The sequence below is a fragment of the Micromonospora sp. NPDC051543 genome, from assembly GCF_044454415.1.
Classification (GTDB): Bacteria; Actinomycetota; Actinomycetes; order Mycobacteriales; family Micromonosporaceae; genus Micromonospora.
The window spans coordinates 55,388-143,950 of sequence record NZ_JBITDT010000016.1 but is presented as its reverse complement, the minus strand read 5'-3'; the positions used below and the strand labels follow the sequence as shown (position 1 = coordinate 143,950).

Genomic DNA, 88,563 nt, shown 5'->3' with positions numbered 1-88,563 from the left:
GAGCAGCAGGCCACCGACCTCGTCGCCCACAACTGGAACAGCTAAGAAACCACCGATGGCCGGCACCCGACAACGGGTGCCGGCCATCGCCGTACCTTCAGATTGCCAACGCGCGGCCGGCGCGTCCTCCAGTGCGGAGGGCGCGCCGGGGGTCAGACGCGGAAGCCGGCGGCGCGGGCCGCCTCGCGTTCCCGGCGGCGATCGGAGCGTCGACGCAGGAACCAGTAGACGAAGACGACAAGACCCACCAGGAAGGCGAGTACGAGCACCGGCAGGATGACCGCGACCAGGGACATGACCACGCTCGTCGCGTCCTCGGCGGTGCTGGCCACCGGGGCGCCGAACCCGGCGGTGGTCGCGTTGATCACCGGGCGTGCGGCGGACTTGAGCAGGTGTACACCGAAGGCGAGGAGTACGCCGGTGGCGACCGGCACCCACTGGTGGCTGGAGAAGAAGCTCCCCGGGTCGCTGACGGTCACGGTCTCCGACGACGAGCCGGCCCCGAAGGCGAGGCCACCGGCGGTGGGCCGGACGACGGTCTGCACCACGTCGTTGACGTGGTCGACGACCGGCACCTTGTCCGCCACCATCTCGACGGCGAGCAGGACGGCAAGGATGACGATGACCCAGCCGTTGCCGAGCCACGTCCAGCCGCTGGGCAGGTCGATCAGGTTGGTGTAGCGGCCGAGTAGGCCGAGGACGAGCAGGGGTATGTAGGCATTCAGACCCGCCGAGGCGGCGAGGCCGGTGCCGGTGAGGACTTCGAACACGATCTCAGCATCGCACCGACGCGCCAGTGCCGCTCGGTGGCGGCTGCGGGGTGCTCGGCTACCCTCGTCGGGTGCGGTTGGTCATTGCGAAGTGCTCGGTGGACTACGTCGGACGGCTCTCGGCTCACCTGCCGCTGGCGACCCGGCTGTTGATGGTGAAGGCGGACGGGTCGGTGTCGATTCACGCCGACGATCGTGCGTACAAGCCGCTGAACTGGATGAGCCCGCCGTGCCGGCTGGAGGAGGCCCCCGGCGTGTGGCGGGTGGTCAACAAGGCCGGCGAGGAGTTGCGGATCACCCTGGAGGAGGTCTTCCAGGACACCTCGTACGAGCTGGGTGTGGATCCCGGCCTGCGCAAGGACGGGGTGGAGGCGCACCTGCAGGAGCTGCTGGCGGCCAACCCGACCGTGCTGGGCGAGGGGTTCACGTTGGTGCGCCGCGAGTACATGACGGCGATCGGCCCGGTGGACCTGCTGTGCCGGGACGCCAACTCCGGGGCCGTGGCCGTCGAGATCAAGCGGCGTGGCGAGATCGACGGCGTGGAGCAGTTGACCCGCTATCTCGAACTCATGAACCGTGACCCGCTGCTCAGCCCGGTCACCGGCGTGTTCGCCGCGCAGGAGATCAAGCCGCAGGCCCGGGTGCTCGCCGCCGACCGGGGCATCCGGTGCGTCGTCGTCAACTACGACCGGCTGCGTGGCATCGAGAAGGACGAGCTGACCCTCTTCTGACCCGGCTCACGACCCGGTCCGTACGGCGATCAACGACTTCGGTAGGCCGAAGATTCGCTCGACGAGCATTGTCGAGTCGGGAAAATAGTGGCGCATCTGCGAACGGTCCAGCAGTTCGGTCCAGAGCACCTGGTGGATGGCGGCCTCGTGGCTGCGGGTCGGTTTGTGCCCGAGGGGCCAACGGCGAGCGAGCGCCGTGCGCATCCGGATCGGCAGGAACTGCATCCCGGGTGCGATCCAGTGCGGCTCGATGGGGAAGTAGCGGTAGGGCGTCTGCACCCAGTGCCGATCGGCCAGTGAACGGGTTGCGGCGGCGAACCGCAGCCGGCGCTCGTGCCCGCCGACGTGTTCCAGCACGGAGTTGGAGAAGACCAGGTCGTAGGCGCCCTTGGCGACACGGGGTGGCAGGTCGCAGGCGTCGGCCTGCTCGACGTGGGCCCACTCGGGTACGGCGGCGGGCGGCTGTTCCAGGTTGACCACGGTGACGCGGGCCGGCCGGACGGTGGCGCGGTGCCAGGTGCCGAGCCGGCCGCCGAGGTCGACGACGTGCATGTCACCGATGTCGGGGAAGGTGCGCGCCAGCCACTCCGAACGACGACGCCGCTGCCGAGCGCTCCACGACTGGTCACTGTCGACAAGGCTGTGTCGCAATCGATTGTGGCCCATTTAACGCAATGTACCGCCGTGCGTACGACGTATAAACATGTGGATACGCCGATCGCGGCGCAGATCGGCTATCCGACACTCACCTGCCGTACATCACCTTGATGGCTTTGACGAGGCGTGCCACGTCGGTCGGGGTGCGGTCGAACGTCATCGACGGCAGCAGTGAGCGCGCCCGACGCCGGGTGATGGCCTTGGCGCGGGCGAACTCGCGGAGGCCGTCCTCGCCGTGGATCCGCCCGAAGCCGGAGTCGCCGACGCCGCCGAACGGCAGCGTGGACATCCCGGCGAAGGTCAGGGCGGAGTTGACCGAGGTCATCCCCGAGCGCAGGCGCCGCGCGATGCTCACGGCACGCTGCCGGCCGAAGACCGAACCCCCGAGGCCGTACGACACGGCGTTGGCGCGGGCCACGGCCTCGTCGGCGTCGCGGACCCGGCTGATGGTGACCGTCGGGCCGAAGGTCTCCTCGCGGACGGCGGCGGACTCCTCCGGTACGTCCACCAGCACGGTCGGGTGCACGTACGGTGGCTGCACCGCGTCGGGGCCGCCGACCAGGGCGCGACCACCGGAGCTGACGGCCGCCTCGATGTGGCGGCGGATCACGTCGATCTGGCCCGGCATGGTGATCGGGCCGATGTCGGCGCCGTCGGGGCCGACGGTCAGCCGGCCGGCGCGGGCGACGACCTTGTCGACGAAGGCGTCGAAGACCGTGTCGACGGCGTAGACGCGCTCGATGCCGATGCAGGTCTGGCCGGCGTTGGTCATGGCGCCCCAGACGCACGCCTCGGCGGCGGCGTCCAGGTCGGCGTCGCTGTCGACGATCATGGCGTCCTTGCCGCCGCCCTCGATCAGCACCGGCGTCAGCGTCTCGGCGCAGGCGGCCATCACCTTGCGGGCGGTCGCGGTCGAGCCGGTGAAGGCCACCTTGTCGACCCCGGAACGGCACAGCGCCGCGCCGACGTCGCCGAGCCCGTGTACGGCGGTGAACACCGGCTGCTCGGGCACCACCTCCGCGAACGTGTCCACCAGCCACTGGCCGACGACGGGTGTGTACTCGCTGGGCTTGAGCACGACGGCGTTGCCGGCGGCCAGGGCGTACGCGGCGGAGCCGAGCGGGGTGAGGACCGGGTAGTTCCACGGCCCGATCACACCCACCACGCCGTGCGGCTGGTATTCCAGGTGCGCGGAGAACTCGGCGAGGACGAGCCGGGACCGTACCCGGCGTGGGCCGAGCACGCGGCCCGCGTTGCGGGCGGCCCAGTCGACGTGTTCGATCGCGCTGGCGATCTCGACGATGGCGTCGGCGGCCGGTTTGCCGCCCTCGACGTGCATCAACTCGGCGAGCTGCTCGACGCGCTTGGCGAGCAGCGCGCGCCAGCGCAGCATCCGCTGGCGGCGGCCGCTGAAGCCCAGACCGGCCCACCACTCGGCGGCGGAACGCGCGCGCTCGACGGCCTGCCGTACGTCCGCCTCGGTGGCGGCCGGCAGGCGGCCGGCCTCGACGCCGGTGGCCGGACTGGTGGAGACCAGCTCGTGCGCCTCGATCAGAGGGGTGCCGGGGACATGCACAGCCGTCATGGCGGAAGTCTAGACCCGAAGATTACTCATCGGTAGGCCGCGATTTCGGGTGCCGGGGTGGGAGTCGCGTCCACTCGTCCACTCGTTGATCAGTGCAGGTCAGGTGCGCAGTGCCGAGGGGTGGCCGTCCGAATCGTCGAACGGCGGGTGACCGGGAGGTGACGAGGAGCTGACCGGCCGGTCGGTATTGACGATTACCGTCTGATGGCAGGCTGACGCGCGGAGTAACGGTGTGGGGTGGAGGGCTGACTGTCCATGGAGGAACATCCGGAACTGATGCCGTTGTTGACGGTCGCCGGTGGGCCGATGCGCGGAGCGAGCTTCCGCCTGCGGGCCGAGCCGCAGGTGATCGGTCGCGCGCCGACCGGTCACGTGGTGATCAGCGACCCGCACCTGAGTCGCCGGCACGCCGAGGTGTGGCTGGCCCCGGAGGGCGCGTCGCTGCGTGACCTGGGCTCGACCAACGGCACCTGGCTCAACGACCGCCGGATCACCGAGGTGGAGCGCCTGAGCGACGGCGACGTGATCCGACTCGGCCGCACCGAGCTGCGCCTGTTCGATCCGGGGGTCGCCCACACGGATCCGGTCGGGCTCAGCTTCGGGGTGTCCCGACGCGACATCCGACCGACGCTGCCACTGCCGTTGGCTTCGCCACCCGGCGTCCGCCGCTGACCCGGCCGGGGCGACCACCGGCCCTCGGCAACACTCCGGCGGTGCCGCGCGGTGGCTGTCCGACACCTGGACCCACGTGGACCGACGTGGCAGCATGCCGCGGATGGAGACCGAGCAGCGGTTCGTGACGGCGAACGGTATACGCCAGGCGGTGCGGGTGGCCGGTCCGCCGGACGGAACTCCGGTGCTGCTGGTCCACGGCAACTGCTCCTCCTCGCTGTTCTGGGAGCCGTTGATCCGACGGTTGCCACCGACGCTGCGGGTCGTCGCTCCCGACCTGCGCGGGTTCGGCGACTCGGCGACCGCTGGAGTGGACGCCACCCGGGGCCTGCGGGACTTCGCCGACGACGTCGCCGCCCTGCTGGACGACCCGACGCTCTTCCCGGGCGTCGACGACAGTGGCGTTGACAGCAGCGGCGTCGACGGCAGTGGCGCTGACAGCAGCGGCGTTGACACCGGTGGTGGGGTCCGACCGGTCGTGGTCGGGCACTCCCTCGGTGGGGGAGTCGCCATGCGGCTGCTGGTCGACCATCCACACCGGGTGGGGGCGCTACTGCTGGCCGCGCCCGTGTCGCCGTACGGCTTCGGTGGCACCCGCGACCTGAGCGGCACGCCGACCACGCCCGACTTCGCCGGTACCGGTGCTGGCACCGCCAACCGGGACTTCGTGGCCCGGCTCGCCGCGGGCGACCGGAGCATCGAGGGACCGGCCAGCCCGCGTCAGGTGCTGCGGGCGACCTACGTGGCCGATTCGGCCTCGCTCGGCGTCGACGAGGAGCTGCTGCTCGACAGTGTGCTGTCCACCGCGATCGGCGAGGACAACTACCCCGGCACGTCGGCGGAGTCGGAGAACTGGCCCGGCACCGTGCCCGGGAAGCGGGGCGTGCTGAACGCGCTCGCGCCGACCTGGTTCCGGCTCGCCGGCGAGCTGGTGGCCGTCGCCGAGAAGCCTCCGGTCACCTGGGTACGCGGCGACGCCGACGTGATCGTCTCGGACACGTCGCTGCTGGACCTGGCGTACCTCGGTTCGCTGGGTGTCGTACCCGGATGGCCGGGGGCGGAGGCCTGCCCGCCGCAACCGATGGTCGGCCAGACCCGGGCGGTGCTGGATCGGTACGCGGCGGCCGGCGGCGCGTACCGCGAGGTGGTGTTGCCCGGCTGCGGGCACAGCCCGCACCTGGAGCGCCCGGGGGAGTTCGTGGCGGAGCTGCTGGCGCTGACCGACGCGCGGGCCGGGTAGGGCCGCGTCGTGGGTGAAATATCCCACGGCGTCTCGACAAGCCTGCGGCACGTGGCAGACTCGCGCGCATACCTTAGCGGCCGTTCAGTGGCCGTGCGGAGTGTCTGGGGAGGCCGGTCGTGGCGCGCGAGTTCAGCACCGTCGGTGTCGTGGGGCTGGGCACCATGGGTGCCGGCATCGTCGAGGTCTTCGCCCGCAACGGCATCGACGTCGTCGCGGTCGAGATCACCGAGCCGGCGCTGGAGCGCGGTCGGGCCACCCTGAAGGGCTCCACCGACCGGGCGGTCGCCAAGGGCAAGCTCGCCGAGGCGGACCGCGACGCCCTGCACGAGCGGGTGCGCTTCGCGGTCGGGCTGGACGCGCTGCACTCGGTGGACCTGGTCATCGAGGCGGTGCCCGAGCACCTGGACCTCAAGCAGCGGATCTTCGCCGAGTTGGACCGGGTCTGCAAGCCGGAGGCCATCCTCGCCACCAACACCTCGTCGCTGAGCGTCACCGAGATCTCGGTGGCCACCAGCCGGCCCAACCAGGTGATCGGCATCCACTTCTTCAACCCGGCCCCGGTGATGAAGCTGGTCGAGGTGGTCCGCACGGTCGTCACCGCGCCCGAGGTCGTGGCCGACGTCGAGGCGCTGTGCGCCCGGCTCGGCAAGGTCGACGTCACCATCAACGACCGGGCCGGCTTCATCGCCAACGCGCTGCTCTTCGGCTACCTCAACCACGCGGTCGCGATGTTCGAGTCGCACTACGCGACCCGGGAGGACATCGACGCCGCGATGAAGCTCGGCTGCGGCCTACCGATGGGCCCACTGGCGCTGATGGACCTCATCGGCCTGGACACCGCGTACGAGATCCTGGACACCATGTACCGGCGGGGCGGCCGGGACCGCCGACACGCCCCGGTGCCGCTGCTCAAGCAGATGGTCACGGCGGGGCTGCTGGGCCGCAAGTCCGGTCGGGGTTTCTACACCTACGAGCGGCCCGGTTCGCCGAAGGTCGTACCCGATGGAACGACGCCGCCGGCGGCGGACGCCGCGCTCGCCGACGGCGCGCGCGCCATCTACGCCGAGGTCGGCATCGGGAGCGCGAGGAGTGAGCTTGCGAGCCCCGCAGTCGTGACCAAGGTCGGCATCGGGAGCGCGAGGAGTGAGCTTGCGAGCCCCGCAGTCGTGACCAAGGTCGGCATTGTCGGCTCGGGAACGATGGCCACCGGGATCGTCGAGGTGTTCGCCAGGGCCGGGTACGAGGTCGTCTCGGTGACCCGGGGCGCGGAGAAGTCCGCGTCGGTCTGCGAGGCGGTGAAGACGTCGCTGAACAAGGGCGTCGTCCGGGGCAAGCTCGCCGAGGCCGACCGGGACGCCGCGCTCGGTCGGATCACCTGGACGGCCACCCTCGACCACCTCGCCGACGTCGACCTGGTCGTCGAGGCGGTCGTCGAGGAGTTGAGCGTCAAGAAGGCGCTCTTCGCCAGCCTCGACGAGATCTGCAAGCCGGGCGTGGTGCTGGCCACCACCACCTCGTCCCTGCCGGTGATCGACGTGGCGATGGCCACCCAGCGGCCGGCCGACGTGGTGGGCCTGCACTTCTTCAACCCGGCGCCGGTCATGCCGCTGGTCGAGGTGGTCCGGACCATCCGCACCTCACCGGAGACCACCGCGACCGCGCGGGCCGTCTGCGCGGCGCTCGGCAAGACCGGCGTGGTCTGCGGGGACCGGTCCGGGTTCATCGTCAACGCGCTGCTCTTCCCGTACCTGAACGACGCGGTCAAGATGCTGGAGGCCAGCTACTCCACGGCCGACGACATCGACCACGCCATGAAGCTGGGCTGCGGCTACCCGATGGGCCCGTTCGAGCTGCTCGACGTGGTCGGGCTGGACGTCTCGCTGGCGATCCAGCGGGAGCTGTACCTGGAGCTGCGCGAGCCGGGCTTCGCGCCCGCGCCGCTGCTGGAGCACCTGGTCACCGCCGGCTACCTGGGTCGCAAGACCCGTCGCGGCTTCCGCGACCACTCGCACCGCTGACCGCGTCAACGCCGGGCCGTTCCGGCCAACGACCTGGTGACCACCCGGATCGTCCCGCCCGGGGCGACCGTACGCTTGGTGACTGTGAGCCCCCGTCGCAACCGCCCCCGCCGGGACGAGAACGCCAACCTGGACGCCGACCGGGCCCGCCAGGGTGTCGCCTCGGTGCAGCAGTGGACCGACGGCGCCTGGCAGGTACGCGGGATCGGGGCGGGCGCGTCGGTCAAGACGTACCGCTGTCCGGGGTGTGACCAGGAGATCCGGCCCGGGGTGGCGCACCTGGTGGCCTGGCCGGCCGACGGGCTGGGTGACCTGACCGACCGCCGCCACTGGCACAGCGGCTGCTGGCGCGCCCGGGAGCGGCGTGGCCCGTCGGTGCAGCGCGGCCGGGGAGCGCCGCGCTACTGAGCGACCGGGCCGGGGCGCCTCGCGCCACGGCTCAGCGACCCGGCCGGGGCGCCTCGCGTCACGGCTCAGCGATCTGGATCACGCTGTTCGTGCCTGGGCGGGCGGCGACGCCGACTTCGCGACAGACTGGGGCGGTGAGCACAGCGATCCGCGCGTCGTCGATCCTGCCCGGCCGGCGGGAGGACATCGAGCTGCACACCGCCGACGGGCTGCGGCTGGTCGGCGAGCTGGCCCTGCCGGCCGATCGGCCCCCGGTGGCCACCCTGGTCTGCCTGCACCCGCTGCCCACGCACGGCGGGATGATGGACAGCCACGTGTTCCGCAAGGCGGCCTGGCGGCTGCCGGCGCTGGCCGACCTGGCCGTGCTGCGGTTCAACACCCGGGGCACCAGCAGCGTGCGCGGCACCAGCGAGGGCGCGTTCGACGGCGCGGTGGGCGAGCGGTACGACGTGGCCGCCGCCATCGAGTACGCGGAGTTCGCCGAACTGCCCAACATCTGGCTGGTCGGGTGGTCGTTCGGCACCGACCTGGCCCTCAAGTACGGCTGCGACCCGGCCGTGGCGGGAGCGATCCTGCTCTCCCCGCCGCTGCGCTTCTCGACGCCGGACGACCTGGCGACCTGGACCACGTCCGGTCGGCCGCTGGTGGCGCTGGTGCCCGAGTTCGACGACTACCTGCGTCCGGCCGAGGCGCGGGAGCGGTTCGCGGCGGTGCCGCAGGCCGAGGTGGTCGGGGTGCCCGGCGCGAAGCACCTCTGGGTGGGCGACGCGGAGACGGTGCTCGACGAGATCGTCAAGCGGGTCAACCCCGGGGTCGACGTGCCCCTGCCGACGACCTGGGACGGGCCGATGGAGACCGGCGACGTCAGCGCGTACGCCGACCGGACGGTGGCCGCCTTCGCCGACACGCCCGTACCCCGCCCGGCCGACTGACCCCGCGCAGTTCCGCTCACGGCGGCGTCACGTTCCGCTCCTGGCGGCGTCCGTTTCGCTCACGGCGGCGTCAGTTGCGCTCCTGGCGGGGGAGCACCACCTCACGCAGGATCAGTTGCAGCGCGGCCACCGTGGGGATGGCGATCAGCGCGCCCACCACGCCCAGCAGCGCCACGCCGAGCAGCGCCGCCAGCAGGGCGGCGACCTCGTTGACCTCGACCGAGCGCCGCATCACCTTCGGGTAGATCAGGTAGTTCTCGACCTGCTGGTAGATGAGGAAGAACACCGCGCAGGCGATGCCGGTGGGCAGGTCGGCGGCGAAGCCGACCAGGCTCACGATGACCGCGCCCAGGGTCGCGCCGATCTGCGGGATCAGATCGGTGACGGCGACGACCACGGCCAGCGCGAACGGGTACGGCAGGCCGACGATCAGCGCGAAGACGAACGTGGTCGCACCGGCCAGGACCGCGATGCTCAACGCGCCGACCATGTACGCGCCCACCTTGGTGAGGATCGCATCGCCGATCAACGCCGCTCGCTCACGACGCGACCGGGGAACCAACGCGTAGCCCAGGGAACGCAGCTTGTCGAAGTAGGCCAGGAAGTAGATGGTCAGCACGAGCACGGTCAGTGTCCGGAACACCGTGCCGAAGATCAGTTGAGCGCCACCGAGGACCCCGCCGAGGGCCCGGCCGATGGTGTCGGCGTTGGCCGCGCCCTGCACCCGCTCGACCACGTCGTACCGCTCCACCAGGTCGTTGACCGTGGGATTGCGACGCAACTCGTCGAGCAGGCTCGGAATCTGGTCGATGAACTGCCCGGACTGCGTCACGATCGGCGGAACCAGCGCCACGATGCCGCCGCAGAGCAGCAGCACCACGGTCAGCGCCACCACCGCCACGGCCAGGCCGTGGGGCACACCCCAGGTGCGCAGGCGCACCACCGCCGGGTTGAGGCCCACCGCCAGGAAGAGCGCGATCACCACCAGCACCAGAATGCCGCCGGCATTCCGGATCCCCAGATAGAGGGTGTACGCCAGCAGCACGCCCAGCGCGCCGGTGAAGCCGACCAGGAAACTGCTGCGCCGCAGCGGACGCCCCGGCGTGCCGAACTTCCCCGACGGGACCGCCGGAGGCTCGTCCGGGTCGAATCCCGGAGCCGGCACCGGGACCGGCGGAGGCGTCCCAGGCTCCGCCGGAGGCTGGGCTGAAGAGGACTCGGGGGTCACGTCCGGGTCGTCGCCGGACGGGTCACGCTGCGGCACCAGGGACCTCCGGCTCAGGCGGTGGGACGACGGGTCGCCGCCACGAACGCCCGCCACGCGGCCGCCGCGAAGACCAGCACCGTGCCGGACGGGTCCTTGCTGTCCCGCACCCCCACCACCCCGGGCAGGTTGTCCGCCACCTCGACACACTCGCCGTTGCCGCTACGGCTGGACGTGCGCCAGAGCGCGCCGATCAGGTCCATGAGGTCACAACTTCCTTCATCAGTTCGATCGACTGGCGGCGGGACAACGCACTGTTTCTGATCATCTCCCAACGCGCCAGCAGCGTAGCCACCTCATGTTCGCCATCGACCACGAGACCGTCAATCTGGTGCTCCATGTGCCCCACCCAACCACCATCGGCACCGCGAGCCAGGTTGAACGGTCCGGAGAGGCCGACGTGCAGTCCGGCGTCGGCCGGAATGACGTGCAGGCTGACGTGTGGTCGCTCCGGGCTGGCGACGAGGTGAGTGAGCTGCTCGACCATCAAACCGCGGATCTCCTCCCCGGCACGCCGCAGCACCAACTCGTCCACCACCGCCACGAACTGCGGCGGATCGGGTTGCATCAGCAGCGACTGGCGGTCCAGGCGGGCGTGGACTCGGCGTTCCACCTCGTCGTCGCTGAGCAGGTCGTCGCAACGGATCACGGCGCGGGCGTAGTTCTCGGTCTGCAGCAGCCCCGGGATCAGCGTGGGTTGGAAGCACCGCAGCTGGCGAGCGCTTCGCTCGGCATCCAGCCACGGACGGAACCAGCTCGGCTGACCGTCCCGCTCGGCGAGCTTGAGCAGATGGACGAGGAGGCCGTCGGTGGTCAGCACCTCGTCGGCGCGGGCCAGGAACAGCCGGTCCAGGGGTCGTTGGCCCAGCTCCAGCGCCGACACCATGGAGCCGGAATAGTGGACCAGCCGGCCGAAATCCTCCTGGCTCAGCCCGGCGGCGGTCCGCAGCCGGCGCAACTGCGCGCGGATCATGTCGGCTGTCGGCGCGGTGTCGCCTTCCACAGTGCCTCCGCAGGTCGAGGGTCAATTCCACCGACCGTCCCGGCACGCCACACCGTCGACACAGTGCCGCCGCCGAACACGGTGATGCCTTCCGAACGTAGTGGTCTGATCAGCAGACTGTCACGTACCGGATCGCGCGGCTGTCGTCGTCCTGGGCCCTGTCGCCGGCGGCGCAACCGCTTCCAGTCGAGGAGGTACCCATGCCCGGTTCTCGCTGTGCCGGTGGCGCGCTGCCCGTAACCGCAGCGTCCCGGTCGAGATGCACGCCGTCGGGCTCTGGATCGGGTGACCGGGGCCGTACACCGGTATCGGGACTGCCTCAGCCGCGACTTGGGCCGTACCCCGCGTTTCCCAGACCCTGCGGTGCGCGGACGCCGCACACTCCGCTGCGACCCATGTGGTGCTGCCGGGCCGACGGTCGACCGTGGCCCTGTGCGGACGCCCGGCTGCTGCTCAAGGCGGAGTTCGACGGAGACCCTGCCGCGCTGACCATCTACCTGGCCGGGCTCTACCACGAGGCAGCGCACGACCTCTACCAGCTCAATCCCTACGACGGGCCGACGCCCAGAGAGTTGTTCGAACGTTTCGTGGCATGGGTACCGTTCCGCCGTCCGATCATCGATCTACCCCCGGACGTCAGCTAGGCCCTGCCGTACCCGTGCAGATCTCGGACAATTTCCGTCCCGAGCCAACGGAAATTGTCCAAGATCTCGATGCTCGGTGCGGGCGTGCCGTCAGTCCTTCTCCAGGGTGACCTTGCTGGGCTTGGCGCTGCGCTCGTCGGTGGTCGGCTTGGTGGGCCGCTTGCCGTTCTCACCCGTACTGGTGATCTTGGTCGGCTTGGCGCCCCGGCCACCCTCGCCCGGAACAGCGGCCACCGTCGGCTCGCCGTCCACCCCGGCGCTGGCCGTGCCGCCGTCGACAGTCGTCACCGGCTCGGCCACCGGTCGAGTGCCGGCCTCGTCGGCGCTGGCGTTCGCCGGCTGCCGGACGTCGGCGGGCGCGGCCTTGAGGCCACCCGCCGAATCGCCACCGCCAGCACCGTCACCCGCCGCTCCGCTACCGGTCGTACCGTCACCGGCGGTGGCGTCGTCACTGTCGCCCGGCTCGCTGCCCCCGATGGCCGTCACGGTCGCGGCCCCGGCCGGCACGGCGGAGCCGTCGCCGTCGCCCGGACCGGTCCCGCTGCCCGCCGTCACGGTCGCGGCACTGCCGTTGGCCGTCACGGTCGCGGCACTGCCGTTGGCCGCCACGGTCGCGGCACTGGCCGGCGCGTCGGGGCGGTCGCCGGTCGCCGGCGCCGTCGGACCGTCGACCGGGCCGGTGATGGTACGCAGCCGCAGCTCGGCCATCTGGCGCTCGATCTCGTCGGACTCCTGCCGGGCCTTCCAGGTCTCCTGCCGCAGGTCGGCGAGCTGCTGCTGGGCCTGCGCGATCTCCAACATCACCTGAGCGAGCTGCTGCCGACCCGCCGCCGCCTCCTGCTGCGTCGCCGCCAGGTGCTGCTGCGTGGTCGCGAGATGTTGCTGGGTGGTGGCCGCGTACTCCTCGAACTGGCGGCGCGAGGCCGCGACGTGCTCGTCGGCCTTGCGTCGCTTGTCGCCCGCCTCGGTCTCGGCGCGGCTCAGCATCTCGGCGGCCTCGGTCTCGGCGCGCTGGCGCAGGGTCGCGGCGTCCGCCTCGGCCGCCTGGCGGATGGCGTCCGCGCCCTGCTCGATCTCGTTCTTACGGGTGGTGTACTCGGTCTCCAGCTCGTCGCGGCGCCCGGTGTAGGAGGTCTCCAGCTCGTCGCGGCGTGCGGTCCAGCCCGACTCCAGCTCCTGCTGGCGGGACTCGTGCTGCTTGTCCAGCTCGTCGCGGCGCTTGGCGAACTCCTGCTCGGCGGTGGACCGGCGCTGGGCCAGCTCCCGATCGGCCGCCTCGCGCCGGGAGTTGACCTCCTGCTCCACGCCTGCCCGCCAGGCGCCGAGCTCCTGCTGCGTCTGCGCCCGGGACTGCTGCACGTACGCCTCGGTCTCGCCGCGCATGCGCTGCACGTACGCCTCGGTCTCCGCCCGGCTGCGCTTGGACGCCTCGGACGCCTGCGTGGTGAGCCGCTCCGCCTCCTGCTGGGCCTTGGCCCGGGTGGCCCGGCCGGCCATCGACGCGTCGTCGATGATCTGCTTGGCCTCCTGCTGGGCCTTGGCGTGGGTCGCCCGGCCCGCCTCGGTGGCGGTGTCGGTGAGCCGCTTGGCCTCCTGCTGGGCCTTGACGTGCACTTCCTTGGCCGCCTCGCGCAGCTCCGCCGCCTCCTGGCGGGCGGTGGCCAGCGCCTCGCGGGCCTCCTCGCGCAGCTTGGTGGCCTCCTGCTGGGCCCGGGTGTGGATCTCCTTGGCGGCGTCCCGCAGCTGGGTGGCCTCCTGCTGGGCCTTGGCCAGCTCGTCCTGCGCCGCCTTGCGCAGCTTTGCCGACTCGTCCTTGGCCGAGCGCAGGGTCGCGTCCGCCTCGGCGCGGCGGGAGGCGCTGTGTCGCTCCTCCTCCTGGCGCCGGGCGGCGAGAGCGATCTCGAAGTCCTTCAATGCCCGGGCGGCCTGCTCGCGGGCTTCCTCGATGATGTGCTCGGCGGCGGCCCGGCGGGCGTCGATCTCCTCGTTGGCAGCGGACAGGATCTGCTCGGCCTGCTCCTCGGCGAGGGTGAGGATCGACTCGACCCGGGGACCCAGATGCCGGAAGGAAGCCCGGTCGACCACGTTCATCTGCTTGCGGACCTGGGTCAGATCCCGCTGCAGCACCTCGACCTGGCCGGCGAGCTTGTGGATCTGTGTATAGGCCTGTTCCCGTTCGGCGGCGAGAGTCGCGATCTCGTGCTCGGCACGTGCGACGTACCGGTCAACCTGCTTCTTCTCGTACCCCCGCAGAGCGGACTCGAAGCTGGGCTCCGTGGTCACGTCCCCGCCGAGGGCGAACAGTTCCTCGCCGTGCGACATGCCCCCATCCTCACACGCATCGCCCGCGGCTGGGGCGATACGGACGCCGCTTGTGGGACCTACTTCACTCCGTGGCGAGGGCACCACACCAAGGGTTGGGAAACGCACACGGCGCGAGGTCACACCGGTTACCCGGTGTCACCTCGCGCCGTCGATGCCCCAACCTGACGCCTCGCGTCAGCCGGCGGTCTCCGCGGTGACCCGCTCCTGAGCGCCGTCGGTCTTCTTCGTCTCGGACTTCGCCGCCGCGGCGGGCGGCGACGAGGGAACGCCGGGCACGATGCCGGCGAGCCCGGAGAGCATCTGCCCGAGCTGCGAGGTGACCGCGTCCTTCTGCCGGGTGAGGTCGTCGACCTCGCGGCGGGCGGCCTGCGTGGTCAGCTCGGCCTCGGTGCGGGCCTCGCTGAGCAGGCGCTGCGACTCGGCCTTGGCCTCGTTGAGCGTCTTGTCGGAGAGCGCCTTGGCCTTGTCGATCGTCTCGTTGGCGTGGCGCTCGGACTCGACCCGGCGGGCCTCGGCGCGCTGCTCGATCTCCTTGGCGCGCTCCTGGGCGCCGCGGGCGCGCTGCTCGGCCTCGCTGACCATCTTCTGGGTCTGCGCCACCTGGGCGGCGTGCCGCTCGGACTCCTCGCGCTCGGCCTTCTCGCGCCGCTCGGCGAGTTGCAGCTCCAGAGCCTGGAGGTCCTTGTCGCGCTTGTCGCGCGCGTCGGTCAGCAGCTTGGTGGCCTCGGCGCGCTTCTCCTCGGCCTCGCGGGCGGCCTTCGAGCGGTGCTGGGTGATCTCGCGCTCGGCGGTGGCACGCAGGGTGGCCACCTCCCGCTCCACGGTCGACTTCAGCTCGGCCACCTCGTGTGCCGTGACCGTCCGCAGCTGCTTGGTCTCGCGGTCCGCGTCGGCGCGCAGCGTGTCGGCCTCGCGGCGGGCCTGCACCCGGACCTCGGCGGCCTCGCGCTCGGCGGCGGTACGCAGGTTGCCCGCCTCGCGTTCCGCGGTGGCCTTCATCGCGGCGGCCTCGGCGCGGGCCTTGTCCGTGATCTCCCGCGCCTCGAGGCGGGCGGCGGAGAGGATGCCCTCCGACTCGCGCTTGGCCTCGTTGCGGTGGTCGTTGGCCTGCTCCTCGGCGAGCCGGAGGATCTGCTCGACACGGGTGCCGAGCCCGGAGAGGGTGGGCCGGCTGTTCTCTTCGAGCTGCTTGTTGGTGTCGGTGAGCTTCTGCTCCAGCGCACTCATGCGCTGCTCGGCCTGGCGGAGGCGACGCTGGGCGTCGTTCATCCGCTGCTCGGCCTCGGCACGGGCCTGCTCGGACTGGGTCAGCGCGGCGGTCATCCGGCCGATGAAGTCATCGACCTGGTGAGTGTTGTATCCGCGCAGGCCAACGGTGAAATCTGGCTGCGAGTTCGCGTTATCGAAGAACGCGAGAGGGGAGGACTGCTGCTGGGGCATTGGGACATACTGGCAGACGCCCCAGGGTGCTTCGCAAGAGCGGTGCGAAGCTTTCGTCTCCTCTTTACATGGTCAACTGCCCTGGCCTCCGAGGTCGGACCAATCGGCGATCTTGGCAGGTCCCGGGCCGGACGGACGCCACGCAGCGTGACGCGAAAAAGGGCCACGGGGTGTCTCCCGTGGCCCTTTGTTCGACCCGGATGGGTTCGGGCTAATGGGGTTGGAAGAACAATGGCCGATCACCGCATTGGCCATCGGGTGCTCATCCGTCCGGCCGGTGTCCCGCTCAGTGCCCCCGGAACCGGTTGATCGCCGCTTCGTGCCGGGCCCGCAGCTCCCCGTCCCGGACACCCAGCCCGTCCGACGGCGCGAGGCAGCGCACGCCGACCTTGCCCTGGTGCGCGTTGCGGTGCACCTCGTACGCGGCCTGACCGGTCTGCTCAAGGGAGTAGGTGCGGGACACCGTCGGGTGCACCTTGCCGAGCGCGACCAGCCGGTTGGCCTGCCACGCCTCGCGGTAGTTGGCGAAGTGGCTGCCCACGATCCGCTTGAGATGCATCCAGAGGTAGCGGTTGTCGTACTGGTGCTGGAAGCCGCTCGTGGACGCGCAGGTGACGATGGTGCCTCCGCGCCGGGCCACGTAGACGCTCGCGCCGAACGTCTCCCGACCGGGGTGCTCGAAGACGATGTCCGGGTCCTCTCCGCCGGTGAGTTCGCGGATCCGCTCGCCGAACCGCCGCCACTCGTCCGGGTCCTGGGTCTGGTCGTCCTTCCAGAACCGGAAGCCCTCGGCGGCCCGGTCGATGACCAGCTCCGCGCCCATGCTGCGGCACAGCTCGGCCTTCTCGGGCGAGGAGACGACGCAGACCGGGATCGCGCCGCCGTTGAGGGCCATCTGGGTGGCGTACCCGCCGAGGCCACCGGACGCGCCCCAGATCAGCACGACGTCGCCCTGCTTCATGTTGGCGCCGTGGTGGGAGACCAACTGCCGGTACGCGGTCGAGTTGACCAGCCCCGGGCTGGCGGCCTCCTCCCAGGTGAGGTGGCGCGGCTTGGGCATGAGCTGGTTGGCCTTGACCACGGCGAGCTCGGCCAGCCCGCCGAAGTTGGTCTCGAATCCCCAGATCCGCTGCTGCGGGTCGAGCATCGTGTCGTCGTGCCCGGCGGCGTCCTCCAGCTCGACCGAGAGGCAGTGCGCGACGACCTCGTCACCGGCCACCCACCGGGTGACCCCGGGACCGGTACGCAGCACCACGCCGGCCGCGTCCGAACCGACCACGTGGTACGGCAGGTCGTGCCGGCGGGTCAGCTCGGAGACCCGGCCGTAGCGCTCGAGGAACCGGAACGTGGACACGGGTTCGAAGATGCTGGTCCACACCGTGTTGTAGTTGATCGCGCTGGCCATCACGGCGATCAGCGCCTCGCCCGGTCCGAGTTCCGGCGTCGGCACCTCCTGCACGTGCAGCGCCTTGCGGGGGTCCTTGTCCCGGGTGGACATGCCGTCGAACATCCGGGACTCCTCGGCGCGGACGACCACGCCCCGGTAACTCTCCGGGACGGGAAGTCCGGCGACGCCGGCCAGTTCCCGGTCCGGGTCGTTCGATTCCTCCGCCGCCATGATCGCTTCGAGGATGTTCTGCACGGTGACCTCCGGTTCGTCCCACACCCGCGCGGGGCCCGGGTGCTGCCATCGTCGGCGCCGGTGGGACGCGACCGCCATGTCGGCATTCGACACATCCGGCACCGGCCGCGCTCCTGTGGGCCGGGACGTTACTGAACGGTAGCTAAAGCCGGAAGTCCTCTGTGAAAAACTGCATCCGCCGATGCGTGAAGGTGCCCGACCAGCGCGGAAACCGCGCACAAACCCTCGCAGCGCCCCCGGTGATCAAGAGGTTGGCGTCATCTTGGGGCCCGGAGATGACGCCAACCTCTTGATCAACAGGAGTGGGCGACGGGGGCCGCCGTCAGTGCGTCGCGGCGGGTTGGACCAGTTCGACCAGGACGCCGCCCGCGTCCTTCGGGTGGACGAAGTTGATCCGGCTGTCCGCGGTGCCGCGCCGCGGCTCGTCGTAGAGCAGCCGCATCCCCCGCTCGCGCAGCGCCGCGCAGGCCACGTCGATGTTCGCCACGGTGTACGCGACCTGCTGCACGCCCGGCCCGTTGCGATCCAGGAACTTCGCGATCGTCGACTCCGGGCTGAGCGGGGCGAGCAACTGCACGCAGCCGCCCTCGACGGTCGGCCCGACGGCCAGCATCGCTTCCCGTACGCCCTGTTCGGCGTTGGTCTCGACGTGTACGCAGCGCATCCCGAAGGTCCGCTGGTAGAAGTCGATCGCGGCGTCCAGGTCGGCGACGGCGATGCCGACGTGGTCGATCTTGCGAAGTCCGATGTCTGTGACGTAGTCCGCACCGGGCTCGACGGGGGAGTTCTCTGTCATGGCGCTAGTCTGGCCGAACCATCGTTCAGGCGTACAGCTCGGCACCCCCCTCGGAGGCAGGCATGGCTTCGGTGATCGTCAGCGGCGCGCGGACCCCCATGGGCCGGCTGCTGGGCAACCTCAAGGATCTCCCGGCCACCAAGCTCGGCGGGATCGCCATCAAGGCCGCCCTGGAGCGGGCGGGGGTCAGCCCCGACCAGGTCCAGTACGTGATCATGGGCCAGGTGCTCCAGGCCGGCGCCGGTCAGATCCCGGCCCGGCAGGCGGCGGTCGAGGCCGGCGTACCGATGTCCGTGCCGGCGTTGACCATCAACAAGGTCTGCCTGTCCGGCCTGGACGCGATCGCCCTCGCCGACCAGCTCATCCGGGCCGGCGAGTTCGACATCGTGGTGGCCGGCGGGATGGAGTCGATGACCAACGCCCCGCACCTGCTGATGGGTCAGCGCACCGGCTACAAGTACGGCGACGTGGTGGTCAAGGACCACATGGCGCACGACGGGCTCAGCGACGCCTGGGACTGCTGTTCCATGGGCGAGTCGACCGAGCGGCTCGGCACGCGGCACGGCATCACGCGCGAGGAGCAGGACGCGTTCGCCGCGACCAGCCACCAGCGGGCCGCCGCCGCGCAGAAGAACGGCCACTTCGCCGAGGAGATCACCCCGGTGCTGATCCCGCAGCGCAAGGGTGACCCGTTGGTGATCAGCGACGACGAGGGCATCCGGCCGGACACCACCGCGGAGTCGCTGGCCAAGCTGCGGCCCGCCTTCACCAAGGACGGCACCATCACCGCCGGCAGTTCCTCGCCGATCTCCGACGGCGCCGCCGCGGTGGTCGTGATGAGCAAGGCCAAGGCCATCGAGCTGGGCCTGACCTGGCTGGCGGAGGTCGGCGCGCACGGCAACGTGGCCGGCCCGGACAACTCCCTGCACTCGCAGCCGTCGAACGCGATCAACCACGCCCTCAAGAAGGGCGGCCTGAGCATCGAGGACCTGGACCTCATCGAGATCAACGAGGCCTTCGCGCAGGTCGGCATCCAGTCCACGCGTGACCTCGGCATCAGCCCGGACAAGGTCAACGTCAACGGCGGCGCGATCGCCCTGGGGCACCCGATCGGCATGTCCGGCGCGCGTCTCGTACTCACTCTCGCCCTGGAGCTGAAGCGGCGCGGCGGTGGCACCGGCGCGGCGGCGCTGTGTGGCGGCGGTGGCCAGGGTGACGCCCTGATCATCCACGTTCCGGCACAGTGAGCGAGGCGACCGGGCAGGCTCCGGCGGCGGGCGCCACGTCGGTGCGCCGCAGCCGGGACGTGCCGCTGCTGGTCGAGCGGGCCCGCACCGGTGACCCCCGGGCGGTGGCCCGCCTGATCACCCTCGTGGAGAACGGCGACGCGCTGTTGCCGGCGATCGCCGCCGCGCTGGCGCCGTACGCCGGGCAGGCCCAGGTGGTCGGGCTGACCGGCTCGCCCGGGGTGGGCAAGTCGACCACCACCAACGAGCTGGTCCGCGCGCTGCGGGCGCGGGGCCATCGGGTGGGCGTGTTGGCGGTCGACCCGTCCAGCCCGTTCACCGGCGGGGCGATCCTCGGCGACCGGGTGCGGATGCAGGACCACGCCACCGACCCGGGTGTCTACATCCGGTCGATGTCCAGCCGGGGCCATCTCGGCGGGCTGGCGGCGGCGACGCCGCAGGCGGTCCGGGTGCTGGAGGGCGCGGGCTGCGACGTGGTGCTGGTGGAGACCGTCGGCGTCGGGCAGGCCGAGGTGGAGGTGGCCTCGCTGGCCGACACCACGCTGGTGCTGCTCGCCCCGGGTATGGGCGACGCGATCCAGGCCGTCAAGGCCGGCATTCTGGAGATCGCCGACGTGTTCGTGGTCAACAAGGCCGACCGGGACGGCGTCGACGCCACGGTCCGCGACATCCAGGGCATGATCGCGCTCGGCGAGCGCGGGCCGGGGCAGTGGCGGCCGCAGGTGGTCCGCTCGGTCGCGGCCCGGGGCGAGGGCATCGACGACATCGCCGCCGCCATCGACAAGCACCGCGGTTGGCTGGTAGAGCACGGCGAGCTGCGTCGCCGGCAGGAGGCGCGGGCCGCCGCCGAGATCGAGGCCATCGCGCTCGGCGCCCTCCGCGCCAGGATCGGCTCACTGCGCGACGGTACGGAGTTGAGCACGCTCGCCGCCAAGGTCGCCGAGGGCGCGATCGACCCGTACGCGGCGGCGGACGAGTTGCTCGCCCAACTGGCGAACTGACCCGGCGCCACGGCCGCGCGATGCGCGCGCCTGGACGCGAAGCGCCCTCCGGTTTTAGTAGGCTCGCGGCCGGCAGCGAGCTGCCACGCGGCGGACCGCCGATCAGGTCGGTCCAGAGTGCACCGGGACCAGGGGAGACGTGAGCATGACGGACGCGGTGGAGAACGCCGGCACGACGCAGCCGACGACGGGCGTGGCCCGGGGTGTGACGTCGGTGTCCGACGAGGTGGTGGAGAAGATCGCCGGTGCGGCCGCTCGCGCGGTTCCCGGTGTCGCCGACCTCGGCGGTGACGTGGCCCGGTTCTTCAACAGCGTGCTCGACAAGGTCGGCCTGGACGAGGTGGGCGACGCCCGCCGGGGCGTCTCGGCCGACGTGAAGGGCACCTCGGCCGTCGTCAACGTGGTCCTGGTGATCGACGCCGGTTCCGTCGTGGCCGACGTGACCGAGGCGGTGCGGGCCGCGGTCATCGAGGCGGTGGAGAAGTACGGCCTGTCGGTCACGCAGGTCAACGTCACGGTGGACGACATCGAGATGAACCAGCCGGGCGCCGCCGTCTGACCGTGGACTGCCTGGTTACCCGCCGGTACGACGTGACTTAGCGATCGTTCAGGCAAGGGCTCTACACTCGGTGTGCTGGTCGAGGAATCGAGGAGGAGCCCCGCGCATGGACGCCGACGAGATCGCCGCCGGACGGGCACGCTGGCAGGCCCGGTACGACTCCGCGCGCAAGCGGGACGCCGACTTCACCACGCTCTCCGGGATGACGGTCGATCCGGTCTACGGGCCGCCCGAGGGGACCTCCTACCCGGGCTTCGAGCGCATCGGCTGGCCGGGCGAGTACCCGTACACCCGGGGTCTGTATCCCACCGGCTACCGCGGTCGGACCTGGACGATCCGGCAGTTCGCCGGCTTCGGCAACGCCCAGCAGACCAACGAGCGCTACAAGATGATCCTCGGCGCCGGCGGGGGCGGCCTCTCGGTCGCGTTCGACATGCCGACGCTGATGGGCCGCGACTCGGACGACCCGCAGTCGCTCGGCGAGGTCGGGCACTGCGGCGTCGCCATCGACACCGCCACCGACATGGAGGCGCTCTTCGACGGCATCGACCTGGCCGGCGTCACCACCTCGATGACGATCTCCGGCCCGGCCGTGCCGGTGTTCTGCATGTACCTGGTCGCCGCCGAGCGGCAGGGCGCCGACCTGTCCACGCTGGACGGCACGTTGCAGACCGACATCTTCAAGGAGTACATCGCGCAGAAGGAGTGGCTGTTCGACCCCGAGCCGCACCTGCGCCTGATCGGCGACCTGATGGAGTACTGCGCGGCCGAGATCCCGCGCTACAAGCCGCTGTCGGTCTCCGGCTACCACATCCGCGAGGCCGGCTCGACCGCCGCGCAGGAGCTGGCGTACACCCTCGCCGACGGCTTCGGCTACGTCGAGCTGGGTCTCTCGCGCGGGCTCGACGTGAACGTGTTCGCCCCCGGGCTGAGCTTCTTCTTCGACTCGCACCTCGACTTCTTCGAGGAGATCGCCAAGTTCCGCGCCGCCCGCCGGATCTGGGCCCGCTGGCTGCGCGAGGTCTACGGCGCGACCAGCGAGAAGGCGCTGTGGCTGCGCTTTCACACGCAGACCGCCGGAGTGTCGCTGACCGCGCAGCAACCGGTCAACAACGTCGTGCGTACGGCCGTCGAGGCGCTCGCCGCGGTGCTCGGCGGCACCAACTCGCTGCACACCAACGCCCTGGACGAGACCCTCGCGCTGCCCACCGACGAGTCCGCCGAGATCGCCCTGCGGACGCAGCAGGTGCTGATGGAGGAGACCGGCGTGGTCAACGTGGCCGACCCGCTCGGCGGCTCCTGGTACGTCGAGGCGCTGACCGACAAGATCGAGGCTGAGGCGGAGGAGATCTTCGCCCGCATCCGCCAGCTCGGCGGGGAGGGTCCGCACCAGATCGGTCCGATGACCTCGGGCATCCTGCGCGGCATCGAGGACGGCTGGTTCACCGGACACATCGCCGAGTCGGCGTTCGTCTACCAGCAGGCCCTGGAGAAGGGCGACAAGAAGATCGTCGGCGTCAACCGCCACACCGGCACGGTCGCCAAGGAACTGGAGATCCTGCGCATCTCGCACGAGGTGGAGCTGGAGCAGCGCCGGGTGCTCGCCGAGCGCAAGAGCGCGCGGGACGAGGCCGCGGTGCGCGCGGCGGTGACCCGGATGGTCGAGGTCAGCCGCACCGACGGCAACATGATCCCCGCCATGCTCGACGCCGTCCGCGCCGAGGCCACGCTGGGCGAGATCTGTGACGCCCTGAGAGCCGAGTGGGGCACCTACCGCGAACCCGCCCGCTTCTGACCCCCCGGCCCCTCACCCCGTCGATCTTGCGGTTTCTGTCGCGGCATAAGCCGCAAAAGTGACATAGCGGCAACCGAAAGTGCAAGATCGGCGAGGCGGGGAACGGGGGGCCGTTTCGCGTTGTCCGATAGGCGTGAGAGTTGCGACGTTGGAGTTGTGGGTGAGCCGGGAATGCGGGCCCACGTGCGAGACTAGGTAACCATGAGCGACCCACGGATCACCTCGTCGATCTTCACCCGCGGCGCGGTCGACCTCAGCACGCTGCGTGGCCCCGCACCAGCCGGTACCCGCCCCGGCGCACCCCCGCAGGGCGGCCCGTCCGCCGGCACACCGGGTGCACCGACCGCCGACAACGCCTCCATCGTCGACGTCACCGAAGCGACCATCCAGTCCGCGGTGCTCGAGCAGTCGATGGCCATGCCCGTCATCGTCTTCTTCGGCGCGGCCGGCTTCCCCGAGAGCGACGAGTTCGCCCCGGTGCTCGAGCGGCTGGCAGCGGAGGGCGGCGGCACCTGGTTGCTGGCCCGGGTCGACGTGCAGGAAAACCCGCGGATCGCCCAGATGTTCCGGGTCCAGGGCGTCCCGACGGTCTACGCGGTCGTCGGCGGCCAGCCGATCGACGCCTTCTCCGGTGTGGTGCCCGAGGCCCAGCTCCGCCAGTGGATCCAGGCCGTTCTCAAGGCCGGCGGCGTGACCGTCGCCGAGCCGGAGGACCCGCGCCTCGACGAGGCGGACGACGCGCTCATGAGCGGCGACCTGGACGCCGCCGAGCAGGCGTACCGCAAGATCCTCGCCGACGCCCCCGCGGACGCCGCGGCCACGGCGGGCCTCGCCCAGGTCGGCGTGGCACGCCGGGTGGCGGGCGCCGACCCGGCCGCCGCGCTGGCCGCCGCCGAGACCGCCCCCGACGACGTCGCGGCCCAACTGCTGGCCGCCGACATCGAGGTGCTCAGCGGGCTGGCCGAGCAGGCGTACGCCCGCCTCGTCGGCCTGGTCCGGCGCACCGCCGGCGAGGACCGCGAGACGGTCCGCCAGCACCTCGTGTCGCTCTTCTCCATCGCCGGCCCGGACGATCCGGCGGTCGCCTCGGCCCGTAGGGCACTGGCCAGCGCCCTGTTCTGAGTCCGCAGCACGACTGTGAGTGCGTAGTACGCCAGCGCGGGCCGGCGTTCGCCGGCCCGCCCGACCACCGGGGACGGGAGCTCATGATGCGCCGGATCGCCGTCCTCGACGCGCCGACAAACCTCGGCCTGCGACCGCCGACGTCCACCTCCGTGCCGGGCTGCGCCAAGGCGCCCGGCGCGCTGCGCGACCACGACCTGCTGGCCCGGCTGCGGGCCCGCGACGCCGGGTGCCTCACCGCACCCCGGTACGACCCCGGTGACTGGCGACCCGGGGACGGTGTGTGCCACGCCCGGGAGATCGCCGACTACTCGCTCGCGCTCGCCGAGCGGATCGGCTCGATCATCGACCGGGGCGAGTTCCCGGTGGTGCTGGGCGGCGACTGTTCCGTGCTGCTCGGTTCCGCGCTCGCCATGCACCGCCTCGGTGAGGCGGTCGGCGGGCGGATCGGACTGGTCTTCGTCGACGGGCACTCCGACTTCCGGCACCCCGGCAACGCCTCCTACGTCGGCGCGGCCGCCGGGGAGGACCTGGCCCTGGTCACCGGGCGCGGGCAGGCCGACCTGGCCGCGTTGGAGGGTCGCCGGCCGTACTTCCGCGACATCGACGTGGTGGTGCTCGGCATCCGTGCGCAGGACGAGTACCGCCTCGACCTCCAGGCCGCCGGCATCACCACCCGCCCCGTCCCCGCGCTGCGCGCCGAGGGCGCCGCCCGGACGGCCCAGTGGGCACACGAGCAGCTCGCCGACTGTGCGGGCTACTGGGTGCACATCGACGTCGACGTTCTCGACCCAGCGGTGATGCCGGCCGTCGACGCCCCCGACCCGGGCGGCATCGCCTTCGCCGAACTGGAGATCCTGCTCGCCGGCCTGGTCGACACACCACACTGCCTCGGCGTCGAACTGACCGTCTTCGACCCCGACTACGACCCGGACGGCTCGTACGCCGCCGAGATCGTCAACACCGTGGTCGCCGGTCTGGCACCCGTCAGCGCCCCGGAGGCGATGCCGCCGCGGCTGCTCTCGCCCCGGCCCACGCCCGCCGCGCGACGTGCCACCGAGCGGACGACCGCCGCCGGACGGTTCGACCGTGCCGAGCGCCACGGCGGGCCCGCCGGGTTTGATCGTGCCGCGGGGGTGCCGGGGTCTGCCGGCCCTGATCGCGGTGCGGGCACCGTGGCGGACACCGCCCGGTTCGATGAGTTCGACGGCGAGGGCCTCGACGAGGATGACACCTCGGGCGCGGCCTCTCCCGGCCTCGGCTCCTCCCGCATCCCGGTGTCGAGGAGTGAGGCGGCCGACGAGGTCACTGCGGAAGCCGAGCCAGGCGTGATCCGCGACCGGTCCCCGTCCGAGCCGTCGGGCCTTGCGGCGCCGTCGGGCCTCGCGGCGCAGATCGCGGGTTCGGCCGAGTCGTCGGGCCTTGCGGCGTCGTCGGGCCTTGCGGCGCAGGTTGCGGGCACGGTCGAGCCGTCGGGCCTTGCGGCGCAGATCGCGGGTTCGGTCGAGCCGTCGGGCCTTGCGGCGCAGATCGCGGCCACGGCCGAGCGGGAGCCGGTCGGTCCGCCCGCGTCGGCCGGCCCGGGTCTGCTGCGGCGGCCCTCCCCGCCGGCCCAGAACGCACCCGAAGGGCCCCAGACCGACACCGCCTGACCCGCTCGCGGCCACCCGACCCGTGATCCACTCGGTATCAGCGAAACCGGGGTGTCCGGACGGCTTGGACGCCCCGGTTTCAGCGAAACCGAGTGGATCACGGGTCGGGTGGGTCAGGAGGTGGGGAGCGCGCGGAGGAAGCGTTCGGCGATCGGGACGGCCGAGGCGGTGCTGGCGCCGCCCTTCTCCACGAACACGGCGAACGCGACGTCACCCCGCCAGCCCACGAACCAGGCGTGCGTGTGGGCCGGGTTGTCGTCGAACTCGGCGGTGCCGGTCTTGCCGTACACCTCGCCGCCCGGAACGTCCTTGAGCGCGCTGGCGGTGCCGGTGGTGACCACCTCGCGCATCATCGTGCGCAGCGCCGTCACGGACTCGGGCTTGAGCTGCTCGCCGGGCGGGGCCGGCTTGGCCGGCGCCGGGTCGACCAGCAGTTTCGGCTGCTCGAAGCGGCCCCGGGCGACGGCCGCCGTGGCACCGGCCATGGCCAGGGGGCTGACCAGCGTGGTGCCCTGGCCGAACGACGCGGCGGCCTGCTCGGCGGGGCTGCCGCCGGTGGAGACCTTGCCGGTGAAGGCATCCACGCCGAGGTCCCACTGCCCCTCCAGCCCCAGGGACCGGCCGGCGGCGGCCAGCCCGTCGCCGCCGAGCTTCGGCGCCAGCGAGGCGAAGGCCGTGTTGCAGGACTTCGCGAAGTCGGTGCGGAACGGCACCGAGCCCAACTCGAAGTTGTCCGAGTTCTTGAAGGACCGGCCGTCGACGGTGAAGGTCTTCTTGCACTCCACCGGGCCGTCCAGAGTGACCGCCCCCCGGTCCAGCAGGCCCAGCGCGCTCACCATCTTGAAGGTGGAGCCCGGCGGCACCTGTGCGCCGAACGCCAGGTTCTCGCCGGCCGGGCCGGGACCGTTCGCGGCGGCGAGTACCGCGCCGTCGCTGACCCGTACCGCGACCAGCGCGGAGCGACGCGGCTCCGCGCGCAGTGCCCCGTCGGCCGCGTTCTGGGTGGCCACGTCCAGGGTGGTCTTCAGCGCCTGGCCCGGCTGGGGTTCGCGGCGGAACAACTCGGTGCCGGTGGGGGCGAGCTTGCCGTCCTCGGTGGGCCGCTCGACCAGGACGGTCAGCCCGGGGGCGCCGCGCAACCGCTCGTCGTAGCGGCCCTGCAGGCCACCGTGTCCGACGAGGTCGCCGGCGACGTACCTGTCGGGGTGGGCGGCGAGGTCGTCGGCCTGCGCCTGGTCGACCGTGCCGAGCAGCGCGCGGGCGAACTCCCGGGTGGGTGCGAGGTCGAGCTTGTCGGAGATGAACTTCGTGCCGGGCAGGTCGTAGATGCGAGGTTTGATCTGCTTGTACGCGTCCTCGCGTAGCGTCACCACCTCGACGAACGCGCCCGGATCGGCCTCGGCCACCCGCTTGGGAAGGTCGGCCAGGTCGACGCCGGGGACCAGAGCCGGACGGATCGCCTTGAAGGCGGCGTCGAGATCCTTGACCAGCTTCTTGATGTCGGTGACCTGGTTGGGCTGCACGCCCACCCGCACGATCGGCCGCGGTGACACGATCGGCGTGCCCGCCGCGTCCAGCACGCCGGCACGCGGGCCGGCATCGCGGCGCAGCGCCAGCCGGTCGCCCCTGGTGAGCTGCTCGTGCAGGACCCGCGGCTCCCACATCACCCGCCACTGGTCGTCGTCGCCCTGGATGAGCCGCAGCTCCCGGTCGTACGTCCAGTGGGTCTGGCCCGGCAGCGTCCAGTCCACCCTGATGGTGGTGGTCGCGATGTTCTTGGTGACCTTCGGCTCGCCCTGCCGGGTCAGAGCGGGCGGGGTGGTCGCCAGCTCGCCGGACAGCTCCTTGATCTCCTTGCTCACCTCGGCCGCCGGTGTCTTCGCGCCGGTCGAGTCGACCATGGCGACCGCCTGCAGGTCGCCGCTGCGCCAACCGGCGAGGAAGGCGTCGGCGGTGCGCTCCGGGCCGTCGTCTCCGGAGCACGCCGCCAGCACACCGGCGGTGAGCAGGGACGCGGTGAGCGCGGCCACCCGGCGAGCGCGGTTCGACCGGTTTGGGCGGGGGTAGGACAAGGTCATGAAGCGGTCCTTCCGATCTCGTGCTGCTCTGCACGGTAGTACGCGAACGCTGTCCCCAACGTCCCGGGAAGTCCTCGACGTGCGGAAAGACGGACCGGGCCGGTGTGATGAACATCGCGCGGCGGGGTATCCCGCAACCGGCCAACCTCGGACCCGCAACGGGTGAAAGGACGAAGTCCCGATCCGGACGTCCCGCCAGTGGTCCGCCGACGAAGGCGGCAAACGGCAGGCCTAGGCTGGGCGGCAGAGTGACCCACAACGCGGTGGGTCGAGGGGAGTGGCACCGATGGACCGGCGTCCGGCGATCAAACCGGAACCCGACCTCCGACCGGATGACTCCGGGCGGGACGAGGACAGCTTCGATTCGGCGACCGACGGGGACGGCTACGGCCGGCTCGACACCGGCGTCACAGGGCTGACCGGGTCGAGCATCGACACCATCTACGATCTGGGTCTGCCCACCGAGGCGTTGACCGACGACGTGGAGGACGCGGAGCTCGACGAACCCGTACCCAACGCGGAGCGGCTGGTGGCCCAGGCCGTCGCGCTCGCCGGGGACGACCATGACGCGGCGACCCTGGTCGGCCGTTTCTGGCGGTTCGCCCCGGACGAGGAGCTGGTCGGCTTCACGGCGGAGGAGATGCTCGACGCGGCCCGGGCGCACCGGGACCTCGCGCAGCAGCGGGTGCCCGGCGAGTTGAAGCTGCGCATCCACGAGCCGCACGCCGACCAGCACCACACCGTCGTCGAGATCGTCACCGACGACATGCCGTTCCTGGTCGACTCGGTGACCGCGCTGCTCAACTCGTACCACCTGGACGTACACCTGCTGGTACACCCGCTGGTGGTGGTCCGGCGCGAGCCGCTGGGCCAGCTCACCGAGGTCTCGGCGGACGTGGAACCGGACGACGCGATCGCCGGTGACATCGTCGAGAGCTGGATGCGGATCGAGATCGACCCGGTCCGGGACGCGGCCGAGCGGGACCGGTTGCGGCGTGAGCTGCAACGGGTGCTCACCGACGTACGGGAGGCCGTGGAGGACTGGCCGAAGATGCGTCAGCGGGCCCTCGCGCTCGCCGACGAGCTGGCCTCGGCCCGTACCTCGGAGAACCGCCCGCCCGTGCCGGAGAAGGACATCACCGACTCGGTGGAGCTGCTGCGCTGGCTCGCGCACGACCACTTCACGTTCCTCGGCTACCGCGAGTACCGCCTGGTCGACGCCCCCGACGGAAACCGCGCGGACCCGGTGGACGGCAAGGCCCTCGAAGCGGTGCTCGGCACCGGGCTGGGCATCCTGCGCTCGGACTCCCCGGATGCCCGGTCGCTGGCCTCGATGACGCCCGAGGCACACGAGAAGGTGCTGGAGAAGCGCCTCCTCATCATCACCAAGGCCAACTCGCGGGCCACCGTGCACCGCTCGGCGTACCTGGACTACATCGGCTTCAAGATCTTCAACGAGGCCGGCGAGGTCATCGGCGAGCGACGTTTCCTGGGGCTGTTCTCCACCGCCGCGTACCGGACCAGCGTCCGGGAGCTGCCGGTGGTGCGACGCAAGGTCGCCGAGGTGCTCGACCGTTCCGGCCTGAGCCGGCGCAGCCACTCCGGCAAGGACCTGCTCCAGATCCTGGAGACCTACCCGCGCGACGAGCTGTTCCAGATCAAGACCGACGACCTGTACCACGCGGTGATCGGCGTGCTGCGGATGGCGGGCCGCCGGCAGTTGCGGGTGTTCCTGCGCCGCGACGCGTACGGGCGGTTCATCTCCTGTCTGATCTACCTCCCCCGCGACCGGTTCACGACGCAGAACCGGCTGCGCATGCAGGACATCCTGCTGCGCGAGCTCAACGGTGTCGGGGTGGACTACACGACCCGGGTCACCGAGTCGATGCTCGCCCGGATCCACTTCATCGTCCGTACCGACCCGACCCGGCCGCCCGGCGAGATCGACGCCGACCTCTTGGCCGAGGAGCTGGCCGACGCGACCCGACTCTGGGACGACGACTACCGGCTGGTGCTGGAGCGCAAGCTCGGCGACGAGCAGGCCAAGCACCTGTTCACCCGGTACGCCGACGCGTTCCCGGAGGGCTACAAGGACGGGCACACGCCGTACGAGGCGATGAAGGACCTGGCCAAGCTGGAGCTGCTGGAGGAGCCCGGCCAGCTCGAGATGCACCTGTTCCGCAAGCAGCTCGCGCCCCGGCCGGGCACCCGCGTACCGGGCGCCGACCTGATCGACGACATGAACGTGCGGTTCAAGGTCTACCGGTACGGGGAGCCGATGATGCTCTCCGCCGTGCTGCCCGTGCTGCACTCGCTCGGCGTACGGGTGGTCGACGAGCACCCGTACGAGGTGGACCGGATCGACGGTCGGGTCTACCTGTACGACTTCGGCCTGATGCTGCCCGAGGGGCACCACGAGCTGGCCGAGGTCCGTCCGCACGTGGAGAACGCGTTCGCGGCGGCCTGGCGCGGCGAGGCCGAGGTGGACCGGTTCAACGAGTTGGTGCTGCGCGCCGGACTGACCTGGCGACAGGTGGTGGTGCTGCGGGCGTACGCGAAGTATCTGCGGCAGGCCGGCACGGTCTTCTCGCAGGACTACATGGAGCAGACCTTCATCGCGTACCCGAAGCTCGCCAGCCTGTTGGTGGAGCTGTTCGAGACCCGGTTCGCGCCGGGTGACCTGAGCGCCGAGCAGCGGCAGCAGCGCAGCGGCGAGCTGGTGGAGACCATCCGGGGCGCGCTGGACGACGTGGCGAGCCTCGACCAGGACCGGATCCTGCGCTCGTACCTGACGCTGATCGAGGCGACCCTGCGGACCAGCTTCTACCAGAAGCCGGTCGGCGGGCGGCCGAAGGCGTACGTGGCGTTCAAGCTGGATCCGCAGGCCATCCCGGACCTGCCAGCGCCCCGACCGAAGTTCGAGATCTTCGTGTACTCGCCCCGGTTCGAGGGCGTGCACCTGCGGTTCGGGCCGGTGGCCCGGGGCGGGTTGCGCTGGTCCGACCGTCGGGAGGACTTCCGGACCGAGGTGCTGGGCCTGGTCAAGGCGCAGATGGTGAAGAACACGGTGATCGTGCCGGTGGGCGCCAAGGGCGGCTTCGTGCTGAAGCAGAAGCCGGGGGACCGGGACGAGGCGGTCGCCTGCTACCAGGAGTTCGTCGGCGCGATGCTCGACGTCACCGACAACATCGTCAGCGGGCAGATCGTGCCGCCCGACGACGTGGTCCGGCACGACGGCGACGACCCGTACCTGGTGGTCGCGGCGGACAAGGGCACGGCGACGTTCTCGGACATCGCCAACGAGATCTCGCTGGCGCACAACTTCTGGATGGGCGACGCGTTCGCCTCCGGCGGTTCGGCCGGGTACGACCACAAGAAGATGGGCATCACCGCCCGTGGCGCCTGGGAGTCCGTGAAGCGGCACTTCCGGGAGCTGGGCCTGGACACCCAGACCCAGGACTTCACGGTGGTGGGCGTCGGCGACATGTCCGGCGACGTGTTCGGCAACGGGATGCTGCTCTCCGAGCACATCCGGCTGGTGGCCGCGTTCGACCACCGGCACATCTTCCTGGACCCGGACCCGGACGCCGCCACCTCGTACGCGGAGCGTAGGCGGCTGTTCGACCTGCCCCGCTCCTCCTGGGAGGACTACAACGAGGAGCTGATCTCGGCCGGGGGCGGCATCTTCCCGCGTACCGCGAAGTCGATTCCGGTCACGCCGCAGGTCCGGGCGGCGATCGGCCTCGACGACGACGTCACGCAGATCTCGCCGCAGGACCTGATGAAGGCGATCGTCACCGCTGAAGTGGACCTGTTCTGGAACGGCGGCATCGGCACGTACGTCAAGGCCTCCAGCCAGACCAACGCCGAGGTGGGCGACAAGTCCAACGACGCGATCCGGGTGGACGGGCGGAGCCTGCGCTGCCGGGTGGCGGGCGAGGGCGGCAACCTGGGCTGGACCCAGCTCGGTCGGATCGAGTACGCGCTGACCGGTGGTCGGATCTACACCGACTTCATCGACAACGCGGCCGGTGTGGACACCTCCGACCACGAGGTGAACATCAAGATCCTGCTGAACACCGCGGTGGCCGACGGCGAGCTGACCACCGCCGAGCGGGACGAGCTGTTGGCCGGGATGACCGACGAGGTCGCCGAGCTGGTGCTGCGCGACAACTACGACCAGGCTCGGGCGATCAACAACGCCCAGGCGCAGGCGGCGTCGCTGCTCCCGGTGCATCGTCGGATGATCAACGAGTTGGAGCGGTCCGGCGCGTTGGACCGGTCGCTGGAGGCGCTGCCGCCGGACGAGGAGCTGGCGGTACGCAGCGAGTCCGGGCTGACCGCGCCGGAGTTCGCCGTGCTGCTCGCGTACGTGAAGATCGTCCTTGAGCGGGAGATCCTCACCGACGGGTTGGCCGACGAGGAGTGGACGTCCGAGGTCCTGGTCAACTACTTCCCGACGCCCATGCGTGAGCGGTTCGCCGACCGGATGGGCCGGCACCGGCTGCGGCGCGACATCGTCACCACCGTGCTGGTCAACGAGGCGATCAACCGGGGCGGCATCTCGTTCGTCTTCCGGGTCGTCGAGGAGACCGCCGCCAGCGCCGCCGACGTGATCCGGGCGTACGTGGTGGTCCGTGAGGTGTTCGGACTGCGTGACCTCTGGGACGCGGTGGAGGCGCTGGACAACAAGGTCTCGCCGGAGTTGCAGACCAGCGTCTACCTGGACACCCGTCGGCTGCTCGACCGGGCCGTGCGCTGGCTGGTCACCAACCGGCGCTCGCCGATCGACGTGCCCACCGAGATCGCCCGGCTGCGCGACGGGGTGGCCCGGCTCCTGCCGGGTCTGGAGGAGCTGTTCTACGGCGGCGAGCGGCAGGCCATCGCGGCGCACATCGACTCGATGACCGAGCGTGGGCTGCCCCGCGACCTGGCGGAGCAGGCGACCAGGCTGATGTACAGCTTCGGTCTGCTGGACGTGGTGGAGACGGCGACGCGTAGCCGACGGGACGTCGGCGAGGTGGCCTCGGTCTACTTCGTGCTCTCCGACCTGTTCCGGGTGGATTCGCTGCTGTCGAAGATCTCCCTGCTGCCACGGGAGGACCGCTGGCAGACCCTCGCGCGGATGGCGCTGCGCTACGACCTGTACGCCGCGTTGGCCGCGCTCACCGCCGAGGTGCTCGACTCCACCGGGGACGAGTTGCCGCCGCACGAGCGGGTGCAGCAGTGGGAGCAGTCGAACGCCACGTCGATCCACCGCGCTCGCCAGGCGATGGGGGAGTTCGACGAGTCGCGGGCGGATCTCGCTGCACTGTCCGTGCTGCTACGCCAGATCCGCACCCTGGTTCGGACCTCCGCCGCCGTCTGAGTCGCTACGCCGGACGCGGTCCGGCCGGTCGGGTCATCCCGACCGGCCGGACCGCTTGGTGTACCGGTCGGTCACGCCGCCAGGGTGGCGAAGACGACCACGTTGTCGGGGTAACTGCGCACGGTCTCGTCGAACTGGCCGCCGCACGTCACCACCCGCAGGCCAGGCCGGTCGTTCGGCCCGTACACCAGCTCCGTGGGGAAGGACGTCTTCGGGTACGACTTCACCGAGTCGACCCGGAACGTCGCCGGCTGACCATCCGCCCGCCGCACGGTGATCGTGTCACCGGGCACGAGCGCGCCGAGGTCGAAGAAGACGGCCGGGCCGAGCTTCGCCGAGTCCACGTGCCCGACGATGACCGCGTTACCGGTCTCACCGGGGCTGGCGCCCGGCTCGTACCAACCGGCCTGGTCGGCCTGCTCAAGCGGGGGGACCTGGACGGTGCCGTCCGGGTTGGTGCCGAGCGACATGATCGTCGCGTCGACGCCGATCCGGGGGATCTCGATGGTGGTCGGAGCGGACCGGGTCAGAGCGGTCGGCGCGGCTTCACCCTCGACGGGCGGGATGTCGCTGTCGGGGACCGCCGACCCGGTGACCTCGGGGCCGGCCTGGGCCAGCGGCTGTGGGGGTCGGGGAGCGGGTGTGTTCTGCAACGAGGCGCCGATCATCCCCGCGCCGATCATGGCGAGAGTGACGACGACGGCCGCGCCGGCGGCGCGCCACGGTCTCCCGTGACGGCCGCCGGCCGGTGTCGCCGTCACGTCAGGCGAGCGAACCATCGGTCCGCCGACGACGCATCAGCACGATCCCGCCGAGCGCGGCAGCGCCGAGCAGGCTCGCGCCGCCGGTGGCCAGGCCACGGTCGGTTCCGGTGCTGACGCCGCCGTCACCACCGTCGACCCCGCCGTGGGGCAGGACGACCAGTTCGCCCTCGCCGCACGAGCCCTTGAGCTCGTAGCGACCCGGCTTGGCGTCCTTGTCGACCTTGGCCTCGCCGTAGTAGACGAACTCGCGCTCGTCGTCGCGGCCGCCCTTGTCCCAGCCCTTGTCCGAGCCGTAGCCGCTGTCCTCGGACTCGTGGCCCTTGGACTCCCAGCCCTTGTCCGAGCCGTAGCCGTTGTCCTCGGAGTCGTGGCCCTTGGACTCCCAGCTCTTGTCGGAGCCGTACTCGTCGTCGGAGCCGTAGCCGTTGTCCTCGGAGTCGTGGCCCTTGGACTCCCAGCCCTTGTCCGAGCCGTACTCGTCGTCGGAGCCGTAGCCGCTGTCCTCGGAGTCGTGGCCCTTGGACTCCCAGCCCTTGTCCGAGCCGTACTCGTCGTCCGAGCCGTAGTCGTGGCCCTTGGACTCCCAGTCCTTCTTGTCCTCGTCCTTGGACTCCCAGTCCTTCTTGTCCTCGTCCTTGGACTCCCAGTCCTTCTTGCCTTCGTCCTTGGACTCCCAGTCCTTCTTGCCCTCGTCGTCCTGGGCGTCCTGGCCGTGCTCCTCGCCCTTCCAGTCCTTGCTGTCCTCGTCCTCAACGGCGTCGGCGGCAGCGCCACCGCCCTGGCCGCCGGGCTGGGCGTCGCCGTGCTCGCCCTTGCCCTTGTCGTCCTTGCCCTTGTCGTCCTTGCCTTCGTCGCCCTTGCCTTCGTGGTCCTTGCCCTTGTCGTCCTTGCCGTGCTCGTCCTTGCCCTCGTCGTCCTTGCCGTGCTCGTCCTTGCCCTTGTCGTCGTGGTCGTAGGAGTCGTCCTCCTCGCTCCACTCGCCGCGGTCCTCGCCTCGGTCGTCGCGCGCCGGCTTGAGCTTGACCTTGCCGGTGACCTTGGACCACACGTAGGCGTGCTCCTGGCGATCCGGGCAGATCTCGAGGAGCTTGACCTCGTCGCCGGCCTTCACGATGTGCGGCTTGGCGTAGACCTTGCCGTCCTCGTCGTGGTGACCGTCAGCGAACGCGATCCCCGGCGCGAACACCAGGAGGGACGCGCCACCGAGGGCGGCGCCCGCAACGACCTTCCCGAGCATCTTCTTAGCCATGACCTGCGTCACTCCATCCCTGTTGTCCTGAGCCCGGCGACAACCGAGCTAAGACCGACGTTAGACCGTTTCATGACCTATGAAGTGAAAGATTCGCGTTTTGACCTTTGCTGGTGGTAAGAGGCGAAGGAGTGATACGCGGCTTTCTCTGCCCGCCGTGCCACGCCGGGCGCTCAGCGCCCGGCCGGGTCGGTCGCGGCATTCCCGACCCACCGCGCGCTAGCAGTCGGGCTCGACCGATAACAGACGGCTGGTGCTGCCCGCGCCACCTCGGGGGTATCGTCCGAGTTGAGGGCGGCGGCGCATCGAGCCATTGCCATGGAAGCGCTCCCATGTAAGAATCGGCGCACGCGGTTCGGGGGAGCCACACCGCGCAGGCGGGGCGTCGAGGGCATCCGGTTCACCGGACGACAACCGGCCGCCGATCGGTCGGCCACGCGCCGGCCAATCACCACCAACCACCACCGCCCGTCCGGGTCGGGCACCCCCCAAAGAATCCCGTGGCGCCGGAGGCCGTCCGTGCAGGACGCCCGCCGGGCCGTCTCGCCGGGCCGTACGCGGGCCCGGTCTCGCCCAAGGAGATCAGTGGCATGAATGTGTGGAGAAGGCTGTCCGGCCCCCGCCGGACCCTCGCGCTCGCCGGCGCGGGCGTTCTGGTCGCCGGCGGGCTGGTGACGATCCCGGTCACCGCGGCGCAGGCCGCGACGCAGTGCGACATCGCGTACACGACCAATGACTGGCAGGGTGGCTTCACCGCCAACATCACCATCAAGAACCTCGGCGACCCGGTCAACGGTTGGACGCTGGGCTGGACCTTCCCCAACTCCAGCCAGCGCGTGCAGCAGGGCTGGTCGGCCACGTACACCCAGTCCGGCAGCCAGGTCACCGCTCGCAGCATGTCCTACAACGGCACCCTCGCGACCGGCGCCTCGACGACCCTCGGGTTCAACGGAGCGTGGAGCGGCAGCAACCCGAAGCCGACCTCGTTCACCCTGAACGGTGTGGTCTGCAACGGTGGCACCGGCAACCCGACCACCCCGCCGCCCACCACGCCTCCGCCGACCACGCCGCCGCCCACCACTCCTCCCCCCACGACCCCGCCGCCCACGACGGGGCCGCCGCCGACCACCCCGCCCCCCGGTGTGAAGGTCGACAACCCGTACGCCGGTGTGCCCGGGTACGTGAACCCGGAGTGGAAGGCCAAGGCGGACGCCGAGCCCGGCGGTAGCCGCGTCTCGAACAACCCCACCGCCGTGTGGCTGGACCGGATCGCCGCGATCAACGGCACGCCGAACAGCAGCTCCAACGGCGCCTTCGGGGTGAAGGACCACCTGGACGAGGCGCTGCGCCAGGGCGCCGGTTACATCCAGTTCGTCATCTACAACCTGCCCGGCCGCGACTGCTCGGCGCTCGCCTCCAACGGTGAGCTGGGCCCGGACGAGCTGCCCCGGTACAAGTCCGAGTACATCGACCCGATCGCCGCGATCCAGGGCGACTCGAAGTACCGGAACATCCGGATCATCAACATCATCGAGATCGACTCGCTGCCGAACCTGGTGACCAACACGTCCGGCCAGGCCGGCGGCACGGTCATGTGTGACACGGTCAAGGCCAACGGCGCGTACGTCAACGGTGTCGGCTACGCCCTCGCCAAGCTGGGCGCGATCGGCAACGTCTACAACTACATCGACGCCGGGCACCACGGCTGGCTCGGTTGGGACAGCAACTTCAACCCGTCCGCCGAGATCCTGAAGACCGCGGCTGTCGCGTCCGGCAGCACGGTCAACAACGTGCACGGCTTCATCACCAACACCGCCAACTACTCGGCGCTCACGGAGCCGTACTTCAAGGTCACCGACAACGTGAACGGCCAGACGGTCCGGCAGTCCAAGTGGATCGACTGGAACTACTACGTCGACGAGCTGTCCTTCGCCCAGGCGTTCCGGACCAAGCTGGTGTCGTTGGGCTTCAACTCCAACATCGGCATGCTGATCGACACGTCCCGCAACGGCTGGGGCGGCGCCAACCGGCCCACCGGCCCGGGCGCGACGACCAGCGTCGACACGTACGTCAACGGTGGCCGGGTCGACCGCCGGGCGCACGCCGGTAACTGGTGCAACCAGGCCGGCGCGGGTCTCGGCGAGCGGCCGCGGGCGAACCCGGCGACGGGCATCGACGCCTACGTCTGGGTGAAGCCTCCGGGTGAGTCGGACGGCTCCAGCTCGGAGATCCCGAACAACGAGGGCAAGGGCTTCGACCGGATGTGCGACCCGACGTACGGCGGTAACGCCCGCAACGGCAACAACCCGACCGGGGCGCTGGGGAACGCGCCGATCTCCGGAGCGTGGTTCTCGGCTCAGTTCCGGGAGCTGATGCAGAACGCCTACCCGGCGCTCTGATCGGGTAGCTCACGCGCCAACCCGCCTCCGGCAGTAGGTGAGGCACTGCCGGGGGCAGGTTTCCCCGGGGTCCCCGGTCCGACCAACACGGTCGGGCCGGGGACCCCCCTTTTCCGCGTCGGTCCGAGGTCAGGGCACCGTGCGTTCGATCGCAGCGCGGCCGTGTTCGGCCAGGTCGCGACGGGCCTTCTCCAGGTTCTCCGGGGTGAGGTCCTGCCCACGGGCCATCACCAGGTCCTCCGGTTCCCAGGGCTGCTCGGCGCCGGTACGGATGTTGTCGCCGCCCGCGCCGGTGCCCGTCCCGGTCGCGCCGGTCCCGGCGCCGTACGGGTCGCCGATCAGGTCGTCGATGTCCGGGGCAAGGTCCGGCTGCCGCTCGCGGGGTTCGGTGAAGGTCGGCGTGTCGCGGTCGGGGCCACCCCCGGTCCGCAGCTCCGGGACGGTGCTGTCGTCGTCCACCGCAGCGGCCGTTTGCGGGCTCTCCTCCAGCGGTCGGCGGTCGCGATCGGTCATGGTGCTGCCTCCTGTGTCCGACACGGTGCCTGATCCCCGTCGCGTACCCCGTGCGCGGGTGCCCATGCGCGGCGCCGGCGCCGTCCCGGTGGACGGCGCCGGCGGCGGACCGGGGTTCAGTGGTCGGACTGCGCCTCGTTCGCGGACGGCGCCTCCGCCGGCCGCAGCCACTGCCAGAGGAGCATGATCAGCCCGAAGGCGAGCATCGCCAGGCCGGCCCACAGGTTGATGCGGACGCCCTCGGCCTTGTCGATCTCGGCTCGACTGTCGAAGATGCCGATCAGCGTCACGATGATCCCGTACGCCACGAAGAGCCCACCGATCACCCGACGGATGTCGAACAGACGGGCGGCGGCGGAGCGACGCTCCTCCGACTGTGTCTCGTCGATCAGCGGGTCCTGCGCCGGCTGGCCGTCGTTGCTCATCTGCCGACTCCTTTCCTAGAAGACCGGGATGTAGAAGAGTGCGGCCAGCGCGACCGCGACCAGGCCGAGCAGCACGGGGGAGCGGTACCAGACGGCGTCCCCGGCGAGCACGTCGCCCTTCAGGTCGACGCCGCCCATCCCGTAGACCAGTCCGCGCAGCTCCTCGTCGCGCTTGGGCGCGGTGAGCGGAGTGAGGATGGCGGCGACCACCGCCACGGTGACGAACGCGATGCCGGCGCCCCAGAAGCTCTCCTCCAGGTCGGAGTTGAAGCCGATGACGCCGCCCTTGTAGAGCAGGTACGTCGCCAGCGACGCCAGGGTGCCGAGCAGCAACGACCAGAAGCCCGCGAGGGCGCTCATCCGCTTCCAGAACATGCCGATGATGAAGGTGGCGAACAGCGGCGCGTTGAACAGGGAGAAGAGCGCCTGGATGTAGTTCATGATGTTGCTGAACCCGGAGGCGATGAACGCCGTCCCGATGCCGATCACCACGGCCGCGACGGTCGCCCACCGGCCGATCCGCAGGTAGTACTCGTCGGACCGGCCCCGGCGTACGTACGACTGCCAGATGTCGTAGGTGAAGACGGTGTTGAAGCCGCTCACGTTGGCCGCCATGCCGGCCATGAACGACGCGAGCAGGCCGGTGACCGCCACACCGAGCACGCCATTGGGCAGCAGGTCCCGCATCAGCAGCGGGATGGCGTTGTTGTACTGCAGGTCGCCGCTCTCCGCGCCGAGGCCCTTGACCGTCACCAGGGCGACCAGGCCCGGGATGATCGTGACCAGCGGGATGAAGAGCTTCGGGTACGCGGCGATGATCGGCGTCCGCCGGGCGGCGCTCATGTTCTTGGCCGACAGGGCCCGCTGCACCTCGGCGAAGTTCGTCGTCCAGTAGCCGAACGAGAGCACGAAACCGAGGCCGAAGACGATGCCGATCCACTGCGCGCCGAGGGGGTTGTCGGTGCTGCCGGTGTCCTGCCAGGCGTGCAGACCGGCCTCGCCGAGTTTCGAGTCGCGGACCGCGTCCATCAGCCCACTCACGCCGCCGACCTTGACCAGACCGATCACGGTGACCGGGATGAGGCCGGCCAGGATGACGAAGAACTGGAGCACCTCGTTGTAGATGGCTCCGGACAGGCCACCGATGGTGATGTACGCCAGCACGATCGCCGCGCCCACCACGATCGCCGTCCAGAGCGGCCAACCGAGCAGCGCCTGCATGACCAGGGCCAGCGCGTAGAGGTTCACGCCGGCGATCAGCACCTGGGCGACGGCGAAGCTGAGCGCGTTCAGCAGGTGCGTCGGCCGGTTGAAGCGCAACCGCAGGTACTCGGGGACGCTGCGGACCTTGGAGCCGTAGTAGAAGGGCATCATCACGATGCCCAGGAAGACCATCGCCGGCACCGCGCCGATCCAGTAGTAGTGGACCGTCATGACGCCGTACTGGGCGCCGTTGGCCGCCATGCCGATGATCTCCAGTGCCCCGAGGTTCGCCGAGACGAAGGCGAGGCCGGTCACCCAGGCCGGCAGGGAACGGCCGGAGAGGAAGAAGTCGACGCTGGTCCGGATCGCCCGGCGGGCGGCGAAGCCGACCCCGAGGACGGTGACGAAGTACAGCGCGAGGATCAGGTAGTCCAGCCCATTCATGTTGAGCCGGAGGCCGCCGCCGTCCATCTCGTCACCCCTCGTCCGACGTGGGCACCGCATTCGATGCGCGCGCCCTATTACCCCGTCCGCGGACCTTTACGCCTTCCTGTCTGGTCCGCGACCTTCCGGCCCTACCAAGCGGCGTCGGTGCGGCACCTCGGTGTGGGCCCTTTGCTCTGCTTCAGCCGAGGAAACAGCCCGCGTCCGGTACCCGTTACATCGGGTGTTGCCTATGGTGAAGCAGAGCAAAGGGGGCTGACCGGCCCAGCCCGGCCGGCCCCGGATGCGAAAGGGCGCCCGGCCGGTTTCGGCCGAGCGCCCCGTGCTCCGTTGGATCAGCGACCCAGGACGCGGTCCAGGAAGTCCCGGTAGTTACGGACCGCCATGCGCAGTTGCTCGGTGTCCGCCGAGCCGGCGTCCTGCCAGCCGCCCAGCGTGTTCTTCTGCGCCGCGAGCGCCGAGGCGAGTGCCTGGATGGCCTCCTCGACCAGGGCCTGCGCCTCGCCCGCTGCGGCGTGCGGATCGTCGACGAACCGCAGTTGCACGTCCCGCCAGCGGTCCCGGAAACCCTGTGCGGTGTCCCCGTCCAGGAGCGTGGCCGCGTCGGTGGCGACGGTCGAACCGGCGGGTCGCGAGGTGCCGGCCGACTCCAGTGCGGTTGCGGCGCCCTCGGTGGCGACCGGTTCGCCGTCCGCGTCCGGGTCCACCAGCTCCGGCGACGCGCTGCCGTAGCCGGCCGCGCCCGCCGCGGCCGCGTCCGGATCGCCGGCCCAGTCGGTCAGGTCGCTTCGGCGCTCCGGCGCGCCCTCGGTGCTCCCGGGCACGACGACGGTTCGCGCGGTGTCGGTCCGGTCCCGTCGGTCGTCGATGTCCAGGTCGGCGGCCTCGTCGGTGTCCGGTGTCGTGTCGCCGTCGGTCTCCGCGAAGTCGTCGCGGCGGTGCAGTTCGGCGGTCGGGTCGGCACGCAGGCCCTCCCGCTCGCCGTCCTCGGCGCCGTCGCCCGGCGCGGCCGTCCGCTCGGCCCGCGGGTCGGGCTGGTCCTGCGGACGCGGGCTGGCCAGGGCGGACGCGGCCACCGCGTCGGCGACCGTGGTCGCGCCGAACGCGGTCGGCAGCGGACCCGGCTCGTGGAAGCCCTCCTCGTCGTCGACCCGGTCATGCCGGACGTCCGGATCGGTGCCGTTGGTCCGCTCGCGGTCGGTGGTCGGGACGTCGTCGGCGCTCCGCTCGTCGCCGATGGTCGGATCGTCGAAGGTGCCCCGGTCGTCCAGGGCGTCCTCGGGTACGTCCGAGTGGGCGGCCCGGTCACCGGTCGGCGGGACCGGCACCGGCGCGGACCGGACGGCCTCCGGATGGTCGTTGCTCACCTGCTGCTCTTCGTGGCGCATCGGTGGCCTCCTCAGCGGCTCGTGGCGTCGTGCGGAGTGTCCGGGTGGGAACGCTGTTCGGGCGTGCGCTGACCGACGGGCTCCTCGCCGAGCAGGTCGGCGAAGAGGGCCCGGTAGTGCACGACCGCCTGACGCAGCTCCTCGGTGGTCGCCTCACCCCGCGAGTTGCGCAGGTGGATCTCGTGCGCGTCCCGGTAGTTGGTCAGGGTGCGGGCGTGCTCGACGGAGAGGTGGGCGATCTGGTCGGAGAAGTCACCGGTCGGGTAGCCCTGCTCCTCGATGAGGCGGGTGACCAGTTCGTCCGCGTCGCCCACGGTCTCACCCGGCGAGTCGATGAAGCGGATCTGGAGCTCCTCCCAGGCGGCGGCGTACCGCGCTCGCGACTCCGGGCTGAGCGGGGTGAGCGTGAGCTCGGCGTGCCGGCGCTCCCGGTCGCGTAGCTCACGCTCCGCGGCGGACCGGCTCTCCTGCTCCTGCACCACCCGGTCGTACTCCGGTCCGAACCGGCTCTGCAGCGCGCGGCGACGGCCGATCGTCCGGACGGCCACAGCGATCGCCGCGATGATCACCAGCACGACGAGCACGATGACGACTATCTGCGTGGGCGACATGGGCTCCTCCTTCGTCATCTGGTATTCCCTCCGGGTACTGATCGCCAATCCCGATCCGGGGGACTTTCCTCGCCGATCGCGGTCCGGCGTGGCGGTAGCTGACAGAAACCTGACTCATTCCAGATAGTCCGCGTGGGTGGATTGGCCCCCGTCGTACGGCATCGCCGGCAACGTCTGATCCTTTCCCGCCCAGCACCAGCGCCCCGGGGGGCGCGACAGCGGGGCGCCTGCCGTACTCACGGGGGCGCGCTCCGCAGCCCGGACGCCGTCCGACGGCGGTAGTGCAACCGGGCGTGATTACGTATCCTGCCCAAGGCGCGCGCGCCGGTGCCCGGCCCGACGACCGGGTACGCGACCGGCGAGCGCGCTGCCCGGCGGTGCCGGCGCCCCTCCTGCCACCCTTGACGGGCGAGGTCTGATGAAAACCCGCGACTGGCCTATCCGCTCGAAGCTGACCGCATTGGTCGTCGCGCCGGTGACCGCGCTCCTCGCGCTGTGGATCTTCGCGACGACGTTGACCTTCGGGCCCGCCCTGAACCTGCTCTCCGCGCGTACCCTCCTCTACGACCTGGGCCGACCCGGCGAGGCGGTGGTCACCGAGCTGCAACGCGAGCGTCGCCTCTCGGTGGTGCAGCTCGCCGGCGACACCGAACTGCCCGCATTGGCCGAGCAGCGCCTGCGTACCGACCGGGCGGTCGCCGAGCTGCGTCGCCGGGTCGACGGGGAGGCGTTGCGCTCCGCCGCCGACGATCTGCTGGAGGACCGCGTCGACCGGCTGGTCACCGCCCTGGCGGCGCTACCGACCGGACGGGACTTCATCGACGACGGGATGATGGACCGCACGGGCGCGATCGGCCTCTACAGCGGCATGGTCTCGGCGGCCTTCCAGGCGTTCTCCGCCATGGCGAGCCTGAGCGACCCCGCCATCAACCGGCAGGCGCTGGCCCTCACCACGCTGGGCCGGTCCCGCGAGCTGCTGGGCCAGACCGACGCGATGCTGGCCGGTGTGCTGACCGCCGGGAAGTTCGCCAATGGGGAGCACGCGCTGCTCGTGCAGACCATCGGCAACCAGCGATGGCTCACCGAGAGCGCGGTGGCCGACCTGCCCGAGGCCGGGCGCACCGCATACCAGCGGCTCACCGAGAGTCCCGACTTCACCAGCCTGCGGGCCATGCAGGACGCGCTGATCGGCGCCAACCGGTCCGGTCGGCCACCGGTGGACGCCGCCGTGTGGCAGGCCAGCCACGACGCCGTGCAGCAGGAGTTGCGCGACTTCGAGCTGGCCGAGGCCGACAACCTCACCGACCGCTCGGTGCCGATGGCGGTCGGGATCCTGGTCCGGCTCGCCGCCGCCGGGGTGCTCGGTCTCGTCGCCGTGGTGGTCTCGGTGCTGGTGGCGCTGCGGGTCGGCCGCACCCTGGTCCGGCGGCTGAGCGGAGTCCGTACCGCCGCCCTCGAACTGGCCGAGCACCGGCTGCCCGACGTGGTCGCGCGGCTGCGTCGCGGCGAGCACGTCGACGTCGCCCGGGAGGCGCCGCCCCTGGAGTACGGCCACGACGAGATCGGCGAGGTCGGGCGGGCCTTCACCGAGGTGCAGCGCACCGCCGTCCAGGCAGCCGTGGACGAGGTCACCCTGCGCCGGGGGCTCAACGAGGTGTTCCTCAACATCGCCCGTCGCAGCCAGGGCCTGGTGCACCGGCAGTTGCACCTGCTGGACCGGATGGAGCGACGCGCCGAGGACCCGGACGAGCTGGCCGAGCTGTTCCAGGTGGACCACCTGGCCACCCGGCTCCGCCGGCACGCCGAGGACCTGGTCATCCTGGCCGGCTCCGCGCCGGGCCGGGGGTGGCGTAACCCGGTCGCGATGGTCGACCTGGTCCGCGGGGCGATCAGCGAGGTCGAGGCGTACGACCGGGTGGACATCACCGTCGTGCAGCCGGCCGGTGTGCTGGGCCGGGCGGTGGGCGACATCATCCACCTGCTCGCCGAGCTGGTCGAGAACGCCACCGCCTTCTCTCCGCCGGACACGCGGGTGACCATCACCGGGGAGCAGGTCGCCGACGGGTACGTCCTGTCGGTCACCGATCAGGGCCTGGGCATGTCCGCCACCGCGCTCGAGAACGCCAACACCCGGCTGACCAGCTCGCCCGAGTTCGATCCGGCGCAGAGCGCCCGCCTCGGTCTGTTCGTGGTGGCCCGGCTGGCGGCGCGGCACTCCGTACGCGTGCGACTGCGATCGCCCGAGGACGGCGGCGTCACCGCCGTGGTGCTGATCCCCACCGACCTGGTCACCGTCGAGCCACCGGCCGGCCCCGACCCGGCCTCGCTCGCCGCCGCGCCCGGTGACCGGCGACTGGCCCGACCCGTACGCCGGACGACGGCGCCCCGGTCCCGCGCCGGTCGTACCACCTCGGCCCCGGTCGTCACCAGTGACCCGCCCACCCTCGTCCTGCCCACTGGGCCGACGTCCGACCTGCCAGCCACCACGGACGAGCCGCCCTCCGACGGGACGGCGGACGACCTGGAGGGGCTGCCCCGGCGGGTACGGCGACGTACTCCCAACGCCCTGCCCCGGCCCACCGCCGCCGACACGCCGTCGCCCCGCTCGCCGGAGGAGGTACGCCGGGTGATGGCGTCGCTGCAGGCCGGCACCGCCCGGGGTCGGGCGACCGTGGTCGCCCCGGCGGCCCCGACCCGCGTTCCCACGCCCCCGCCCTCCGCAGCGCCGGCGATCCCGGCCGCTGCGCCGACGGCGGTCCCGGCTCAGCGATCCGCGGCGGCCCCCGAGACCGGGTCCGCTGCCGATTCGGGATCCTCCGCGCCCCCGAAGGCCTTCGATCCGACAGCGACTGAGAGGGACGCCTAGTGCGGGAAACGACGAAGCAGAGCGCCAGCCTCGACTGGTTGCTCGACGAGCTGGTGCAGCGGGTGCCGGCCGCCCGGGAGGCGGTCGTGCTCTCCGCCGACGGACTACTGCTCGGCTCCTCGGCCGAGTTGGAGCGCGCCGACGCCGAGCACCTCTGCGCGCTCGCCGCCGGCTTCTCCAGCCTGGCCCGGGGCGCGAGCCACCACGTGGACGGTGGCCCGGTCCGGCAGACCGTGGTGGAGATGGAATCGGCGTACCTCTTCGTCACCACCGCCGGCCAGGGCGCCTGCCTGGCCGTGGTGAGTGACGCGGACGCGGACATCGGCCTGGTCGCGTACGAGATGGCGATGCTGGTCATTCGTGTGGGGGAGAACCTGACCGCGTCGGCCCGACCGTCCGCGGACGCCGGTGATGCGGACTGAGCCGCCCGGCCCCCAGCACGAGTGGCTGGACGGCGACGCGGGCCCGGTGGTCCGCCCTTACACGCTCACCGGCGGCCGGGTGCGCTCCGCCGCCGGTGGCTTCGACCTGGTCGCGTTCGTGTTGGCCGCCGCGGACCTCGACCCGGCGGCCCAGCCGCAGTTGCCGCCGGAGCACCGGCGGTTGGTCGCGTTGGCCAGTCACCCGGTGTCGGTGGCCGAGCTGGCGGCCGAGCTGGACCTCGCGATCGGTGTGATCCGGGTGCTGCTGGGCGACCTCCTCGCGCAGGGCCTGGTCGCGGTGCACGAGCCGCCGGCCAGCCGCGATCTTCCCAACGACGACATCCTCAAGGCGGTGGTCAGTGGACTCCGTGCGCTATGACCATGCGGGCTCAGCCCTCACCGTTCCGCTGGCACTGAAGATCCTCATCGCGGGGGGCTTCGGCGCCGGCAAGACGACGCTGGTGAGCGCGTTGAGCGAGGTCCGGCCGTTGCAGACCGAGGAGGTGCTGACCGACGCCGGCATCGGCACCGACGACCTCTCGGGGGTGGAGGGCAAGACGACCACCACCGTCGCGATGGACTTCGGCCGGATCACCATCAACGACGACCTCCAGGTGTACCTGTTCGGCACCCCCGGCCAGGACCGGTTCTGGTTCCTCTGGGACGAGCTGGCCTTCGGCGCGCTCGGCGCGGTGGTGCTCGCCGACACCCGGCGGCTGGCCGACTCCTTCCCGTCGATCGACTACTTCGAGCAGCGTGGCATCCCGTTCGTGGTGGGGGTGAACTGTTTCGAGGACACCCGTCGCTTCGACCTGGAGACCGTACGCCGAGCGCTCGACCTGGACCCGGACGTGCCGATGGTGCTCTGCGACGCCCGGGACCGACAGTCCGGCAAGCTGGTGTTGATCTCCTTGGTCGAGCACGTGGCCCGGCAGCGCGGCGAGCCGGTGCCGGCCTCCTGAACCGCCACCGCGTGTCCGGCGGACCGCGCTGGCGTCGAAAAGCCGGTTAGCCGGTGGGCTTCCTGGGCAGCTCTGGTTGGATCTACTCCAGGATGTCGGGGAAGGGGTGCAGCGTGACTGGTCCGGGCGAGATCGTCCACATCGGGGGTTACACCGCGCAGAGCGGCGGGCGGGCGGACGGCATCGTCGCCGCGCGCCGCGACCCGGCCACCGGAGCGCTGACCCCGCTCGGCACGGTGGCGGTCACGCCGTCGCCGTCGTTCCTCGCGCGGCATCCCAGGCGGCCGGTGCTCTACGCGGTCAACGAGTTGACCGACGGTCTGGTCAGCGCCTGGCAGGTCGGGCCGGACGGCGCGCTGGACGCGCTCGGCAGCTTCTCGACCGGCGGCGCCGAGCCCTGCCACCTGGCGGTGCTGCCCGACGGTGGGCACCTGGTGGCGGCCAACTACGGCAGCGGAAGCGTCGCGGTCTTCCCGCTCGACGAGCAGGGCGTGCCCGGCGAACGGACCGATCTCGTGGTCCACGAGGGCCACGGCGCCGACCCGGAACGCCAGAAGCGGGCGCACGCCCACATGGTCTCTCCCGGCCGGGACTCCGAGCCGCTGCTGGCGGTCGACCTGGGCACCGACTCGGTCTACCGGTACGACCTGGACAACGCGAGCGGGCGGCTGGTGCCACGCGGCCCGCGGATGCGTACGGCGCCGGGCGTCGGGCCCCGGCACCTGGCCCGTCACCCCGACGGCCGGCGCTGCTACCTGGTCGGCGAGTTGGACGCCACGGTCACCGCGTACGAGCTGTCCGAGGACGGGTCACTGCACCAGCGTGGCCGGGTCGACGCCAGCGGGCGGACCGGTCACGTCCAGCCGTCGGAGATCGCTGTCGACCCGGACGGGCGTCTGCTCTACGTCGCGAACCGCGGTGTCGGCACCATCGCCGTCTTCGACCTGACCGGTGAGCTGCCCGCGCTGGTGTCCGAGGTGGACACCGGCGGGGAGTGGCCGCGACACTTCGCGCTGATCGGCGAGCATCTCTACGTCGCCGACGAGCGGGCGGACATGGTGCGGGTGTTCCGACGTGACCCGAGCACGGGCGTACCGGCTCCGGTGGGCGAGCCCGTACCGCTGGCGAGCCCGACGTGCGTCCTGCCGTGAGCGGACGGAATGACGGAAGCGAATGCGAGAGTGGGATGGGTTTGGCAACGCCGTGGGGCCGATTCATCACTCTCTGTTGTTAAATGGTGATCAACTGTTTCTCCTGCGTAACTTTAGTCCGAACGGATGTGGCAGAGACGGCACCTAATACGCAAGATGGTCAGCGTGTCTGCAGGCCGCCATCGAATGCGTTCGAAACTCCATCTAGCAGCCGCCGCCGCGACGGCGACGGTTCTCGTCGTCACGACCGGCGTCTGGTTCGGCTATAAGGAGCTGATCCAGCCAAGCTGTTCAGGGGAGATCCGACTCGCCGTGGCGGTCGCCACCGAGCTCGCGCCCGCGGTGGACGCCGCCGCCTCCCAGTGGGTCAAGGACGGCGCCGCGGTTGGCCCCACCTGTATCCGCGTCGATGTCTCGGCATCCGACCCGGTCGACGTGGCCGCCGTGGTGGCCGCGAAGCACGGTGCCGTACTCGCCGGCGTCGGCCAGGCCAGCGGCACGGCCGTCACCCCGGACGTCTGGGTGCCGGACTCCTCGACCTGGCTGCTGCGTCTCAAGAAGGACGCCACGGCGTTCGCGCCGACCAACGGCGCCTCCATCGCGCGCAGCCCCGTCGTCGTGGCGATGCCCGAGCCGGTGGCGACGCGGCTCGGCTGGCCCAACGCCAAGTTCACCTGGGCCGATCTGCTCAAGCAGGTCAACAGCAGCAAGCCGTTGCGTACCGGGATCGTCGAGCCGACCCGCGACGCGGCCGGGCTGTCCGGCCTGCTCTCGCTGACCACGGCCGCCAGTGGCGCGGGCGGCGACGCCCAGCGCAACACCGTGGGCGCGCTGCGGGCGCTGGCCACCGGTCGCTCCTCGCTCCGCAACGACCTCCTCGCCCGCTTCCCGACCGCCACGGATCCGACCTCGATCGCGAGCGCTCTCGGTGCGGCGGCGCTGTCCGAGGAAGACGTGATCGCGTACAACAGCAAGAAGCCTCCGGTGCCGCTCGCCGCGCTCTACATGGAGCCGGCGCCGATGCCGCTGGACTACCCGTACGCGGTGCTGCCCGGCATCGAGCCGACCAAGGCGGCGGCGGCGAAGGTGCTGTACGAGCTGCTCACCGCGCCGAAGTTCCGGGACCGCCTGGCGGCGCAGTCGCTGCGTGGGCCGGACGGAAGCTGGGGTGCCGGCTTCAACGCCCCGCAGGGCGCGCCGAGCCCGGCCGGTGGCGCGTCGACCGCCCCGGCGGCCGGCGGCACCGCGGCGGGCGGTCTGGATCCGGCCGCGATACAGCGTGTCGTGTCCAGTTGGTCGATCGCCACCCAGTCCGGCCGGATGCTCGCCGTCATCGACGTCTCCGGCTCGATGAAGGACGAGGTGCCCAGCGCCAACAACCGCAGCCGGGAGGAGGTCACCGTCGACGCGGCCCGGCGCGGCCTCGGGCTCTTCGACGACTCCTGGTCCATCGGTCTGTGGACGTTCTCCACCAAGCTGGTCGGTAACCGCGACTACCGGGAGCTGGTGCCGATCGGACCGCTCTCCGGCCAGCGGGCCCAGTTGGAGGGGGCGCTCGCCACCGTCAAGCCGTCCAACGGTGACACCGGCCTGTACGACACGATGCTGGCCGCGTACCAGGCGGTGCAGGAGGACTGGCAGCCCGGCCGGGTCAACTCGATCGTGCTGTTCACCGACGGCAAGAACGAGGACGACAACGGCATCAACCAGCAGCAGCTGCTCGCCAAGCTCAAGCAGATCGCCGATCCGGAGCGGCCGGTGCAGGTCATCATGATCGGTATCGGCGAGGGCGTCAGCAAGGCCGAACTGGAGTCGATCACGAAGGTGACCGGCGGGGACGTCTTCGTCACCAAGGACCCGAGCGAGATCGGCAGCATCTTCCTCACCGCCATCGCGCGGCGCCCCCCAGCCCCGCGCTGAGTCGCCGCTGAGCAACAAGGAACCCGTCGTACCGCTGAGTCGGTACGGCGGGTTCCTTTTGTGGCCACGGGATTGAGGAAAAGTGACGGCAATACGTCGGAAGCAATCGGCAGTCATAGTTGTCAGGGCAGGATGTCGACGTGTTCCGGCAATGTCGGTCCGCCTTCGGCCCCGACCCGTCGGCCGGGGCCGTCCTGATCAGAGTGGGAGGGCCGGTGACGACCGCGACACTGTTGACCCCCGCCGACACCTCGGCGACGCCGCAGGACCGTCCGAGCGGACTGGTGGCCCGTGCCGACGAACGTTCCTACATCCGGGTCCTGGTGGTGCTGGACACCACCGTCCTCATCATCGCGCTGCTCGTCGGATACGTCGGCAGGTTCGGTGACGAGGAGCCGGTCGGCTCCAAGATCCCGTACGTGCTGGTGGCCCCCGGCCTGGTCCTGGCCTGGCTGATCTCCCTCAAGGCGCTCGGATGCTACGACGACCGGGTCGTCGGCTACGGGGCGGACGAGTACCGGCGGGTCAGCTCGGCGAGCCTGCGCCTGGCCGGCGCGATCGCCATCGTCGGCTACATCGCCGACGTCGGCGTCTCCCGGGGGTTCCTCGGCATCTCCTTCGCGGTCGGCACGGTCGGGTTGGAGGTGACCCGGTTCGCGGCGCGCAAACGGTTGCACCGGGCCCGCTCGAAGGGCGCCGGCTGGTCCCGCCGGGTGCTCGTCGTCGGCGACACCGCACACGTCCTGGAACTGGTGCACACCCTGCGCCGCGAGCCGTACGCCGGTTACCAGGTGGTCGGCGCGTGCATCCCCGACGCGCTGTTGGCGCCGGTGGCGCAGCGGCTCGGTGACGTACCGGTGGTGGGATCGTTCCGGGGCATCCCGGAGGCCGCGACCGAGATCGGCGCGGACACCGTGGCGGTGACCGCCTCCGGTGAGCTGACCGCGGCCCGGCTGCGTCGACTCGGCTGGCAGTTGGAGGGGACCGGCGTCGATCTCGTCGTGGCCCCCGCCCTCACCGACGTGGCGGGTCCGCGGATCCACACCCGCCCGGTCGCCGGGTTGCCCCTGATCCACGTCGAGGCGCCCGAGTTCCGCGGCGCGCGCAAGTTGGTCAAGGGGTTCGTCGACCGGTCGATGTCGTCGGTCGCCCTGGCGCTGCTCCTGCCGCTGATCGCGGTCATCGCGTTGGCCATCAAGCTGGACAGCCGCGGGCCGGTGTTGTTCCGGCAGGTCCGGGTGGGGCGGGGCGGGCAGGAGTTCGGGGTGTTCAAGTTCCGGACGATGGTGGTCAACGCCGACGTGCTGCTCGCCGAGCTGGCGGCCCGGAACGAGACCGACGGCCTGATGTTCAAGATGCGCGACGACCCTCGGGTGACCCGGGTCGGCCGGCTGCTGCGCAAGTGGTCGCTGGACGAGCTGCCGCAGCTGGTCAACGTCCTGTTGGGCCAGATGAGCCTCGTCGGACCGCGTCCGCCGCTCCCGTCCGAGGTGGCCCGCTACGACGGCGACGTGGCCCGGCGACTGCTGGTCAAGCCCGGCATGACCGGGCTGTGGCAGGTCAGTGGCCGGTCCGACCTCAGTTGGGAGGACGGCATCCGACTCGATCTCTACTACGTGGAGAACTGGTCGCTCGCCGCCGACCTCACCATCCTCTGGAAGACCGCCGGCGCGGTGCTGAACAGTCGCGGCGCCTACTGACCGCCACGCTCACTCTGCGGGCCGGTCCAGTCCAGGCAGACCACCACGGCGTCGTCGACGAGGTCGCCGGCCACGAAGGCGCGCAGGTCGCCGAGGAGCGACCGGACGGCGTCCAGCGGCTCCATCGGGCCCGTCCGCCGCAGGAACCGGTCCAGTGCCGTCTCGCCGTAGCGGATGCTCTGCCCGGTGGCGTCCACGACGCCGTCGCTGACGACGAACAGCCGGTCACCGCGTTCCAGCGTGAACGTCTGCTCGTGGTAGTCGGTCGCCTCGAACATGCCGAGTGGGAACTGCGCCTCCAGCGGCTGTTCGGTGACCTGACCCCGGCGCAGGAGGACGAGCCGTGGCGAGCCGGCGTCCACCACGGTCATCGTCCCGGAGCGCAGGTCCAGCTCCATCAGCAGCGCGGAGAGGTGCCGTTTGCCCCGGTACTCGTCGTAGATGGCCTGGTCGGCGAGGGCGGCCTGGTCGCTCAGGCCGAGGCCGGCCCGGCGGGCGTTGCGCAGCGCGTGGGTGGCCAACGACGTGAGCAGCGATGCCGCGACACCCTCGCCGCTGCCGTTGACCGTGGAGAGCCAGAGCCGTTCCCCGTCGTCGGACCAGTCGAAGCTGTCACCCCGCACGGCGTACGCCGGTTCGAGCTGCCCAGCCAGGCTGAACGAGGGACGGACCCGGCTCCGGCCGGGAAGCAGGTCCCACTGCATCTCGGCGGCCAGGGTGAGCCGCTGGCTGCGTCGGGCCACGCTGTAGACGTCGGTGCCGGGGGAGACGGCGGCCACCTCGTGTGCGAGCGAGGTGGCGATGTCGGCCAGCGCGGCGAGCACCGCCGGGTCGTCGACCACCGGCGCCAGGCGCAGGACGCCCCGGCGTTCGCCGCGCATGCTCACCGGAAGCCAGGCGACGCCGTCGACCAGGACGGGGGACTGGTGGTCGAAGGCACGCCAGGCGGGGTGGCCGGCGCCTCGGAGGGAGTCACCTTCGGTGAGGGGCAGCAGCTCCGCGAGGCGGTAGTCGACCTGGTACAGCTCCGCCTCGGAGATCCCGTACGCCTCGTCGAGAACCGTGCGGACCCCACCCACGAGACGGTCGGCGGGTGTCTCGTTCAGGGTACGTCGTGCCCGATTGACCGGTTCGCTCATCAGGTCTCTTTCATCCGAGCTCGACCACCTCTGGGTTCGGAGTAGTCTCGGGCCACCATGGCCGAACACAACGGTCCACCGGACCCTACGACGAGTATGGCTGCCGCATTGGACGCGGCGGCGGGTGCCCTGCTGGGCGTCTGGGATTCCGCCCGCGAGGCGACCGCCAGCCGGGTCTCCGGTGCCCAACTACGGGCGGTGATGGTGGTCGAGCAGTACGACGGAATCAACCTACGCCGGCTCGCCAGCCGTCTGGACATGTTGCTGAGCTCCGCCAGCCGCCTGTGTGACAGGTTGGTCGCGGCGGGCATGCTCGAGCGCGAGCCGGGGCGCTTCGACCGGCGGGAAATCTCCCTGCACCTCACCCCGGAGGCCCGTCGGCTCCTCGCGGAGCTGCGCAAGGACCGCCAGGAGCGGCTGGCCGCCGTGTTGGCCGCGATGAGCCCGGCGGGTCGCGCCGCGCTGGTGAGCGGGGTGCGGGAGTTCGACGAGGTCGCCCGCCGGCAGCGCGCGCGGAGCGGGTCGGACGACGGGGACTCCCCGCGCGGGCGGGACGAATGGCCGCAGGACCCGGACCGGCCCGACGGCCCGGCGCGCAAGTCGTCGGAGCACCCGGACCAGCCCAGCCGAGGAGTGTGGCAGGGCGGGGCGGCGAAACCGGAGCGGACGGTGGGCACGCCCCGCGACTGGTCCGCCGGCGAGCCACCCGTGGCGCGGACCGCCTGACGGTCGAACAGCAGGGTCAGCCCGGTGTCGACGCGCACACCGCCAGCATGGCGATGTCGTCGGGGGCCTGCCCGCCCACCCACTCGTCGATGACCTGGAGCAGCCGGTCGACCAGGGCCGCCGGAGGCAGACCGGCCGCCGCGGCGAGTGCGCCGCGCAGCCGGCGTTCGCCGAACTTCTCCGCGCGGGCCGGGCCGCCGCTCGCCTCGGTCACCCCGTCGGTGTACGCGAGGAGCAGATCGCCCGGATCGAGGTGTACCCGTACCTCGGTGAACCGGGCGTCGGTCAGCGCGCCGACCGGCATACCGCCGACCGGGACGTCCGTGACGGAACCGGCGGCGGTGACCAGCAGCGGGGCGGGGTGTCCGCCGCCGGCGATCCGGAGATCCACCCCCGTCGGTCCGTGCTCCATCCACCCGAGCAGCAGGGTGGTGAGCTGGCTGCGCCGTGCCGCGTCGGGAGCGTCGAACAGGGTGCGGTTGAGCAGGTGGATCAGCTCCAGGGGGCGCTGCTCGACGAGCCGGAGCGTCTGTAGCGACTGACGGACCCGCCCGGTCAGCACGGCCGCGCCGACGCCCTTGCCGGACACGTCGCCCAACGCGAACAGCGCGCCGCGCGGGTGCGGGAACACCTCGTAGAAGTCTCCGCCGATGCGCAGTGTGTCGCCCGCGGACCGGTAGCCGCCGGCCATGCGTACGCCGGGCACCGTCGGCAGCTCCGGCGGGAGCAGGCTGGTCTGCAACACCCGGGCCAGGTGGGCCTGCTCGCCGTACAGCTCCGCGGCGGCCAGCGCCGCGCCGGCCCGCGCGGCGAATTCGCGGGCCAGCTCGCGGTCGCGGGAGTCGAAGTCGGCCCGCCCGGCACGGCGGACGAGCAGCAGGGCGCCGGCCGGGCCGCCGGGGCCGCGCATCGTGCTGACCAGCGCCGCGGCGGGCCGGCCGAAGCTGGGCGGAAGCAGGGCGGTCAGCCCGGCGACGTGGGCGTCCGGCCAGGGGGTCGGCTCGCCGAGGTCGCCGTCGAACGCCGCGCCGAGATCGGGATTGAGGTCGCTCAGCTCCTCATCGGCCACCCCGGTCACCGGGGCCGGCTCGCCGTCGGCGTACCGCGTGAAGCGGGGGTGCGGCTCGGCCGGCGCGGGCGGGCGGAGCAGCGCCACGGCGGCGTCGGCCAGGTACGGCACGGCGAGGGTCACGGTGGTACGGAGTGTGTGGTCCCGGTGCAGCGAGAGCCCGAGCCGGCTGCCGGCCTGGGCGAGGAAGGCGGTGCGGGAGCGTTCGGCCAGCAGGGCGTCGGTGCGGGCGTGCTCCTCGGTGACGTCGCGGACGTACCAGGCGTACCGGTTGCCGGCGAGCTGCCGCCGGATGCCACGCAGGTGGCGGCCGTGGTGCTCGGCCTCGAACGCGGCGGTGCCGTCGCGGACGGCTCGGGCCAGCGCCGCCATCGGGCACCCGGACAGCTCGACGCCCGCGACGATCTCCGGGAGCAGCTCGACCGCCCGGGCGTTGACCAGGGTCACCCGGCCGGCCGCGTCGGTCGTCAGCACCGCCTCGGCGAGCCCGTCGAGCAGCTCGCGGGCCAGCGGCGGGTCGGCGGGCAGCCCGGTGCCGGGGTGGCGGGTCGGACGGCGCGACGTCTGCCCGTCCCCGCCGACCGGACCGGCCGAGCCGCCCCGTTGGGTCGTGGTCACCGCCCGACGCCGGCCCGCGTCCGACGACCTGTACGCATGCTGCTCCCGCGCTCCTCGCCTGCCGATCGTTGCTCGACGGCAAGGGTACCGAGCCGCACCGACACACTCCCAGACCGCGTCGCCGGTGGTCAGCCGGCGCGGTTCAGCCAGCCGGCGGGTCGGGCGACGATCCGCCGTACCACGGAGCCGGCCGCGCCCACGGCGGCGGCCTCCGGCCCGAGGGTCGACGGGCGGACGGTGACCGGTGACCAGGCGGCGGTGAGCACCCGGGCCTTGATCTCGGCGAGCACCGGCGGGCAGAGCCAGGGCGCGAGCGGGGCGTACCCGCCGCCGAGTACCACGGTGTCCAGGTCCAGCAGGTTCACCACACCGGCGACCGCCACCCCGAGGGCCGTGCCGGCGTCGTTCAGGGCGCGCAGCGCGGCCGGCTCGCCGGCCTCGGCCAACTCGGCCAGGCGGGCCGTCGCGGTGTCGGCGGGTAGCTCCGCCCGCACCAGCCCGGCGCCGGCCACGATCGCCTCCTGACCCGCGTACTGCTCCAGGCAGCCGCGCCCACCGCAGCGGCAGGGCCGCCCCTGCGGGTGTACCGGCAGGTGCCCGATCTCGCCGCTCCAGCCGCGTACGCCCCGGAACAGCGCGCCGTCCAGGACGATCCCCGCGCCGATGCCGACCTCGCCGGAGATGTGCAGGAAGCTGGCCGGGCCGGGCGGTCGGGAGTGCAGCTCGCCGAGCGCGGCGAGGTTGGCCTCGTTGTCCACCACCAGGGCCGGTACGTCCGGTACCCGATCGGTGAGGGGTGGGTGCGCGCTCAGCAGCTCGGGCACCGGCACGTCCCGCCAGCCGAGGTTCGGCGCGAGCCGGACCTTCCCGGCCTCGTCGATCAGGCCGGGTACGGCGAGCGCGGCCCCGGCGAGCGTGAGGCCCTGCCGGGCCGCGTCGGCGCGGGCCTGCCCGGCGAGGTCGACGAGGCGGGCCAGGGCGTCCTCGGGCGCGACGGGGCGCAGGTCGGCGCGGTGCACGGTGCGGTGGCGGACCTGGCCGGCGAGGTCGACGACGCATACCGTCAGATAGTCGACGTTGACTTCGAGCCCGAGCCCGGCCGGGCCCTGGTCGGCCAGGACCAGTCCGCGTGCCGGGCGGCCGGCGCCGGCCCGGGGCGCCGGCTCGGCCTCGCTGACCAGTTGGCCCGCGAGCAGGTCCTCGACGACCGCGGAGACGGTGGCCCGGGTCAGCCCGGTGGCCGTGGCCAGGTCGGCGCGGGACGGGGGTCGGTCGGCGGCGGCGATCCGGCCGAGGACCAGGGCGAGGTTGAGTTCGCGCAGGCTGCCCTGACGGGCTGCGCCGACCGGGGCGTGGGTGGGGCTCACCCCTTGACACTGCCATAGGGCGGGCAAATAATTCAATCGCTGAACAAATACCTGACACCACCATCCCGGAGGTCAACCATGGCACCTCGTCCCACCCCCGCCGACAAGTTCTCCTTCGGGCTCTGGACCGTGGGCTGGCAGGCCCGCGACCCGTTCGGCGACGCGACCCGCCCCGAGCTGGACGCCGTCGAGGCGGTGCACCGGCTCGCCGAGCTCGGCGCGTACGGCATCACCTTCCACGACGACGACCTGATCCCGTTCGGCGCGGACGCCGCGACCCGCGACCAGCACATCGCGCGGTTCCGCAAGGCCCTCGACGAGACCGGCCTGGTGGTGCCAATGGTCACCACCAATCTCTTCACCCACCCGATCTTCAAGGACGGCGGCTTCACCAGCAACGACCGCGACGTCCGCCGCTTCGCGCTGCGCAAGGTGCTGCGCCAGGTCGACCTGGCCGCCGAGCTGGGCGCGAGCACCTTCGTCATGTGGGGTGGCCGCGAGGGCTCGGAGTACGACCTCGCCAAGGACGTCCAGGCCGCACTGGACCGCTACCGCGAGGCCGTCAACCTGCTCACCCAGTACTCCATCGACAAGGGCTACAACCTGCGCTTCGCCCTGGAGCCCAAGCCGAACGAGCCGCGCGGCGACATCCTGCTGCCGACCATCGGGCACGCGCTCGGCTTCATCTCCCAGCTGGAGCACCCGGAGCTGGTCGGCCTCAACCCGGAGGTCGGGCACGAGCAGATGGCCGGGCTCAACTACGCCCACGGCATCGCCCAGGCGCTCTGGCAGGGCAAGCTGTTCCACCTGGACCTCAACGGCCAGCGTGGCATCAAGTACGACCAGGACCTGGTCTTCGGTCACGGTGACCTGATGAACGCGTTCGCCCTGGTGGACCTCCTGGAGAACGGTGGCCCGAACGGCGGGCCGACCTACGACGGTCCCCGGCACTTCGACTACAAGCCGTCGCGTACCGAGGACATGGACGGTGTGTGGGCGTCGGCGGCGGCCAACATGAGCACGTACCTGCTGCTCAAGGAGCGCGCTGCGGCGTTCCGCGCCGACCCCGAGGTCGTCGAGGCGCTGGCCGCCAGCAAGGTCGGCGAGCTGAGCACGCCGACGCTCGGCGACGGCGAGGGCTACGAGGAGTTCCTGGCCGACCGTTCCGCGTTCGAGGACGTCGACGTGGACGCGGTGGCCGCCCGGGGCTTCGCCTTCGTCCGGCTCAACCAGCTCGCCGTCGAGCACCTGCTCGGCGCCCGCTGAGGCCCCGCCATGCCGCTGGTCGCGGGCGTTGACTCGTCCACACAGTCCTGCAAGGTGGTCGTCCGGGACGCGGAGACCGGCGCCCTGCTCCGGCAGGGCCGGGCGCCGCACCCGGACGGCACCGAGGTCGACCCGGAAGCCTGGTGGCAGGCGCTGCGCGGCGCCGTCGACGAGGCCGGTGGTCTGGCCGACGTCGCGGCGGTCTCGGTCGCCGGCCAGCAGCACGGCATGGTCTGCCTCGACGAGGGCGGCCAGGTGGTCCGTCCGGCCCTGCTGTGGAACGACACCCGCTCCGCCGACGCCGCCGCCGACCTCGTCGAGGAGGCCGGCGGCGGCGCGGAGGGGCGTCGCTTCTGGGCCGACGCCACCGGCAGCGTGCCGGTGGCGAGCTTCACCATCACCAAGCTGCGGTGGCTGGCCCGGCACGAGCCGGAGCAGGCCGCCCGGGTGGCCGCCGTGTGCCTGCCGCACGACTGGCTGACCTGGCGGCTGGCCGGCGCGCCCGGCCTGTCCGCGCTGCGGACCGACCGGGGGGATGCCAGCGGCACCGGCTACTGGTCCCCGGCCACCGGCACCTACCGTCCGGACCTGCTGGAACGGGCGTTCGGCCGGCAGCTCGTGGTGCCCGAGGTGCTGGGCCCGGCCGAGTCGGCCGGTCGGCTGACCGGGGAGTGGGGCGACGCCCTGCTGGGGGCGGGCACGGGCGACAACGCCGCCGCCGCGTTCGGCGTCGGCGCCGGTCCCGGCGACGTGGTCGTCTCGATCGGCACCTCCGGCACCGTCTTCAGCGTGGCCGACGTTCCGGCTGCCGACGACAGCGGTGCCGTGGCCGGCTTCGCCGACGCGTCCGGTCGCTTCCTGCCGCTGGTGTGCACGCTCAACGCCGCCCGCGTGCTGGACGCCGCCGCCACGATGCTCGGCGTCAGCCTGGACGAGCTCGCCGAGCTGGCCCTCTCCGCCCCCGCCGGCGCGGACGGGCTGGTCATGGTGCCCTACCTGGAGGGCGAGCGGACGCCCAACCGTCCGCTGGCCACCGGTGCCGTCCACGGCCTGACCCTGCGCACCTCGACCCCCGCGCACCTGGCCCGGGCCGCCGTGGAGGGCATGCTCTGCGCCCTCGCCGACGGTCTGGACGCGCTGACCGCGCAGGGGGCCACCGTCCGCCGGGTCATCCTGGTCGGCGGTGGGGCACGGTCGGCCGCGGTCCGCCGGATCGCGCCCCAGGTCTTCGGCTGCCCGGTCGTGGTGCCGCCCGCCGGGGAGTACGTCGCCGACGGGGCCGCCCGCCAGGCCGCCTGGGTCGCCCTGGGCGGTCCGACGCCACCGCAGTGGGACGTCAAGGGCACCGAGGAGTACGCGGCGGAGCCCGTCCCCGCCGTCCGTGACCAGTACGCCGCGGCTCGCGGGCTGGTGCTCGACCGGCGCTGAGCGTCGGGTCGACCGGGTGGGCGTCGGTCAACGGTGATCGACGCCCACCCGCCTGCCAACCTGCTCGGCCGGGTCTGATTGGCTGCGGGTCATGACGGTGACCAGTGGCGGGCGGGAGCAACGCGCGCGCGGCCGGGGCGGTGGCCCGGCGCACCGGCTGTACAGCATCGTGGTGTTCGTGGTGCTCGCCTCGCTGGACAACGTGGCGATCGGACTGGTCCCACCGCTGTACGGGCCGATCGCCCGGACGTTCGACGTGTCGACCGGGCTGCTGGGCGTGGTCACCGCCGTCAGCTTCCTCGTCAGCGCGGTGGCCGCCGTCGGCTGGGCGTACGTCGGGGACCGCAGCAACCGTAAGCCGCTGCTCATGGTGGGCACGCTGCTCTGGGCGGCGGGCACCGGCGGCAGCGCGCTCGCCGGCGGGTACCTCACGTTCCTGGCCGCCCAGTTCGTCGCGGCGGTCGGCCTCGGCGCGGTCGGCTCGGTGGGCTTCTCGGTGGTCACCGACCTGATCTCACCGGCCCGCCGTGGGTTGGTGATGAGCTTCTGGGGGCTCTCCCAGGGCGTCGGCACGCTCGCCGGCACGCTCGTCGGTGGGCTGCTCGGTGCGACCGACTGGCGGCGGCCGTTCCTGCTGCTGACCGGGGTGGGGCTGACCGCCACCGTGGCGTACCTGTTCACGTACGACATCCGTCGCGGCCAGAGCCAACCGGAGCTGGTGGACGCCCTGGACTCCGGTGCCGAGTACGACTACCGGATCAGCCGGGCCGACCTGCCGCGCATCCTGGACCGGCGGACCAACCGGTGGCTGATCCTGCAGGGCCTGACCGCGCAGGCCGCCTTCGGTTCACTGGTGTGGCTGCCGAGGCTCTTCGCCGAGCGGGCCGAGGCCCAGGGCTACTCGGAGTCGACCGCCGTGGTGGTCGGCAGCGTCTTCGCCACTCTCTTTCAACTCGGCGGGGTCCTCTCCATCGTGGGCGGCCTCGTCGGCGACGCGGCGCAGCGGCGTACCCCCCGGGGCCGGGCAGTGGTCGCGGCGGTCGGCATCCTCGCCGCGCTCCCGTTCTACCTGGTGTTGTTCTTCGTGCCGGTGACCATCGACGTGCCGGACGGCGGGAGCGGCGGCGCGGTCGTCGGCGCGGTGCTGGCCAGTGTGTTCACCGAGCCGTCGGTGGGGCTGAGCCTGCTCACCGCCGTGGTGGCGCTCGCGTTGACGTCGGCCAACTCGCCGAACTGGTTCGCGCTGATCGCCGACGTGAACCCGCCGGAGCACCGGGGGACCGTCTACAGCCTCGGCAACCTGGTCAACGGCGTCGGCCGGGCGGCCGGCAACGGGCTGGTCTGGGGGGCCTTCCAGGGGCTGCGAACGGCGTTCCCCCCGCCCCTGAACTTCGCCGTCGGCCTGGCCGCGTTCCAACTCTTCTTCATCCCCACCGGCGTCATGTACTGGCTGGCGTCCCGCACGTCGCCCACCGACATCGACAATGTCCACAACCTGCTCCACACCCGAGCCGAACGCCTCTGAAGTCGCCGCCTCGGGGCCACGCCTCCCAGGTCCGCGTAGTGCCAGCGCCACCTTTGCTCTGCTTCAACCCAGGCAACACGTAAGGCCGCCGACTGTCGCCTGGGTTGAAGCAGAGCAAAACGCGTGACGCACACCCGGCCCTCCCGACCGCCCCACCGACCCGGCGCGCTGAAAGCGGTGGTCGGTCGGGGCGGTGGGGCGCTGGGCGGTGCAGCGGTCGATCGGGCGGGTCAGCCGCGCAGATAGACCGTGACGTCGGTGGGGATCGTGCCTTCGGTCAGGGGTGCGCTGGTGGCCAGTACCTCGGCGTTGGGCGGGACCGGCACGGGGGCTTCGCCGAAGTTGGTCAACACGGTCACGTCGCCGTTGCGGAACGCCAGCGTCTCGTCACCGGAGGACAGCCACTCGAGCGTGCCCCGGCCCAGACCGTGGGCGCGGCGTAGCCGCAGCGCCGCGCGGTACAGCTCGTACGTCGAGCCGGGCACGTCGCGCTGCCGGTCCAGCGCGTACTCCGCCCAGGACGGCGGCTGCGGCAGCCAACTGGCGTCGGTGGGCCCGAAGCCGTACGACGGGGCGTCGGCCTCCCACGGGATCGGCACCCGGCAGCCGTCCCGGCCCCGCTGGGTGTGCCCGCTGCGCGCCCAGGTCGGGTCCTGGCGGGCCTCGTCCGGCATGGTGGTGTGCTCGGGCAGGCCCAGTTCCTCGCCCTGGAAGAGGTACGCGGAGCCGGGCAGGGCGAGCATCAGCAGGGTGGCCGCCCGAGCCCGACGCAGGCCGAGCGCGGCGTCCGGCTGCGGGTCACCGATGCCGATGCCGTTGGGCCGGCCGCCACCGACCGCCAGGCCGAGCCGGGAGGCGTGCCGCACCACGTCGTGGTTGGACAGCACCCAGGTCGTCGGCGCGCCCACCGAGTCGGTCGCTTCCAGGGACCGGGTGATCACCGCGTACTGGGCCGGCGCGGTCCACGCGGCGAGCAGGTACTCGAAGTTGAACGCCTGGTGCATCTCGTCCGGGCGGACGTAGCGGGCCAACCGCTCGGCCGGCTCGACCCACGCCTCGGCGACCAGCACCCGTTCGCCGGGGTAGCTGTCCAGGACCTGCCGCCACTGCCGGTAGATCTCGTGCACGCCCTCCTGGTCCCACATCGGCGGTCGCGGCTTGTCAATCTCGTTGCCGGAGAGGATCTCCTGGGGCTCCTGCCAGTCGGGCAGGTTCGCCTGCTTGATGAGGCCGTGCGCCACGTCGACCCGGAAACCGTCCACCCCCCGGTCCAGCCAGAACCGCAGGACGTCCAGGAACTCCTCGTGCACCTCCGGGTTGTCCCAGTTGAGGTCCGGCTGGCCGGTGTCGAACAGGTGCAGGTACCACTGGCCGGGCTGGCCGTCCGGGTCGACCGTACGGGTCCACGCCGGACCGCCGAAGACGCTCTGCCAGTCGTTCGGCGGCTGGTCCCCGGCCGGGCCGAGGCCGTCCCGGAAGATGTACCGGGACCGCTGAGCGCTGCCCGGGGCGGCGGCCAGGGCCTCCTGGAACCAGCGGTGCGCCGAGGAGGTGTGGTTGGGCACCAGGTCGACGATCACCCGAAGGCCGCGCGAGCGGGCTTCGGCGATCAGCTTGTCCGCGTCGGCGAGGGTGCCGAACAGCGGGTCGACGTCCCGGTAGTCGGCCACGTCGTAGCCCGCGTCGGCCTGCGGCGACGGATAGAACGGGGACAGCCACACCGCGTCCACCCCCAGCTCGACCAGGTGGTCGAGGCGGGCGGTGATGCCCGGCAGGTCGCCGATTCCGTCGCCGTTGGAGTCGGCGAACGAACGCGGGTAGATCTGGTAGATGGCGGCCTCGGTCCACCAGCCGGTGGCGGTCTGCTGCGTCGGGTCGGTGTTCAGGGTCGTCTCCCGTGTCGTGCCGTGGTTGATGTTTCAGTGTGCCCGGGGCGGTGCGGTGGACTCCCGGACGACCAGCCGAGTGGGCAGGATCACCGGTGAGTCGCCCTCGGCGGTCCGTTGACCGACGATCGGGCCCAGCGTGCGGGCCCCGAGCGGGTCGAGCAGTATCCGGGCGGCCAGCCGGCCCTGTTCCGCGGCCGGCTGGGCCACGGTGCTGAGGCCCAGCACACCGGCGAGGTCGTGGTCGTCGATGCCGACCACGCTGACGTCCTGCGGTACGCGCAGGCCGGCATCGCGCAGCGCGGTCATCGCGCCCATCGCCATCTCGTCGCACGCCGCGACGATCGCCGTCGGTGGCTCACCGCGGGCCAGTAGTTCGGCGGCGGCCCGGTTGCCGCCGTCGATGGTGAACGACGACTCGACGTCGAGGCTCGGGTCGGGTCGCAGGCCGGCGGACCGCAGCTCGGCCTGGTAGCCCCGGCGTCGGTCGAGGTGGGTGGTGTAGGCCAGTTCGTCGTCGGGGTCGCCCGAGATGTGCGCGATCCGACGGTGGCCGAGGTCGAGCAGGTGCCGGGTCGCCATCCGGGAGGCGGCCACGTCGTCGATGCGTACGCAGGGCCAGTTCGGGACCCGGCTCCCCGAGCTGATGGTCACTCCGGGCAGGTCCAGGGCGGCCAGGGCGGTCAGGTCGGCCGGGCGCAGCGGCGTGGCGACCAGCATGATGGCATCCACCCGCTTGTGGAGGTTGGCCGTACGCAGCACCCGCTGGCGGATCTGCTCCCGACCGCCGAGGTTGTAGAGCAGCAGGTCGTAACCGGAGTGGTGGAGGTGCTCCTCGACAGCCTCGACGACGGTGCTGAAGAACCAGCGGGTGATCCGGGGTACGACCACCGCGACCGTGCCGGTGCGACCACCGGCGAGCCGGGACGCGCTCGGCGAGACCGCGTAGTCGAGCTGCTCGGCGGCCGCGAGCACGCGGCGTCGGGTGGCGGCCGAGACCGTCGGCAGCCCGCGCAGGGCCCGCGAGACGGTGGCCGTGGAGACCCCGGCCAGCCGGGCGACATCATCTATCTTCGTCACGGTTCCCCCGCTCGGTACCCGTCGCCCGCCGCCGCCCTCAGGGGCCGGGCGGCGGCGGGCAAGCGGGTCAGCCCTTGACGCTGCCGGCGAGTAGACCTCGCACGAAGAAGCGCTGTAGGGACAGGAATACGACGAGCGGTACAACGATCGAGACGAAGGCGCCAGCGGTGAGCCGCTGCCACTCGTTGCCCCGGGTGCCGGCCATCTCGGCCAACCGGACCGTGAGCGGCGCGGTCTCGTTGCCGCCACCGGCGAAGATCAGCGCGACCAGCAGGTCGTTCCAGACCCAGAGGAACTGGAAGATGCCGAACGCGGCCAGCGCCGGAGTGATCAGCGGCAGCACGATGGTGCGGAAGATCTTCGGGTGCGTGGCCCCGTCGACCCGGGCCGCCTCCATCAGGTCTCCGGGGAGCTGCGAGATGAAGTTGTGCAGCAGGAAGACCGCGAACGGGAGCGCGAAACAGGTGTGCGCGAACCACACCTGGGCGAACTTCTGTTCGTCGACCAGGTCCCAGGCCGGCATCAGGGTGACGCCACCGAGGCTGACGCCGGTGGAGAAGAACTTCAGCAGCGGCACCAGGGCCATCTGCAGCGGGACGATCTGCAACGCGAAGATCGCGATGTAGAGCCAGTCCCGCCCGCGGAAGTTGATCCACGCCAACGCGTACGCGGCCAGCGAGGCGAAGGCCAGCGGGAAGAGCACCGACGGGATGGTGATCGCCAGCGAGTTGATGAAGTAGCTGGCGAGCTGCCCCGACGACGCGGACCGCCCGAAGAGGACCTGTTGGTAGTTCTCCAAGGTGAACTGCGGGTTGGTGAACGCCGTCCACCAGCCGGTCGTCTTGATCTCGTCCTCCGGTCGGAGGGAGGAGACGAGCAGGCCGAAGGTCGGGATGGTCCAGACCACCGCGATGACGATCGACACGAGTGTCGCGGTACGGCTGTTCAACCGCTTGCGAACCCGGCCGGCGGTGCTGGACGGGGTGCCGGCGGTCTTCTGGGCGCCGGTGGCGACGGTGGGCGTTGCGGTCGTCATCTCAGCCCTCCCGCTGACGACGGAGGTTGCGGATCTGGTAGATCACGACCGGGATGACCAGGATGAAGAGGAAGACCGCGAGCGCGGAGCCCTGCCCGTTCTGGCCGTACCGGAAGGCCTGGTTGTACATCTCGCTGGCGATCACGCTGGTGTCGTAGTTGCCGTTGGTCGAGGTCCGGACGATGTCGAAGACCTTGAGCGTGGCGATCGTGAGCGTCACCGCCACGACGATCAGCGCCGGCCGGATGCTCGGCATGGTGATCTGCCAGAACATCTGCCACGGGCTGACGCCGTCGAGCCGGGCGGCTTCGACGATGTCGCCGGGGATGGCCTTGATCGCGGCGGAGAGCACCACCATGGCGAAGCCGGCCTGGATCCAGACCATGATGACGATCAGCAGCAGCGTGTTCAGCGGTGACTCGAGCAGCCACTGCTTCGGCTCACCGCCGAGGCTGACGACGATCTGGTTGAGCAGACCGATCTGGTCGCCGTCACCGCGGTACGCGTAGACGAACTTCCAGATGATGCTCGCGCCGACGAACGAGATGGCCATCGGCAGGAAGATCAGTGACTTGGCGATCGCCTCGAAGCGGGCCTTGTCCACGAGTACGGCGTAGATGAGGCCGAACGCGGTGGCCACCAGCGGGACCAGGAGCACCCAGACCAGGGTGTTGATCAGGACCCGGACCATGGAGTTGTCGGAGAACATCCAGCTGTAGTTGCGCAGCCCCACCCATTCGGTGCTGCCCCCGTTCATCAGCGAGAGCAGCATGGTGCGGATGGCCGGTACGACAAGACCGATGGTGAGCAGCAGCAGCGTCGGCAGCAGGAAGAACAGGGCGAAGAGCCCTTCCCGCTGCTTGGGTCGCCGGGTCAGCGGCGTGCCGCTGATGGAGGCGGCGACGAGCTGGGCCTCCCGCCGTCGGGCGAACCAGGCAGGCACCACGTCGAGCAGCAGGAGCAGACCGCCCACCACCACCACGAAGGCGACCAGCCCGTACATCAGCATGAGGAGCTTCGGCTGCTCGTCGGCGAAGTCGAACTCCATCAACCCTCCCTCTCGGGTCCGGATCGGCCGGTGGCCCGGCTCGCGTACGCGAACCGGGCCACCGCCGTGATCACTTCGGCCAGCTGCTCTCGATGCCCTGGAGCACCGGGGCGGTCTGCTTGCCGTTCAGCCAGTCGACCATGCCCTTCCAGAACGTTCCCGCGCCGACGGCGGCCGGCATCAGGTCGGATCCGTCGAAGCGGAAGGTGCCCGTCTTGTCCTGCAGGATCTGGACGGACAGCTTGTCGATCGGGCTGGCCACGTTGGCGATGTCCAGCTTGTTGTTCGCCGTGACCCAGTTACCGAGCTTCGCGCGGCTGTTCACGTACTCGCCGGAGGCGAGGTAGGTCTGCACCGCCTGCACCTCGGGACGGTCGGCGTACGCGACGACGAACTCGCCAGCGCCCAGGACCGGCTTGCCCTTGGCCGGGTCGATGGTCGGGAAGTAGAACGCGAACGCGTCACCGTTCTCGTCCACCTTGGTGCCCTCGGGGAACTGGTTGGCGTAGAACGACGCCTGCCGGTGCATCGCGCACTTGCCGGTGGTCACCGGCAGACCCGCCTCCTGGAAGGCGGTGGTGGTGATGCTCTTGACGCCGCCGAAGCCGCCGTTGACGTACTTCTCGTTCTTGAGGATGCTGCCGGCGCGGTCGACCGCGTCGACGATCCTCGGGTCGTTGAACGGGATGGCGTGGGTGGTCCACTGGTCGTAGACCTCGGGGCCCTGCGTCCGCAGGATCACGTCCTCGATCCAGTCGGTGGCCGGCCAGCCGGTGGCGTCACCGGACTCGACGCCGACGCACCACGGCTTCATGCCGCTAGCGGCGATCTTGTCGCTCAGCGCGATGAGCTGGTCCCAGGTGGTCGGAACCTCCCAGCCCTTCTCCTTGAAGGTCTTGGGGGAGTACCAGACGAAGGACTTGACGTTCGCGCCGAGCGGCACGCCGTAGAGCGTTCCGTTGACGGTGCCGTACTTCAGCCAGTCGGCCGGCAGGTTCTGCTCGGCCATGGTCTTGGTGTCGGCGCCGAGGGACTTCAGCTTGCCGGCGTCCGCGAACCGCTTCACGAGGCCCGGCTGGGGCACGAACGCGATGTCGGGGGCGTTACCGCCGTCGACCCGGACGGGAAGCTGCGCCTCGAACTCGCCGCTGCCCTCGTAGGCGATCTCGATGCCGGTGCAGTCGGTGAACTGCGACCACGAACGCTCGAGCAGGTCGGCCTCGGCGTCACGGATGGACGCGTAGATCGAGACCTTCTTGCCGTCGTTGCCCTGGTACTTCTCGTACGGGGCACATTCGGCGGATCCCGCCTTGTCGCTCTTCTTGTCATTGCCGGTACCGCAAGCGGTGGCGCTGAACGCCAGCCCGAGTACACCGGCGATCACGAAGGCCTGGCGTGGTCTGGTAAAGACCGCCATGCCGTCCTCCTTCCTAGCCGGCGTGGTCTCCGCTGGTGACCCGCGCCGGTCCGATTGGGCGTGCACACATGTAAGCGCTTGCATCAGGTCTGGTCCACCCCCTGTCAGACACGAGCGAGTAACAATCCCGAAACCTCGTGTCCGCCGGCTGGGCGCGTTCCCAGGCGCAGATCCGGCCCCTTCCGGAGACTGGCGATTTCTGTCAGGCTGAGGGCACCTCATCGAAGGTTTTGCACATAGGAGGAGCTGGATGCGTAAGCGGTGGATCAGCCTGCTGGTGACCGGCCTGCTCGTCGGAGGGGCCGTCGCGCCGGCGAGCCCGGCCCTGGCCGCGCCGAGCTTCAAGGTGCCGTTCCCGTGCGGTCAAGCCTGGTCGGGGCAGACCCGGTCGGACCACAGCCCGGCGTACGCCGTCGACTTCAACCGCACCGACGACCTGGGCGACCCGGTGGTGGCGAGCGCGCCCGGCACGGTCGACCGGGTCACCGACCTCGGCGGCACCAGTTACGGCAAGTACGTCCGGATCGACCACGGTGGCGGTTACACGACCTACTACGCCCACCTCAACGGCTTCAACGTCTCGGTCGGGCAGACCGTCGGGTACGGCAAGGTGATCGGCTGGGTCGGCAGCACCGGCGGGTCCACCGGCCCGCACCTGCACTACGAGCAGCGCCTCAACGGCAACGACGTCCAGGTCCGGTTCAATGGCACCCTCGGCCTGTACTGGGGGACCAAGACCTACACCAGCGACAACGGCTGCTCGTCGGGCAGCGGTAACGGCACGGTCGACACCAGTGGCACGCCGCTGACCGTCCGCTCCGGCCCCGGCACGGGGTACGCCTCGGTGGGCACCGTCGCCGACGGCACCCGGGTGACCATCTCCTGCCAGACCAGCGGCACCACCGTCACCGGCACCTACGGCACCAGCTCGATCTGGGACCGCATCGGTAGCGGCCGCTACATCGCCGACGCGTACGTCTACACCGGTTACGACGGATACATCCCGAACGTGCCGCGCTGCTGACCTCTGGTGGTCTCCGGCGGGGTGACCCGCCGGAGACTCCTCGGGCGGTCAGACGTTGAGCCGCCAGATCGACAGGTTCAGCGCGGCGGCGAAGCTGACCCACGCCCAGTACGGCAGCAGCAGCGCCGCCGCGACCCGGGACACCCGGGCGAAGAGCACGACGGTGAGGCCGATCGCCAGCCACATCACCACGATCTCGGCGAACGCGAGCCCGTACTGACCCGCGCCGAAGAACAGCGGCGTCCAGATGGCGTTGAGCACGAGTTGGGCGGACCACGCCCACAGGGCGGGGGAGAAGCCGACCCGACGCCAGATCAGCCAACCGGCGACCGCGATCAGCGCGTAGAGGACCGTCCAGACCGGGCCGAAGAGCCACGACGGCGGCGCCCAGTCCGGCTGGCGCAGGCTCGCGTACTCGTCGGTGGTGCCCCGCACACCGAGCCCGCCGATCGCGGCCGCGACGAAGACCGCCGCCGCGAAGGCCGCGAGCGCCCAGCGCGACCGCCGACCGGAGGTCGGCCCTGCCTCGCGAGATATCTCCATCGTCGAGATATTTCCGCCCGGCGTCCGATCAAACCCAAAAAAGCGCCGGGGCCGCTGCGGCCGGTGCTTCTGTCGGGAGGACGAAGCTCCGGTCGCGGCGACCCCGACGGGTCCCGGTGTTCGTGAGGATGTAGTTATGAGGTACGAGCGTCAATTGAAGATGCTGACACCACCCGGGCCGACGAGCAGCCCGACGACGATGAGGACGATGCCCCACAGGATCTGCCGGCGGAACAGCGCGAGGATGCCGGCGACCACGAGTACGACTGCGAGAATCCAGAGAATCAGCTCCATGACCTCTGAATACCCGACCCTCCGATCGGGGAAACCTGGTCCGTGTCGAGTTGATCCCCGACATGAAAGACGCTGTACGCCTGCTTGATCACCGGGTGCGCCACGTTGCGGACGCGTACCCCTCCCGGGGTCATGCCGCGCTCGGTGCCGGCGTGCGCGTGCCCGTGCAGGGCCAGGGCGGTCGGCGCCGAGTCGATCGCCTGCCCCAACTGGTACGACCCCAGGAACGGGTAGATCTCCAGCGGCTCGCCGACCAGCGTGTCGGGGACCGGGGCGTAGTGCGTGAGCGCGACCAGCATGTCGCACTCCAGCGAGCGCAGGGCCTCTCCCAGGCGGTCCGCGCTCTCGTTTGTGGTCCGGACGAACGCCTTCATCTCCGGCTCGCCGAAGTCGCTCGCGCACCGGCCGGCGAACCCCCCGCCGAAGCCCTTGACCCCGGCGATGCCGAGCCGGCCGCCCGCACAGTCCAGGACGACGCCGTTGCCCTCCAGCACCGTGATGCCCGCGTCCTCGAGCACCTTCACCACCTGTGGCACCTGATCACACTGGTGGTCGTGGTTGCCCAGCACGGTGACCACCGGTACGGCGAGCCCACCGAACTCCTGCGCGACGCAGCGCGCCTCGGCCTCGGTGCCGTGCCGGGTCAGGTCGCCGGCCAACAGCAGCACGTCGGCGCACTCCGGCAGCTCCTCCAGCGCCGGGCGGAACCGGCCGACCACGTCCTCATCCAGGTGCACGTCGCCCACGGCGGCGATCCGGATCACCATGAAACCTCCCTCAGGGCAGTTGCTCGATCTCCGTGGGCGCCTGAACGCGGATCACCCCGATGTCGCTGGTGATCGGCACGTCCGGGAAACGCTCCGCCACGAGACGCAGGATCTCCTCCCGCCGGTGCGCGCTCTCCACCTCGCCGTGGAGCACGAGGACGTCATCGCGTCGCACGACGGTGATCCCCTGTTCGGCGACGGCCGGATCCTCGGTGAGTGACCGTTGGATCTCCGCTTCGACGTACTCGTCGGGTGGCGCCGCGCCACCGGCCTGATCGTTCGTCACGGTGTCTCCTCTCCTGCCGGGATGCCGGGCTCCGGCACCACCTCCAGCCGGTCCAGCAACACCAGGAACGCCTCGGCGTACGGCGAGTGCTGCGTCTCCTTGCGTACCCGTTCCCAGTCGATCTGCTCCCGCAGCGACCGGGCCAGCGGCAGGCCGCGGGCGAAGTCGCAGTAGTGCTGCGAGAAGCTCAGCAACTTGTGCACCATGAGCTGGGTGGCGGACAGGACCGGCATGTGGATCGCGTCCACCGGCCGCACGACGGTGTCGGCGAACGTCTCCTCGGTCACCGGCGTCTCGATGGGCCGGTGGATCAGGTCCACCATCCGCTCCTCGTCGAAGACCTTGACGAGCCAGTCCTCCGGCGGTCGCTCGGCGCGGAAGCCGGCGGCGACCAGCGCCTCCAGCGACCGTTCGACGTCGGCCTCGCGGATGAGGAAGTCGACGTCGTGGTCGCTGGAGTGGCCGCCGTGGGCATAGACGGCGAAGCTGCCGCCGAGGGCGAACGGAATCTCGGACTGCTTGAGCACGGCGGCGACCTTTTTCAGGGTGTGCACCAGACTCTCGTCCCCGCGCTCAGCCATCTGGGTCTCCCGTCGGTCGTGTCGTGGTGGACAGGCGGTTGGATTCGAACCCCCGTACCCGGCATTCCGGTCGCCCACACCTGCTCTGGTCGCGGTCGGGTGCCAACCGGAGCAAACGGGAACAAAGATCGCAGGAGGCAGGCATCGGTCGGATAACCTGTCGAGGGTGGCCAGACCATCGGGGACGCGACGCCGCAAGGCCCGGTTGCGCACTGTCGCTCTGATCGGCATCGACGGCTCGGGCAAGACCACGCAGGCACACCGACTGGCGGACGCGCTCAACGCCGCCGGCCGCCCCGCGACGTACCGCCGCAACGCCAGCGGGCGTCGCTGGCTCGGGCGGCTCGCCCACCGTCTCGGCCTACCGGACGCGCAACGCCTCGTCGGGCGCGACGGCGTCCTCGCGGTGGAGTCCGTACTGCGCTGGCTGGCCATCGCCGCAGCCCTGCTCAGTTGCCTGCTCACCGGCCGGACGGCCGTCATGGACCGCTACTCGGCCTGCCAGTACGCCAGCATCCGCGCCCACGGCGGGCACCGCTGGGAACGACTGGCGCGGGCCGGCTACCGGCTGTTCCCGACGCCGCAGGTGACCTTCCTGCTCGCCGTCGACCCGGCGGAGGCCTACCGGCGCATCGAGCAGCGCGGCACCGACCACGAGTCCATGGGCTGGCTGACCGCGGCGGACACCGCCTACCGGACGCTGCCCGAGTACCCGAGTTTCGTACTCGTCGACGCGGGCCGTCCCGCCGAGGAGGTGACCGAGCAGATCCAGGCCCACCTGTCGTCCTGGCTGCCGTCGGAGCGCCGGCCCGACCCGGCGCGGCCGTCGACCGGGACGCCACCGAGACCGGATCAGGCGGGGCCCGGCGACGTACCGCTGCTGGTTCAGGCGCGCCCGTAGACCGGAACGGTGGCTCCGCTGGTCGGCGCCGAGTCCGGCGAGGCGAGGAAGCGGATCACCGGCGCGATCTCGGCCGGGCTGACCCACCGCGAGTGGTCGGCGTCGGGCTGCGCGGCCCGGTTCGTCGGGGTGTCGATGACGCTGGGCAGCACGGTGTTGCAGCGGACCCCGCGCGAGCGGTACTCCACGGCGACGGCGTTGGCGAAGGCCAGCACCGCGGCCTTAGCCGTGACGTAACCGGCCGCCCCGGCGAACGGGCTGACCGCCGCGCGGGCGGAGACGCACACCACCGCGCCGCCTCCGGCCGCCACCAGGTGCGGCAGCGCGGCCTGCGTGACCAGGTACGTGGGGCGCAGGTTGACGGTGAGCATCCGCTCGAACTCCTCGACCGGTGTCTCGTGCACCAGGCCGCCGCTCGCGTACCCGCCGACCAGGTTCACCACCGCCCGCAGCGGCGCCGCCGGATCGGCCGCGGCGGCCTCGACCACCCGCGCCACGTCCGCCGGGTCGGTCAGGTCCGCACCGAGCGAGACCAGCCCGTCCGCCGCCGGCTCCGACCCGGCGGGCCCACCCCTTCGTGGTACGACCACCCGCCAGCCCGCCTCGACAAAGGACGCGACGACCGCACCGCCCAACCCGCCGCCCCCACCGGTCACCACCACGCTCCGCCCCACCATGCCCAAACGCTAACCCCCCCACCCGCCCCCCACCCGCCCCCACCCGCCCCCCACCCGGCCCCCCACCCCGGCTCACCTCGTCGATCATGAAGTTATTGCCGCGACACGCCGATCCGGAGGGCAACAACTTCATGATCGACGGAACAGGGGTGGGTGTCTGCTGAGAGCAGAGGGGGTGGGTTTTTCGGGGTCGGGCGGCGCAGGATCGGGGGCATGGCGCGGATTCTGGTTCTTGGGGGTACCCGGTTTCTTGGTCGGGCGGTGGCTCGGCTCGCCGTCGCGCGGGGGGACGAGGTGACCTGCGCGGCGCGAGGCGTGTCCGGCGCCGTACCCGAGGGGGTGCGGTTCGTGTCGGTGGACCGCGACGACCCGGCGGCGCTGACGCCGCTCGCCGGTCCGGGTTTCGACGCGGTGGTGGACGTGACGCGCCAGATCAGCCACGCCCGGTACGCGCTCGCCGCGCTGGCCGACCACGTCGGTCACTGGTCGTTCGTGTCGACGATATCGGTGTACGCGGACAACACGACCCCGGGCCTCTCCGCGGCGAACGCGCCGGTGTTGCCGCCTCCGCCGTCGGACGTGGACGGACCGGGCCCGGGTTTCCGCTGGTACGGCGAGTGCAAGGTCGCCATCGAGCAGCTGGTGGGCGAGCGGATGGGCGTGGACAGGTCGTTCATCTGTCGGGCCGGGCTGCTCGTCGGAGCCGAGGATTCGAGCAACCGCTTCCCGTACTGGGTGCGACGGCTGGCCCGTGGCGGTGAGATTCTCGCGCCTGGGGAGCCGACCGACCGGGTGCAGTTCGTGGACGTCGAGGATCTGGCCGGCTGGCTGCTGCACGCCGGCGACACCCGGCTCAGCGGCACGTACGACGGGACCGGGCCGACGATGTCCCGGGCGGAGATGCTGGCCGGGGTGGCCGCCGGGCTGGGCGTCGCCGATCCCCGTCTCACCTGGGTCGACCAGGACTTCCTGCGTGAGCACGACGTACGCGAGTGGTGGGGGGAGCGGGCGCTGCCACTGTGGGTACGGCTGCCGGAGTCCGCCGGCCTGATGGACCGGGACGTCTCGGCGGCCCTGGCCGCCGGGTTGGTCGTCCGTCCGCTCGCCGACACCGTTCGGGTGACGGCCTCCTGGATGAGCGCCCACCCGGGCGACGTACCGCAGGGTGGACTCGACCCGGCGGATGAGGCGGCGGTCCTGGGTACGTGGCACGCTGTGCGAAAGGCGTGATCCGGATCGTCGACACTTTCCCACCACGTACGGTGATGGTTGACGCTCACGCTTAGTGAAAGTAAGTTTCACCCGTGGCGAAGAGTCCGAAGATTTCTGCGAGTCACGAGCCTGGTGGACTGATCGTCCACATCAGCGGGCTTCTGCCGTCGCTGTCGCCCGCCGAGCAGCGGGTCGCCCGGCTTGTCGTGTCCGACCCGGCCGCCGCCGCGCGGAGGACCATCACGGACCTCGCCACCGCAGCGGAGACATCGGAGGCGACCGTCATCCGGTTCTGCCGGTCGGTCGGGATGGACGGCTACCCGCAGCTGCGCATCCGGCTCGCCGCCGAGGCCGCCCGTCGCGTCGAACCTCCGGACGCCCGGGTCGTCGGTGGTGACATCCCGCCCGGCGCCGATCTCGCCCAGATCATCGCCACCATCGCGTTCAACGACGCGCGAGCTGTCGAGGAGACCGCCGAACAGCTCGACCCGGCCGTCTGCGAGCAGGTCGTCGAGGCGATCGCCGGCGCTGGCCGGATCGACATCTACGGCGCCGGGGCCAGCGGGTTCGTCGCCTCGGACTTCCAGCAGAAGCTGCACCGCATCGGCCGGATCGCCTTCTACTTCCCGGACGTGCACACCGCGCTGACCTCGGCCGCCCTGCTCGGTCGCGGCGATGTGGCGATCGGCATCTCGCACACCGGCACCACCTCGGACGTGATCGAGGTGCTGGAACAGGCCCGGACGCGCGGCGCGAGCACCGTGGCGCTGACCAACTTCCCGCGCTCGCCGATCACCGAGGTCGCCGACTTCGTCCTCACCACCGCGGCCCGCGAGACGACCTACCGCTCGGGCGCCACGGCCAGCCGTCTGGCGCAGCTCACCGTCGTCGACTGCCTCTTCGTCGGGGTGGCCGCCCGCAACCGGTCCCGGGCCCGCAAGGCCCTCGAGGCGACCGCCGAGGCGGTCCAGTCGCATCGGGTGGGCGCGAGCCGGAGGCGGGCATGACGCCCGGCTCGGTCGAGCCGGACAAGGACAAGGCAGCACCACCGACCCGCCCCACGGTCCGGGTGGCCGCACCCACCGAACGGCGTAATCCGCTCAGCGTCGACCTCGATCTGATGTCGACCCGGGACGTCCTCACCGTGATCAACGACGCCGACCGGCGGGTGCCGGCGGCGGTCGCCGCGGTGCTCGACGAGATCGCCGCCACGGTCGACCTGGCCGTCGCGGCGCTGCGCGGCGGCCATCGGGTGCACTACTTCGGGGCCGGCACCTCCGGCCGGCTGGGCGTGCTCGACGCGGCCGAACTGGCGCCCACCTTCAACTCGCCCCGGGACTGGTTCTGCGCCCACCTCGCCGGTGGCCCGGACGCCATGCTGCGCGCCGTGGAGGACGCCGAGGACGACGACCGGGGCGGTGCGATCGAGGCGGCCGGCTGTGTACGTGCCGGTGACCTCGTGGTCGGTCTGGCGGCCAGCGGACGCACCCCGTACGTCCTCGGGGCGCTCGCCGCGTCCCGCGCCACGGGCGCCTCGACGGTGCTGCTCTGCGCCAATCCGGAGGCCGAGGCCGCCCGGTCGGTCGACGTGTTCATCGGGGTGGACACCGGACCGGAGGTGGTCACCGGGTCGACCCGGATGAAGGCGGGCACGGCGCAGAAGTTGGTGCTGAACGCGTTCTCGACCGCCGTCATGGTGCGCCTGGGTCGGGTCTACTCGAACCTCATGATCGATATGGTTGCCACCAACGCCAAGCTCCGGGGCCGAATGATCTCGATCCTGGTCGAGGCGACCGGATGTTCCGAGGAGGTCTCCCGGCAGGCCCTCGGAGAGGCCGACGGCGACCTCAAGACCGCGCTCGTCACGCTGGTCTCGGGGGCCGAGGTGACCGCCGCGCGCGCCGCCCTCGCCCGCTCCGCGGACCAGGTGCGCGGCGCCCTCGCCCTGCTCGCCTCCTGAGTTCCCCCACCCGGGAAGCGAACGGGGCTCCGGATTGTTCACCGGGGCGGAGGGTAATAACACCTCGTGGATGAACCGACCGGTCCACCGCTGCGTATCTGGCAGTGACCAGGATCGCAGCGCGGTGGTGACCCGGGTCGCTGTGCCGGCGCGGCGGGCGGTGTTGCCTATGGTGCGGGCGATCGGTGATCCGTCGATCCGCCAACCCGTCCGAGGTGCCCAGCGGCGCGCCACCCGACGGGTGCTGACAGCAAACATGGACCGTGCTCTCAGCAACTACTCAGGCATTCGTGACACTTTCGACTCACGAAATGGAACACCCGACACGTCTCATCTGTTGTGTAGGTGTCAGCACCGGTGGGCACAGCTGAAGTTACCAGGGCTGACCGGACGTGGGGAATGGCAAGGAACCGGGCAACCGGCGCGAGCGAGGGGACCGTGGGCAACGTGGACAAGAACATTGGCATGCGAACCGACGAGGTCGCCGAGGAGCGTGACCTGGTCGGCGTCTACCTGCACGAGATCTCCCGGACGCCACTGCTGGACGCCGCCAAGGAGGTCGATCTCTCCAAGGCGATCGAGGCGGGCCTCTACGCCGAGCACCTGCTCGGCGAGGATGCCGTTCCCGACGGTGTCGACCGGGCCGACCTGGATCGGCTGGTCGCCGAGGGTGAGCGCGCGAAGGACCTCTTCATCCGCGCCAACCTGCGACTGGTCGTGTCGATCGCGCGTCGTTACGTACGCTCGGGCATGCCCATGCTGGACCTGATCCAGGAGGGCAACACCGGCCTCGTCCGAGCGGTCGAGAAGTTCGACTACGAGCGTGGCTACAAGTTCTCCACCTACGCCACCTGGTGGATCCGCCAGGCCATCAGCCGGGCGATCGCCCAGCAGGAGCGCACCGTCCGTCTGCCGGTGCACCTGGTGGAGGACGTCAACCGGATGCGGAACGTGACCCGGCAGCTCACCCGTGAGCTGGGCAGCGACCCGGAGCCGGAGCAGATCGCGGCGTCGCTCGGCGTCACCGTCGAGCGGGTCAACGAGCTGCGCCGCTGGTCGCAGGACACGGTTTCGCTGGACACCCCGGTCGGCGACGACGGCGACACCAACCTCGGTGACCTGGTCGCCGACAGCGATGCGCCGTCGCCGGAGGACATCGTCCTGAGCGGCCTCGAGCGGCAGCGCATCGAGGGGCTGCTCAACCACCTCGACGACCGGTCCGCCGGCATCATGCGGGCCCGCTACGGCTTGGAGGACGGCCGCGAGCACTCGCTGACCGAGGTCGCGTCCCGCTTCTCGCTGTCCCGCGAGCGGATCCGGCAGCTCGAGATCCAGGCCCTCGGCCGGCTCCGCGAGCTGGCCCGGGCCGAGGGGCTGCAGGCAGCCTGACCTGGTAGTAATGACGGCGAACGGCCGGCGTCCGATAGGGGGACGCCGGCCGTTCACCGTCTAGCGGACCCTGCCGTACCCGTGGATCGACATCATGTTCATGCCGCGCTTGAGCACGTTGCGACCGGCGCTCGGCGCGTCGATCACCTGCCCGTCGCCCACGTAGAGGGCGACGTGGCCGAGACCGCTGTAGAAGATGAGGTCTCCGGGTCGCAGGTCGCCTCGGCCGATGTGTGCGACCGCCCCCCACTGCATCCGCGCGCTGTGCGGCAGCGATCGTCCGGCCGCCCGCCAGGCGGCCAGGGTGAGCCCGGAGCAGTCGTAGCCGCCCGGCCCTTCACCTGCCCAGACGTACGGCTTGCCGATCGCGCCGAAGGCGTAGCGCACCGCCGTGCCGGCATCTCCGGCGATCGCCGGAACATTCCGGGCCTCGGCCTCGGCTGCCTTGGGCGCGGGCCGCTCGGTTGCCGCCCCGTACGCCTGTCGGCGCAACTCGTACAGCCCGGCCAGGTCCTTCTCGATGCGCGCCTTGCCCGCCGCCAACTCGCGGGCCTGGGCGGCCTGTCGGGCCAGCGTCGCGTCCAGCCGCTTCTTCTCCTCGAGCAGCCGCCGCTGGTTGTCGGTGAAGCCGGAGATGCGCTCCTGGCGCTGGCGGGTCAGCTGGTCGAGGGTGCCGAGCCGGTCCAGCAGGGCGGCGGAGCCGCCGGGCCGGAGCAACGCGTCGGCGGTACGGAGGCCGCCGCTCTTGTACGCGCTGTTGGCGAGTGCGGCGACGTCCGCCCGGCTCTGCTCGGCCTGCTGTTCGAGCGGGCCGATGCGGGCCTGTAATCGGGCCACCGCGGCTTTGTTGACCTTGATGTCCTCGGTGAGCTTGTTGTACGACTCCACGACCCGCTCCAACTCGGCCGAGGACGTCTCGATCCGGCGGGTCAGGTCGGCGGGGGACGGCTCGGCGTGCGCCGCCGCCGTCGGGGCGATCAGGGCGGCCGACAGGCCGACCAGCGCCACGGTACGCAGCAGGGTTCTCAGGGATGACAAGAGCGAGAGGCTCCTCTCCCACGGCCGCCGACGGGGCTGCTGACGCCCTCGGCGACACCGGTCGGGGTCGTCCGGGTGGACGACACTGGGCCGGACCGGCTCGCCCAACCTAACCCGGGACGGTTGTGCTGCGCAGTTGAAGCAGGGGCGAATGTTGACCAAGTGGCAGGAAGTGCCACTGCGGAACCAGAGCGTCAACGGGGCCATCGACACGGGGGCGAAGGCTTCTGCGGCACCTTTGCTGGTGGTTATGACCGATATACGACTTTCGTCGTTCCCGGCGCATGACGCCGGTTAACAGCGCGCCATACCCCGATAAAAGGCGAAATGGATGCTGTTTCGCGACGATGTCGCCCGGATGGGGGAGCGGTGCGCCGCCGTAAATGCCCAGGTGGGGTGGCGGCGCCCCAACACAATGGAGCCCGGGGCCGGGAATCCCGTCATCGGACACTCACGCCGGTGGTCGCGGGACCCGACCCGACAGACCGCACCCGCGGGAGGATCCGTGAATCGTGAAGGCGCAACGACGCGACCGCAGCGAACGGTGCCCGGTGCCAGGTCCACGCTGCTCTACGCGCGACCCGGCATCATCGTCACCGTCGACCGGTTCACCGTCGGCCGCACCAGCTACCGCATCCCCGACCTGACCAACCTGCGTACCACCCGAGGTCCGCACGACCGGATCGCCGTCCGGGCCGTCGTGACCACCGCCTCCATGATCGGCGTGGTCGGCCTGCTCCTCGGTTTCAGCGGCGGCCTACAGCGGTTGACCGCCGGGGCGTACCTCATCCTCGGAGCGGTCCTCCTGCTGCCGGCCACCCTCGCCCTCGTCGGTGACCGCTGGCGGCCACCGCCGTACGAGCTGTGGGGATGGCACCGGGGCGCGGAGGTGCTGCTCTTCAGCGCCGACGATGAGCGGCAGTTCGGCCAGGTCACCCGGGCGCTGCTGCGCGCCCGGGAGGTCAACCGGTACGGCGGTTGGGTCGACCCGGTCGCCTCGGCCGACCCCTGGCGGCCGAACCGCTGACCGGACAGCCCCGCAGGGCCCCGGTCAGCCGGCGACCGGCTCCGGCGTACGGGTGGCCGGCCGGTCGAGCCAGGCGGTGACGCGACGCTCGGCGTAGAACGAGACGAACGGCACGGTGCCGGCCAGCATCACCAGGAGCATCCGCTTCAGCGGCCAGTCGGCCCGGCGGCTCAGGTCGAACGCGGCCACCAGATAGATCATGTAGAGGAAGCCGTGCGCCGGGCCGACGGTCTCCACCACCGTCGGGTTGTCGAACGCGTACTTCAGCGGCATCCCGATCACGACCAGCAGGATCAGGACCACGCCCACGATCCAGGCGATCACGCGGTACCGGGTAAGGGCTGCGCCCACTTCGTCCGTCCTTCTTCCGGCCCGGCTCAGCCGGGATAGTCACCGGGCCGGGCGCCCGGATTGGCGTTCAACCATGACAGGTAGTCGTTGTACGCGGCCAGGGCCGCGTCGTCACCGGGCGTCGCGGCGGCCGGCGCCCTGATCACCCGCACCGGTCGGCGTACCGCCGGTCGGGAGTCGGCGCTCGCGGCCGGGGCCGGCTCGTCGGCCGGAGCGCCCGGGGACACCGCGCCGCCCTGCGCGGCACGCCGGGCCAGGCGCACCTCGCGCCACCAGACGTACACCACGAAGCCGGCGAAGATCGGCCACTCGACGGCGTACCCCCAGCTGAGGTTGTTGCCGGCGGTCGCCCGGCTGATCTGCCACCAGCCCAACCCGAGGAAGCTCCCGACCAGCACGACCATGGCCACGTGACGTGCGATCCACGCCGGGGTCCAGAGCCACCTCATGGCGTCGAGGGTACCGGGGGCGGCGGCGCTCTCCGACACGGTGTCGTAGCTGGCGCGCGGACGCGATGGTTTGGTGTCACCCGGTGTGGGCATCCGTCTAGGCGCCAGCCCAAACGAGACCAGGGGGGCGATGATGACCGGATCGGTACGCGAGGACGGATTTGCGTCCAACGGGGGTAGGGAGATGAGCCCGGAGCAGCGGGTGCCCGAGTGGGACGGCGACCACTTCGCCGACCCCGGGGGCGCCGAACTCGACGGCGACGCGGTCGGCGCCGAATTTGACGGCGACGAGGTGGGCATCGACCCGACGGAGCTGACCGACGACGATCTGATCCGCGAGATGCACAGCCTGCACCGCACCCGGCTGGACACGCTGCGTCACGCGGCGGATTCCGCGCTCGCGAACCATCTGCGGCGTACGGCGGAGCTGGAGACCGAGTACCTGGCCCGCCACCCGGGCCGGGAGGTCGACCCGAGCCGCCTGCGGGACGCCTGATGGCGGCGCGAGCCGTGCGTGGCATGTCCGCGCCCCCCGAGGTGGTCTTCAACACGGCCACCGACCCGGCCCGAGCCTCGGCCTGGTTGCCCGCGCCACTGCGGTCCGACGGGAGCCCTCCGGCCGAGGTCAGCGGGGAGGAGCTGCGGGCCCGCTGGGGCGACGCCGACTGGGCGGCCGAGATCCGGGTGGATCCGGCCGACTCCGGCGGCGCGCGGATCCAGCTGGACCTGACCGACGGCTCGGGTGCCGACCCGGACCAGTTGGCCGATGAGGCGCTGACCAACCTGGCCCGCGAGGTCGCCGACAACCTTCAGGCCGGTTGAGACACGCCGGACGTTCGGAACTCTCGTACCACGACGACACGGAAGGAGACCGGTGACCGACACTGGCCTGCGACAGAGGGTGGCGCGGCTGCGCCGGGCGTACGCGCCGCACGAGCATCGACCGCTCGGCGGCTACCTGGCCGCGATGGGCACCTACGCGGGCGTCACCGGAGCGCTCGCCGGCCTGGTCAAGGTGACCGGGCGGACGGTGCCGGAGCGTCCCGCCGTCGCCGACGTGGTGCTCCTCTCCATCGCCACGCACAAGCTCAGCCGGCTGCTGTCGAAGGACGCGGTGACCAGCCCGTTGCGGGCCCCGTTCACCCGGTACGACCGGCCGATCGGCAGCGGCGAGGTGATGGAGCAGGTCCGCGACTCGGGCAGCTCCACCCGGCACGCGATCGGCGAGTTGCTGAGCTGCCCGTTCTGCCTGGCGGTCTGGGTGGCCACAGGGCTCACCGGGGGACTGGTCCTCGCCCCCCGGCTGACCCGCCTGGTGGCGACCGCGCTCACCGCCGTGGCGGCCTCGGACTTCCTCCAGATGGCGTACGCCTCGGCCCAGCAGGCCGCCGAGGGCGGACACGACGACGACTGACGAGCAGACGCGAGGAGGGGGCCGGCAGATGCCGGCCCCCTCCTGTCGTACGTGTCAACGCTGCATGCCGGACCACCCGTGCGGCGACTCCGGCTCGCGTTCGTCCTCGTCCGCTCCGGTGATGATGTCGCGGTCCACCGCCGTGCGGTCGTGCTCGTTGGCGAAGTCCGGCTCGGGCGTGGTGTCCGTGCCCTCCGGCGGCTGGCCCAGCGCCGGGACCTTCTCGTCGTGGTCCTCGTGGTGCGTCATGGTGTGTCGTCCCTTCGCGTCGCTGGGCTCGCTGGCTGCGCTCGTTCCGCTCACGCGACGCTGCCGCCCAGCAGGTCGCTGGCCTCGTCCACCGCGTACTCGCCCTCCGGCAACGCGTCGATGCGGGCGAGCAGGTCCGGCGGGAGTTCGGCGGCGACGGCCCGGCGGTAGATCTCCGCCTGTTGGATGCGCTCCTGACCCCGGTAGATGTCGTCGAGCAGGTCGTCGAGGGCGCGGGTGTCCGGCTCGTCGGCCACGGATGCGTCGTCGGTCACGTTGGTCAGCTACCCGGGCCGGAATCGGTCAAACGTCACGCCCTGCGCCTGCCCCGTGCGTACAGACAGCGCCGCCCCCGGCCTCGTGAGCCGGGGGCGGCGCTGGTGTCGGTGTGTAGGTCGCCTCTCGGCGAGTGGCGCGACGCGGCTCCAGCCGAACGGTATTCCGCGAGGGCTATTTAGGTGAGGCCCGGGGACACTGAGCACACCGACACCTCAGTTAACCAGGCACCACCCGGTCGTGTTCCGTGCTCCGTAGTGCCGGCCGTCACACCTCTCAGGCGTGGGTGGGCAGGGTGGCCCGGCGGGCGCGTACGGCGGCGGCCAGTTCGGCCAGCACCTCGGCGGTGTCGTCCCAGCCGAGGCACGCGTCCGTCACCGAACGGCCGTACACCAGCTCGCGGGTGGGATCGAGGTCCTGTCGGCCGGGCAGGAGGAACGACTCCAGCATCACGCCGGTGATCCCGCGCTGACCGGCGGCCAGTTGGGCGGCCACGTCGGCGGCGACCAGTGGCTGGTTGCGGTGGTCCTTGCCGCTGTTGGCGTGGCTCGCGTCGATCACCAGACGCTCGGGCAGCCCGGCGGCCCGGAGCAGGTCGAGCGCCCCCGCCACCGACGCCGCGTCGTAGTTGGGCCGACCGCCGCCGCCGCGCAGCACCAGGTGGCCGTCGGTGTTCCCGCGCGTGTGCATGATCGCGGGGGTGCCCGAGAAGTCGATGCCCGGGAACACGTGCGGCACCCCAGCGGCGCGGATCGCGTCCACGGCCGTGCCGATGCTGCCGTCGGGGCGGTTCTTCATGCCGATCGGCATGGACAGGCCGGAGGCGAGCTGCCGGTGCACCTGGCTCTCCACGGTGCGGGCGCCGATCGCGCCCCAGCCCACCGTGTCGGCGATGTACTGCGGGGTGATCGGGTCGAGGAACTCGCAGCCCACCGGCAGGCCGAGCCGCAGGACGTCGAGCAGCAGCGCCCGGGCCCGGCGCAGGCCGGTGTTCACGTCCCCGCTGCCGTCCAGCCCGGGGTCGTTGATCAGGCCCTTCCAACCGACCGTCGAGCGGGGTTTCTCGAAGTAGACCCGCATGACGATGAGCAGGTCGTCGGCGAGCCGGTCGGCGGCGGCGCGCAGACGCTCGGCGTACTCCAGCGCGGCCGCCGGGTCGTGCACCGAGCATGGGCCGACGACCACCAGCAGGCGGTCGTCCTCGCGGTCGAGAACACGGCTCACCGCGCGGCGGTGGTTCAGCACGGCCGCGGCGAGCGGGGCTTCCAGGGGCAACTCGTGGTGCAAGAGGGCGGGTGTGGTCAGCGGCACGACGCGGTCGATCCGCTGGTCGCTGACCCGATCGGTCTCCGGGGTCGTCACGGTGGGCATCCTTTCGCCGACCGTGCCCGGGGCCGGTGCCCGGGATGAGCCGGCTGCTCGTACGCAGAGGGGCGGAAACGACAGCTCCTGCCCGGCCGGCTCGGTCCGTGGTGACGTCAGATCATGGTGAAGTCACCGGCGTGCCAGCCGGCTGCCTAAACCATGGATACGTCCTCATCACCGGGCCAGCCTACCCGACCGGACGGGGCTCGCCGGTCCCTCGTCCCAGGATGCGGAGTGAACACCGCGTGCGAAGGGTGGGCCCGGGGTAACAGGGGTGCCATGAGTGACGAGCAGAGCGAGCAGGAGCGGGCGGAGTCCCGCGCCCACCACCTCCTTCCCGAGGAGGTCGCCGCGGGCAGTGACGATCCGCAGGCGCAGGCGGAGGCCATCCTCGCCGAATCGGACCTGCGCGAGGCGGACCAGAACGCGGCCCCCGACACGGTGCTGGAACGGCGTACCTCGGATCAGACCGTGGTGGCCGTCGAGCCGCCGGACTGAACCGTCGCACCGCGGGCCCGGCGTGACCCCCGGTAGGTCTGCTCGCGTAGCCAGGCGAGCGGACCCGCCGACCGCAGGCCGGACGGCAGGTTGCGCACCGGGTCGAACGCGAGCGCGGCGTCCTGGCGGGCGTCCAGCGGGACGCCGATGCCGACCTGGCCGACCGGCCGCCACGGCCCGACGGCGGACGCGACCGCGAGCACCAGGCGCGGCGCGTCCGTCCGGGCCGCGGCCGTGACGGCGGACAGGGTACGACCCAGGTCGACCGCCTCCGGGTCGGCCAACGCGGCCAACCAGAGTCGGTGGCGGCCCGCGCGATAGCCCATGATCGTGCTGTACGTCCCGGAGAAGCCCCGGCGGGGCAGTGGCAGGTTCCGCAGCACCGGGGCGGCGCCGCTGGAGCTGACCAGCAGGTCGAACGGGCGTCCCTGGCCGGAGTGCACACGCAGCGCCAGGCCCAGCACGTCCGGCCACCCGCCCGGCGTGGGCGTCCCCCGGGACAGGCGGACCGTGCCCGCGTACTCACCGGGGTCGTCCAGGAGGCCGACCCCGACGGGCGGTCCGGGCGTACCCCAGATCGTCACCATGGCGGAGAACGACGCGCCCGCCGGATGCAGCAACCGGCCGTGGCGCAGGCGGCCGAGCGCGGCGCTCGCGCGTTCGACGGCGCGGGCGGCGCGGCGTGGGGTCGGTCGGGTCATACCCCTGCGGTACCCCGAGCGGCGGACTCGATGCGGGCGGACGGGTCGGCTCGCCGACGCACCGCGCGTCACCTTTCCGTCCGCGAGATCGGATAGCGTCGTGCCATGCCCGACAGTGGTTACCCCTGGCCCATCGAGACGTCCCGACTGGACAACGGCCTGCGTGTGGTGGTGAGCGAGGACCGGACCGCGCCCGCAGTGGCCGTGAACCTCTGGTACGACGTCGGATCCCGGCACGAGCCGGCCGGGCAGACCGGCTTCGCCCATCTCTTCGAACACCTCATGTTCGAGGGCTCGGTGAACGTGGCGAAGACCGAACACATGAAGCTGATCCAGGGCTCCGGCGGCTCGCTGAACGCCACCACCAACCCGGACCGGACGAACTACTTCGAGACGGTCCCGGCCGAGCATCTGGAGTTGGCGCTCTGGCTGGAGGCCGACCGGATGGGCGGGCTCGTCCCGGCGCTCACCCAGGAGACGCTGGACAACCAGCGCGAGGTGGTCAAGAACGAGCGCCGGCAGCGCTACGAGAACGTCCCGTACGGGGACGCCTGGCTGCGGCTGCTGCCCCTGCTCTACCCGCCGGGGCACCCGTACCACCACTCGACGATCGGTTCCATGGCCGACCTGAACGCCGCCGACCTCGCGACCTTCCAGGCGTTCCACGAGATGTACTACGCGCCGAACAACGCGGTGCTCACCGTCGTCGGCGATGCCACGGCCGCCGAGGTGTTCGCGCTGGCCGACAAGTACTTCGGCGCGTTGCCCGCCCGCGCCGACATCCCGGCCGCCCCGGACGGCCGCAGCGTCCCCGCGACCGGGCAGCCCGCCGTGGAGACGGTGACCGCCGACGTGCCCGCGCCGCGCGTCTACGTCGCGCACCGCGGCCACCCGTTCGGCACCCCCGGGTACGACGTGCTCACCGTCCTCGCCACGGTCCTCGGCAGCGGTCGGGGCAGTCGGCTCTACCAGCGGCTCGCCGACGGCGAGCGGATCGCCCAACCCGACCTGGTCGGCGCGTACGGGGTGGACCTCGCGCACGCGCCCGCGCCGCTGATCGCCACCGCCACGGCCCGGCCCGGGGTGAGCGCCGAACGGCTGACCGAAGGGCTCGCCGAGGTCGTCGACGAGCTGGCCACCGTGCCGGTCACCGCCGCCGAACTGGACCGGGCCAAGGCGCTGCTGAGCACCGCGTGGTGGCGGCAGATGTCGACGGTGGACGGCCGCGCGGACACGCTCGGCCGGTACGCCACCCAGTTCGGTGACCCGGCCCGGGCCGCCGACCGGCTGCCCGCCTGGCTCGCCGTGACCGCCGAGCAGATCGCCGAGACGGCCGCCGAGGTGCTCGGCGCCGCCGACCGGGTGACCCTGACCTACGTGCCCGAGGAGACCGCATGACGCTGATCACCGACCGTCCCGGCCCGGGTGCCGCTCGCCCGTACCGGTTCCCGCCGGTGGTCCGCCGCGCGGTAGGCGGCGGGCAGGTGGTCGCCGCGCACCTGCCCGGGCAGAACCTCGCCGTCGCGCTGCTGCTGCTCGACGCCGGCGCCGGCCGCGAGCTGACCGGCAAGGAGGGCCTGGGCGGCGTCCTCGCCAAGGCCCTGGAGGAGGGCACCGCGCAGCGGGACGCCACCGCGTACGCGCTGGCCATCGAGGCGTTGGGCACCGAACTGGTGACCGGGCTGGACTGGGACTCGTTCCAGATCAGCGTGCAGGTGCCGGTGGACCGGTTGACCGCCGCCGTGGAACTGCTCGCCGAGGCCGTCCGGACGCCGCGACTCGACCCGACCGACGTGCGGCGGGTCCGCGACGACGAGGCGAACGCGCTGCGCATGGACTGGGCCAACCCCGGGCCGCGCGCCGACGCCGCGCTGCGCGCCGACCTGTTCGGCGCCGACACCCGGTGGGGACGACCGATGTACGGCGACCCGGACTCGGTGGCCGCCCTGGACGTGGAGGACATCACCGTCTTCCACTCGGAGTGGTTCCTGCGGCCCGGCACCCTGGTCGTCGCCGGTGACCTGGACCGGATCGACCTGGACGCGCTGGCGGCCGCGGCGTTCGCCGGCACCGGAGGCGGTCCGGCCAAGGTCGACGGTCCGGTCGAGGTGCCGCTGCGCGCCGGCCGGCGGATCATCCTGGTGGACCGGCCCGGCTCGGTGCAGTCCACGCTGCGGCTCGGTCACCCGTCGCCACACCGGGCGCACCCCGACCACGTGGCGATGACCCTCGCCGGCACGGTCCTCGGCGGGGCGTTCACCTCCCGGCTCAACCACCTCATCCGCGAGGTGCGCGGCTACACGTACGGCATCCGGGGCGAGTTCGCCTCGTCCCGCCGGTTCGGCCGGTTCGCGGTCAGCTCCGGCGTGCAGACCGCCGTCACCACCCCGGCCCTGGTCGAGTCGGTGGGCGAGATCGCCCGTACCCAGGCCGAGGGCGTGACCGAGGACGAGCTGGCGGTGGCCCGCTCGTGGCGGGCCGGGCAGCTCTCGGTCGAGTTGCAGAGCCCCCGGGCGATCGCGTCCGCCCTGACCACGCTCGTGGTGCACGACCTGCCGGACGACTACCACGCCCGGCTGCGCGAGGAACTGCTCAACGCCGACGTGGACCAGGTGTCGGCGGCAGCGGCCACCCACCTGCACACCGACGCGCTGACCCTGGTGGTCGAGGGCGACGCATCGGTGATCCGCGAAGACCTGGAGTCCGCAGCCCTAGGAGACCTGATCCTGCTCCCGTAACCCCGGCCGACCTTCTCGTTGATCATGAAGTTGTTGTCACCTGGCACGGCGTGTCGTGGCAATAACTTCATGATCGACGCGGGTGAGGCCCGGGTGTGAGGTGGGACCCGGGAGGTGGGAAAGGGGTCCCGGTTTCGGGGGTGGGGTGGGTAGCCTCCGGGCATGAGGATCGGCATTGTGGGGGCCACCGGCCAGGTCGGTGGCGTGATGCGGCAGGTGCTGGCGGAGCGGGAGTTCCCGGCGGAGCAGGTGCGGTTGTTCGCCTCGGCGCGGTCCGCGGGGCGTACGTTGCCGTGGCGCGACGGGGAGGTGACCGTCGAGGACGCCGCGACGGCGGACTACTCCGAGCTGGACATCGTGCTCTTCTCGGCCGGTAAGGGCACGGCCAGGGAGTTGGCTCCGCGGGTCGCCGAAGCCGGCGCCGTGGTGATCGACAACTCGTCGGCGTTCCGGATGGACCCGCTGGTGCCACTGGTGGTCGCCGAGGTCAACCCACACGCCGCGGCCGACCGCCCGAAGGGCATCATCGCGAACCCCAACTGCACGACGATGGCCGCGATGCCGGTGCTGCGCCCGCTGCACGCCGAGGCCGGTCTGATCGGCCTGGTCGTCTCGACGTACCAGGCGGTCTCCGGCGCCGGCCTGGCCGGCGTCGCCGAGCTGGACGAGCAGGTCCGCAAGGTCGCCGAGCACGCCTCGGGTCTCGCCTTCGACGGGTCGGCCGTCGAGTTCCCCGCGCCGCGCTCGTTCGCCGAGCCGATCGCCTTCAACGTGCTGCCGCTGGCCGGCTCGATCGTCGACGACGGATCGTTCGAGACCGACGAGGAGCAGAAGCTCCGCAACGAGAGCCGCAAGATCCTGGAGATCCCCGACCTCAAGGTCTCCGGCACCTGCGTCCGGGTGCCGGTCTTCACCGGCCACTCGCTGCAGATCAACGCCCGCTTCGCGCGGCCGATCACGCCGCAGCGGGCCCACGAGCTGCTGGCCGACGCGCCCGGCGTCGCGCTGACCGCCGTGCCGACGCCGTTGCAGGCCGCCGGGCAGGACCCGACCTACGTGGGTCGCATCCGCGCCGACGAGACCGTCGAGTACGGGCTGGCACTGTTCTGCTCCAACGACAACCTGCGCAAGGGCGCGGCGCTCAACGCCGTACAGCTCGCCGAGTTGGTCGCCGCCGAACGGCGCTGAGGATCACCGTCCCCTGCGGGCCCGGCCGGTCACGGTCCGGGCCCGCAGTCGGTGGTGGGCGCCGGCCCGTCGGGAGCGGGAGCGCGCCGGTCGTGTTTGGATGGACGGAGCCGACCGCGCCACCTGGAGGAAGCTGTGCCGGAGGACCCCAATCAGCAGGCGTTGACCGACCTGATCGCCGGTCGTTCGATGGGCGTGCTCGCCACCATCAAGCGTGACGGGCGACCGCAGCTGTCCACGGTGGTCTACGCGTTCGACGCCGCCGCCGGCCTGATCCGGGTGTCCGTCACCGACGGCCGGGCCAAGACCGCCAACCTCCGCCGGGACCCGCGCGCCAGCTTCCACGTCAGCAGCGAGGACGGCTGGGCGTACGCGGTCGTCGAGGGGCGTGCCGAGCTGACCGCCACGGCGGCCGACGTCGACGACGCCACGGTCGAGGAACTCGTGGGGCTCTACCGGTCGTTGCGCGGCGAGCACCCGGACTGGGCCGAATACCGCAGCGCCATGGTCGCCGAGCAGCGGCTGGTGCTGCGCCTGCACGTGGAGCGGATGTACGGGATACCGCCCCGCTCCTGAGGGATCGCCTGCGGTGGCCGGGTCAGCCCGGCTCGACCACGGTCACCCCGGGCCAGCGTTGCGCGGGCCGGTGGCGGGCCAGCCGCTGTCGGGACAGCGCGACGTCCACCCGGGTCGGGTTGTGCCGCCAGACCCCGCCGAGCAGGTCCGCCAGGCCATACGGGGCACAGACCTCCAGCTCACCGTCCGCTGGTAGGCGCACGACCACGGCTGTCGCGTACTCCGGCCAGGTGGCCACCGCCTCGGCGACGCTCCGGTACGGCGCGATCGGGTCTCCGCCGAACTTCGAGGCGTACCAGGTGTGTACCGCCGCCTGGTTGCGCGCCTGCCACGGCGGGGCCGACCAGGCGGCGACCAGACGGTCGGTGGCCCGCTGGTCGTCCTCGCGGGACAACCTCGCCGGGTCGAAGAAGACCACATCCACGTCGCGGACGGTCGTCGGGTCGAACCCGTCGCTGTACCGCTCGCCCCACACCAGGTCGCGC

The 88,563-nt window shown here is 71.5% G+C and carries 79 protein-coding genes and 3 pseudogenes (1 of these 82 running past the window's edge); 42 read left to right on the top strand and 40 right to left on the bottom strand.

Annotation, left to right across the window (positions count from 1 at the left end):
* Positions 1-152: 152 nt before the first annotated feature.
* Positions 153-770, bottom strand: a complete 618-nt coding sequence (locus tag ACIA3K_RS26115; protein WP_396804298.1) for a DUF4126 domain-containing protein — start codon at positions 768-770, stop codon at positions 153-155.
* A gap of 71 nt (positions 771-841) precedes the next feature.
* Between ACIA3K_RS26115 and nucS the strand changes: the two genes are divergently transcribed.
* Positions 842-1,501: an endonuclease NucS gene (nucS, locus tag ACIA3K_RS26110; protein ID WP_355053613.1), complete on the top strand. Its 660-nt coding sequence runs from the start codon at positions 842-844 to the stop codon at positions 1,499-1,501.
* A 6-nt stretch (positions 1,502-1,507) separates the two neighbouring features.
* On the opposite strand, the gene ACIA3K_RS26105 is transcribed toward nucS, so the two are convergent.
* A complete protein-coding gene (locus ACIA3K_RS26105) occupies positions 1,508-2,167 on the bottom strand; it encodes a class I SAM-dependent methyltransferase (RefSeq protein ID WP_396804297.1) in 660 nt (219 codons plus the stop codon).
* Between the two features lie 79 nt (positions 2,168-2,246).
* A complete protein-coding gene (locus ACIA3K_RS26100) occupies positions 2,247-3,743 on the bottom strand; it encodes an aldehyde dehydrogenase family protein (protein WP_396804296.1) in 1,497 nt (498 codons plus the stop codon).
* A 255-nt stretch (positions 3,744-3,998) separates the two neighbouring features.
* On the opposite strand from ACIA3K_RS26100, the gene ACIA3K_RS26095 reads away from it, so the two are divergent.
* From ACIA3K_RS26095 to ACIA3K_RS26070, 6 genes and pseudogenes are all read left to right on the top strand, one after another.
* The gene (locus ACIA3K_RS26095; protein WP_396804295.1) at positions 3,999-4,415 is read left to right on the top strand and encodes an FHA domain-containing protein; all 417 of its coding nucleotides are present in this window, start codon (positions 3,999-4,001) and stop codon (positions 4,413-4,415) included.
* Positions 4,416-4,509: 94 nt separating this feature from the next.
* Positions 4,510-5,655 (top strand): alpha/beta fold hydrolase, encoded by a 1,146-nt coding sequence (locus tag ACIA3K_RS26090; RefSeq protein WP_396804294.1) that lies wholly within the window; start codon positions 4,510-4,512, stop codon positions 5,653-5,655.
* Between the two features lie 119 nt (positions 5,656-5,774).
* Positions 5,775-6,716 (top strand): annotated as a pseudogene (locus tag ACIA3K_RS26085) (3-hydroxyacyl-CoA dehydrogenase family protein); the annotation flags it as partial.
* A 111-nt stretch (positions 6,717-6,827) separates the two neighbouring features.
* Positions 6,828-7,676 (top strand): annotated as a pseudogene (locus tag ACIA3K_RS26080) (3-hydroxyacyl-CoA dehydrogenase family protein); the annotation flags it as partial.
* Positions 7,677-7,760: 84 nt separating this feature from the next.
* Entirely contained in the window at positions 7,761-8,084 is a 324-nt protein-coding gene (locus tag ACIA3K_RS26075) for a hypothetical protein (protein ID WP_355053606.1), read from the top strand.
* 134 nt (positions 8,085-8,218) lie between these two features.
* Positions 8,219-9,016: an alpha/beta hydrolase gene (locus ACIA3K_RS26070; protein WP_396804293.1), complete on the top strand. Its 798-nt coding sequence runs from the start codon at positions 8,219-8,221 to the stop codon at positions 9,014-9,016.
* A 70-nt stretch (positions 9,017-9,086) separates the two neighbouring features.
* On the opposite strand, the gene ACIA3K_RS26065 is transcribed toward ACIA3K_RS26070, so the two are convergent.
* The 3 genes from ACIA3K_RS26065 to ACIA3K_RS26055 form a co-directional block, all read right to left on the bottom strand.
* Positions 9,087-10,181, bottom strand: coding sequence for an AI-2E family transporter (locus ACIA3K_RS26065; RefSeq protein WP_396804292.1), 1,095 nt, complete (start codon positions 10,179-10,181; stop codon positions 9,087-9,089).
* A 113-nt stretch (positions 10,182-10,294) separates the two neighbouring features.
* Positions 10,295-10,483: a DUF397 domain-containing protein gene (locus tag ACIA3K_RS26060; RefSeq protein ID WP_396804291.1), complete on the bottom strand. Its 189-nt coding sequence runs from the start codon at positions 10,481-10,483 to the stop codon at positions 10,295-10,297.
* The gene (locus ACIA3K_RS26055) at positions 10,474-11,253 is read right to left on the bottom strand and encodes a helix-turn-helix domain-containing protein (protein WP_396804311.1); all 780 of its coding nucleotides are present in this window, start codon (positions 11,251-11,253) and stop codon (positions 10,474-10,476) included. The genes ACIA3K_RS26060 and ACIA3K_RS26055 overlap by 10 nt, the downstream gene beginning before the upstream one ends.
* 344 nt (positions 11,254-11,597) lie before the next feature.
* On the opposite strand from ACIA3K_RS26055, the gene ACIA3K_RS26050 reads away from it, so the two are divergent.
* Entirely contained in the window at positions 11,598-11,927 is a 330-nt protein-coding gene (locus ACIA3K_RS26050) for a hypothetical protein (protein WP_396804310.1), read from the top strand.
* A gap of 90 nt (positions 11,928-12,017) precedes the next feature.
* Here ACIA3K_RS26050 and ACIA3K_RS26045 read toward each other — a convergent pair whose 3' ends face one another.
* The 4 genes from ACIA3K_RS26045 to mce all read right to left on the bottom strand — a co-directional run bounded on the left by ACIA3K_RS26045 (position 12,018) and on the right by mce (position 18,130).
* A complete protein-coding gene (locus ACIA3K_RS26045) occupies positions 12,018-14,249 on the bottom strand; it encodes a hypothetical protein (protein WP_396804290.1) in 2,232 nt (743 codons plus the stop codon).
* Positions 14,250-14,426: 177 nt separating this feature from the next.
* A complete protein-coding gene (locus ACIA3K_RS26040) occupies positions 14,427-15,692 on the bottom strand; it encodes a cell division protein DivIVA (RefSeq protein ID WP_396804289.1) in 1,266 nt (421 codons plus the stop codon).
* Between the two features lie 286 nt (positions 15,693-15,978).
* The gene (gene ccrA / locus ACIA3K_RS26035; RefSeq protein ID WP_396804309.1) at positions 15,979-17,334 is read right to left on the bottom strand and encodes a crotonyl-CoA carboxylase/reductase; all 1,356 of its coding nucleotides are present in this window, start codon (positions 17,332-17,334) and stop codon (positions 15,979-15,981) included.
* Positions 17,335-17,656: 322 nt separating this feature from the next.
* Positions 17,657-18,130: a methylmalonyl-CoA epimerase gene (mce, locus tag ACIA3K_RS26030; RefSeq protein ID WP_396804288.1), complete on the bottom strand. Its 474-nt coding sequence runs from the start codon at positions 18,128-18,130 to the stop codon at positions 17,657-17,659.
* A 62-nt stretch (positions 18,131-18,192) separates the two neighbouring features.
* Between mce and ACIA3K_RS26025 the strand changes: the two genes are divergently transcribed.
* The 6 genes and pseudogenes from ACIA3K_RS26025 to ACIA3K_RS26000 all read left to right on the top strand — a co-directional run.
* Complete coding sequence (locus ACIA3K_RS26025; RefSeq protein ID WP_396804287.1) at positions 18,193-19,377, top strand: acetyl-CoA C-acetyltransferase; 1,185 nt, start codon at positions 18,193-18,195, stop codon at positions 19,375-19,377.
* Positions 19,374-20,378 (top strand): methylmalonyl Co-A mutase-associated GTPase MeaB, encoded by a 1,005-nt coding sequence (gene meaB / locus ACIA3K_RS26020; RefSeq protein WP_396804286.1) that lies wholly within the window; start codon positions 19,374-19,376, stop codon positions 20,376-20,378. Before ACIA3K_RS26025 ends, meaB begins: the two co-directional genes overlap by 4 nt.
* A gap of 145 nt (positions 20,379-20,523) precedes the next feature.
* Complete coding sequence (locus ACIA3K_RS26015) at positions 20,524-20,937, top strand: Asp23/Gls24 family envelope stress response protein (protein WP_396804285.1); 414 nt, start codon at positions 20,524-20,526, stop codon at positions 20,935-20,937.
* A gap of 106 nt (positions 20,938-21,043) precedes the next feature.
* Entirely contained in the window at positions 21,044-22,732 is a 1,689-nt protein-coding gene (locus ACIA3K_RS26010; RefSeq protein WP_396804284.1) for a methylmalonyl-CoA mutase, read from the top strand.
* A 201-nt stretch (positions 22,733-22,933) separates the two neighbouring features.
* The gene (locus ACIA3K_RS26005; RefSeq protein WP_396804283.1) at positions 22,934-23,854 is read left to right on the top strand and encodes a tetratricopeptide repeat protein; all 921 of its coding nucleotides are present in this window, start codon (positions 22,934-22,936) and stop codon (positions 23,852-23,854) included.
* Positions 23,855-23,937: 83 nt separating this feature from the next.
* Positions 23,938-25,107: pseudogene (locus tag ACIA3K_RS26000) on the top strand (arginase family protein); the annotation flags it as partial.
* 512 nt (positions 25,108-25,619) lie between these two features.
* On the opposite strand, the gene ACIA3K_RS25995 reads toward ACIA3K_RS26000, so the two are convergent.
* Entirely contained in the window at positions 25,620-27,584 is a 1,965-nt protein-coding gene (locus tag ACIA3K_RS25995) for a penicillin-binding transpeptidase domain-containing protein (protein ID WP_396804282.1), read from the bottom strand.
* Positions 27,585-27,870: 286 nt separating this feature from the next.
* Between ACIA3K_RS25995 and ACIA3K_RS25990 the strand changes: the two genes are divergently transcribed.
* A complete protein-coding gene (locus ACIA3K_RS25990) occupies positions 27,871-32,952 on the top strand; it encodes an NAD-glutamate dehydrogenase (RefSeq protein WP_396804281.1) in 5,082 nt (1,693 codons plus the stop codon).
* 71 nt (positions 32,953-33,023) lie between these two features.
* Here ACIA3K_RS25990 and ACIA3K_RS25985 read toward each other — a convergent pair whose 3' ends face one another.
* A complete protein-coding gene (locus tag ACIA3K_RS25985; protein ID WP_396804280.1) occupies positions 33,024-33,713 on the bottom strand; it encodes a class F sortase in 690 nt (229 codons plus the stop codon).
* 1 nt (position 33,714) lies between these two features.
* A complete protein-coding gene (locus ACIA3K_RS25980) occupies positions 33,715-34,965 on the bottom strand; it encodes a hypothetical protein (protein ID WP_396804279.1) in 1,251 nt (416 codons plus the stop codon).
* A 590-nt stretch (positions 34,966-35,555) separates the two neighbouring features.
* Here ACIA3K_RS25980 and ACIA3K_RS25975 point away from each other — a divergent pair.
* Positions 35,556-37,364 carry a glycoside hydrolase family 6 protein gene (locus ACIA3K_RS25975; RefSeq protein ID WP_396804278.1) on the top strand — a complete coding sequence of 603 codons (1,809 nt, stop codon included), beginning with the start codon at positions 35,556-35,558 and terminating at the stop codon, positions 37,362-37,364.
* Positions 37,365-37,493: 129 nt separating this feature from the next.
* Here the strand turns inward: ACIA3K_RS25975 and ACIA3K_RS25970 are convergent, their stop codons facing one another.
* From ACIA3K_RS25970 to ACIA3K_RS25950, 5 genes are all read right to left on the bottom strand, one after another.
* Positions 37,494-37,877: a hypothetical protein gene (locus tag ACIA3K_RS25970; protein ID WP_396804277.1), complete on the bottom strand. Its 384-nt coding sequence runs from the start codon at positions 37,875-37,877 to the stop codon at positions 37,494-37,496.
* A gap of 116 nt (positions 37,878-37,993) precedes the next feature.
* Entirely contained in the window at positions 37,994-38,302 is a 309-nt protein-coding gene (locus ACIA3K_RS25965; RefSeq protein WP_396804276.1) for a hypothetical protein, read from the bottom strand.
* Positions 38,303-38,317: 15 nt separating this feature from the next.
* Positions 38,318-39,976 carry a sodium:solute symporter family protein gene (locus ACIA3K_RS25960; RefSeq protein WP_396804275.1) on the bottom strand — a complete coding sequence of 553 codons (1,659 nt, stop codon included), beginning with the start codon at positions 39,974-39,976 and terminating at the stop codon, positions 38,318-38,320.
* Positions 39,977-40,284: 308 nt separating this feature from the next.
* Positions 40,285-41,337 carry a hypothetical protein gene (locus ACIA3K_RS25955; RefSeq protein ID WP_396804274.1) on the bottom strand — a complete coding sequence of 351 codons (1,053 nt, stop codon included), beginning with the start codon at positions 41,335-41,337 and terminating at the stop codon, positions 40,285-40,287.
* 11 nt (positions 41,338-41,348) lie between these two features.
* Positions 41,349-41,948 (bottom strand): hypothetical protein, encoded by a 600-nt coding sequence (locus ACIA3K_RS25950; RefSeq protein ID WP_357174805.1) that lies wholly within the window; start codon positions 41,946-41,948, stop codon positions 41,349-41,351.
* 418 nt (positions 41,949-42,366) lie between these two features.
* Between ACIA3K_RS25950 and ACIA3K_RS25945 the strand changes: the two genes are divergently transcribed.
* The 7 genes from ACIA3K_RS25945 to ACIA3K_RS25915 all read left to right on the top strand — a co-directional run bounded on the left by ACIA3K_RS25945 (position 42,367) and on the right by ACIA3K_RS25915 (position 50,969).
* Positions 42,367-44,814, top strand: coding sequence for a nitrate- and nitrite sensing domain-containing protein (locus ACIA3K_RS25945; protein WP_396804273.1), 2,448 nt, complete (start codon positions 42,367-42,369; stop codon positions 44,812-44,814).
* Complete coding sequence (locus ACIA3K_RS25940; protein ID WP_396804272.1) at positions 44,814-45,236, top strand: roadblock/LC7 domain-containing protein; 423 nt, start codon at positions 44,814-44,816, stop codon at positions 45,234-45,236. Before ACIA3K_RS25945 ends, ACIA3K_RS25940 begins: the two co-directional genes overlap by 1 nt.
* On the top strand, positions 45,226-45,615 hold the full coding sequence (locus ACIA3K_RS25935; protein WP_396804271.1) for a DUF742 domain-containing protein: 390 nt from the start codon (positions 45,226-45,228) through the stop codon (positions 45,613-45,615). Before ACIA3K_RS25940 ends, ACIA3K_RS25935 begins: the two co-directional genes overlap by 11 nt.
* Entirely contained in the window at positions 45,596-46,198 is a 603-nt protein-coding gene (locus ACIA3K_RS25930; protein ID WP_396804270.1) for a GTP-binding protein, read from the top strand. Before ACIA3K_RS25935 ends, ACIA3K_RS25930 begins: the two co-directional genes overlap by 20 nt.
* 113 nt (positions 46,199-46,311) lie before the next feature.
* Positions 46,312-47,349 carry a lactonase family protein gene (locus tag ACIA3K_RS25925; RefSeq protein ID WP_396804269.1) on the top strand — a complete coding sequence of 346 codons (1,038 nt, stop codon included), beginning with the start codon at positions 46,312-46,314 and terminating at the stop codon, positions 47,347-47,349.
* A 165-nt stretch (positions 47,350-47,514) separates the two neighbouring features.
* Positions 47,515-49,269, top strand: a complete 1,755-nt coding sequence (locus ACIA3K_RS25920; RefSeq protein ID WP_355052199.1) for a substrate-binding domain-containing protein — start codon at positions 47,515-47,517, stop codon at positions 49,267-49,269.
* 215 nt (positions 49,270-49,484) lie between these two features.
* Complete coding sequence (locus ACIA3K_RS25915; RefSeq protein ID WP_396804268.1) at positions 49,485-50,969, top strand: sugar transferase; 1,485 nt, start codon at positions 49,485-49,487, stop codon at positions 50,967-50,969.
* On the opposite strand, the gene ACIA3K_RS25910 is transcribed toward ACIA3K_RS25915, so the two are convergent.
* The gene (locus ACIA3K_RS25910) at positions 50,963-52,108 is read right to left on the bottom strand and encodes a PP2C family protein-serine/threonine phosphatase (RefSeq protein ID WP_396804267.1); all 1,146 of its coding nucleotides are present in this window, start codon (positions 52,106-52,108) and stop codon (positions 50,963-50,965) included. The two genes, ACIA3K_RS25915 and ACIA3K_RS25910, sit on opposite strands and share 7 nt — an antisense overlap.
* 96 nt (positions 52,109-52,204) lie before the next feature.
* On the opposite strand from ACIA3K_RS25910, the gene ACIA3K_RS25905 reads away from it, so the two are divergent.
* The gene (locus ACIA3K_RS25905) at positions 52,205-52,834 is read left to right on the top strand and encodes a MarR family winged helix-turn-helix transcriptional regulator (RefSeq protein WP_396804266.1); all 630 of its coding nucleotides are present in this window, start codon (positions 52,205-52,207) and stop codon (positions 52,832-52,834) included.
* A gap of 16 nt (positions 52,835-52,850) precedes the next feature.
* On the opposite strand, the gene ACIA3K_RS25900 is transcribed toward ACIA3K_RS25905, so the two are convergent.
* Both ACIA3K_RS25900 and ACIA3K_RS25895 read right to left on the bottom strand, forming a co-directional pair.
* Entirely contained in the window at positions 52,851-54,521 is a 1,671-nt protein-coding gene (locus tag ACIA3K_RS25900) for a SpoIIE family protein phosphatase (RefSeq protein ID WP_396804265.1), read from the bottom strand.
* Between the two features lie 128 nt (positions 54,522-54,649).
* On the bottom strand, positions 54,650-55,888 hold the full coding sequence (locus ACIA3K_RS25895) for an ROK family protein (RefSeq protein WP_396804264.1): 1,239 nt from the start codon (positions 55,886-55,888) through the stop codon (positions 54,650-54,652).
* Between the two features lie 78 nt (positions 55,889-55,966).
* Between ACIA3K_RS25895 and xylA the strand changes: the two genes are divergently transcribed.
* The 3 genes from xylA (at position 55,967) to ACIA3K_RS25880 (ending at position 60,107) form a co-directional block, all read left to right on the top strand.
* Positions 55,967-57,154, top strand: a complete 1,188-nt coding sequence (gene xylA / locus ACIA3K_RS25890; RefSeq protein WP_355052205.1) for a xylose isomerase — start codon at positions 55,967-55,969, stop codon at positions 57,152-57,154.
* A gap of 9 nt (positions 57,155-57,163) precedes the next feature.
* Complete coding sequence (gene xylB / locus ACIA3K_RS25885; RefSeq protein WP_396804263.1) at positions 57,164-58,582, top strand: xylulokinase; 1,419 nt, start codon at positions 57,164-57,166, stop codon at positions 58,580-58,582.
* Positions 58,583-58,673: 91 nt separating this feature from the next.
* Complete coding sequence (locus ACIA3K_RS25880; protein ID WP_396804262.1) at positions 58,674-60,107, top strand: MFS transporter; 1,434 nt, start codon at positions 58,674-58,676, stop codon at positions 60,105-60,107.
* 230 nt (positions 60,108-60,337) lie between these two features.
* Here ACIA3K_RS25880 and ACIA3K_RS25875 read toward each other — a convergent pair whose 3' ends face one another.
* The 5 genes from ACIA3K_RS25875 to ACIA3K_RS25855 form a co-directional block, all read right to left on the bottom strand.
* Positions 60,338-61,993: a glycoside hydrolase family 13 protein gene (locus tag ACIA3K_RS25875; protein WP_396804308.1), complete on the bottom strand. Its 1,656-nt coding sequence runs from the start codon at positions 61,991-61,993 to the stop codon at positions 60,338-60,340.
* Between the two features lie 33 nt (positions 61,994-62,026).
* Entirely contained in the window at positions 62,027-63,073 is a 1,047-nt protein-coding gene (locus ACIA3K_RS25870) for a LacI family DNA-binding transcriptional regulator (protein ID WP_357134251.1), read from the bottom strand.
* Positions 63,074-63,140: 67 nt separating this feature from the next.
* On the bottom strand, positions 63,141-64,109 hold the full coding sequence (locus tag ACIA3K_RS25865) for a carbohydrate ABC transporter permease (RefSeq protein WP_396804261.1): 969 nt from the start codon (positions 64,107-64,109) through the stop codon (positions 63,141-63,143).
* Between the two features lies 1 nt (position 64,110).
* Positions 64,111-65,157 (bottom strand): sugar ABC transporter permease, encoded by a 1,047-nt coding sequence (locus tag ACIA3K_RS25860; protein WP_355052210.1) that lies wholly within the window; start codon positions 65,155-65,157, stop codon positions 64,111-64,113.
* Between the two features lie 70 nt (positions 65,158-65,227).
* The gene (locus ACIA3K_RS25855; RefSeq protein WP_396804260.1) at positions 65,228-66,574 is read right to left on the bottom strand and encodes an ABC transporter substrate-binding protein; all 1,347 of its coding nucleotides are present in this window, start codon (positions 66,572-66,574) and stop codon (positions 65,228-65,230) included.
* 250 nt (positions 66,575-66,824) lie between these two features.
* Here ACIA3K_RS25855 and ACIA3K_RS25850 point away from each other — a divergent pair, with 250 nt between their 5' ends.
* Entirely contained in the window at positions 66,825-67,598 is a 774-nt protein-coding gene (locus tag ACIA3K_RS25850; RefSeq protein WP_355052212.1) for a peptidoglycan DD-metalloendopeptidase family protein, read from the top strand.
* Between the two features lie 48 nt (positions 67,599-67,646).
* Here ACIA3K_RS25850 and ACIA3K_RS25845 read toward each other — a convergent pair whose 3' ends face one another.
* From ACIA3K_RS25845 to ACIA3K_RS25825, 5 genes are all read right to left on the bottom strand, one after another.
* Positions 67,647-68,141, bottom strand: coding sequence for a TspO/MBR family protein (locus tag ACIA3K_RS25845; RefSeq protein WP_396804259.1), 495 nt, complete (start codon positions 68,139-68,141; stop codon positions 67,647-67,649).
* 150 nt (positions 68,142-68,291) lie between these two features.
* A complete protein-coding gene (locus ACIA3K_RS25840; RefSeq protein WP_007464364.1) occupies positions 68,292-68,435 on the bottom strand; it encodes a GPGG-motif small membrane protein in 144 nt (47 codons plus the stop codon).
* On the bottom strand, positions 68,426-69,202 hold the full coding sequence (locus tag ACIA3K_RS25835; protein WP_396804258.1) for a metallophosphoesterase: 777 nt from the start codon (positions 69,200-69,202) through the stop codon (positions 68,426-68,428). Before ACIA3K_RS25835 ends, ACIA3K_RS25840 begins: the two co-directional genes overlap by 10 nt.
* Before the next feature lie 10 nt (positions 69,203-69,212).
* Complete coding sequence (locus ACIA3K_RS25830; RefSeq protein ID WP_396804257.1) at positions 69,213-69,488, bottom strand: hypothetical protein; 276 nt, start codon at positions 69,486-69,488, stop codon at positions 69,213-69,215.
* A complete protein-coding gene (locus ACIA3K_RS25825; protein WP_396804256.1) occupies positions 69,485-70,300 on the bottom strand; it encodes a nucleotidyltransferase in 816 nt (271 codons plus the stop codon). The genes ACIA3K_RS25830 and ACIA3K_RS25825 overlap by 4 nt, the downstream gene beginning before the upstream one ends.
* On the opposite strand from ACIA3K_RS25825, the gene ACIA3K_RS25820 reads away from it, so the two are divergent.
* Positions 70,236-70,970, top strand: coding sequence for a dTMP kinase (locus tag ACIA3K_RS25820; RefSeq protein ID WP_396804255.1), 735 nt, complete (start codon positions 70,236-70,238; stop codon positions 70,968-70,970). The two genes, ACIA3K_RS25825 and ACIA3K_RS25820, sit on opposite strands and share 65 nt — an antisense overlap.
* Here the strand turns inward: ACIA3K_RS25820 and ACIA3K_RS25815 are convergent.
* Positions 70,955-71,647: an SDR family NAD(P)-dependent oxidoreductase gene (locus ACIA3K_RS25815; protein ID WP_396804254.1), complete on the bottom strand. Its 693-nt coding sequence runs from the start codon at positions 71,645-71,647 to the stop codon at positions 70,955-70,957. The genes ACIA3K_RS25820 and ACIA3K_RS25815 overlap by 16 nt on opposite strands.
* 213 nt (positions 71,648-71,860) lie before the next feature.
* On the opposite strand from ACIA3K_RS25815, the gene ACIA3K_RS25810 reads away from it, so the two are divergent.
* From ACIA3K_RS25810 to ACIA3K_RS25795, 4 genes are all read left to right on the top strand, one after another.
* Positions 71,861-72,877 carry an NAD-dependent epimerase/dehydratase family protein gene (locus tag ACIA3K_RS25810; RefSeq protein ID WP_396804253.1) on the top strand — a complete coding sequence of 339 codons (1,017 nt, stop codon included), beginning with the start codon at positions 71,861-71,863 and terminating at the stop codon, positions 72,875-72,877.
* Between the two features lie 74 nt (positions 72,878-72,951).
* Complete coding sequence (locus ACIA3K_RS25805; RefSeq protein WP_355052219.1) at positions 72,952-73,866, top strand: MurR/RpiR family transcriptional regulator; 915 nt, start codon at positions 72,952-72,954, stop codon at positions 73,864-73,866.
* The gene (murQ, locus tag ACIA3K_RS25800; RefSeq protein ID WP_396804252.1) at positions 73,863-74,819 is read left to right on the top strand and encodes an N-acetylmuramic acid 6-phosphate etherase; all 957 of its coding nucleotides are present in this window, start codon (positions 73,863-73,865) and stop codon (positions 74,817-74,819) included. The genes ACIA3K_RS25805 and murQ overlap by 4 nt, the downstream gene beginning before the upstream one ends.
* Positions 74,820-75,218: 399 nt before the next feature.
* Positions 75,219-76,208: a sigma-70 family RNA polymerase sigma factor gene (locus ACIA3K_RS25795; protein WP_355052221.1), complete on the top strand. Its 990-nt coding sequence runs from the start codon at positions 75,219-75,221 to the stop codon at positions 76,206-76,208.
* 60 nt (positions 76,209-76,268) lie between these two features.
* Here ACIA3K_RS25795 and ACIA3K_RS25790 read toward each other — a convergent pair whose 3' ends face one another.
* Entirely contained in the window at positions 76,269-77,246 is a 978-nt protein-coding gene (locus tag ACIA3K_RS25790; protein ID WP_396804251.1) for an NlpC/P60 family protein, read from the bottom strand.
* A gap of 544 nt (positions 77,247-77,790) precedes the next feature.
* Between ACIA3K_RS25790 and ACIA3K_RS25785 the strand changes: the two genes are divergently transcribed.
* Positions 77,791-78,273 carry a DUF6232 family protein gene (locus ACIA3K_RS25785; RefSeq protein WP_396804250.1) on the top strand — a complete coding sequence of 161 codons (483 nt, stop codon included), beginning with the start codon at positions 77,791-77,793 and terminating at the stop codon, positions 78,271-78,273.
* Positions 78,274-78,297: 24 nt separating this feature from the next.
* Here the strand turns inward: ACIA3K_RS25785 and ACIA3K_RS25780 are convergent, their stop codons facing one another.
* Together ACIA3K_RS25780 and ACIA3K_RS25775 are read right to left on the bottom strand one after the other, a co-directional pair.
* Positions 78,298-78,624: a DUF3817 domain-containing protein gene (locus tag ACIA3K_RS25780; protein WP_355052224.1), complete on the bottom strand. Its 327-nt coding sequence runs from the start codon at positions 78,622-78,624 to the stop codon at positions 78,298-78,300.
* 26 nt (positions 78,625-78,650) lie between these two features.
* Entirely contained in the window at positions 78,651-79,073 is a 423-nt protein-coding gene (locus ACIA3K_RS25775) for a hypothetical protein (protein ID WP_396804249.1), read from the bottom strand.
* Positions 79,074-79,203: 130 nt separating this feature from the next.
* Here ACIA3K_RS25775 and ACIA3K_RS25770 point away from each other — a divergent pair, with 130 nt between their 5' ends.
* Genes ACIA3K_RS25770 through ACIA3K_RS25760 form a run of 3 tightly spaced genes read left to right on the top strand, consistent with a single transcriptional unit; the run spans position 79,204 to position 80,487 of the window.
* A complete protein-coding gene (locus tag ACIA3K_RS25770; protein ID WP_396804248.1) occupies positions 79,204-79,569 on the top strand; it encodes a DUF6158 family protein in 366 nt (121 codons plus the stop codon).
* On the top strand, positions 79,569-79,895 hold the full coding sequence (locus ACIA3K_RS25765) for a hypothetical protein (protein ID WP_355052227.1): 327 nt from the start codon (positions 79,569-79,571) through the stop codon (positions 79,893-79,895). Before ACIA3K_RS25770 ends, ACIA3K_RS25765 begins: the two co-directional genes overlap by 1 nt.
* A 52-nt stretch (positions 79,896-79,947) precedes the next feature.
* A complete protein-coding gene (locus tag ACIA3K_RS25760) occupies positions 79,948-80,487 on the top strand; it encodes a DUF1360 domain-containing protein (protein WP_355052228.1) in 540 nt (179 codons plus the stop codon).
* A 54-nt stretch (positions 80,488-80,541) separates the two neighbouring features.
* On the opposite strand, the gene ACIA3K_RS25755 is transcribed toward ACIA3K_RS25760, so the two are convergent.
* The 3 genes from ACIA3K_RS25755 to ACIA3K_RS25745 all read right to left on the bottom strand — a co-directional run bounded on the left by ACIA3K_RS25755 (position 80,542) and on the right by ACIA3K_RS25745 (position 82,383).
* Complete coding sequence (locus tag ACIA3K_RS25755) at positions 80,542-80,736, bottom strand: hypothetical protein (RefSeq protein ID WP_396804247.1); 195 nt, start codon at positions 80,734-80,736, stop codon at positions 80,542-80,544.
* 50 nt (positions 80,737-80,786) lie between these two features.
* Complete coding sequence (locus tag ACIA3K_RS25750) at positions 80,787-81,020, bottom strand: hypothetical protein (RefSeq protein ID WP_396804307.1); 234 nt, start codon at positions 81,018-81,020, stop codon at positions 80,787-80,789.
* A 268-nt stretch (positions 81,021-81,288) separates the two neighbouring features.
* Positions 81,289-82,383 carry a 3-deoxy-7-phosphoheptulonate synthase gene (locus ACIA3K_RS25745; protein ID WP_396804246.1) on the bottom strand — a complete coding sequence of 365 codons (1,095 nt, stop codon included), beginning with the start codon at positions 82,381-82,383 and terminating at the stop codon, positions 81,289-81,291.
* Positions 82,384-82,656: 273 nt separating this feature from the next.
* Here ACIA3K_RS25745 and ACIA3K_RS25740 point away from each other — a divergent pair, with 273 nt between their 5' ends.
* Positions 82,657-82,875: a hypothetical protein gene (locus tag ACIA3K_RS25740; protein ID WP_396804245.1), complete on the top strand. Its 219-nt coding sequence runs from the start codon at positions 82,657-82,659 to the stop codon at positions 82,873-82,875.
* Here ACIA3K_RS25740 and ACIA3K_RS25735 read toward each other — a convergent pair.
* Complete coding sequence (locus ACIA3K_RS25735; RefSeq protein WP_396804244.1) at positions 82,842-83,576, bottom strand: phosphodiesterase; 735 nt, start codon at positions 83,574-83,576, stop codon at positions 82,842-82,844. The genes ACIA3K_RS25740 and ACIA3K_RS25735 overlap by 34 nt on opposite strands.
* A gap of 105 nt (positions 83,577-83,681) precedes the next feature.
* Here ACIA3K_RS25735 and ACIA3K_RS25730 point away from each other — a divergent pair, with 105 nt between their 5' ends.
* The 4 genes from ACIA3K_RS25730 (at position 83,682) to ACIA3K_RS25715 (ending at position 88,078) form a co-directional block, all read left to right on the top strand.
* On the top strand, positions 83,682-84,974 hold the full coding sequence (locus ACIA3K_RS25730; RefSeq protein ID WP_396804243.1) for a M16 family metallopeptidase: 1,293 nt from the start codon (positions 83,682-83,684) through the stop codon (positions 84,972-84,974).
* On the top strand, positions 84,971-86,314 hold the full coding sequence (locus ACIA3K_RS25725) for a M16 family metallopeptidase (protein WP_396804242.1): 1,344 nt from the start codon (positions 84,971-84,973) through the stop codon (positions 86,312-86,314). The genes ACIA3K_RS25730 and ACIA3K_RS25725 overlap by 4 nt, the downstream gene beginning before the upstream one ends.
* A gap of 162 nt (positions 86,315-86,476) precedes the next feature.
* A complete protein-coding gene (locus ACIA3K_RS25720) occupies positions 86,477-87,502 on the top strand; it encodes an aspartate-semialdehyde dehydrogenase (RefSeq protein WP_396804241.1) in 1,026 nt (341 codons plus the stop codon).
* Between the two features lie 135 nt (positions 87,503-87,637).
* Positions 87,638-88,078 carry a PPOX class F420-dependent oxidoreductase gene (locus tag ACIA3K_RS25715; RefSeq protein ID WP_396804240.1) on the top strand — a complete coding sequence of 147 codons (441 nt, stop codon included), beginning with the start codon at positions 87,638-87,640 and terminating at the stop codon, positions 88,076-88,078.
* A gap of 22 nt (positions 88,079-88,100) precedes the next feature.
* Here the strand turns inward: ACIA3K_RS25715 and ACIA3K_RS25710 are convergent, their stop codons facing one another.
* Positions 88,101-88,563, bottom strand: partial view of a nucleotidyltransferase family protein gene (locus ACIA3K_RS25710; RefSeq protein ID WP_396804239.1) — the 3' portion only. Its footprint extends 119 nt past the window's final position; the window shows 463 of its 582 coding nt (coding positions 120-582); its start codon lies beyond the right edge, outside the window; it ends in the stop codon at positions 88,101-88,103.

Bases quoted from the DNA above. Each gene is read 5' to 3' on its own strand.
- ACIA3K_RS26105 (WP_396804297.1), bottom strand. From the start codon at position 2,167: ATGGGCCACAATCGATTGCGACACAGCCTTGTCGACAGTGACCAGTCG.
- ACIA3K_RS26100 (WP_396804296.1), bottom strand. From the start codon at position 3,743: ATGACGGCTGTGCATGTCCCCGGCACCCCTCTGATCGAGGCGCACGAG.
- ACIA3K_RS26095 (WP_396804295.1), top strand. From the start codon at position 3,999: ATGGAGGAACATCCGGAACTGATGCCGTTGTTGACGGTCGCCGGTGGG.
- ACIA3K_RS26090 (WP_396804294.1), top strand. From the start codon at position 4,510: ATGCCGCGGATGGAGACCGAGCAGCGGTTCGTGACGGCGAACGGTATA.
- ACIA3K_RS26060 (WP_396804291.1), bottom strand. From the start codon at position 10,483: ATGGACCTGATCGGCGCGCTCTGGCGCACGTCCAGCCGTAGCGGCAAC.
- ACIA3K_RS26055 (WP_396804311.1), bottom strand. From the start codon at position 11,253: ATGATCCGCGCGCAGTTGCGCCGGCTGCGGACCGCCGCCGGGCTGAGC.
- ACIA3K_RS26045 (WP_396804290.1), bottom strand. From the start codon at position 14,249: ATGTCGCACGGCGAGGAACTGTTCGCCCTCGGCGGGGACGTGACCACG.
- ACIA3K_RS26040 (WP_396804289.1), bottom strand. From the start codon at position 15,692: ATGCCCCAGCAGCAGTCCTCCCCTCTCGCGTTCTTCGATAACGCGAAC.
- mce (WP_396804288.1), bottom strand. From the start codon at position 18,130: ATGACAGAGAACTCCCCCGTCGAGCCCGGTGCGGACTACGTCACAGAC.
- ACIA3K_RS26025 (WP_396804287.1), top strand. From the start codon at position 18,193: ATGGCTTCGGTGATCGTCAGCGGCGCGCGGACCCCCATGGGCCGGCTG.
- ACIA3K_RS26015 (WP_396804285.1), top strand. From the start codon at position 20,524: ATGACGGACGCGGTGGAGAACGCCGGCACGACGCAGCCGACGACGGGC.
- ACIA3K_RS26010 (WP_396804284.1), top strand. From the start codon at position 21,044: ATGGACGCCGACGAGATCGCCGCCGGACGGGCACGCTGGCAGGCCCGG.
- ACIA3K_RS26005 (WP_396804283.1), top strand. From the start codon at position 22,934: ATGAGCGACCCACGGATCACCTCGTCGATCTTCACCCGCGGCGCGGTC.
- ACIA3K_RS25995 (WP_396804282.1), bottom strand. From the start codon at position 27,584: ATGACCTTGTCCTACCCCCGCCCAAACCGGTCGAACCGCGCTCGCCGG.
- ACIA3K_RS25990 (WP_396804281.1), top strand. From the start codon at position 27,871: ATGGACCGGCGTCCGGCGATCAAACCGGAACCCGACCTCCGACCGGAT.
- ACIA3K_RS25980 (WP_396804279.1), bottom strand. From the start codon at position 34,965: ATGGCTAAGAAGATGCTCGGGAAGGTCGTTGCGGGCGCCGCCCTCGGT.
- ACIA3K_RS25975 (WP_396804278.1), top strand. From the start codon at position 35,556: ATGAATGTGTGGAGAAGGCTGTCCGGCCCCCGCCGGACCCTCGCGCTC.
- ACIA3K_RS25970 (WP_396804277.1), bottom strand. From the start codon at position 37,877: ATGACCGATCGCGACCGCCGACCGCTGGAGGAGAGCCCGCAAACGGCC.
- ACIA3K_RS25965 (WP_396804276.1), bottom strand. From the start codon at position 38,302: ATGAGCAACGACGGCCAGCCGGCGCAGGACCCGCTGATCGACGAGACA.
- ACIA3K_RS25960 (WP_396804275.1), bottom strand. From the start codon at position 39,976: ATGGACGGCGGCGGCCTCCGGCTCAACATGAATGGGCTGGACTACCTG.
- ACIA3K_RS25955 (WP_396804274.1), bottom strand. From the start codon at position 41,337: ATGCGCCACGAAGAGCAGCAGGTGAGCAACGACCATCCGGAGGCCGTC.
- ACIA3K_RS25950 (WP_357174805.1), bottom strand. From the start codon at position 41,948: ATGTCGCCCACGCAGATAGTCGTCATCGTGCTCGTCGTGCTGGTGATC.
- ACIA3K_RS25945 (WP_396804273.1), top strand. From the start codon at position 42,367: ATGAAAACCCGCGACTGGCCTATCCGCTCGAAGCTGACCGCATTGGTC.
- ACIA3K_RS25935 (WP_396804271.1), top strand. From the start codon at position 45,226: ATGCGGACTGAGCCGCCCGGCCCCCAGCACGAGTGGCTGGACGGCGAC.
- ACIA3K_RS25910 (WP_396804267.1), bottom strand. From the start codon at position 52,108: ATGAGCGAACCGGTCAATCGGGCACGACGTACCCTGAACGAGACACCC.
- ACIA3K_RS25905 (WP_396804266.1), top strand. From the start codon at position 52,205: ATGGCTGCCGCATTGGACGCGGCGGCGGGTGCCCTGCTGGGCGTCTGG.
- xylA (WP_355052205.1), top strand. From the start codon at position 55,967: ATGGCACCTCGTCCCACCCCCGCCGACAAGTTCTCCTTCGGGCTCTGG.
- xylB (WP_396804263.1), top strand. From the start codon at position 57,164: ATGCCGCTGGTCGCGGGCGTTGACTCGTCCACACAGTCCTGCAAGGTG.
- ACIA3K_RS25880 (WP_396804262.1), top strand. From the start codon at position 58,674: ATGACGGTGACCAGTGGCGGGCGGGAGCAACGCGCGCGCGGCCGGGGC.
- ACIA3K_RS25865 (WP_396804261.1), bottom strand. From the start codon at position 64,109: ATGACGACCGCAACGCCCACCGTCGCCACCGGCGCCCAGAAGACCGCC.
- ACIA3K_RS25860 (WP_355052210.1), bottom strand. From the start codon at position 65,157: ATGGAGTTCGACTTCGCCGACGAGCAGCCGAAGCTCCTCATGCTGATG.
- ACIA3K_RS25855 (WP_396804260.1), bottom strand. From the start codon at position 66,574: ATGGCGGTCTTTACCAGACCACGCCAGGCCTTCGTGATCGCCGGTGTA.
- ACIA3K_RS25850 (WP_355052212.1), top strand. From the start codon at position 66,825: ATGCGTAAGCGGTGGATCAGCCTGCTGGTGACCGGCCTGCTCGTCGGA.
- ACIA3K_RS25845 (WP_396804259.1), bottom strand. From the start codon at position 68,141: ATGGAGATATCTCGCGAGGCAGGGCCGACCTCCGGTCGGCGGTCGCGC.
- ACIA3K_RS25840 (WP_007464364.1), bottom strand. From the start codon at position 68,435: ATGGAGCTGATTCTCTGGATTCTCGCAGTCGTACTCGTGGTCGCCGGC.
- ACIA3K_RS25835 (WP_396804258.1), bottom strand. From the start codon at position 69,202: ATGGTGATCCGGATCGCCGCCGTGGGCGACGTGCACCTGGATGAGGAC.
- ACIA3K_RS25825 (WP_396804256.1), bottom strand. From the start codon at position 70,300: ATGCCGATCAGAGCGACAGTGCGCAACCGGGCCTTGCGGCGTCGCGTC.
- ACIA3K_RS25815 (WP_396804254.1), bottom strand. From the start codon at position 71,647: ATGGTGGGGCGGAGCGTGGTGGTGACCGGTGGGGGCGGCGGGTTGGGC.
- ACIA3K_RS25810 (WP_396804253.1), top strand. From the start codon at position 71,861: ATGGCGCGGATTCTGGTTCTTGGGGGTACCCGGTTTCTTGGTCGGGCG.
- murQ (WP_396804252.1), top strand. From the start codon at position 73,863: ATGACGCCCGGCTCGGTCGAGCCGGACAAGGACAAGGCAGCACCACCG.
- ACIA3K_RS25795 (WP_355052221.1), top strand. From the start codon at position 75,219: ATGGCAAGGAACCGGGCAACCGGCGCGAGCGAGGGGACCGTGGGCAAC.
- ACIA3K_RS25775 (WP_396804249.1), bottom strand. From the start codon at position 79,073: ATGAGGTGGCTCTGGACCCCGGCGTGGATCGCACGTCACGTGGCCATG.
- ACIA3K_RS25770 (WP_396804248.1), top strand. From the start codon at position 79,204: ATGATGACCGGATCGGTACGCGAGGACGGATTTGCGTCCAACGGGGGT.
- ACIA3K_RS25765 (WP_355052227.1), top strand. From the start codon at position 79,569: ATGGCGGCGCGAGCCGTGCGTGGCATGTCCGCGCCCCCCGAGGTGGTC.
- ACIA3K_RS25755 (WP_396804247.1), bottom strand. From the start codon at position 80,736: ATGACGCACCACGAGGACCACGACGAGAAGGTCCCGGCGCTGGGCCAG.
- ACIA3K_RS25745 (WP_396804246.1), bottom strand. From the start codon at position 82,383: ATGCCCACCGTGACGACCCCGGAGACCGATCGGGTCAGCGACCAGCGG.
- ACIA3K_RS25740 (WP_396804245.1), top strand. From the start codon at position 82,657: ATGAGTGACGAGCAGAGCGAGCAGGAGCGGGCGGAGTCCCGCGCCCAC.
- ACIA3K_RS25735 (WP_396804244.1), bottom strand. From the start codon at position 83,576: ATGACCCGACCGACCCCACGCCGCGCCGCCCGCGCCGTCGAACGCGCG.
- ACIA3K_RS25730 (WP_396804243.1), top strand. From the start codon at position 83,682: ATGCCCGACAGTGGTTACCCCTGGCCCATCGAGACGTCCCGACTGGAC.
- ACIA3K_RS25725 (WP_396804242.1), top strand. From the start codon at position 84,971: ATGACGCTGATCACCGACCGTCCCGGCCCGGGTGCCGCTCGCCCGTAC.
- ACIA3K_RS25720 (WP_396804241.1), top strand. From the start codon at position 86,477: ATGAGGATCGGCATTGTGGGGGCCACCGGCCAGGTCGGTGGCGTGATG.